The 115343-nt window shown below is 48.4% G+C and carries 103 protein-coding genes, 1 tRNA gene, 2 pseudogenes and 1 other annotated feature (1 of these 107 running past the window's edge); of the genes and pseudogenes, 99 read left to right on the top strand and 7 right to left on the bottom strand.

The features are described from left to right. From WMO29_RS10110 to WMO29_RS10070, 9 genes are all read left to right on the top strand, one after another. Positions 1 to 432, top strand: the end of a protein-coding gene (locus tag WMO29_RS10110; RefSeq protein ID WP_349164686.1) for a deoxyguanosinetriphosphate triphosphohydrolase. The gene continues 576 nt to the left of window position 1, outside the view; only the last 432 of its 1008 coding nucleotides appear in the window; its start codon lies off the left edge, out of view; it ends in the stop codon at positions 430 to 432. A 12-nt stretch (positions 433 to 444) separates the two neighbouring features. Next, complete coding sequence (dnaG, locus tag WMO29_RS10105) at positions 445 to 2214, top strand: DNA primase (protein WP_349164685.1); 1770 nt, start codon at positions 445 to 447, stop codon at positions 2212 to 2214. 38 nt (positions 2215 to 2252) lie between these two features. Next, positions 2253 to 3365, top strand: a complete 1113-nt coding sequence (gene rpoD, locus WMO29_RS10100; RefSeq protein ID WP_178040185.1) for an RNA polymerase sigma factor RpoD — start codon at positions 2253 to 2255, stop codon at positions 3363 to 3365. Positions 3366 to 3369: 4 nt separating this feature from the next. Further along, positions 3370 to 4065 carry a tRNA (adenine(22)-N(1))-methyltransferase gene (locus WMO29_RS10095; RefSeq protein ID WP_349164684.1) on the top strand — a complete coding sequence of 232 codons (696 nt, stop codon included), beginning with the start codon at positions 3370 to 3372 and terminating at the stop codon, positions 4063 to 4065. Positions 4066 to 4118: 53 nt separating this feature from the next. Continuing rightward, complete coding sequence (locus WMO29_RS10090; protein ID WP_178040187.1) at positions 4119 to 4889, top strand: Nif3-like dinuclear metal center hexameric protein; 771 nt, start codon at positions 4119 to 4121, stop codon at positions 4887 to 4889. An 80-nt stretch (positions 4890 to 4969) separates the two neighbouring features. Continuing rightward, complete coding sequence (locus WMO29_RS10085; RefSeq protein ID WP_349164683.1) at positions 4970 to 6631, top strand: nucleoside kinase; 1662 nt, start codon at positions 4970 to 4972, stop codon at positions 6629 to 6631. A gap of 275 nt (positions 6632 to 6906) precedes the next feature. Continuing rightward, positions 6907 to 7908, top strand: coding sequence for a LacI family DNA-binding transcriptional regulator (locus tag WMO29_RS10080; protein ID WP_349164682.1), 1002 nt, complete (start codon positions 6907 to 6909; stop codon positions 7906 to 7908). Then, positions 7905 to 9320, top strand: coding sequence for a glycoside hydrolase family 32 protein (locus tag WMO29_RS10075; RefSeq protein WP_349164681.1), 1416 nt, complete (start codon positions 7905 to 7907; stop codon positions 9318 to 9320). Before WMO29_RS10080 ends, WMO29_RS10075 begins: the two co-directional genes overlap by 4 nt. Positions 9321 to 9338: 18 nt before the next feature. After that, positions 9339 to 11243, top strand: coding sequence for a PTS sucrose transporter subunit IIABC (locus WMO29_RS10070; protein WP_349164680.1), 1905 nt, complete (start codon positions 9339 to 9341; stop codon positions 11241 to 11243). 65 nt (positions 11244 to 11308) lie between these two features. Here WMO29_RS10070 and WMO29_RS10065 read toward each other — a convergent pair whose 3' ends face one another. Continuing rightward, the gene (locus WMO29_RS10065) at positions 11309 to 13198 is read right to left on the bottom strand and encodes a PfkB family carbohydrate kinase (RefSeq protein ID WP_349164679.1); all 1890 of its coding nucleotides are present in this window, start codon (positions 13196 to 13198) and stop codon (positions 11309 to 11311) included. A gap of 265 nt (positions 13199 to 13463) precedes the next feature. Here WMO29_RS10065 and WMO29_RS10060 point away from each other — a divergent pair, with 265 nt between their 5' ends. From WMO29_RS10060 to WMO29_RS10025, 8 genes are all read left to right on the top strand, one after another. Beyond that, entirely contained in the window at positions 13464 to 15047 is a 1584-nt protein-coding gene (locus WMO29_RS10060; RefSeq protein WP_349164678.1) for an ABC transporter substrate-binding protein, read from the top strand. A gap of 61 nt (positions 15048 to 15108) precedes the next feature. After that, positions 15109 to 16041: an ABC transporter permease gene (locus WMO29_RS10055; protein WP_349164677.1), complete on the top strand. Its 933-nt coding sequence runs from the start codon at positions 15109 to 15111 to the stop codon at positions 16039 to 16041. Positions 16042 to 16049: 8 nt separating this feature from the next. Further along, complete coding sequence (locus tag WMO29_RS10050) at positions 16050 to 16928, top strand: ABC transporter permease (protein ID WP_349164676.1); 879 nt, start codon at positions 16050 to 16052, stop codon at positions 16926 to 16928. A 12-nt stretch (positions 16929 to 16940) separates the two neighbouring features. Then, complete coding sequence (locus WMO29_RS10045) at positions 16941 to 17996, top strand: ABC transporter ATP-binding protein (RefSeq protein WP_349164675.1); 1056 nt, start codon at positions 16941 to 16943, stop codon at positions 17994 to 17996. Beyond that, complete coding sequence (locus WMO29_RS10040; protein WP_349164674.1) at positions 17996 to 18964, top strand: ABC transporter ATP-binding protein; 969 nt, start codon at positions 17996 to 17998, stop codon at positions 18962 to 18964. The genes WMO29_RS10045 and WMO29_RS10040 overlap by 1 nt, the downstream gene beginning before the upstream one ends. Before the next feature lie 33 nt (positions 18965 to 18997). After that, positions 18998 to 19897: a ribokinase gene (locus WMO29_RS10035; protein WP_349164673.1), complete on the top strand. Its 900-nt coding sequence runs from the start codon at positions 18998 to 19000 to the stop codon at positions 19895 to 19897. Positions 19898 to 19921: 24 nt separating this feature from the next. Next, positions 19922 to 20962: a nucleoside hydrolase gene (locus WMO29_RS10030; RefSeq protein WP_349164672.1), complete on the top strand. Its 1041-nt coding sequence runs from the start codon at positions 19922 to 19924 to the stop codon at positions 20960 to 20962. 122 nt (positions 20963 to 21084) lie between these two features. After that, positions 21085 to 21720, top strand: coding sequence for a hypothetical protein (locus WMO29_RS10025; protein ID WP_349164671.1), 636 nt, complete (start codon positions 21085 to 21087; stop codon positions 21718 to 21720). Positions 21721 to 21792: 72 nt separating this feature from the next. Here WMO29_RS10025 and WMO29_RS10020 read toward each other — a convergent pair whose 3' ends face one another. Next, positions 21793 to 22029 (bottom strand): hypothetical protein, encoded by a 237-nt coding sequence (locus WMO29_RS10020; RefSeq protein WP_178039657.1) that lies wholly within the window; start codon positions 22027 to 22029, stop codon positions 21793 to 21795. Positions 22030 to 22250: 221 nt separating this feature from the next. Between WMO29_RS10020 and WMO29_RS10015 the strand changes: the two genes are divergently transcribed. From WMO29_RS10015 to WMO29_RS10000, 4 genes are all read left to right on the top strand, one after another. Next, a complete protein-coding gene (locus tag WMO29_RS10015; RefSeq protein ID WP_158364323.1) occupies positions 22251 to 22943 on the top strand; it encodes an iron-sulfur cluster assembly scaffold protein in 693 nt (230 codons plus the stop codon). Positions 22944 to 22962: 19 nt separating this feature from the next. Then, on the top strand, positions 22963 to 23973 hold the full coding sequence (locus tag WMO29_RS10010) for a GGGtGRT protein (RefSeq protein ID WP_178039658.1): 1011 nt from the start codon (positions 22963 to 22965) through the stop codon (positions 23971 to 23973). Positions 23974 to 24251: 278 nt separating this feature from the next. Further along, positions 24252 to 25022 carry a cyclase family protein gene (locus WMO29_RS10005; RefSeq protein ID WP_349164670.1) on the top strand — a complete coding sequence of 257 codons (771 nt, stop codon included), beginning with the start codon at positions 24252 to 24254 and terminating at the stop codon, positions 25020 to 25022. Positions 25023 to 25040: 18 nt separating this feature from the next. Continuing rightward, the gene (locus tag WMO29_RS10000) at positions 25041 to 25646 is read left to right on the top strand and encodes a peroxidase-related enzyme (RefSeq protein WP_178039660.1); all 606 of its coding nucleotides are present in this window, start codon (positions 25041 to 25043) and stop codon (positions 25644 to 25646) included. 59 nt (positions 25647 to 25705) lie between these two features. On the opposite strand, the gene WMO29_RS09995 is transcribed toward WMO29_RS10000, so the two are convergent. Next, positions 25706 to 26455: a GTP pyrophosphokinase gene (locus WMO29_RS09995; RefSeq protein WP_349164669.1), complete on the bottom strand. Its 750-nt coding sequence runs from the start codon at positions 26453 to 26455 to the stop codon at positions 25706 to 25708. 242 nt (positions 26456 to 26697) lie between these two features. Here WMO29_RS09995 and WMO29_RS09990 point away from each other — a divergent pair, with 242 nt between their 5' ends. The 19 genes from WMO29_RS09990 (at position 26698) to WMO29_RS09900 (ending at position 48563) form a co-directional block, all read left to right on the top strand. After that, complete coding sequence (locus WMO29_RS09990) at positions 26698 to 28284, top strand: peptide chain release factor 3 (protein WP_178039662.1); 1587 nt, start codon at positions 26698 to 26700, stop codon at positions 28282 to 28284. Between the two features lie 173 nt (positions 28285 to 28457). Next, on the top strand, positions 28458 to 28847 hold the full coding sequence (locus WMO29_RS09985) for an Asp23/Gls24 family envelope stress response protein (RefSeq protein ID WP_178039663.1): 390 nt from the start codon (positions 28458 to 28460) through the stop codon (positions 28845 to 28847). Positions 28848 to 28918: 71 nt separating this feature from the next. Continuing rightward, complete coding sequence (nusB, locus tag WMO29_RS09980) at positions 28919 to 29332, top strand: transcription antitermination factor NusB (protein ID WP_178039664.1); 414 nt, start codon at positions 28919 to 28921, stop codon at positions 29330 to 29332. After that, a complete protein-coding gene (gene xseA, locus WMO29_RS09975; RefSeq protein WP_349164668.1) occupies positions 29329 to 30537 on the top strand; it encodes an exodeoxyribonuclease VII large subunit in 1209 nt (402 codons plus the stop codon). The genes nusB and xseA overlap by 4 nt, the downstream gene beginning before the upstream one ends. Positions 30538 to 30543: 6 nt before the next feature. Continuing rightward, on the top strand, positions 30544 to 30759 hold the full coding sequence (xseB, locus tag WMO29_RS09970) for an exodeoxyribonuclease VII small subunit (RefSeq protein WP_178039666.1): 216 nt from the start codon (positions 30544 to 30546) through the stop codon (positions 30757 to 30759). Then, positions 30749 to 31633 carry a polyprenyl synthetase family protein gene (locus WMO29_RS09965; protein ID WP_349164667.1) on the top strand — a complete coding sequence of 295 codons (885 nt, stop codon included), beginning with the start codon at positions 30749 to 30751 and terminating at the stop codon, positions 31631 to 31633. Before xseB ends, WMO29_RS09965 begins: the two co-directional genes overlap by 11 nt. 15 nt (positions 31634 to 31648) lie before the next feature. Beyond that, entirely contained in the window at positions 31649 to 33517 is a 1869-nt protein-coding gene (gene dxs / locus WMO29_RS09960; protein WP_349164666.1) for a 1-deoxy-D-xylulose-5-phosphate synthase, read from the top strand. Between the two features lie 63 nt (positions 33518 to 33580). Further along, positions 33581 to 34426: a TlyA family RNA methyltransferase gene (locus WMO29_RS09955; protein ID WP_349164665.1), complete on the top strand. Its 846-nt coding sequence runs from the start codon at positions 33581 to 33583 to the stop codon at positions 34424 to 34426. A gap of 21 nt (positions 34427 to 34447) precedes the next feature. After that, positions 34448 to 35320 (top strand): NAD(+)/NADH kinase, encoded by an 873-nt coding sequence (locus WMO29_RS09950; RefSeq protein WP_349164664.1) that lies wholly within the window; start codon positions 34448 to 34450, stop codon positions 35318 to 35320. Between the two features lie 13 nt (positions 35321 to 35333). Then, positions 35334 to 35783: an arginine repressor gene (locus WMO29_RS09945; RefSeq protein WP_178039671.1), complete on the top strand. Its 450-nt coding sequence runs from the start codon at positions 35334 to 35336 to the stop codon at positions 35781 to 35783. 13 nt (positions 35784 to 35796) lie between these two features. Beyond that, complete coding sequence (gene recN, locus WMO29_RS09940) at positions 35797 to 37485, top strand: DNA repair protein RecN (RefSeq protein ID WP_349164663.1); 1689 nt, start codon at positions 35797 to 35799, stop codon at positions 37483 to 37485. A gap of 87 nt (positions 37486 to 37572) precedes the next feature. Continuing rightward, a complete protein-coding gene (gene spoIVB, locus WMO29_RS09935) occupies positions 37573 to 38790 on the top strand; it encodes a SpoIVB peptidase (protein ID WP_349164662.1) in 1218 nt (405 codons plus the stop codon). Positions 38791 to 38926: 136 nt separating this feature from the next. Further along, entirely contained in the window at positions 38927 to 39730 is an 804-nt protein-coding gene (spo0A, locus tag WMO29_RS09930; protein WP_349164661.1) for a sporulation transcription factor Spo0A, read from the top strand. A 93-nt stretch (positions 39731 to 39823) separates the two neighbouring features. Next, a complete protein-coding gene (glgA, locus tag WMO29_RS09925; RefSeq protein WP_178039675.1) occupies positions 39824 to 41266 on the top strand; it encodes a glycogen synthase GlgA in 1443 nt (480 codons plus the stop codon). Between the two features lie 193 nt (positions 41267 to 41459). Beyond that, on the top strand, positions 41460 to 42194 hold the full coding sequence (gene rpsB / locus WMO29_RS09920) for a 30S ribosomal protein S2 (RefSeq protein WP_178039676.1): 735 nt from the start codon (positions 41460 to 41462) through the stop codon (positions 42192 to 42194). A gap of 155 nt (positions 42195 to 42349) precedes the next feature. After that, complete coding sequence (gene tsf / locus WMO29_RS09915; protein WP_349164660.1) at positions 42350 to 43288, top strand: translation elongation factor Ts; 939 nt, start codon at positions 42350 to 42352, stop codon at positions 43286 to 43288. Positions 43289 to 43601: 313 nt separating this feature from the next. Further along, positions 43602 to 45140 (top strand): alanine/glycine:cation symporter family protein, encoded by a 1539-nt coding sequence (locus WMO29_RS09910; protein WP_349164659.1) that lies wholly within the window; start codon positions 43602 to 43604, stop codon positions 45138 to 45140. A gap of 123 nt (positions 45141 to 45263) precedes the next feature. Further along, entirely contained in the window at positions 45264 to 46715 is a 1452-nt protein-coding gene (gene gltX, locus WMO29_RS09905) for a glutamate--tRNA ligase (RefSeq protein WP_178039679.1), read from the top strand. 3 nt (positions 46716 to 46718) lie between these two features. After that, entirely contained in the window at positions 46719 to 48563 is a 1845-nt protein-coding gene (locus WMO29_RS09900; RefSeq protein ID WP_349164658.1) for an ATP-dependent helicase, read from the top strand. Positions 48564 to 48673: 110 nt separating this feature from the next. On the opposite strand, the gene WMO29_RS09895 is transcribed toward WMO29_RS09900, so the two are convergent. After that, positions 48674 to 49042: a DUF1292 domain-containing protein gene (locus WMO29_RS09895; RefSeq protein ID WP_349164657.1), complete on the bottom strand. Its 369-nt coding sequence runs from the start codon at positions 49040 to 49042 to the stop codon at positions 48674 to 48676. Positions 49043 to 49248: 206 nt separating this feature from the next. Between WMO29_RS09895 and WMO29_RS09890 the strand changes: the two genes are divergently transcribed. Genes WMO29_RS09890 through WMO29_RS09880 form a run of 3 tightly spaced genes read left to right on the top strand, consistent with a single transcriptional unit; the run spans position 49249 to position 51829 of the window. Beyond that, the gene (locus tag WMO29_RS09890) at positions 49249 to 50421 is read left to right on the top strand and encodes an aminotransferase class I/II-fold pyridoxal phosphate-dependent enzyme (protein WP_349164656.1); all 1173 of its coding nucleotides are present in this window, start codon (positions 49249 to 49251) and stop codon (positions 50419 to 50421) included. A 56-nt stretch (positions 50422 to 50477) separates the two neighbouring features. Then, entirely contained in the window at positions 50478 to 51068 is a 591-nt protein-coding gene (locus WMO29_RS09885) for a YdcF family protein (RefSeq protein ID WP_349164655.1), read from the top strand. Further along, positions 51065 to 51829, top strand: a complete 765-nt coding sequence (locus tag WMO29_RS09880) for an inositol monophosphatase family protein (RefSeq protein ID WP_349164654.1) — start codon at positions 51065 to 51067, stop codon at positions 51827 to 51829. Before WMO29_RS09885 ends, WMO29_RS09880 begins: the two co-directional genes overlap by 4 nt. Positions 51830 to 52050: 221 nt before the next feature. Here the strand turns inward: WMO29_RS09880 and WMO29_RS09875 are convergent, their stop codons facing one another. Further along, positions 52051 to 52530, bottom strand: coding sequence for an S-ribosylhomocysteine lyase (locus tag WMO29_RS09875; protein WP_178039683.1), 480 nt, complete (start codon positions 52528 to 52530; stop codon positions 52051 to 52053). 184 nt (positions 52531 to 52714) lie between these two features. Here WMO29_RS09875 and WMO29_RS09870 point away from each other — a divergent pair, with 184 nt between their 5' ends. From WMO29_RS09870 to WMO29_RS09820, 11 genes are all read left to right on the top strand, one after another. Next, positions 52715 to 53608 (top strand): ComEC/Rec2 family competence protein, encoded by an 894-nt coding sequence (locus WMO29_RS09870; protein WP_349164653.1) that lies wholly within the window; start codon positions 52715 to 52717, stop codon positions 53606 to 53608. A 122-nt stretch (positions 53609 to 53730) separates the two neighbouring features. Further along, positions 53731 to 54177 (top strand): GatB/YqeY domain-containing protein, encoded by a 447-nt coding sequence (locus WMO29_RS09865; RefSeq protein ID WP_349164652.1) that lies wholly within the window; start codon positions 53731 to 53733, stop codon positions 54175 to 54177. A 10-nt stretch (positions 54178 to 54187) separates the two neighbouring features. Further along, positions 54188 to 54820 (top strand): hypothetical protein, encoded by a 633-nt coding sequence (locus WMO29_RS09860; protein ID WP_349164651.1) that lies wholly within the window; start codon positions 54188 to 54190, stop codon positions 54818 to 54820. Between the two features lie 6 nt (positions 54821 to 54826). Next, a complete protein-coding gene (locus WMO29_RS09855) occupies positions 54827 to 55729 on the top strand; it encodes a DMT family transporter (RefSeq protein WP_349164650.1) in 903 nt (300 codons plus the stop codon). 87 nt (positions 55730 to 55816) lie between these two features. Further along, positions 55817 to 57145, top strand: coding sequence for a 30S ribosomal protein S12 methylthiotransferase RimO (gene rimO, locus WMO29_RS09850; protein ID WP_349164649.1), 1329 nt, complete (start codon positions 55817 to 55819; stop codon positions 57143 to 57145). Next, positions 57142 to 57684, top strand: coding sequence for a CDP-diacylglycerol--glycerol-3-phosphate 3-phosphatidyltransferase (gene pgsA, locus WMO29_RS09845; RefSeq protein ID WP_349164648.1), 543 nt, complete (start codon positions 57142 to 57144; stop codon positions 57682 to 57684). The genes rimO and pgsA overlap by 4 nt, the downstream gene beginning before the upstream one ends. A gap of 1 nt (position 57685) precedes the next feature. Next, entirely contained in the window at positions 57686 to 58195 is a 510-nt protein-coding gene (locus WMO29_RS09840) for a CinA family protein (protein WP_349164647.1), read from the top strand. After that, positions 58179 to 58616 (top strand): dUTP diphosphatase, encoded by a 438-nt coding sequence (locus WMO29_RS09835; RefSeq protein ID WP_349164646.1) that lies wholly within the window; start codon positions 58179 to 58181, stop codon positions 58614 to 58616. The genes WMO29_RS09840 and WMO29_RS09835 overlap by 17 nt, the downstream gene beginning before the upstream one ends. 5 nt (positions 58617 to 58621) lie before the next feature. Then, on the top strand, positions 58622 to 60163 hold the full coding sequence (locus tag WMO29_RS09830) for a Ppx/GppA phosphatase family protein (RefSeq protein ID WP_178038401.1): 1542 nt from the start codon (positions 58622 to 58624) through the stop codon (positions 60161 to 60163). Positions 60164 to 60169: 6 nt separating this feature from the next. Further along, positions 60170 to 62299: an RNA degradosome polyphosphate kinase gene (locus WMO29_RS09825; RefSeq protein WP_349164645.1), complete on the top strand. Its 2130-nt coding sequence runs from the start codon at positions 60170 to 60172 to the stop codon at positions 62297 to 62299. A 91-nt stretch (positions 62300 to 62390) separates the two neighbouring features. Then, a complete protein-coding gene (locus WMO29_RS09820) occupies positions 62391 to 62849 on the top strand; it encodes a DUF1307 domain-containing protein (protein WP_349164644.1) in 459 nt (152 codons plus the stop codon). Between the two features lie 155 nt (positions 62850 to 63004). Here WMO29_RS09820 and WMO29_RS09815 read toward each other — a convergent pair whose 3' ends face one another. After that, positions 63005 to 63823 carry a Cof-type HAD-IIB family hydrolase gene (locus WMO29_RS09815; protein ID WP_178038404.1) on the bottom strand — a complete coding sequence of 273 codons (819 nt, stop codon included), beginning with the start codon at positions 63821 to 63823 and terminating at the stop codon, positions 63005 to 63007. A 173-nt stretch (positions 63824 to 63996) separates the two neighbouring features. Here WMO29_RS09815 and WMO29_RS09810 point away from each other — a divergent pair, with 173 nt between their 5' ends. From WMO29_RS09810 to WMO29_RS09630, 37 genes and pseudogenes are all read left to right on the top strand, one after another. Continuing rightward, positions 63997 to 65403: a spore germination protein gene (locus WMO29_RS09810; protein ID WP_349164643.1), complete on the top strand. Its 1407-nt coding sequence runs from the start codon at positions 63997 to 63999 to the stop codon at positions 65401 to 65403. Between the two features lie 167 nt (positions 65404 to 65570). Next, on the top strand, positions 65571 to 66035 hold the full coding sequence (locus WMO29_RS09805) for a precorrin-2 dehydrogenase/sirohydrochlorin ferrochelatase family protein (protein WP_349164642.1): 465 nt from the start codon (positions 65571 to 65573) through the stop codon (positions 66033 to 66035). A 76-nt stretch (positions 66036 to 66111) separates the two neighbouring features. Continuing rightward, on the top strand, positions 66112 to 67095 hold the full coding sequence (hemB, locus tag WMO29_RS09800; protein ID WP_349164641.1) for a porphobilinogen synthase: 984 nt from the start codon (positions 66112 to 66114) through the stop codon (positions 67093 to 67095). Then, positions 67095 to 68375: a glutamate-1-semialdehyde 2,1-aminomutase gene (gene hemL, locus WMO29_RS09795; protein WP_349164640.1), complete on the top strand. Its 1281-nt coding sequence runs from the start codon at positions 67095 to 67097 to the stop codon at positions 68373 to 68375. Before hemB ends, hemL begins: the two co-directional genes overlap by 1 nt. Before the next feature lie 18 nt (positions 68376 to 68393). Further along, entirely contained in the window at positions 68394 to 69449 is a 1056-nt protein-coding gene (locus tag WMO29_RS09790) for a lactonase family protein (RefSeq protein ID WP_349164639.1), read from the top strand. A 329-nt stretch (positions 69450 to 69778) separates the two neighbouring features. Continuing rightward, positions 69779 to 70345: a phosphate propanoyltransferase gene (gene pduL / locus WMO29_RS09785; RefSeq protein ID WP_349164638.1), complete on the top strand. Its 567-nt coding sequence runs from the start codon at positions 69779 to 69781 to the stop codon at positions 70343 to 70345. A 164-nt stretch (positions 70346 to 70509) separates the two neighbouring features. Then, positions 70510 to 71703: an acetate/propionate family kinase gene (locus WMO29_RS09780; protein ID WP_178038411.1), complete on the top strand. Its 1194-nt coding sequence runs from the start codon at positions 70510 to 70512 to the stop codon at positions 71701 to 71703. A 93-nt stretch (positions 71704 to 71796) separates the two neighbouring features. Further along, positions 71797 to 72318, top strand: coding sequence for a YceD family protein (locus tag WMO29_RS09775; RefSeq protein ID WP_178038412.1), 522 nt, complete (start codon positions 71797 to 71799; stop codon positions 72316 to 72318). A 19-nt stretch (positions 72319 to 72337) separates the two neighbouring features. Then, on the top strand, positions 72338 to 72517 hold the full coding sequence (rpmF, locus tag WMO29_RS09770) for a 50S ribosomal protein L32 (RefSeq protein ID WP_158364437.1): 180 nt from the start codon (positions 72338 to 72340) through the stop codon (positions 72515 to 72517). A 186-nt stretch (positions 72518 to 72703) separates the two neighbouring features. After that, a tRNA-Glu gene (locus tag WMO29_RS09765) sits at positions 72704 to 72775 on the top strand. A gap of 139 nt (positions 72776 to 72914) precedes the next feature. Beyond that, entirely contained in the window at positions 72915 to 73502 is a 588-nt protein-coding gene (locus tag WMO29_RS09760; protein WP_349164637.1) for a hypothetical protein, read from the top strand. A gap of 60 nt (positions 73503 to 73562) precedes the next feature. Beyond that, positions 73563 to 75485, top strand: coding sequence for a DNA gyrase subunit B (locus tag WMO29_RS09755; RefSeq protein ID WP_178038414.1), 1923 nt, complete (start codon positions 73563 to 73565; stop codon positions 75483 to 75485). A 12-nt stretch (positions 75486 to 75497) separates the two neighbouring features. Next, complete coding sequence (locus tag WMO29_RS09750; RefSeq protein WP_349164636.1) at positions 75498 to 77735, top strand: DNA gyrase/topoisomerase IV subunit A; 2238 nt, start codon at positions 75498 to 75500, stop codon at positions 77733 to 77735. A gap of 59 nt (positions 77736 to 77794) precedes the next feature. Then, entirely contained in the window at positions 77795 to 78745 is a 951-nt protein-coding gene (locus WMO29_RS09745; RefSeq protein WP_349164635.1) for a D-2-hydroxyacid dehydrogenase, read from the top strand. A gap of 155 nt (positions 78746 to 78900) precedes the next feature. Further along, complete coding sequence (locus WMO29_RS09740) at positions 78901 to 80568, top strand: glutamine--tRNA ligase/YqeY domain fusion protein (protein WP_349164634.1); 1668 nt, start codon at positions 78901 to 78903, stop codon at positions 80566 to 80568. A gap of 8 nt (positions 80569 to 80576) precedes the next feature. Beyond that, on the top strand, positions 80577 to 81974 hold the full coding sequence (pdxR, locus tag WMO29_RS09735; RefSeq protein ID WP_349164633.1) for a MocR-like pyridoxine biosynthesis transcription factor PdxR: 1398 nt from the start codon (positions 80577 to 80579) through the stop codon (positions 81972 to 81974). Positions 81975 to 82103: 129 nt separating this feature from the next. Then, positions 82104 to 82976, top strand: a complete 873-nt coding sequence (locus WMO29_RS09730) for a tyrosine-type recombinase/integrase (RefSeq protein WP_349164632.1) — start codon at positions 82104 to 82106, stop codon at positions 82974 to 82976. Between the two features lie 313 nt (positions 82977 to 83289). Beyond that, positions 83290 to 83832: an antiterminator LoaP gene (gene loaP, locus WMO29_RS09725; protein ID WP_349164631.1), complete on the top strand. Its 543-nt coding sequence runs from the start codon at positions 83290 to 83292 to the stop codon at positions 83830 to 83832. A gap of 6 nt (positions 83833 to 83838) precedes the next feature. Next, entirely contained in the window at positions 83839 to 84312 is a 474-nt protein-coding gene (gene pssD / locus WMO29_RS09720; RefSeq protein ID WP_349164630.1) for a PssD/Cps14F family polysaccharide biosynthesis glycosyltransferase, read from the top strand. A gap of 15 nt (positions 84313 to 84327) precedes the next feature. Further along, positions 84328 to 84819, top strand: a complete 492-nt coding sequence (locus WMO29_RS09715) for a glycosyltransferase (protein ID WP_349164629.1) — start codon at positions 84328 to 84330, stop codon at positions 84817 to 84819. A gap of 24 nt (positions 84820 to 84843) precedes the next feature. Continuing rightward, positions 84844 to 85743, top strand: coding sequence for a glycosyltransferase family 2 protein (locus WMO29_RS09710; protein ID WP_349164628.1), 900 nt, complete (start codon positions 84844 to 84846; stop codon positions 85741 to 85743). Positions 85744 to 85758: 15 nt separating this feature from the next. Next, positions 85759 to 86763: a GHMP family kinase ATP-binding protein gene (locus tag WMO29_RS09705; RefSeq protein WP_349164627.1), complete on the top strand. Its 1005-nt coding sequence runs from the start codon at positions 85759 to 85761 to the stop codon at positions 86761 to 86763. Between the two features lie 15 nt (positions 86764 to 86778). After that, positions 86779 to 88053 (top strand): HAD-IIIA family hydrolase, encoded by a 1275-nt coding sequence (locus WMO29_RS09700; protein ID WP_349164626.1) that lies wholly within the window; start codon positions 86779 to 86781, stop codon positions 88051 to 88053. Next, on the top strand, positions 88053 to 88715 hold the full coding sequence (locus WMO29_RS09695) for a D-sedoheptulose-7-phosphate isomerase (protein ID WP_349164625.1): 663 nt from the start codon (positions 88053 to 88055) through the stop codon (positions 88713 to 88715). The genes WMO29_RS09700 and WMO29_RS09695 overlap by 1 nt, the downstream gene beginning before the upstream one ends. Further along, entirely contained in the window at positions 88693 to 89952 is a 1260-nt protein-coding gene (locus WMO29_RS09690) for a glycosyltransferase (RefSeq protein ID WP_349164624.1), read from the top strand. Before WMO29_RS09695 ends, WMO29_RS09690 begins: the two co-directional genes overlap by 23 nt. A gap of 4 nt (positions 89953 to 89956) precedes the next feature. Next, positions 89957 to 90841 carry a glycosyltransferase family 2 protein gene (locus WMO29_RS09685; protein WP_349164623.1) on the top strand — a complete coding sequence of 295 codons (885 nt, stop codon included), beginning with the start codon at positions 89957 to 89959 and terminating at the stop codon, positions 90839 to 90841. 9 nt (positions 90842 to 90850) lie between these two features. Next, positions 90851 to 92029 carry a hypothetical protein gene (locus WMO29_RS09680; RefSeq protein ID WP_349164622.1) on the top strand — a complete coding sequence of 393 codons (1179 nt, stop codon included), beginning with the start codon at positions 90851 to 90853 and terminating at the stop codon, positions 92027 to 92029. After that, positions 92026 to 93474: a flippase gene (locus tag WMO29_RS09675; protein WP_349164621.1), complete on the top strand. Its 1449-nt coding sequence runs from the start codon at positions 92026 to 92028 to the stop codon at positions 93472 to 93474. The genes WMO29_RS09680 and WMO29_RS09675 overlap by 4 nt, the downstream gene beginning before the upstream one ends. Beyond that, the gene (locus WMO29_RS09670) at positions 93475 to 95037 is read left to right on the top strand and encodes a DUF6056 family protein (protein WP_349164620.1); all 1563 of its coding nucleotides are present in this window, start codon (positions 93475 to 93477) and stop codon (positions 95035 to 95037) included. A 28-nt stretch (positions 95038 to 95065) separates the two neighbouring features. After that, positions 95066 to 96019 (top strand): glycosyltransferase family 2 protein, encoded by a 954-nt coding sequence (locus WMO29_RS09665; protein WP_349164707.1) that lies wholly within the window; start codon positions 95066 to 95068, stop codon positions 96017 to 96019. Positions 96020 to 96274: 255 nt separating this feature from the next. Continuing rightward, complete coding sequence (locus tag WMO29_RS09660) at positions 96275 to 98674, top strand: sulfatase-like hydrolase/transferase (protein WP_349164619.1); 2400 nt, start codon at positions 96275 to 96277, stop codon at positions 98672 to 98674. A 242-nt stretch (positions 98675 to 98916) separates the two neighbouring features. Beyond that, positions 98917 to 101550 carry a lectin like domain-containing protein gene (locus WMO29_RS09655; protein WP_349164618.1) on the top strand — a complete coding sequence of 878 codons (2634 nt, stop codon included), beginning with the start codon at positions 98917 to 98919 and terminating at the stop codon, positions 101548 to 101550. 318 nt (positions 101551 to 101868) lie between these two features. After that, complete coding sequence (gene tnpA / locus WMO29_RS09650) at positions 101869 to 102228, top strand: IS66 family insertion sequence element accessory protein TnpA (protein WP_349164616.1); 360 nt, start codon at positions 101869 to 101871, stop codon at positions 102226 to 102228. 14 nt (positions 102229 to 102242) lie between these two features. Beyond that, positions 102243 to 102575 carry an IS66 family insertion sequence element accessory protein TnpB gene (gene tnpB / locus WMO29_RS09645; RefSeq protein ID WP_349164615.1) on the top strand — a complete coding sequence of 111 codons (333 nt, stop codon included), beginning with the start codon at positions 102243 to 102245 and terminating at the stop codon, positions 102573 to 102575. 297 nt (positions 102576 to 102872) lie between these two features. Next, positions 102873 to 103361, top strand: a complete 489-nt coding sequence (locus tag WMO29_RS09640; RefSeq protein ID WP_349164614.1) for an IS66 family transposase — start codon at positions 102873 to 102875, stop codon at positions 103359 to 103361. 33 nt (positions 103362 to 103394) lie between these two features. Next, a pseudogene (gene tnpC, locus WMO29_RS09635) lies at positions 103395 to 104510 on the top strand (IS66 family transposase). 277 nt (positions 104511 to 104787) lie between these two features. Beyond that, the gene (locus tag WMO29_RS09630; protein ID WP_349164613.1) at positions 104788 to 105654 is read left to right on the top strand and encodes a glycosyltransferase family protein; all 867 of its coding nucleotides are present in this window, start codon (positions 104788 to 104790) and stop codon (positions 105652 to 105654) included. On the opposite strand, the pseudogene WMO29_RS09625 reads toward WMO29_RS09630, so the two are convergent. After that, positions 105582 to 106490, bottom strand: a pseudogene (locus WMO29_RS09625) (transposase); the annotation flags it as partial. The gene WMO29_RS09630 and the pseudogene WMO29_RS09625 overlap by 73 nt on opposite strands. Positions 106491 to 106868: 378 nt before the next feature. Here WMO29_RS09625 and WMO29_RS09620 point away from each other — a divergent pair. The 8 genes from WMO29_RS09620 (at position 106869) to queA (ending at position 115222) form a co-directional block, all read left to right on the top strand. Continuing rightward, a complete protein-coding gene (locus WMO29_RS09620) occupies positions 106869 to 107108 on the top strand; it encodes a DUF3791 domain-containing protein (RefSeq protein ID WP_349164611.1) in 240 nt (79 codons plus the stop codon). Further along, positions 107105 to 107575, top strand: a complete 471-nt coding sequence (locus WMO29_RS09615) for a DUF3990 domain-containing protein (RefSeq protein ID WP_349164610.1) — start codon at positions 107105 to 107107, stop codon at positions 107573 to 107575. Before WMO29_RS09620 ends, WMO29_RS09615 begins: the two co-directional genes overlap by 4 nt. Continuing rightward, a complete protein-coding gene (locus WMO29_RS09610) occupies positions 107572 to 107784 on the top strand; it encodes a DUF3791 domain-containing protein (protein WP_349164609.1) in 213 nt (70 codons plus the stop codon). Before WMO29_RS09615 ends, WMO29_RS09610 begins: the two co-directional genes overlap by 4 nt. 303 nt (positions 107785 to 108087) lie before the next feature. Then, positions 108088 to 108326 (top strand) — a binding site (T-box leader). A gap of 61 nt (positions 108327 to 108387) precedes the next feature. Then, a complete protein-coding gene (pheS, locus tag WMO29_RS09605; protein ID WP_349164607.1) occupies positions 108388 to 109407 on the top strand; it encodes a phenylalanine--tRNA ligase subunit alpha in 1020 nt (339 codons plus the stop codon). 166 nt (positions 109408 to 109573) lie between these two features. After that, positions 109574 to 111994 (top strand): phenylalanine--tRNA ligase subunit beta, encoded by a 2421-nt coding sequence (pheT, locus tag WMO29_RS09600; protein WP_349164606.1) that lies wholly within the window; start codon positions 109574 to 109576, stop codon positions 111992 to 111994. 163 nt (positions 111995 to 112157) lie between these two features. After that, entirely contained in the window at positions 112158 to 113120 is a 963-nt protein-coding gene (locus tag WMO29_RS09595) for a Gfo/Idh/MocA family protein (RefSeq protein WP_349164605.1), read from the top strand. A gap of 104 nt (positions 113121 to 113224) precedes the next feature. Next, complete coding sequence (locus WMO29_RS09590) at positions 113225 to 114157, top strand: magnesium transporter CorA family protein (protein ID WP_349164603.1); 933 nt, start codon at positions 113225 to 113227, stop codon at positions 114155 to 114157. A gap of 39 nt (positions 114158 to 114196) precedes the next feature. Then, a complete protein-coding gene (gene queA, locus WMO29_RS09585) occupies positions 114197 to 115222 on the top strand; it encodes a tRNA preQ1(34) S-adenosylmethionine ribosyltransferase-isomerase QueA (RefSeq protein WP_349164602.1) in 1026 nt (341 codons plus the stop codon). The last annotated feature ends 121 nt before the right edge of the window (positions 115223 to 115343 follow it).

Here is a 115343-nt window from a genome sequence, read left to right as displayed (position 1 = left end):
GCCATCCGCGCCGGGATTCTGGAGGAGACAGATATTCCAAAAGAATACCGGGATATTTTGGGCAGCACGACGCGGGAGCGACTGAACACGCTTGTACACGACGTCATTTCCCAGAGCATGGAAAAGCCGGACATCTGTATGTCCGCAGAGGTGGAGGGAGCCATGCACGCGCTCCGCAGCTTCATGTTCAGCAATGTGTATACGAATCCCATCGCCAAGGGCGAGGAGGTTAAGGCACGGAATATGCTGGAGGGACTGTTTTCCTATTATACGGAGCATCCGGAGGAGCTTTCGGATGAGTTCAAGGCCATGCTGGCCAGTGGCCGGGATCCACTGGAGATCGTGGTGTGCGATTACATATCCGGCATGACAGACCAGTACGCGATTTATAAGTTTGAAGAATACTTTGTTCCAAAAGCATGGAACGCATAGGTGGCAGAATAGATGTATTATGCAGAAGAATTGATCGAAGAGGTGCGCTCGCGGAATGACATCGTAGATGTGATTTCCGGGTACGTGCGGCTTCAGCGGAAGGGATCCAGCTATTTCGGACTCTGCCCCTTTCACAGTGAGAAGTCCCCGTCCTTTTCGGTGTCGCCGGGCAAGCAGATGTATTATTGCTTCGGCTGCGGCGCAGGCGGCAATGTCTTTACATTTTTAATGGAATATGAAAATTATACTTTTCCCGAGGCGGTGAAGGTATTGGCTGACCGGAGCGGCGTGGATCTGCCGGAGGTGGAATACTCCGAGGAGGCCAGACTTCAGGCGGACTTAAAGAGCCGGCTTCTGGAGATTCAGAAAAAAGCGGCGAAATACTACTACTATCAGCTCCGGCAGCCCAAGGGTCGGGTGGGGTATGAGTATCTGAAAAATCGGGCGCTTACGGATGAGACCATTCAAAAATTCGGACTGGGCTATTCTGGGCAGCAGACGAAGGAATTGTACCAGTACCTGAAGCATGAGGGGTATTCGGACGCCCTCTTGAAGGAGTCGGGGCTGTTCAGCATGGACGAGCGCAGCGGCGTCTATGACAAGTTCTGGAACCGGGTTATGTTCCCGATTATGGACGCCAATCATCGGGTCATCGGCTTCGGAGGCCGTGTCATGGGCGACGCGAAGCCCAAGTATCTGAACTCGCCGGAGACAAAGATTTTCGATAAGAGCAGGAACCTGTATGGGCTGAATTTTGCCCGCAGCTCCCGGAAAGGAAACCTGATTATCTGTGAAGGCTATATGGATGTGATAGCCCTTCATCAGGCAGGCTTCAGCCAGGCGGTGGCGTCCCTGGGAACGGCGCTGACCACCCAGCAGGCGATTCTCATGAAACGCTACGCCGACGAGGTGCTGGTGACCTACGACAGCGACGAGGCCGGAACCAAAGCGGCTCTCCGGGCGATCCCGATTCTGAAGGAAGCGGGACTGACCATGCGGGTCATCAATATGAAGCCCTACAAGGATCCGGATGAATTTATCAAAAATATGGGGCGCGAAGCCTTTCAGCAGCGTATCGACGAGGCTCAGAGCAGCTTCCTCTTTGAGGTGGAGGTGCTGGAGCGTCAGTACAACTTAAAGGATCCGGCCCAGAAGACGGCATTTTTTGATGAAACCTCGAAGAAGCTTTTGGGTTTTTCCGATGAAATCGAGCGTAATAATTATATCGAGGCCATAGCGGCCAAATACGGCACCGGCTACGAGGCCCTGCGGCGGAAAGTTAACCAGCTGGGTCTATCCTTAGGCGGACAGGCTCCGTCGCCGCGCCCCCGGGACGTATCGTCCGCTAAAAAAGAAAAGGACGAGGGAACGGCGGCGTCCCAGAAGCTATTGCTTACCTGGATGATTTCCGATGAGCAGTATTCCCGGGTTATAAGGCGTTACATCCGTCCGGAAGATTTCAGCGTGCCACTGTACGCTGAGATTGCGCGGATGCTGTATGAGCAGCAGGATCAACAGGGGAAATTAAACCCCGCCGGAATTTTAAGCCGTTTTGAAAACGCGGAGGAGCAGCGGGAGGCCGCAGCTGTATTCAACGCCCAGTTAAAGCAGGTGGAGACCAGAGAGGAGAATGAAAAAGCCCTGCAGGAGACCATTTACAAAATCCGGCAGGAAGCATTGAACCGCAGAGGAAAAGAGCTTGCGCCCACCGATATGGCGGGACTGCAAAAGCTTATACAGGAGCGGCGGGAGCTTCAGAAACTGCATATTTCACTGGATTAAGGATAAAATACTAACAAGTTATGGAAGGATGGAACAACATGGAAGAAAACGCAGCAAAGTTTGAGGAGAAATTAAAAGAGCTTCTGGTAATGGCGAAGAAGAAAAAGAATATTCTGGAGTACCAGGAGATCAGCGACTTCTTTGCGGAGTTTGATCTGGATCCGGATCATATGGAGAAAATCCTGGAGTATCTGGAGGCCAATAATATCGATGTGCTTCGGATTACCGGCGATGGGGACGAGCCCGACGACGCCCTGCTTCTGGCAGAGGATGACGACGACATGGACGTGGAGCAGTTAGACCTCTCCATTCCCGACGGCGTCAGCATCGAGGACCCGGTTCGTATGTATCTGAAGGAGATCGGTAAGGTTCCCCTTCTGAGCGCAGACGAGGAGATTGAACTGGCAAAGCGTATGGAAGAAGGCGACGAGGACGCGAAGAAGCGTCTGGCCGAGGCCAATCTTCGACTGGTAGTCAGCATAGCGAAGCGCTACGTGGGCCGCGGTATGCTCTTCCTGGATCTGATTCAGGAAGGAAACTTAGGACTTATCAAGGCGGTAGAGAAGTTCGATTACCGAAAAGGATATAAATTCAGTACCTATGCTACCTGGTGGATTCGTCAGGCTATCACAAGAGCCATTGCCGATCAGGCACGGACCATCCGTATTCCGGTGCATATGGTGGAGACCATCAACAAGCTGATCCGCGTGTCCCGTCAGCTGCTGCAGGAGCTGGGACGTGAACCTACTCCGGAGGAGATCGCGGCAGAGATGAAGCTGCCGGTGGAGCGTGTGCGTGAAATTCTGAAGATTTCCCAGGAGCCGGTTTCCTTGGAGACGCCTATCGGTGAGGAGGAGGACAGCCATCTGGGCGATTTCATTCAGGACGACAATGTACCGGTCCCGGCGGACGCTGCGGCATTTACCCTGCTGAAAGAGCAGTTGGTAGAGGTTTTAAGCACCTTGACAGACCGGGAGCAGAAGGTTCTGCGCCTGCGTTTCGGTCTCGATGATGGGCGTGCCCGGACACTGGAAGAAGTTGGAAAGGAATTTAACGTAACCCGTGAGCGAATCCGTCAGATTGAGGCGAAAGCACTTCGGAAGCTGCGTCATCCGAGCCGCAGCCGGAAGCTCAAGGATTACCTGGACTAGGAAAATGAATATTTCAAGACGACTGAACCGACTGGCAGAGCTGGTCACAGAGGGCAGCCGGCTGGCAGATGTGGGAACAGATCACGGATATGTTCCCCTTTGTCTTTGCAGGGAGAAAAAGATCCCGTCGGCGATAGCCATGGACATCAATGAGGGGCCTCTTAAGCGGGCAAAAAGCCATATCGCTGATGCCGGACTGGAGAATTACATAGAGACGCGGCTGTCTGACGGACTGCATGAGTTAAGAGGCGGCGAGGCGGACACGGTGCTTATCGCCGGCATGGGCGGCGCGTTGATGGTGCGGATTCTGACGGAAGGAACCCGGGCGCTTATGGGTGTACGGGAGCTGGTGCTGCAGCCCCAGTCGGAAATTGACGAGGTGCGGCGGTGGCTGTGTACCCACGGCTGGCATATCATGAAGGAAGATATTTTGCTGGATGAGGGGAAATATTATCCCATGTTCAAGGCCGTACCGGGTGAGACGGAAGGCTATACGGAGGCGGAGTACCGCTTCGGAAAGCTGGGACTCCAGGAATCTCCGGAGGTGCTGGCGGATTTCTTGGAGAAGAGGCTTGAGGTAAACCGGCAGATAGAGGCTGGGCTTCCGAAGAATGATGACGGACGGATTGCGGCGCGGAGAGCGGAAGTGGCGGCGGAAATCGGGCTGCTGACAGAAGTGCTGAGCTGTATAACGAGCTGACGATAAATACAAAAATTTACAATGTACAGTAACAAAACAGGAGCGTATAGAGAATGAGATGTCAGGATATTCTGGATAAAATCGAGGCGCGGTATCCGCGCAAATATGCCTGTGACTGGGACAATGTGGGCCTTCTGGCTGGAAGCCGGGAGCGGGAAGTGGATACAGTCTACATTGCCCTGGACGCTACTGACGAGGTGGTGGACGCGGCTTCCGAGTGCGGCGCGCAGCTGCTGCTGACCCATCACCCGATGATTTTCGGCGGCCTGAAATCTGTGACCACCGACGATTATGTGGGCGAACGGCTGATTCGCCTGATTCGAAACGACATTTCCTATTATGCCATGCATACCAATTATGATGTGATGGGAATGGCGGAGCTGGCGGCGGATATGCTGGATCTGAAGGATAGAAAGGTACTGGAGGAAGTGCTGGACGGCGAAGGCATCGGCCGTGTGGGCGATCTGCCTCGGAGTATGACCCTGGAGGAGTGTGCCAACTTTGTCAAAGGGCGCTTCGGGCTTCCCAATGTGAAGATTTTCGGAGAGCCGGAGAAGCAGGTGCAGCGGGCAGCCATCTGTCCGGGATCAGGCAAGAGCGAGGCGAAGCCGGCGCTCTCTATGGGAGCGGAAGTGTATATCACCGGCGATATCGATCATCACACCGGCATTGATATGGCGGACTGCGGTATGGCGATCATTGACGCAGGACATTACGGAGTGGAGCATATCTATATCGCGGATATGGAGCATTTTTTGAAGGAAAACTGTCCGGAGCTCCGTGTGTATACTGCGCCGGTGAAGCAGCCCTTTCAGGTGCTGTAAAAGATACTCGAAAAATGGAAGTTTCATGGCTGCTGTATCAGAACATGCAGCTGCCAATGTAAAATATGGAGGTGCGGCATATGAAAATGGTAAAGGTAAGTCTGAACGGAAAAACATATGAATATCCGGAAGGAACCCGATATCTGGAAATCGCGGCGGATATGCAAAAGGATTATTCCCACGATATCGTGCTGGTGTCAGTCAATAAGCGTCTGCGGGAGCTGAACAAGAAGCTGTACGAGGATGCGGAGCTTGTATTTTACACCACGGCGGATATGGTGGGGGCCCAGTCTTACCGGCGCAGCCTGACGATGCTGCTGATGAAAGCTATCTACCGGGTGGCGGGCCACGATCATGTGACACGAGCCCAGGTACATTATTCCCTGAGCAACGGTTATTACTGTACTGTGGAGGGCGACGTGCAGGTCGACGGCACGTTCCTTGCGGCGGTGAAGGCGCAGATGCAGGAATATGTGGCGCGTAAGACTCCTATCGAGAAGAAAAATGTGGGTACGGACAAGGCGCTTCGCATCTTTCATAACCATCGGATGTACGATAAGGAAAAGCTGTTCCGCTACCGCCGGGCTTCCCGGGTAAATATCTACAATATCGGTGAATTTGAGGATTATTACTACGGCTATATGGTGCCGGATACAGGGTATCTCAAGTATTTTGAGTTGTATCCTTACGATGAAGGCTTTGTACTTCAGTTCCCGACTGCCGCAGCGCCGGAAAAGATTCCGCCCTTCGCACCCCAGCATAAGGTATTTCAGGTAATGAAGGAATCTGCAAAATGGGGCGATCTGCTGGGTATTTCCACTGTCGGCGATCTGAACGACTGTATCGCCCGGGGTGGCCTGCATCAGCTGATTATGACCCAGGAGGCCCTGCAGGAACGGAAAATTGCGGAGATTGCAAGCCGGATTGCGGCAGATCGCAGTCGAAAGTTTATCATGATCGCGGGACCTTCTTCCTCGGGCAAGACGACATTTTCCAGAAGACTGTCCATCCAGCTGGCGGCGGCAGGTTTGAAGCCGCACCCTATTTCCGTTGACAATTATTTCGTAGAGCGGGAAATGACGCCCCGGGATGAAAATGGAGACTATAACTTCGAATGCCTGGAGGCCATGGATATCGAGCTGTTTAACCGGCAGATGTGCGAGCTTCTGGAGGGCAAAACCGTGGAACTGCCGTACTTCAATTTCAAGACCGGAAAGAAGGAGTATAACGGCGACTATATGACTATGGGAGAGGATGACATTCTGGTGATAGAGGGCATTCACTGTCTGAACGACAAGCTGTCCCACAGTCTGCCCCGGGAGAGTAAGTTTAAGATCTACATTAGCGCTCTGACACAGCTGAATGTAGATGAGCACAACCGGATCCCGACTACCGATGGCAGACTCATCCGCCGTATGGTCCGCGACGCGCGGACACGCGGAGCTAGCGCAGCCCGCACCATTTCCATGTGGCCTTCGGTCCGCAGAGGCGAGGAGGAGAATATCTTCCCCTACCAGGAGGAGGCGGATGTGGTATTTAATTCCGCATTGATTTATGAGCTTTCGGTTCTGAAGCAGTATGCGGAGCCGCTGCTTTTCGGCATCGACCGGGAAGCACCGGAGTATCTGGAGGCCAAGCGGCTTTTGAAGTTCCTAGATTATTTCCTGGGAGTAGACAGTACGAATATTCCGGATAACTCGCTGGTGCGGGAGTTTATTGGGGGCGGGTGCTTCCGGTTATAAGGGAAAAACCGTTTGGTTGAAGACGGACGGTTGAAAAAGGAGCTTTCCACGCTCGGGCGCAATTAGACCCTCCTTAGGAAAGCTCCTTTTTCAACCTGTTTTTCGGTGCAATGCACAAAAATTTTCGGTTCATTTTGTACAATCCACCAATTGACACTCACTCCTCCTCATGCTACTATAATGCCGTCATGTGAATACGTATTCACAAACATAAACACTGGTTTTTACAAGTATTACAACATAGAAGAAAACCATATCGACAGGAGAGATAACCCATGATTACAATGACCGAAATCGCCCGCCTCACCGGCGTGTCGCAGCCTACCGTATCCCGGGTGCTGAACGGCAACACTTCCGTGAAACCGGAGGTGCGGGAAAAAGTGCTGGCTTGCGCCAGAGAACATAATTTTCAACCCAATGCCATGGCCCGGGGGCTGGTGGGCAGCGGAACTAAGCTCATCGGCGTGGTGCTGACCGATATCTCCAACTCCTTTTTCGCGGATTTGGAGAAATACATGGAGCAGGCGGCGAGAAAAAAGGGCTACAGTCTGATTCTGTTTAACTCGGATTACGATCGGGAGAAGGAAAAACACTGTCTGGACGTCATGCGGCGCTACCGGGTGGACGGCCTGGTTATCGTGCCGGTGGCAGAGCATGACGCCGCGTTCCGGGAAGACATCAAAGCCCTGGATATCCCGGCTGTGGCTATTACACGTGAGACCGACCAGATGGACTGTGTCTACATTGAGCATGCAGAGGCAGGCGCACAGGTGGCGGAGCATCTGAAAAGCGTTGGCTGTGAACACTATATCTTTGTGGGAACGACTGAGGATAAAAAGTATCTGGGCTTCGCAGAGAAGATGAAGGAAACGGATCTGCATTTTGAGCAGAAGCTGACCCTGATAGAGACAAAGAATTCACGGGAAATTCAAGGCATTTTGAAAGCTCATTTTGATACACATCCGGGAAAAACCGGTATCTTTGCTTATAATGACCGCCGTGCCGTACAGGTTCACGGCATTTTGCAGAAGCTTGGTATCTCGATGCCGGAGCGTGCAGCCCTGGTGGGGTTCGATAACACCTATACCTGCGAGTACCTGTACCCGGCCCTGTCCAGCGTTTCCCAGCCAAACCGGGAGATGGCGGAAGAGGCCGTAAACATCCTGATAAAGAATATCGGGCAGCCGGAAGGCAGGGAGCTCGTTGCTCATCCCATGGGGGCACGGCTCATCGTCCGGGAAAGCTCAGAGATTTCAGAAAAGGAGAGAACGAAATGAACGCACTGCATCGCACTTGGGAAAAACTGATTTCCCAGACCCTCACGGAAGCGGAACAGATGCCGAAACGCTGGCGCCCGGGCTTTCATATCGCCCCGCCGGTGGGATGGCTCAACGATCCGAACGGACTCTGTCAGTACAAGGGCGTCTACCATGCCTTTTACCAGTATTCTCCATTTGAGGAAAAGGGCGGCCTGAAATTCTGGGCTCACTGCACCAGCACGGACCTGCTGCACTGGAAGCTGGAGAACATTCCCCTTTCCCCGGATCAGCCCTATGATTGCCACGGCGTATACTCCGGATCTGCAGTCATCGAGGATGACCACATGTACCTCTATTACACGGGAAATGTGAAAGAACTGGGCGATTACGACTACATCAACCAGGGTCGCCAGGCTAACACAGTCCGGGCCGTGAGTCTGGATGGGATCCATTTTGACCGGAAAGAACTGCTTTTGACTAACGCCGATTATCCCATGGACCTGACCTGCCATGTGCGGGATCCCAAGGTCTGGAAGAAAAATGGCCACTGGTACATGGTACAGGGCGCACGCACCAAAGAGGATCAGGGCGTGGTACTCCTCTTTACGTCCGGAGACGGCGTCAAATGGTTCTGCACCCACCGCCTCAAGTCTCCGAAGCCCTTCGGATTCATGTGGGAATGCCCGGATTTGTACGAGGTGGACGGACACACAGTCTTAAGTATCTCACCCCAGGGCGTAGAAGCGGACGGTTTGAAATACAACAACGTCTATCAGAGTGTCACCACCTTCCTGGATGGCGATTTCCGCACCACTTCGGTGAGCGGTGAATTCCGGGAGCTGGACGGCGGCTTTGATTTCTACGCGCCCCAGACCTTCGAGACTGAGGACGGACGGCGCATCGAAATCGGCTGGATGGGCATGGCGGATGTGGATGCGTTCTACACGAATCGTACGGTGGAGGATGGCTGGCAGCATGTACTGACCCTGCCGAGAGAACTGTCTGTGAAGGACGGCGTGCTCTGCCAGAGTCCCATCCGGGAGCTGGATGCTTATTGGACAGCGGAGCAGTCCTTTGAAAATGATTTCGCAGGCATGATGGGAAAGGCATTTGAAATCGAGCTTTCGGATGGAAATAAACTGGAAGAAAATGTAAAAATTACACTGGCGGAGTATCTTTGGCTGACATGGAACAGCAAAGAACAGATTTTCCGCATGGAATTTAAAGACAAGCTATTGGGATCAGGCCGTACAATGCGCGGACGTAAAATGACGAGACTGACAGATATGAGAGTGATTGTGGACGCCTCCTGTGTGGAAGTGTTCTTAAACGGCGGCAAGGATGTATTTTCCACCCGGTTCTATCCGGACGGGGAAGCGATAGAAGTCACAGTGAGCGCGCCGGGAGCAAAAGGCCGGTTGCGGATGTAAATCATAAGGGAGGTAACCATGGATTACAGAAAGACAGCGGAAGCAATCTATGAGAAAGTAGGAAAGAGAGAAAATCTGGTGTCAGTGGCGCATTGCTCCACGAGACTCCGGCTGGTACTGGCGGATGATAAGAAATGCGACGCAAAGGCAGTGGAAGACATTGACGGCGTCAAGGGCGTATTCAGCGCGTCCGGACAGCTGCAGGTCATCTTGGGAACAGGCGTCGTTAATAAGGTTTACGACGAGTTCCTTGTCATTTCCGGGATGACGGGTGTCAGCAAGGAGGAGGCCAAGGAAGCGGCGGCTCAGAAGCAGCCCTTCTACAAGCAGGCGATCAAGACTCTGGGCGACATTTTTGTTCCGATTATTCCGGCTATCGTGGCCAGCGGTTTCCTGATGGGAATCATGGAAGCATTGAATTTTATGGTAAATAATGGGTTCCTGAATCTGGACACCTCAGGCTCCCTGTTTGTGCTGGCGAATTTATTTGCCAACACGGCGTATACCTTCCTGCCCATTCTGATTGCCTACAGCGCGGCCAAGGTATTCGGCGGAAATCCCTATCTGGGCGCAGTCATCGGTATGATGATGATTCATCCGAATCTGCAGAACGCCTGGACGGTGGCGACCGAGGGCGTGAAACAGACTCTTCCGGTCTGGTTTGGCCTTTACAGAGTAGACCTGGTGGGCTATCAGGGACATGTCATTCCGGTTATCATCGCGGTATTTGTCATGTGCCAGATTGAAAAGCGTTTGCACAAGGTTGTTCCGGCCATGTTTGACCTGTTTGTGACGCCGCTGGTCAGCGTCTTTGTCACAGGCTACCTGACCTTTTCCATCATCGGTCCTATCTTTGTAACTGTGGAAAACGGTATCCTGAATGGGGTACAGCAGCTTCTGACCCTGCCCTTCGGTATCGGCAGCTTTATCATGGGCGGCCTTTATTCCACTACGGTAGTGGCGGGCGTCCATCATATGTATACGCTGATTGATGTGGGTCAGCTTGGCCTTTATGGAAAAACCTACTGGCTTCCGCTGGCATCCGCAGCGAATATCGCCCAGGGCGCAGCAGCCCTGGCGGTAGCGCTGAAAACCAGAAATCAGAAGACGAAATCCATGGCAGTCCCCTCCGCCATGTCCTGCTTCATGGGAATCACCGAGCCGGCTATCTTTGGCGTAAACCTGCGGTTCTTCAAGCCCTTTATCTGCGGAGCGGCAGGTGGCGCCTGCGGAGCCCTCTATGCTTCCGTCGTGGGTCTGGGCGCAACCGGAACCGGCGTCACCGGTATCTTCGGCCTGCTGCTCTGCCTGAATGATCCGCTGAATTATATTGTGATGTTCCTTATTTCCGCAGGCTCAGCCTTTGCGTTGACCTGGGTGTTCGGGTACAAGGATCCGGTGGAGACAAAGGCTGCTCCGGCAGAGAAAGTCCCTGTGGTAAGTGAGTCTCCGGCAACGGAAAAGGAAGGTTCCCGAGGCGGCGCGGTATACGCTCCGGTCACTGGCGAGGCTATTTCCTATACGGAGATCGCGGATCCGACCTTTGCATCCGGCGTTCTGGGCAAGGGCGCAGGTATCCGTCCGGAGAAGGGCGAGATCCAGGCTCCCTTTGACGGAACCGTTACCATGGTTTTTGATACGAAGCATGCCATCGGACTGGAAAGCGCGGACGGCACGGAGCTTCTGATTCATGTGGGGCTCAATACGGTAGAATTAAAGGGAAGATATTTTACTTCCTTATGCGAAGCTGGTGCAAAGGTGAAACAGGGCGATAAGCTTCTGGAATTCGATATAGAGGCCATCAGGACAGCCGGCTACGACGCCACTGTAGCGGTTCTGGCGTCTGCCCCGGAAAATGTGAAGGACATAAAGACCGGGCACGTGGAAGCCGGAGAGAAGATATTTGAGACCTGCGGGAACTAAATAGAGCTAAATGCGGCTTCTTTTACCGGAAATCAGGAAAAGGAGCCGCATTTTTGTGTAGAATTTTATTTTAATAAATGTGCTTCCATACGCCGAATATAAGGTTCCAGCGTGTAGCGATCTACGAGAGCAGTCGTAGTGCCCTGTCGAGTGGTACTTAAGCCTGCGGCGTAAGTGGCGATTTTGGCTGCAGAGATCAGATCGTAATCATAAAGCAGGTAGGATACCAGTGTGGAAATAAAAGCATCTCCGGCACCGGAACTGTCTACGGAAATAACATCAATAGCCGGGAGTGAGCAAGAAAATTCCCGGGAACGGATGTAGCAGCCTTTGGAACCAAGAGTTACGATAACTGTTTGGATGCCCTTAGATAAAAGAAAACTGGTTTTTTCTTCCATATTGTCTGAACCAGGACAGATTTCATTTAATTCATCTAGATTTGGTACCAATATATCAATAAGTTTTAAAAGCTTGGTTGGAAGAAAAGTGCAGGCGCTAGGTTTCAGGACGGTGGTAAGTCCATGCTTTTTTGCAAGTTCAGCAGCTTTAATAACTGCCTCCATAGGAATTTCAGTTTGCATCATACAGAAGCTGGCATTTGTGAAGAGACGCTCATTATTGATAATGTCCTGTGGCGTAATGGAATTATTGGCACCGGACATGATTGTAATCATAGAATCGCCGTCTTCCTGGACAAAAATATAAGCTTGTCCGGTTTTCTGTCCCTTGCTGCGCTTGATGCCGATGGTGTCTACCTGACAGCCTTTGGCATATTCGTAAAGAAGATCAGCATCGGCATCATCACCTACACAGCCGATAGCACATACATTGTGGCCGAGTTTTGCTGCGCCGATAGCTTCATTAATGCATTTGCCACCGGGATGGATGACAGAGGCGGGAGCGGTTACGGTTTTTCCTGTGTGAGGAAGTTCCTTAAAATTCATGTAATTATCGATATTAATACTGCCCAGAGAAAGAATTTTCTTCAGACGTGTATTGTAAGGAATATCGATAGAAAAGGTATTGTCAAGGTTCAATGGAAGTTCCGGGGATGGAACTTCTTTCTTTTTTTCGAGCGTATGAATCAGTGTCTGTACTAGATAACGACTGAATTCAAAATGCGGGATTGTCAGAGTGGACAAGGGCGGATACTCAAGGTTCAGTCGATCTCCATCTTTGAGAGATACCAGAGAAAGATCGTAGGGAATATTGTAATGCAAGGAGTCTGCCAGTTGATAAAGTCGAACAGCGGAGGTGTAATGTGAAACTACAATGCCGCTGAACAGGTGATTTGCCATTTTACTAACGGGAAAATCATCTTCTTCATGGAAAATAAGATTATCATTGACAGGAATATTATGTTCAAAAAGACATTGACGGTATCCCTGATAAAATCCATTCGTGCGCGTGCCTTCACGAAGAAGGCACGCAATGTCGGTATGATTCGCATTTACAAGGGCTTCTGTAGCCAGGTAGCCCATTTTCTGATAATCCAGATTTAATGCCTGATCCGCATCAATATTGGTGAGCAGATAGGGAATCTCCGCGCGTTTCAGATAGACGGCTGCTTCTTCCATACTATCCCGGGAAATAGGCTCCCAGATAATACCGTCTACATTCATATTAATAAGAGATGTAATATTCTTTAATTCCTGTTCAGGGGAAAGAACGCTTTCGTAGAAAAGGACGGAATAGCCTTCCGAGCGAGCAGCCTCCAGAATGCCGCCTGCGGACATTCCCAGTTCTACGGTATTGCGGAATACAGCGCCGATACATAGAGTCTTGACGGTTCCGGCGGTATTGACAGAAGCATAGGGCTTGTAATGATATTCCTTTGCGATCTGAAGTACATGTTCACGGGTTTCAGCGCTGATACTGCTGTCTTTGTTATTCATGATTTTGGAGACCGTGGAGGCAGAAACTCCGGCCAGTTTTGCAATTTCGTTGATAGTCATGGTTAAAATTACCTCTTTATTCTGTAAAATAGAAAATGCATTCTGATGCCATTGTACAATAAAACCGGAAAAATGAAAAGAATATTATACGAAATAAATAATTGGTATTGACAAGATGATGAAATTGTGCTATCTTTTGAACAAGGAAAACAGTTTCGGAAAATATTTTCCTAGAAATGAAGGAACATGGGGATGAAACCTGAAACATGGGTCCGGTGTCGGCAGACACTAGAAAGATGTGCAAAAACGAAAGGAGAGGAACATTATGATGAAGAAAACATGGTCGCTGCTTCTGGCGACAGCAATGGTAGCCGGAATGCTTACCGGCTGCGGTGGACAGAAAAGTAATGGGGGAAGTGAGGCGGCTGCAACAGAACCGGTTGCAGTGGAGGAACCGACCACAGACGAGAATACAAGCTACAAGAAAGAAATCCGAATCGGTACACTGGCTGACCTGACTGTAAAGAACCGTTATGCAGGTACCGCGACCGTAACAACACAGACCTGTAATTCCACTTTCAACGGACTGGTATCCATGGGAACAGATGGAGAAGCTGCTCCTGAGCTTGCTACCGAGTGGAGCAGCAACGATGATTCCAGCGAGTGGACCTTCAAGCTGCGTGAGGGCGTGAAATTCCATGACGGAAGTGATTTCACAGCAGATGATGTAAAGTTTACCTGGGAATACGCAAGCAGCACCGAGAATGATGGTATTACACAGCCGATTACCGGAGCGAGCATGGTGGACGAGGTTGTAGTAGATGACCCATACACCGTTACCTTTAAACTGAATACCAGTTCCGCAGACTGGTTGTACTATGCGGCACAGGATATTATGAGTAAAACCGCAGTAGAAAGCATGGGCTTTGAGAAAGGTGGAGCAATTGGTACTGGCGCATACTACTTTGATACATTGGAATCCGGCGTTTCATGGACCATCCGCCGATTTGAAGATTACTGGGGAGAGAAGCCGGTTACTGATGCAATTACCTTTGTAGTTATCACAGACGCAAGTGCAAGAGCGTTGGCACTTCAGTCTGGAGATATTGACGCAATGTACGATGGAAACCCGTCTGATATCGTGAACCTGATGAATGATGGACAGTACAATGTATACAAGGCAGACAACATTCAGGTGGTATACGCAGGATTTAACGCACTGACCGAATATGGTGCAAACAAGATTGTACGTCAGGCTGTTGCAATGGCAGTAAATCGCGATGATGTTGTAAATGCATGCTATGAGAACGGCAACTGCGGTGTGGCAGCAGATAACTTTATCAGTGCAGTAGCAGCAGGTTACACACCGGTAGAAGCATATCAGTATGATCCGGAAGGCGCTCAGAAGCTTCTGGAGGACAACGGACTTTCTGGAATTACCCTGAAGCTTTACACCTTCTCCAAGTACATTCCATTGGCAGAGGTTATGCAGGCAAGCCTTGCACAGGTAGGAATTAACCTTGAGATTACCGAGTATGCGCAAACAGGTTTCACAAAGGCTATCAAAGAAGATAACAAATATGATCTGGCTATCAACTGTACCTCCCAGTATGGCGGTATCATGACTGTCATGGTGGAGTATCTGATGACCAATGCGGCAAGATCATTCATGAATTATTCTAACGCAGACTTTGACGCGAAGCTGACAGAGGCACTTGCAAGTCCGAACTATGAAGAAATGCTTGCAAAATATGCAGAGCTTCAGCAGTTTGTAGCAGAAGATGTACCGGCAGTTCCACTTTGCATGGCAAACCTGTTCTGCATCGGAACCAATAATTTCTATGGTGTAAACTTAAATGCACAGGCAGTAGACGTTGACTTTACTAACTGTTACGTAATCGAGCAGTAAGGGCTTTCGAAGGGCTGCCGCTGAAAAAGCGGCGGCCCTGTTTGATAAAAAGGAGTTATCTATGCTGAAATATGTTGTAAAACGAATTCTGATGATTATTCCTGTGGTACTGGCAGTTTCCTTTATTGTATTTTTTATCATGGATTTTGTACCATCCGATCCGGCGGTTACGGTATTGGGAGACGGAGCCACAGAAGAACAGCTGGATTATTACAGAGAGACGCACGGATTAAATGATCCGTTGATTATCCGTTATGTAAGATATATGGAAGGAATCGTGCAGGGCGACCTGGGAACCAGCTACGCACAGAACCGTCCGGTATGGGACATTTTCTTTGAAAAATTCCCGAATACCTTTAAGCTGGCAGTCGCTTCTGTGGTTGTTACTGTGTTGTTGTCAATTCCGCTTGGCATACTGGCTGCGGTCAAAAACAATACATGGGTGGATACGGTATGTTCTACGTTTTCGTTTGTGGGACTGGCGATGCCGAACTTCTGGCTGGGATTGCTGTTGATTATGCTGTTTTCCGTAAATTTGCATTTGTTGCCCTCCACGGGAGCAGTGGGGGTCAAGAGTCTGATTCTTCCGGCGATTACCTGCGGAACCGGTAATATGGCGGCGCTGACGCGTATCACCCGTTCTTCCATGTTGGATGTACTGCGGCAGGACTACTTACGTACAGCGAGAGCAAAGGGACAGAGCGAGGGAAAGATTATTACACGGCATGCGTTTAAGAATGCGCAGATTCCGGTTGTTACGCAGATTGGTATTCAGATGTCTACACTGCTTGGCGGCGCGGTACTGACAGAACGTGTATTCGCCTGGCCGGGCGTGGGAGCGTTCCTGGTAGATTCCATTCAGAAAAGTGATTTCGAAGTGGTAACAGGATTCGTAATCATGCTTGCTATTTTTGTATCCATTATCTTATTGCTGGTTGACGTGGTTTACGCATTTCTGGATCCCAGAATCAAAGCACAGTATTCCAAAGGTTGAGGTGGCATATGAGCAGTTCAAAAGAAAAGTCAAAAGTAAAACAGAATCGTTTCCTGGAAATCTGGAAACAGTTTCGCAGAAATAAAGGAGCCATGTTCGGGTTGGTGGTACTGATATTGTTGATTCTGATTGCGGTTTTCGCGGATGTAATCTGGGATTACGATACAGATATTACAGCTATGCAGGTGGGCGATTGTCTGCTGAAGCCCTGTCTGGCACATCCGTTCGGAACAGATAATTACGGACGCGACATGCTGGCGCGTATCGGTTATGGAACTAGATACTCTTTAGCCATCGGATTCGCGTCAGTATTTATGGGAACCATCGTCGGCGTACCGCTGGGAGCGTTGGCAGGCTATATGGGCGGAAAATTTGATACAATTCTGATGCGTATTGTAGATACCTTTACGATTATCCCGAGCCTTCTGATGACCATTATTCTGGTATCCGTACTGGGAACCAATCTGTTTAACCTGATGCTGGCGCTTTCTATCAGTACGATTCCGGTTATGACGCGTATTACACGTGCGTCGGTTATGGTAACAAGAAATAATGATTATATTGAATCAGCCAGGGCAATCGGAGCTCCGACTCATATAATTCTGCTGAAGCATGTGCTCCCGAACTGCTTTTCTCCGATTCTGGTACAGGCAACCCTTCGTGTGGGAACTTCGATTATTTCGGCAGCAGGACTCAGCTATATCGGACTGGGCGTTCCGCTTCCGACACCCGAATGGGGTGCGCTTTTAAGTGCGTCGAAATCCTTTATAATTAACGCGCAGCACATGTGTCTGTTCCCGGGTCTGGCAATTATGATTACGGTTATGGTAATTAACCTGGTTGGCGACGGTCTGCGGGACGCATTGGATCCGAAGCTGAAACGATAAGGCGGTGTAGGTATGATATTTGGTGGAAAAAAGAAAGTAAACAGAAATGAAAGCAGTCTGGACAGCATCCGGGAAAAGACGGATCTGGCTGTGGATGTGGAAAATCTGGTTGTAAAATATAAGACTTCGGAAGCGACTGTAGAGGCGGTCAATTCCATCAGCCTGAAGGTTAAGAAGAAAAGAACTCTGGGTCTTGTGGGAGAGACCGGAGCCGGAAAAACCACAGCTATGTTAGCGTTGATGAATATGGTTCCCAATCCTCCCGGAGTCATTACAGACGGTATTGTAAAAATCAACGGCCTGGATATGCTGCATTTGACGTCTGCTCAATTGCAGACGGTACGTGGAAGTGAGATTGCCATGATATTTCAGGATCCTATGACGTCTCTGAATCCAGTTCTGACCGTTGGTGAGCAGATTGAAGAGAGTATCTTGTTACATCAGAAGGTAACAAAGGCAGAGGCGGTAAAAGAAGCGCAGAAGCTTCTGGCAACAGTAGGTATTGACCCGAAACGTGTTTCTGAATATCCTCATCAGTTTTCCGGCGGTATGCGTCAGAGAGTGGGTATCGCGATTGCGTTAGCCTGTAATCCATCTGTACTGATTGCCGACGAACCCACGTCCGCCCTTGATGTGACAATTCAGGCGCAGATTTTGCAGATGATGCGGAATTTAAAGGATGAAAATGATATGTCGATGATTCTGATTACCCATGATCTCGGTGTGGTAGCGGAAATGTGCGACGATGTGGCAGTCATGTATGCCGGTCATATTGTAGAATATGGTACGCTGGAAGAGGTATTTAACAATACAAAGCATCCATACACAGAGGGCCTGTTTGACTCCCTGCCCAATATCCACAAACGTGTGGAAAAGCTACATCCGATTCAGGGTCTGATGCCAGATCCGTCCAACCTTCCAAAGGGTTGTACCTTTGCGGAGAGATGTCCTTACGCAACGGATAAATGTCGGGAGCAGGAGCCGGAGACCTTTGAATTTTCTGAGATCCACAGAGCTGCCTGCAGCGCGTACAGAAATTCTGATTTCAGAATCAGGAGGAATAAATAATGGCGGAGAATATTCTTGAAGTAAAAAATCTGAAAAAATATTTTAAAACTCATAAGGGAAATGTACATGCGGTAGACAATGTGAGCTTTACACTGGAGCGTGGCAAGACGCTGGGAATCGTAGGAGAGTCCGGATGTGGAAAATCCACCACTGGAAGAACAATTCTGCGACTGATTGAACCCACCTCAGGGGAAGTTTATTTTGAGGGAAGAGACATCAGTAAGCTTTCAGGAAAAGAGATGACGAAGCTTCGGAAAGATATGCAGATTATTTTCCAGGATCCTTTTTCCTCTCTGGATCCCCGTATGACGGTAAGCCAGCTGATTGCGGAACCTTTGAAATATCACCCGATTTTGAAGACAAAGAGCGGAAAAGCCCTGGAAAAAGAGACAGAAGAAACGGTACTGGAATTGATGAATACGGTAGGACTGGCAGAACGTCTTTATAATGCTTATCCGCATGAGCTGGACGGAGGACGTCGCCAGAGAATCGGAATTGCCCGCGCACTGGCACTACAGCCGAAGCTGATTGTCTGCGATGAGCCGGTATCCGCTCTGGATGTGTCTATTCAGGCGCAGATTCTGAATCTATTACAGGAACTGCAGAAGGAAAGAGGTTTGACATATATTTTTATCACCCATAATCTTTCCGTAGTAAATCATATTGCAGACGAAATCGCGGTTATGTATCTGGGAAGTATCGTGGAGAAAGCACCGGTGGAGGAACTTTTTGAAAATCCGCTTCATCCTTATACGAAGGCATTACTTTCCGCTATTCCTGTACCGGAAATACATGAAGCCAGAAAAGAGCCAGTAATCCAGGGAGAAGTAGTGTCTCCGATTAATCTTCCGGATGAATGCCGCTTTTATAAGAGATGCCCAAATCGCTGCGACACCTGCAAGAATGGTGTGCCTGCGTTGCGGGAAGTGAGTCCCGGACATTTTGTCGCCTGTACAAATTGCCACTAGCAAAATACAGATGTACAGAGCAGGAGGTAAGATATGAGGTTTGTCAATTTTGGTTCTTTGAATATTGACTATACATTCATTGTAGATAAGATTGTCTGTGCCGGACAGACCATATCCTCGTTATCAGAACAACGGTTTCCGGGAGGAAAGGGATTGAATCAGAGTCTGGCAGCGGCCAGAGCCGGCTGTGAGATTTATCATGCAGGTCAGATCGGTGACGATGGATTATTTTTAAAGGAGCTTCTGGAGGAGGCGGATGTGGATTGCCGTTTTCTGAAGGTGGCAGAAGAAGGTGGAACCGGAAAGGCATTTATTCAAGTGGAGTCTTCCGGTCAGAATTGTATCGTGCTGAGCGGCGGAGCTAATCAGAAAAATACGCATGAATACTGTGATGAGGTATTGAACTATTTTGGAGAGGGAGATTATCTTCTTCTTCAGAATGAGGTAAACTGCCTGGATTATCTGATTGAACAGGGCAATAAAAAGGGAATGCGGATTGTGCTGAATCCTTCCCCAATGAATGAAAAGATTTTTCAATGTGATTTGAGCAAGGTATCCATGTTCATTATGAATGAAGATGAGGGGTATCAGATTTCCGGTGAGACAGAGCCGGAGAAAATTCTGGAACTAATGGAAGAGAAGTATCCGAATGCAGAGGTTGTATTGACGTTGGGAGAAAAAGGAGCCGCGTATTCGCACAAAAAAGAGAGAATTTATCAGATGGGATATCCGGTCAAAACCGTGGATACAACAGGAGCCGGAGATACCTTTACCGGATATTTTCTGGCATGCATTCTCAGAAATATGCAGATAAAAGACTGTCTGCAGTACGCTTCCAGGGCGGCGGCCATCGCGGTGACGCGAAAGGGAGCAGCATCGGCGATTCCGTGGAAAGAAGAAGTAGATGAATATGAAGAGAAGATTGCTCTCTGATGTAGAAGATGGGAGGGTATAAAGATGGATGAGACAACGAGACGACAGAAGCTCACGATTCCGGAGGGCAGGCTGCGTATTGTGATAGATTCAGATGCGAAAAATGAAGTGGACGATCAGTTTGCAATTGCCTGGGCACTCCGTTCCCCGGAACGTTTTCAGATAGAAGCAGTCTATGCAGCGCCTTTTTCTCATACGGTATTCCGGCATAATATAGGGGATTATGATTTCCTGGTTCAGGAAGACCCAAAGGAAGGCATGGAACAGAGTTATGAGGAAATAAGGAAGATTTACCAGCTGCTAGGTGAGAACCCGGATGGAAAGGTCTTTCGTGGCGCGACGGGATACATAGATGAAGACAGAAATCCCGTGCAGAGTGACGCAGTCCATGATTTGATCGAGCGTGGAATGAACAGTGAGGAAACACTGTACGTGGTGTCGATCGGAGCCTGCACCAATGTGGCATCTGCCTTGATACAGGAGCCAAAACTGGCGGAACATATTGTGGTAGTTTGGCTTGGGGGGCAGCCATTATATTTTGACCACGGGTATGAGTTTAACATGGGACAAGATATACGCGGAGCGCAGCACCTGTTTAACTGTGGCGTACCGCTGGTTTGGATTCCGTGTATGAATGTGGCCTCTTTGTTATCGTTTTCAGATGATGAAGCGAAGAGTAAGTTAAATGGAAAAAGTCGTATTGGTACATATCTTACGGATATTGTGCTGGATCAGTTTTCCAATCTGGATAAGGCGCTGTCGCGTGGCAAGATGCACAGAACGTTGCAGCTGCGTGGACGGGAGGATCAGTCGGAAGAGTATTTTGCACGGTTCGAGTCAAAGTATGTGGCCTGGTCGAGAACCATATGGGATATTTCCACGATCGCGTTTCTGAAAAATCCGGGCTGGGTACAGTCTACGCGTGTCCCGTCGCCGATTCTTGGTGATGACTGCCGTTGGGTAAAGGATCGGGAGATGACTAGCCGTCACGAGATCCGTGTGGCCAATTACTGTCAGAGAGATCTGATTTTCGGAGATCTGGTGGCATGTCTGAATCATGATTGAATATAAAAAAGAAAGATTTTGATTTATTTGGAAATTCCTTGTCAAATCTGTCGCATTATAGTATTATGACTTTATGACATTGCATATTCTGGAAATGGCGCTGTCTCGGAAAAGGAGAATTTATGGCGTTGACAAAAGAAGATGCAGTTATGCTATCCCAACTGTTCAGCGAGCAATTGGAAAAGCAGTTGGAGAAGCAATTGGAAAAGCATTTGGCCCCTATCCATGAACAGCTACAGGGTATTCATATGCGTTTGGACAGACTGGAAGAGTGCGTAACAAGGCTAGAGGAACGCGTAACGAGGTTGGAAGAACGCGTAACGAAGCTGGAAGAATGTATGACAGCCCTGGAAGAGCGTGTAACGAAGCTGGAAGAACGCATGACAGCCCTGGAGGAACGCGTAACGAAGCTGGAAGAACGTATGACAGCAATGGAAGAGCGCATGACGGTAATGGAAGAGCGCATGACGGTAATGGAAGAGCGCATGACAGCAATGGAAGGCCGTATGACAGTAATGGAAGGTCGCATGACAGCTGTAGAAGACCGCATGACTATCAACGAGGGACATATGCTGAAAGTAGAACTCATGCTGGAGAACGATATGCTGCCGAGACTTCAGAATATCGAAGCCTGCTATACCTCCACATATCGGAGGTATCAGTTTCGGACCGAACAGATCGACACCATGCAGGAAGATGTAAATGTTTTAAAAAAAGTAGTTCAGGAGCACAGCGAGATGTTATTGAGACTGGCCTGAATGCAGAATCGTGCAATGTCTGATTGCACAAAAGAGAAAAACGCCGTAGGCTTTGCCTGCGGCGTTCATACGTTACCGGTTCTGCTGGGCCAGCTCCTTCAGCTCCTGGAAGAGCTCCAGATCCTCTCTGCTGATTTTTAGATTGGAACAGAAGGTTCTGCCGTCCGGCTCCGTGACCTTGAATTCCAGAATCGTCCCTTCGTGAATCCCGTTTTGCATGACAGAATTCAGAAAAAGCGGAAACTTAGGGTGCGCGGACTGGAAACGGTCCCAGGCGGATTTCATTTTCAAAAGCTGCATTGGATTCATAGATAATTCTCCCTGTAAAAGTATGATATCTCATTGTAGTATAAAAAGGAAAAAGAAACAAGTCTTGAACAGCGTTCGTTATTTTTTTCACGGATCACAGACTTTTTACAAAAAAAGACTGGACGAATTCACCATTATGTGCGAAAATATAACCAAATGCGACGAAGCGGGACTTAAGCCACCCCGGGTCGCTATTAATCCATTCTGAAAGGAGTTTTAAAATGATTTATTCACATGAAGTCGAGATGATGTGTCCGGTAGCACAGGGCGTACACCATGGCGCCGCTCCGATTCCGGAAGAAGCAAAATGGGTACAGGCGAAGGAAGTTAAAGATATTTCCGGCTTTACACACGGCATTGGCTGGTGTGCACCGCAGCAGGGAGCATGTAAGCTGACCCTGAACGTAAAGGAAGGCGTTATCCAGGAGGCACTGGTGGAGACCATCGGATGTTCCGGTATGACTCATTCCGCAGCTATGGCGTCCGAGATTCTGCCGGGCCTGACTGTACTTGAGGCTCTGAATACAGACCTTGTATGTGATGCTATCAATACTGCTATGCGTGAGCTGTTCCTGCAGATCGTATACGGACGTTCTCAGTCCGCATTCTCAGAGGATGGACTTGCAGTAGGCGCAGGCCTGGAGGACCTTGGAAAGGGACTTCGTTCTCAGGTTGGTACCATGTACGGCACTCTGAAGAAGGGACCCCGTTACCTGGAGATGGCAGAGGGCTATGTAACAGGCATCGCTCTGGATGCAGAAGACCAGATTATCGGATACCAGTTCGTTTCTCTTGGCAAGATGACAGACTTTATCAAGAAGGGTGATGACCCGAACACTGCATGGGAAAAGGCGAAGGGTCAGTATGGCCGTGTAGCAGATGCGGTTAAGATCATTGACCCGCGTAAAGAGTAATCGAGGAGGTAGATGAAAAATGGCATTGTTTGAATCATATGAAAGACGTATTGATAAGATTAACGCTGTTCTGAACAGCTATGGCATCGCTTCCATCGAGGAAGCAGAGAAGATCACAAAGGATGCTGGTCTGGATGTATACAATCAGATCAAGGGCATTCAGCCGATCTGTTTCGAGAACGCTTGCTGGGCATATATCGTAGGCGCAGCTATCGCAATCAAGAAGGACTGCCGCAAGGCAGCAGACGCTGCAGCAGCTATCGGAGAGGGCCTTCAGGCTTTCTGTATTCCGGGTTCTGTAGCTGATACACGTAAGGTAGGTCTGGGACATGGTAACCTGGGCAAGATGCTTCTGGAAGAGGAGACCGAGTGCTTCGCATTCCTGGCAGGCCATGAGTCCTTCGCAGCAGCAGAAGGCGCTATCGGTATCGCAGAGAAGGCAAACAAGGTTCGTCAGAAGCCGCTGCGCGTTATCCTGAACGGCCTTGGAAAGGACGCTGCTCAGATCATCGCAAGAATCAACGGATTTACATACGTTGAGACGGAGTACGATCCGTACACCAACGAGGTTAAGGAAGTATTCCGCAAGGCTTACTCCGAGGGACTTCGCGCAAAGGTTAACTGCTACGGCGCAAACAGCGTTCCGGAAGGCGTAGCTATCATGTGGAAGGAGAACGTAGACGTATCCATCACAGGTAACTCTACCAACCCGACCCGTTTCCAGCATCCGGTAGCAGGTACCTACAAGAAAGAGCGTCTTGAGGCTGGTAAGAAGTACTTCTCCGTAGCATCCGGCGGTGGTACAGGACGTACCCTTCACCCGGACAACATGGCAGCAGGACCGGCTTCCTACGGAATGACCGATACTCTGGGCCGTATGCACTCCGACGCACAGTTTGCAGGCTCTTCTTCCGTTCCGGCTCACGTAGAGATGATGGGTCTGATCGGTGCAGGAAACAACCCGATGGTTGGTATGACTGTAGCAGTAGCAGTAGCTGTTCAGGAAGCAGCAGACGCTGGCAAGTTCTAAATATAAGCCGAATAACGACAGATAAAGTAAGAAGGCACTCACCGGAGAGTTTTGGTGGGTGCCTTCTTTTTGCTCTACAGGGAATACTGTGTTATATGAAAGTACGAAAGCTATAATACATATAATTCCTATATATGAAATAGGGTATTGACAAAAAAACAATCTTATGATAAAGTCACTATAACAAATCAAAGTTGCACAGTGAAAAATAAAGTCAATGGAGACTCCGAAGAAGCGCGTCTTGTATTGACTTTTTTTAGTTAAAGGAGGATAATATTATGGCAAACCTTAAATTGTGGGATTTTGTGAAAGAAGTAAAAGGGACAGGTTACAAATGGGTAGACCTGACACATGAGCTGAGCCCGGAAACTCCGCACTGGTATGGCTTCAAGCCGCTGGAAGGCAAGCTCCTTTTCGACTACAGAGAGGGAACCCCGGACGACATGATGGCTCCCATGAGATGTATTCAGTACAGCGTAGCCAGCCAGTATGGTACCCATGTAGACGTACCGCTTCATTTCTGGGGCGACGGTCGTGACATGAGCAAGATTACCGTAAAAGAGCTGGTATATCCTCTGGTAGTCGTAGACAAGTCCAAGGAATGTGCCGAGAACGCCGAATTCACCATGACTGTAGCAGATCTGGAAAAGTGGGAGAGCGAGAACGGCAGAATCCCGGAGGGCGCGTTCGTAGCATTCCGTTCCGATTGGCATAAGAAGTCCAATCTGGACAATCCGGACGAGAATGGCAATCCTCATTATCCGGGCTGGAGCGTAGACGCGATCAAGTGGCTGGTAGAGGAGCGTAATATCGGCGCCATCGGACATGAGCCGGCAGATACCGACCCCAGCTATGTGACCACAAGAGAAGACGCATATCCGTATCCGGGCGAGCAGTACATTCTGGAGACTGACCGCATCCAGATTGAGGTTATGAGAAATCTGGATCAGGTACCGGCTGTGGGAGCTATGATTGTATGCGCGTTCCCGAAGCTGAAGGATGGTACAGGCTTCCCTGCAAGATGCTTCGCAATCTGCCCCGAAGATTAAACTAGGAGGAATTTTATTATGCTGGAATTTGACGAGCAGCTTTCAAGACTGCAGAAACCGGATCGCGAGGAGATGACAGACGAGGAATACGCTGTCTTCAATAAAAATGTGGAGGTCATGGAGAAAAACTGGGGCTTTATTAACAATCTGTTTAAGATTCTTCCCCTGAACGCCAAGGAGTACATTGGATTCCTGAATTTCAAGAATTCCCTGTATAACGACACCTGCTATCTGACAGACGCGCAGAAAGAGATGATTGGCGTGGTTGTATCCTCTTACAATTGCTGCTGTTACTGCCTGACCACCCACGGCGACAATCTCCGCGGTATGTGGAAGAACGCCCGTCTGGTAGATAAGATTTCCTATAATTATCGTTCCGCCAAGGATGAGCTGTCCAAAGAGGACTACGCGCTTTGCGAGTATGCATGGTACGTAACTGCGCATCCCCGCGACATTGATCAGGAGCAGGTGAATAAGCTCCGTGAGGCAGGACTGGATGATCATCAGATTCTGGAAGCAGCCTTTGTAGCAGGCTTCTTCAACTACACGAACCGTTGGGTCAGCACCATCGCTCCGGTTCCGAATCCGGGTCATTACAGCCATAACCGTAATTTCGAAGATTAATCCTTACATAAAATAAGACCGAATCCTTTTTGGAAGGAGACGGTCTTATTTTTGTACAGTTAAATTTTGCGGTTGTTCAGGGGAATCGTCAGCTTTTTCAGCTTATCCATATTCGTCTTCGGCAAAGCGTTGCCGGGATAAATCTTATTCTTGATGGCTTGCATTCGGGCGTCAGTCTGAGCGATGATGTCGGCGCATTCCTTCAGTTCTGCGGACAGTTCATCCGTATTTTCCACATCCTCAATATTCTGTTTGTACTTCAGCTGATGATCGACGCTGGCCCAGAAGTCCATGGCGATGGTCCGGATCTGCACCTCTACCCGCATGTTTTTCTTCTGATTGGAGAAGAAGACCGGGATCTCGATGATCAGGTGCAGGCTGCGATAGCCGTTGTCCTTGGGATGCTCAATGTAATCCTTCTTCTTAATTAAAGTAATATCATCCTGGCGCAGCAGCATATCCGCCACGGTATAAATGTCGTCGATAAAAGAACAGATCACGCGGACGCCAGCCACATCATTCAGATTCTTTTCTACAGACTCCACGCTGACGGGCACGCCGTAACGGTGCAGCTTCTCTACGATACTCAAAGGCTTCTTCACCCTGGAGGTGATAAATTCAATGGGGTTGCGCTGATGATGGACACTCAGCTCGTCATTCAGCACCTCCAGCTTGGTTCGCATCTCACGGATGGCACAGCTGTACATCATCATCAATTCTTGGAATTCAAAGGCCTGATTGACAAAATAAGTTTGTATATCCGGAATATCCGTGGTATCGAGAAAGGTTTTCTGTAATTCGCTTTCCATAGGAGTCACCATCCTGTGTTATAAAATACATCTATTGTAGAATTGTTCAGGCACGGAGCAGTCACCTGATTGTTAAGATTATAACACATATAGAACAAAAATGGAAGAGAGAAAGCAACCCCTTGCAAAAGTCCCGAAAATGTGTATACTGGATATTAGTTATGCCCATTTTCGGAAAAGTTGTCCGGATGGGCTTTTGAATCGCAGGCATATACACATAGAAGATAAGGATGAATGAATTTATGGCAAATTATGTAGATGAAATTAAAAAAAGAAGAACCTTCGCGATTATTTCCCACCCCGACGCAGGTAAAACGACCCTGACTGAGAAGTTCCTGCTCTATGGCGGAGCTATCAACCTGGCAGGCTCTGTAAAGGGAAAGGCCACGGCCCGTCACGCGGTTTCCGACTGGATGGAGATCGAAAAGGAGAGAGGTATCTCTGTTACTTCGTCGGTATTACAGTTTAATTACGACGGCTATTGTATCAACATTCTGGATACTCCGGGACATCAGGACTTCTCCGAGGACACCTACCGTACCCTGATGGCTGCGGATTCCGCAGTTATGGTTATTGACGGCAGTAAGGGCGTGGAGGCTCAGACCCGGAAGCTTTTCAAGGTCTGCGCCATGCGCCATATCCCCATTTTTACCTTTATCAATAAGATGGACCGGGAAGCGATGGATATCTTTGAACTGCTGGACGATATCGAGAATGAGCTTGGTATTGCCACCTGCCCGGTAAACTGGCCCATCGGCTCCGGTAAGGCATTCAAGGGCGTCTATGACCGGAACACCGAGAAGGTGCTGCTGTTCTCCGACACTGAAAAGGGAACCAAGGAAGGTGAGGAGCTGGATTTGTCCATCAACGATCCACAGATTGACAGCATCCTGGATCCGGGTCAGAAAGAAAAGCTCATGGATGACATCGAGCTTCTGGACGGCGCCAGCGCGGAGTTCGATCAAGAGCTGGTGAGCCAGGGAAAGCTGTCCCCGGTATTCTTCGGATCGGCCCTGACCAACTTCGGCGTGGAGACCTTTCTGAAGCATTTCCTGCAGATGACCACCTCTCCGCTGCCCCGTAAGGCAGACGTGGGGCTGATTGATCCCATGGAAGAGGAGTTCTCTGCTTTCGTATTCAAGATTCAGGCCAATATGAACAAGGCACACCGGGACCGTATCGCGTTTATCCGTATCTGTTCCGGCAAGTTTACCGCCGGCATGGAGGTTTACCATGTGCAGGGCGGCAGAAAGCAGCGTCTGTCCCAGCCTCAGCAGATCATGGCGCAGGACCGGAAGATTGTGGACGAGGCTTACGCAGGCGATATCATCGGCGTCTTTGATCCGGGTATTTTCTCCATCGGAGATACCCTGTGTATGCCGGGCAGGCAGATTAAGTATGAAGGAATTCCGACCTTTGCGCCGGAGCATTTCGCGCGTGTGCGTCAGATTGATACCATGAAGCGGAAGCAGTTTGTCAAGGGCATTGAACAGATTGCCCAGGAGGGAGCTATCCAGATTTTCCAGGAGTTCAACACCGGTATGGAGGAAATCATCGTGGGCGTCGTGGGTGTTCTGCAGTTCGACGTTCTGAAGTATCGTCTGGAAAATGAATACAACGTGGACATCCGTCTGGAGCCGCTGCCCTACGAGCATATCCGTTGGATCGAGAACGAGGATATCGACATGAGCAAGCTGGTGGGCACCTCTGATATGAAGAAGATCAAGGATCTGAAGGGCAGACCGTTGCTGATCTGGGCCAACGCATGGAGCGTGGGCATGACGCTTGATCGAAATCCTGGTCTGATCCTGTCCGAGTTTGGCCGGTAATTATTACGGCCACAGACCATGGGAAACCCTTGTCAACAACGTGTAAAGTGTGATAAAATATAAAAAGCATGGCAGGAGAGGCGTATCTGTTGCCAGGTCGTGTGAGAAAGTAAGAAAAAAGCTTCGTGTAAGCAGGATAACCTGATTTACACAGAAAACAGGAGGTTTTGGATATGTCAAAGGAAGAAAAAAGAGGCGTTCATATGATACATGAGGACAGTCAGCTGGGCGAAGTTCAGATCGCGGACGAGGTAGTCGCTACCATAGCCGGGTTGGCAGCTACCGAGGTAGAGGGCGTGGCTTCCATGGCCGGCAATATCACCAACGAATTGATCGGAAAGCTGGGCGTCAAGAACCTGTCCAAGGGCGTCAAGGTTCTTGTGACAGACCGCAGCGTAGACGTGGATCTGGCTCTGAATATTGAGTATGGCTACAGCATCATGAAGGTATCTGAGAAGGTACAGGATCGTGTGAAGAGCGCCATTGAGAACATGACAGGACTGGAAGTTGCCATGGTCAATATCCGCATTGTTAATGTGAATATGGGAAAAGAGGATAAATAAGTAGCACAGGAAGGGGAGCGGCTGCAGTCAGCGGCTCCCTTTTCAAACGATTAAGAGGGAAAAAGGACAAGATGAAAAGACGAGAGTTAAGAGAGCATATTTTTGAACTGCTGTTTCGTATCGAGTTTAACAGCGCAGAGGAGATGCCGGAGCAGATCCGGATGTTCTTCGACAGCCTGGGTGAGGTGGAGCCGAAGGATCAGCAGTATATTGAGAAGAAATATGCGCATATTATAGAAAAACTGCCGGAGATCGACAAGGCTCTGGAAGATACGGCGGAAGGTTGGAAGGTATCCCGTATGGGCAAGGCCGATCTGACCATTTTACGTCTGGCTGTGTATGAGATGGAATACGATGAGGACGTTCCCGTGGGCGTAGCAGTCAACGAGGCGGTGGAGCTGTCCAAAAAGTTTGGCGGCGACGAGTCTCCGGCCTTTGTGAACGGTATTTTAGGTAAGATAGGAAAGACAGGAAAAGCGGAATGAAGCATGTCTATACGGTAGCGCAGGTAAACACATACATCAAGAATATGTTTACACAGGATTTTATGCTGAACCGTATTTATGTAAAGGGAGAGGTGTCCAACTGTAAATATCACAGTTCCGGGCACATCTACTTTTCTCTGAAGGATGAGAGCGGATCCGTGGCATGTGTCATGTTCGCGGGCGACCGGAAAGGTCTGGCCTTTCCTATGCAGGATGGACAAAGGGTGATTGTACTGGGGCGTGTCAGCGTCTACGAGCGCAGCGGCAGCTATCAGCTTTATGCCAGAGAGATCATCAAAGACGGCGTGGGCCAGCTTTACGAGGCTTACGAGAAGCTGAAAAACGAGCTTGAGGAAATGGGCATGTTCGCGCAGGAATACAAGCAGCCGATTCCTTACTATGTGAAACGGTTGGGTGTGGTGACGGCGTCTACAGGAGCTGCAGTGCAGGATATCCGCAATATTGCCTTGCGGCGCAACCCTTATGTACAGATTATTCTCTACCCGGCTCAGGTGCAGGGAGAGGGCGCGGCGGACAGCATTGTGCGAGGTATCAAGGCCTTGGATGCGTTGGGCCTGGACGTGTTGATTGTGGGCCGTGGCGGCGGTTCCATCGAGGATCTGTGGGCCTTTAATGAGGAAAAGGTGGCACGGGCCATCTTTGATTGCAATACGCCGGTGATCTCAGCAGTCGGTCATGAGACAGATACGACCATTGCCGATTATGTGGCGGATCTCAGGGCGCCGACGCCTTCAGCGGCGGCGGAACTGGCTGTGACGGATATCCGGGAGCTGTTGGAGCGGATGCAGGGCTATCGCAGGCAGTTTGAGAATATCTTCGGTCACAGAATGGAAGAATATTACAGAAGACTGGCGGAGTTGAAAACCAGAGTACAGCGTATCAATCCGGAGACACAGCTTCTGGAAAAGCGGATGCGTCTATCTGAATTATCCAACGGTCTTACGCAGGCCATGCAGGACAAGCTGTTAGATCGAAAGCATAGCCTGAATCTGTACATTGAGCGTCTGCACGGACTTTCCCCGCTTCTGAAGCTGCAGCAGGGTTATTCCTATACGGAAGGGCCGGATGGAAAGGCTGTAACCGGAATTGACGAGGCTGCAGAGGGCGAACAGCTCCGAATCCATGTGACAGACGGTGTATACACAGCGGTAGTAGAAGGCCGCGAAAGGATAAAGAGAGGGTAGAGCGGTATGGCGACGAAGAAAAAAGAAGCGACACTGGAAGAAAATTTCGCGGAGCTGGACGGAATGCTTGAGAAGCTGGCGGATCGGGACGTGCCGCTGGAAGAATCCTTCGCGATTTACGCCGAGGGCATGAAGCTTCTGAAGGCCTGCGGCGAAAAGCTGGATAAGGTAGAGAAAAAAATGCTGGTCATGAATGAGGAGGGCAAACTGGATGAGTTTTAAAGAAGAGCTTCGTACCAAGACAGAAGAAATTGAAAAATTGCTTACAACTTATCTGCCGCAGGAGACCGGGTTCCAGAAGACTGTTCTGGAGGCGGTGAACTATAGTGTACTGGCAGGCGGCAAGAGACTCAGGCCCCTTCTGATGAAAGAGACCTATCAGATGTTCGGCGGCGAGGGAAAGGTCGTGGAGCCCTTCATGGCAGCCATGGAAATGATTCATACATATTCACTGGTACATGATGATCTTCCGGCTATGGATAATGACGAGTACCGTCGCGGCAAGAAGACGACCCACGCGGTATACGGCGAAGCCATGGGTATCCTGGCAGGTGACGCACTTCTGAATCTGGCTTTTGAGACAGCGGCGGGAGCTTTCGATATGGAAACCAGTCCGCGGACCGCAAAGGCCTTACAGATTCTGTCCGGAAGGGCAGGCATCTACGGTATGATCGGCGGCCAGGTGGTGGATGTGGAATCCGAGGGACAGCCTCTCTCCAGAGAAAAACTGGATTTTATCTACCGGCTGAAGACCAGCGCGCTGATTGAAGCGGCCATGATGGTGGGCGCGGTCCTGGCAGGCGCTTCTGATGAAGAAGTGGCCGCCATGGAGCGCGTGGCGGGCGATGTGGGATTGGCTTTCCAGATCCAGGATGATATTCTGGATGTAACCAGTACGCTGGAGGTGCTTGGAAAACCGATCCACAGTGACGATAAGAATAACAAGACTACCTATGTAACGCTAGAAGGCCTTGATAAGGCAAAGAAGGATGTGGAGGAGATTTCCGAGAGAGCTCTTTCCACTCTGGCTTCCCTGGAGCATAAGAACGCGTTCCTGGAAGAACTGATCCGAATGCTGATTACAAGAGAAAAATAGAACTGAGGTGAGGATATGCTGCTGGAGCAGATCAATCAGGTCAATGATATTAAAAAACTGAACAAAGAGGACTGGGAGCCGCTGGCGCAGGAGATCCGGGATTTTCTGATCGAGAAAATCAGTGTGACAGGCGGCCATCTGGCTTCGAATCTGGGCGTGGTGGAGCTGACCATGGCCATGCATCTGGCATTTAACTTCCCTGAGGATCAGGTGGTCTGGGATGTGGGCCATCAGTCCTATACGCATAAGCTGCTGACCGGAAGAAGGGCAGGCTTCGATGACCTGCGGAAATATGGCGGCATGAGCGGATTTCCGAAGCGGAAGGAGAGTAACTGCGACTGCTTCGACACCGGTCACAGCTCCACCTCGATTTCAGCAGGCATTGGTCTGGTAAAGGCCCGGGAACTGACTGGCGGTCATCAAAGCGTCATTTCCGTCATCGGTGACGGCTCCATGACCGGCGGCATGGCTTTCGAGGCTTTGAACAATGCCTCTCAGTTAAAGAGCAATTTTATTATCATTCTGAACGATAATCAGATGTCCATCGCGGAGAACGTGGGCGGTTTGAGCCAGTACCTGAACGGTATGCGTTCCAACGAAGGCTATAACAATTTTAAAGCAGGATTACAGAATACCCTGGAGAAAATACCGGTATACGGCGACGGCATTGTGCGGCAGCTGAAGAAGACCAAGAGCGGCCTGAAGCAGCTGGTGATCCCGGGCATGTTCTTTGAAGACATGGGTATCACCTATCTGGGGCCGGTGGACGGCCACAATATCGACCAGTTGATTCGTACCTTCAACGACGCAAAAAAAGTGCATCATGCGGTGCTGATTCACGTCTGTACGAAAAAAGGTAAGGGCTATGAGCCGGCGGAGCGTCATCCGTCCCGGTTCCACGGCGCGGAGCCTTTCGTAATTGAGACAGGCCTGCCCAAGAGCAGACGGTCCAAGGCCAATTATACGGATATCTTTTCCACAGTGATGCGGAAGCTGGGTGATCGGGACGAGAAGGTGGTGGCCATTACGGCGGCCATGCCGGACGGAACCGGTCTCAAGCGCTTTAAAAATATGTTCCCGGATCGGTTTTTTGACGTGGGAATCGCGGAGCAGCACGCCGTAACCTTTGCGGCAGGTCTGGCGGCAGGCGGCTTGAAGCCGGTGGTAGCGGTTTATTCCTCTTTCCTGCAGCGCGCCTACGATCAGGTGCTGCATGACGTCTGTATCCAGAACCTGCATGTGATTTTTGCCATTGACCGGGCAGGACTGGTGGGCAGCGACGGCGAGACTCATCAGGGCATTTTTGATCTGTCCTACTTGTCCGGTATTCCGAATATGACCATTATGGCTCCGAAAAATAAATGGGAGCTTTCCGATATGATGAAGTTCGCGGTAAACTATGACGGTCCCATCGCCCTGCGCTATCCCAGGGGTGAAGCCTACGACGGCCTGCAGGAATTCCGCGCGCCCATTGCCTATGGCAGGAGCGAGTGGATCTATGAGGAAGCGGATATCGCCTTGATGGCTGTGGGCAGTATGGTGAAGACGGCGGAGCAAGTGCGGGATGCCTTAAAGGATACCGGTTACAACTGCACGCTCATCAATGCCCGTTTCGTTAAGCCCATCGACGAGCAGATGCTGGAAGAGGTGGCGAAGCAGCATAAGCTTCTAGTAACACTGGAAGAAAATGTAAGGAACGGCGGCTTCGGCGATCATGTGCTGGAGTATGTCAATGACAGAGACTTCGATATGAAGGTTCTGAATATCGCCCTGCCGGATGAGTATGTGGAGCATGGCAATGTGGCGCTATTGCACAAAGAGGTAGGACTGGACGCGGAAACCATTGTAAAACGTGTGATCACGGCTTATGTGGGTGAAATGTAAAAAGTTTACAGGCGGCTTCGCTGAAAGGTGAAGCCGTAAGAATAAAGCTTAGGAGAGAATGATATGAAGGTACGTCTGGACGTGCTTCTGGTAAACAGAGGCCTGGCAAAATCCAGAGAGCAGGCCAAGGCCATCATTATGGAAGGCAAGGTCTTTGTAAAAGGGCAGCGGGAGGACAAGGCCGGGTCCATGTTCGAAGAGGCTGCACCCATCGAAATTCACGGACAGAAGCTGCGCTATGTGAGCCGGGGCGGTCTGAAGCTTGAAAAGGCAGTGGCCCATTTTGATCTGGGTCTGGAAGGAAAGGTCTGCATGGATGTGGGATCTTCCACCGGCGGCTTCACCGACTGCATGCTGCAGAACAGCGCGGTAAAGGTGTACGCAGTAGATGTGGGAACCAATCAGCTGGACTGGAAGCTTCGAAGCGATCCGCGTGTGGTCTGCATGGAGAAAACCAATATCCGTTACCTGACTCCTGATCAGATCGATGAGCGTCCCCAGTTTGCCTCCATCGACGTGGCCTTTATCTCTCTGACGAAGGTACTGCTTCCGGTGCGGGAGCTTTTAAGCGATAACGGCCAGGTGGTGGCGCTGATTAAGCCCCAGTTTGAGGCAGGCCGGGAGAAGGTTGGCAAGAAGGGCGTGGTGCGGGAAAAGAGCACCCATCTGGAAGTGATTCAGATGGTCCTGACCTATGCCTGGTCCATTGGCTTTGATATTCTGGCACTGGAATTTTCCCCCATCAAGGGGCCGGAGGGAAACATCGAATACCTGGTATGGCTGCAAAAGACTGGCCGGGAAGCGGCAGAGGAGATTCCGACCTGGGAAGAACTGAAAAGTCATCTGCCCGAGGGCGTAGAGCCGGAGCGGATCGTGGACGAGGCCCATGGCACACTGGATGTAAAATAAGCAAATCGGGAAGAGATACAGATGAATCGATTTTATGTGATTACCAATGTGGAAAAAGATAAAAATTTGGAAACCACCCGTCAGATCTGCAACTATCTGAAAGCCAGAGGCTGTGAATGTACGGTCAGGGAATTTCAGAAAGAAAAAGAAACCGGAGAAAATGGAGATTATCGCTACACAGACGCCTCCCTGATTCCGGCCGGAACAGAATGCATATTGGTGCTGGGCGGCGATGGAACCCTGATCCAGGCAGCTCGGGACACCGTGGATCGAAAGATTCCTTTGCTTGGCGTAAATCTGGGAACCCTGGGTTTCCTGGCTGAGATCGAGAAAGCCGGTGTGCCGGACGCCCTGGACAGTCTGATTCTCGACAATTATACCATTGAACCCCGGATGCTTCTGGAGGGAACCGTATACCGGGAGGGCAGAGAGCCGGTGAAAAATCTGGCGCTGAACGACATCGTTGTGAACCGTGCAGGGGCGCTTCGTATTATCGATTACGAGATTTCCGTCAACGGGGAGCCGTTGAACCGGTATTCCGCCGACGGCATGATTGTATCGACTCCCACCGGATCCACCGGTTACAGCCTGTCCGCGGGCGGTCCCATTGTATCGCCCATGGCCAGCATGATTGTGGTGACGCCCATCTGTCCCCATACGCTGACTGCGCGAAGCATCGTATTGTCCGGCGGAGACCGGGTGACGGTGCGGACCGGAGCCGGAAGGAGAAACCAGAGAGAAGAATCCTTTGTAACCTTTGACGGCGAGGTGCAGGTGCCGGTGGCTACAGGAGATTATGTGGAGATAAAGAAGTCGGAAAAGACGGTCAACATATTGAAAATCAGCAGGGTCAGCTTTCTGGAGGTCCTGCGTGACAAAATGCGCGGCAACTAGGAGGAAAGACGAAATGAAGATAGAGCGGCATGCAAAAATCATTGAACTGATCAACGAGTATGCCATCGAGACGCAGGAGGAGCTGGCCAGCCGTTTGAATGACGCGGGCTTTCGGGTCACCCAGGCTACGGTGTCCAGAGATATTCGGGAGCTGAAGTTGACCAAGATGGCAGTAAACGGACGGCAGCGATATGTGGTGGTCCCCGGCAGCAGCGATCATATGGGTGACAAGTACATCGGTATCTTGCGTGACAGCTTTCTGTCCATGGAAATGGCTCAAAATATTCTGGTGGTCAAGACAGTGGCAGGCATGGCCATGGCAGCTGCAGCGGCGCTGGATGCCCTGCACTGGCAGGAGATCGTGGGCTGCATTGCCGGAGACGATACTATTTTCTGCGCAGTACGCAGTGTGGACGATACGATGATCGTCATGGAAAAATTAAGAAAAGCAATCAGGGATTAGCGAGAGGAAAAGTATGTTAGAGCATCTGCATGTAAAAAATCTGGCATTGATTCGTGAGGCAGAGATTGATTTTACGGAAGGTCTGAATATCCTGACCGGTGAGACCGGAGCGGGAAAATCCATCGTCATCGGTTCCGTGGGTCTGGCGCTGGGCGGCAAGGTGGCTAAGGATCTGGTGCGCCCGGGCGCGGACTTTGGTCTGGCGGAGCTGGTCTTTTCCGTTACCAGTGAGAGGTTAAAAGACCGCCTGAAGGAGCTGGACGTGATTCCCGAGGATGGGCAGATTATCCTGTCCAGGAAAATCATGAACGGCAAAAGCATCAACAAAATCAACGGCGAGACTGTCACTTTAAATCAGCTTCGGGAGACAGCGGCCCTTCTTATCGACGTACACGGCCAGCACGAACACCAGTCCTTATTGCAGAAGAAAAAGCATCTGGAGATTCTGGATGAATATGCCAAAGAAGAACTGCAGCCCATAAAGGAAAAGCTGGCGGCGGCTTACACGGAATGGAAAAAACTTACAGAAGAACAGAAAAACGCCCGGATGGACGAGGAGAGCCGCATGCGGGAGCTGTCTCTTCTGGAATTTGAAACAAAGGAGATTGAGGACGCAGGTCTGAGCATCGGCGAGGATGAGGAGCTGGAGCAGAGATACCGGAAAATGACCGGCGCGAAGCGGCTGATGGAGGCGGCTGGAACCGCCTACGGACTGACCGGTTACGAGGAAGCGGAAGGCGCCGGAACGGCTATTGGCCGGGCGCTCCGGGAACTGCAGGGCGTCCAGAGCCTGGATGAAGACCTGACGGATCTGACCGGTCAGCTTTCAGACATCGACAGCCTGTTAAATGATTTCAACCGGGAGCTTTCTGATTACGTATCCTCTCTGGAATTTGCAGGGGAAGAATTTGAGCAGGTGGAAGAGCGCCTGAATCAGCTAAACCATCTGAAATCCAAGTATGGCAAAACGCTGGAAGCGGTACTGGAATACGGTCAGAGGCAGCAGGAGCGCCTGGCGGCCCTGCAGGACTACGACGCCTATCTGGCGCGTCTGGAAAAGCAGACTGCGGAAAAAGAGCGGGAGCTGGAGGGTCTCTGTGAGGAGGCGAGCGTCATCCGGAAACGCTATGCCGAAGTGCTCTGCGCAAAGATTCGGGAGCATTTGATTGACCTGAACTTCCTGGATGTGGAGTTCGAACTGGAGTTTGACCGCATTTCCGGTTATACGTCGGGCGGCTTTGACGACGCGGAATTTGTAATTTCCACGAATCCGGGTGAATCCTTAAGGCCGCTGGCAAAGATAGCTTCCGGCGGTGAACTGTCCCGTATCATGCTGGCGATTAAGACTGTACTGGCTGATAAGGATCAGATTGAAACTGTGATTTTCGACGAAATCGATGTGGGAATCAGTGGCCGTACCGCTCAGAAAGTATCGGAGAAAATGATGCTGATTGGCAGGAGCAGACAGGTCATCTGCATCACCCATCTGGCTCAGATCGCGGCCATGGCGGACACTCATTTCCGTATCGAAAAACAGGTAGTGGACGGCGGCACACGGACCGAGATCCGGCGTCTGACTGAGGCAGAAAGTGTCGAAGAGCTGGCCCGTATTCTGGGCGGCGCGGAGATTACAGACGCTGTTTTCCAAAATGCCTCCGAAATGAAAGAACTGGCAGGTAACAAAAAGTCCCAGACTAGATAACCGGAGATTCTGCATACTAAAGACAGAAACGTGACATGTGTTTCTGTCTTTTTTGATCTTAGGCAGCGCGGCGAGGAGAGTGCAAAGATGATATGCAGAAAAACATACCGAAAATATCTTCTGGTTTTGCTGGGAATAAGCCTGCTGGTACTTGGCGTATATGATTATTTCCGGGAACGGGCTCTGATACCGGACTCCTATACCCAGACGGAGGGCGGCGCAGGGCCGGAAACACCCGGTTTCCCGGTGACGGCACAGATTCAGGAGAGTGTCACCAAAGCATCTTACGACAGTCGAAACGGAAGCAGTTACCGGATTTCCTATCGGTATCTGGGGGTGATTCCCCTGAAAGAAACGAACGTGCAGGTGACGCCAAAGACGACGGTAACGCCCGGCGGTATTCCCATCGGCATCTATATGGAGACCGATGGCGTCATGGTGATTGGAACGGGGAAAGTGACCGGACGCGACGGTTTGAATTATGAACCGGCCTTCCGGCTGGTGCAGGCCGGAGATTATATCCGTTCTGTGAACGGCGTGGAGATACGGGAAAAGGAAAAGCTAATAGAGAGTGTGGAAGAAAATGGAAGTGAGAAACTGGTTCTGGGAATCGAACGTTCCGGCCGGACTTTTGAAATCCGCCTGCAGGCCGCTGATACAGAAAATGGTTATAGGCTTGGCATCTGGGTACGGGACAATACCCAGGGGATCGGTACGCTGACATTTCTTACAGAAAATGGAAAATTTGGCGCTCTGGGACACGGTATCAATGATTCCGATACCGGGGAGCTTCTGAAGATCAGCGAAGGAAAGCTCTACGACACGACCGTGGCGGAAATCCACCGTGGAGAACCAGGTAATCCGGGGCAGGTAGCCGGGCTTATCCGTTATCGAAATAACCTGATCTGCGGACAGATTCAGGAAAATACAGAGGCTGGGATTTTCGGGGAAGGAACAGAGAGGCTGGGAGATAAGCTGGACGGGGAAGCAGTGGAGGTGGGATATAAACAGGAAATTACAGAGGGAGAGGCCTGGGTGCGTTCCGGGATCAACGGGGAAATGAGGGATTACCGCATTGCCATCGAGGAGGTGAAAAGGAACGCGTCGGACGTGAACAAGGGAATGATTTTACGGGTCACAGATCCGGAGCTTCTGGCTCTGACAGGCGGCATTATCCAGGGCATGAGCGGCAGTCCGATTATCCAAAATGGGAAACTGATTGGCGCGGTAACCCATGTATTTGTGAACGATCCGACAAAAGGATACGGCATCTTCGTGGAAGAAATGCTTTCCCATGTCAGTTAAAGAAAAAGCCTGTCGAAATCTGTCCCTGTCTGTCTGAAAATGCAGAACGATTGGAATTGCGGAAAAAGGAAATAAATGGTTATAATAGGTATATCACAAAACAAATCACAGACAGTACAGAAATGGGGGGAATCTTATGGAAAGGCTGACGATTGCAATTGCGGACGACAATGAAAGAATGTTGGAAATGTTGAATGCCCTGATACAGACGGAAAATGGGATGGAGCTGGTTGGCACGGCAGCAAATGGAGAAGACGCCGTGGAACTGATTCGGAAAAACACGCCGGACGTGGTGCTACTGGATTTAATTATGCCGAAGATGGATGGACTGGGCGTTATGGAAAAACTTAAGGAAGATAAGAGTCTGAAAAAGTTTCCGGCAATTATTGTACTTTCTGCAATCGGGCAGGAGAGCGTGACCGAGGATGCCTTTGCTTTGGGCGCAAGCTATTATATTATGAAACCGTTTAACAATGAAATGCTGCTGGGACGACTCAGAAGCTTTCTGAAACACGGCGAAAAGCTGAAACGCCCGGTCTGTTCCGGTGAGGCACAGGAGCCGGGGTGCCTGTACGGAGAGCACGATCTGGAGACCGATGTTACAAATATGATTCATGAAATCGGCGTGCCGGCCCATATCAAGGGTTACCAGTATCTACGCGACGCGATTATTATGTCAGTCAGGGATATGGAAATGCTGAGCTCTGTGACGAAGGTACTGTATCCCACCATCGCCAAGCATTATCAGACCACGCCAAGCCGGGTAGAGCGCGCCATCCGACATGCCATCGAAGTGGCCTGGAGCCGCGGCAAAATGGATACCATCGACGAGCTGTTTGGCTATACGGTCAGCAACGGTAAGGGAAAGCCCACCAATTCAGAATTTATCGCCCTGATTTCCGATCGCATCCGTCTGGAAAATAAGCGAAAGGTCTCTTAAATGTAAAAATTGCACAAATTATACTTTTAAATGCATTTCGAATGCGTTATAATGGATATAAATAAAATCCAAAATGAGCTGGGAGGAAATGCAGTGAAAAAGATCTTATTTGTCGCTTCAGAAGCGGTTCCTTTTATTAAGACGGGAGGACTGGCAGACGTAGTAGGATCATTGCCGAAATATTTTGACAAAGAGCAGTACGATATCCGGGTAATGATTCCTAAGTATATGTGCATCCGTCAGGAGTGGAAGGATCAGATGAAGTATGTGACCCATTTCTATATGAACCTGGCATGGCGCAGTCAGTATGTAGGCATCCTGGAGATGGAATATGAGGGCGTGAAGTTTTACTTTATTGATAATGAATATTATTTCGCCGGACCGAAACCCTATGGCAACATCTATGAGGATATCGAAAAGTTCGCGTTCTTTTCCAAGGCCGCGATCTCTGCACTGCCGTCCCTGGATTTCCGTCCGGACATCATCCATTGTCATGACTGGCAGACCGGACTGGTTCCTGTATATTTGAATGACTCATTCCAGGACAACCCGTTCTTCCGGGGAATTAAGACTATTATGACCATACATAACCTGAAGTTCCAGGGAATCTGGGATATGAAGACGGTCAAGGACATCACCGGTCTGAATGCATCTTATTTTACGCCGGATAAGCTGGAAGCCTATGGCGACGCTAACTATCTGAAGGGAGGCATCGTATACGCGGATGCCGTGACCACCGTAAGCGATACCTATGCCGAGGAAATTAAGATGCCATATTATGGAGAACACCTGGACGGCCTGATGCGTGCCCGTGCCAACTCCCTGCGTGGCATTGTAAATGGTATCGATTATAACGAGTACAATCCGGAGAGCGACAAATATCTGGTTCATAATTATAACGCTGTAAACTTCCGTAAGGAGAAGGTGAAGAACAAGACCGCCCTGCAGCAGGAGCTGGGTCTTGATGTGGATCCGAAGAAAATGATGATCGGTATCGTATCCCGCCTGACAGACCAGAAGGGGTTTGATCTGATTGCCTATGTGATGGACGAGCTCTGTCAGGATGAGGTACAGTTTGTAGTTCTGGGAACCGGTGAGGAGCGTTATGAGAATATGTTCCGTCATTTCGCATGGAAGTACCAGGGCAAGGTTTCGGCAAATATTTTCTATTCCGAGGCCATGTCCCACAAGGTATACGGATCCTGCGACGCTTTCCTGATGCCGTCCCAGTTTGAGCCCTGCGGCTTGAGCCAGCTTATGAGCCTGCGCTATGGCACCGTGCCTATCGTCCGCGAGACCGGCGGCCTGAAGGATACGGTAGAGCCGTACAACGAGTACGAGAGCAAGGGAACCGGCTTCAGCTTCACCAATTACAACGCCCACGAGATGATGCACACTGTCCGCTACGCAGAGCATATCTACTATGATAAGAAGCGTGAGTGGAACAAGATTATTGACCGTGGCATGGCTGTGGACTTCTCCTGGAATAATTCTGCGAAGAAATATGAGGAGTTGTACAACTGGCTGGCAGATTAAAGCGGATAGATTAGGCTGAAAATTGCAAATTTGTCAAGGAAAAGGGCTTGTCAAAGCCCTTTTCTTATGTTATACTTTCAAAGTTAGTGAAAAAACACGCGGGCGGAACCGGGAAAGGTGCCTGGATTGCATATGAACCGGTATTTCACGGTGAAGAAACTCGCGGAAGAACAACCAAATGGAGGAAAGAAACATGAGTGTAATTTCTATGAAGCAGTTACTGGAAGCAGGTGTTCATTTCGGACATCAGACAAGACGCTGGAACCCCAAGATGGCTCCGTACATCTACACAGAGCGTAACGGCATCTACATCATCGACCTGCAGAAGTCTGTAGGAAAGGTTGATGAGGCTTACAAGGCAGTATTTGACATCGCGGCAGAGGGTGGCAACATCCTGTTCGTAGGAACCAAGAAGCAGGCTCAGGACGCTATCAAGGTTGAGGCAGAGCGTTGCGGTATGTTCTACGTAAATGAGCGTTGGCTCGGCGGTATGCTGACCAACTTCAAGACCATCCAGAGCAGAATCGCTCGTCTGAAGGCTATCGAGAAGATGTCTGAGGACGGAACCTTTGATGTACTGCCGAAGAAGGAAGTTATCGCACTGAAGAAAGAGTGGGAGAAGCTGGAGAAGAACCTTGGCGGTATCAAGGATATGAAGCGCATCCCGGACGCTATCTTCGTAGTAGACCCGAAGAAGGAAAGAATCTGCGTACAGGAAGCACATACACTGGGTATTCCGCTTATCGGAATCGCTGATACCAACTGTGATCCGGAAGAGCTGGATTATGTAATCCCGGGCAATGATGATGCTATCAGAGCCGTAAAGCTGATCGTTTCCAAGATGGCAGACGCTGTTGTTGAGGCTAACCAGGGCGCAGCTGAGGAAGTTGCAGAGGAAGCTGAGACTGAGGAGACTGCAGAGGCTTAAGTAAAAGTCGAAAGTACAAGCGCAAAATTGCGCGAAAGCGTAATTTCTGTGCATCGTGAAGCGGCTACTGTGAGCGGAGCGAACAGTAAGTGACTTTATCCGCGTGTGCTTTACGGCACACGCGGCTTACACAAACGAATTTGGAGGGATTAGAAATGGCAATCACAGCAGGAATGGTAAAAGAGTTAAGAGAAATGACCGGCGCTGGCATGATGGACTGCAAGAAGGCCCTGACAGCTACCGAGGGAAATATGGACGCAGCTGTTGACTGGCTGAGAGAGAAAGGCCTTGCAAGCGCACAGAAGAAGGCTGGCCGTATCGCAGCAGAGGGTATTGTAGATACCTGCCTGATCAATGACGACCACAAGGCTGTTGTTGTAGAGGTAAATGCTGAGACTGACTTCGTTGCAAAGAACGAGAAATTCCAGTCCTACGTAGCAGACGTAGCAGCTCAGGCTGTTAAGACTGCTGCAAAAGATATTGATGAGTTCCTGGCAGAGAAGTGGGAGAAAGACCCGACTCTGACTGTAAAGGAGGCACTTGCTTCCCAGATCGCTGTTATCGGCGAGAACATGAACATCCGTCGTTTCGCTCAGGTTGAGGAGGAGAACGGTTTCGTAGCTTCCTACATCCATGCAGGCGGAAAGATCGGCGTTCTGGTAGACGTTGAGACAGACGTTATCAACGACGCTATCCGTGAGATGGCTAAGAACGTAGCTATGCAGGCTGCAGCTCTGAAGCCGCTGTACACCAGCGACGCTGAGGTAGAGCCGGAGTACATCGAAAAAGAAAAGGCTATCCTGATGGCTCAGATTCAGAACGATCCGAAGGAGTCCCAGAAGCCGGAGAAGGTTATCCAGGGCATGATCCAGGGCCGTATCAATAAAGAGTTGAAAGAGATCTGCCTGCTTGACCAGGTATATGTAAAGGCTGAGGACGGAAAGCAGACTGTTGCGAAGTATGTAGCTCAGGTAGCAAAAGAGAACAACGCAAACATCACCATCAAGAAGTTCGTTCGTTTCGAGACCGGCGAGGGACTTGAGAAGAAGAACGAGGACTTTGCGGCAGAGGTTGCAAAGCAGATGGGAATGTAATTCTCAGGAAATTATTTATAATATTTGTAAACACATGCTATAAAGATCTGATAAGTGCGGCTTCGCGAAGTATCTAATGCACACACACAACTTTAAGAAGTCCGGATTTTACAGATTTGACTATCATATGGATACGATAAGGGCGCAGCGTCAGTTGCGCCCTTGTTTTACGCGGGCAACGAGTCAAAGTCCGTGCTTGCGCGAGAGCTGACCACAAAGTTTTCGGAATGAAACCTTGAAAAGAGAAAAGTAATACTGTACAAACCCCTTCGTGTTGTTTTATAATGAGAAAAAATGTGAGGGGGTTTTTGTTATGGAAGCTTTATTTAGTGCAGTGAACGCAATCTGCGGTAAAATCCAGATTGTATCCAACTGGTTCTGGGATTTTCCGACAAACCTTGACTGGTACGCGTCCATTCCGATTCTGGGCAATTTCAGTCTGGCCATTATTTTATTAGTGGGAACCGGCATCTATTTCACCTTTAAGCTGCGTTTCGTACAGGTGCGCAAGTTTAAGTACGGACTTCAGGTGCTGATGAACAGCAAGAGTACAACCATGGGCATCTCTTCCCTGGGGGCGTTCCTGCTGTCCACGGCCATGCGTGTAGGCCCTGGCAATATCCTGGGCGTAACCGGAGCAATTTCTATCGGAGGACCGGGCGCGCTGTTCTGGATGTGGATTTCCGCGTTCTTCGGTATGGCGACTGCATTCGTAGAGTCTACTATGTCCCAGATTTTCAAGGAGAAGCGCGGCGACGCCTATGTGGGCGGACTTCCTTTCTACGGACGTCGTCTTTTAAAGGACGCGGCCTGGGCGGGCGTAGCCTTGAGCGTGCTCTACATCATTTACGCGTTCCTCTGCTTCCCGGCGCAGGGCTTCAACACCATTTCCGCAGTGGGAGCCATCGCTGGTGTGGTGACAGGAACGACCTTTGCAACCAATTCTGCACTGTACTGGGTGTCCTTTGCAGTGTTAATTGTGGTAACCGCGGTTACCAGCTTCGGCGGTATCAAGAAAGTATCAAAGGTAACAGATGTGTTGGTACCGATTATGGCAGTTGTGTATGTACTGACCGTTGTGGTTCTGGTGCTTTGCAATTTCACCCGGGTTCCGTGGTTCTTTGCAGCTATTTTCACACAGGCATTTAAACCGGCCGCAGTCTTTGGCGGAGCTTTTGGTATCGCTTTAAGCCAGGGCATTAAGAGAGGCCTGATGTCCAATGAGGCCGGCCAGGGAACCATTACCATGCCGGCAGCAGCGGCAGATACCGCTCATCCCTGCGATCAAGGCTGCGTACAGGCGCTGGGTGTATTCCTGGATACCATCGTTATCTGCACCCTGACCGGTTTTGTGGTTATTATGGGAAGAATGTGGCTGACCGGAGAGGCAGACGCCTGGTTTGAACTCGGCAAGCTGGAAAAATTCCTGGCATCCTGCGGCGCGCTGACCGGAAGCAGCGGAGCAGCATACAGCTTTGTGACCCTGCTGGTAAGCCTTTGCTTCGGCCTGTTCGCCTTCACCTGTCTGATGGGCTTCATGTCCTTCACCGAGATGTGCGCGAACCGTATCTCCGCCAATAAGGCCTTTATCAATGTGATTCGCGTTCTGTGTCTGGTGGTTATCAGCTTTGGCGTCATTACCAACATTGCGGGCATGGATCTGGGTGCCCTCTGGGATCTGAGCGATTTCGCCAACATCCTGATGGTATACTGCAACCTGCCGCTTCAGTACATAGGCTTCAAATACGTGTTGCGGGCATGGCGTCATTTCGAGAAACACGACGGAACCCCGTTTACTTCAGAGGTAGCGGGTATCTCCGTTCCGGTGTGGGATGAAAAAGCCGGAAAATAAAAGAGACGGGGAACTTTTCCCCTTGTAAAGCGGGCCGCTTTGGTATATAATTTCCAGAGCGGCCTGTTTTACGGAAGTAAGAAATGAAAGGCCATTTCAGAAGAATAACGGGAGTGAAGAAGAATGAGTAAAGTAAGAACAAGATTTGCGCCGAGTCCTACCGGAAGAATGCATGTAGGTAACTTAAGAACAGCGCTGTACGCATATCTGATTGCCAAGCATGAGGACGGAGATTTCCTGCTTCGTATCGAGGATACCGACCAGGAGCGCTATGTGGAGGGCGCGGTCGATATCATTTACCGTACCATGAAGGAAGCGGGCCTGGAGCATGACGAGGGTCCGGACAAGGACGGAGGCGTGGGCCCCTATGTGCAGAGTGAGCGCCAGGCGGCAGGCATCTATATGGAGTACGCGAAAAAGCTGATTGAAAAAGGCGAGGCTTATTACTGCTTCTGCGACAAGGAGCGCCTGGAGTCTCTGAAGACCGAAGTGGCGGGTAAGGAGATTGTTGTATATGATAAGCACTGTCTACATCTGTCTAAGGAAGAGGTAGAAGCGAAGCTGGCAGCGGGCGTACCATTTGTTATCCGCCAGAATAATCCGACCACCGGAACCACCACCTTCCATGACGATATTTATGGCGATATCACCGTAGACAATGCGGAGCTGGACGACATGATCCTGATCAAGTCCGACGGATATCCGACTTACAACTTCGCGAATGTGGTAGACGACCATCTGATGGGAATCACCCACGTAGTCCGTGGAAATGAGTATCTGTCCTCTTCTCCGAAATACAACCGCCTCTATGAGGCGTTTGGCTGGGAAGTGCCGGTCTATGTACATTGCCCGCTGATTACCGACGAGGAGCATAAGAAGCTGTCCAAGCGCTGCGGCCATTCTTCCTTCGAGGATCTGCTGGAGCAGGGCTTTCTGCCGGAGGCGATTATCAATTTCGTAGCGCTGCTGGGCTGGAGTCCGGATGAGGATCGGGAGATTTATTCTCTGGATGAGTTGATTAAGGCTTTTGATTATCACCACATCAGCAAGGCACCGTCCGTATTCGATTACACCAAGCTGAAATGGATGAACGGTGAGTACATCAAGGCTATGGACTTTGATAAGTTTTATGAGATGGCATTGCCGCATCTGAAGAAGGTCATTACCAAGGATTATGATCTGAAGAAGATCGCTGCTATGGTAAAGACCCGTATCGAGGTGTTCCCGGAGATCGAGGATATGGTAGACTTCTTCGAGGCAGTTCCCGAGTACGACACCGCGATTTATGCGCATAAAAAGATGAAGACAAGCGCCTCGTCTTCTCTGGAGGTTTTAAAAGAGCTGCTTCCGATCCTGGAGGAGCAGGAGGACTACAGCAACGACGGACTGTATACACGTCTTCTGAAATATGTGGAGGAGAAGGGCTGTAAGAACGGCTATGTGCTCTGGCCCATCCGAATCGCCGTATCCGGCAGGCAGATGACGCCCTGCGGAGCCACCGAGCTCATGGAGGTCATCGGCAAGGAGGAGACTCTGAAGCGTGTGCGCGCAGCGATTGCAAAGCTGGAGGCATAAAATTTGAATTCTTTATCTGAAGTACAGCAGAAGGCCGTCACCCACCGTGACGGCCCCATGCTGGTTCTGGCGGGACCCGGTTCCGGTAAGACGATGGTACTTACGAGACGGGTTCAGTATCTGACGGAAATCTGTCACATTCCACCCGGAGAGATTCTGGTGATTACTTTTACAAAAGCGGCGGCAAGGGAAATGAAGGAGCGGTATCTGCGGCTGACGAACAGCGCGAATACGGCTGTTTCTTTTGGTACCTTTCATGCGGTCTTTTTCCAGATCCTGAAGCTGGCCTATGGCTATCGTGCCGACAATATTCTCCGGGAGACCGAAAAATACCAGTTTCTGCGGGAGGCAGTCTATAAGCAGAAGCTGGAGCCGGATGACGAATCAGAGCTCATCGGCAGTATCGCGGCGGAAATCAGCAAGGTGAAAAATGATCGGGTGAACCTGCAGGAATATAAGGCCACATCCTGCAATACCAAAAGCTTTACCGCCATTTTTAACGAATACGATAACCGCCTGCGCCGCAGCAATAAAATCGATTTCGACGATATGCTGGTCTACTGCTACCAGCTTTTGAAGGAACGGAAGGACATTCTCGGGGCCTGGCAGCGGAAATTCCGGTATATCCTGGTGGATGAATTTCAGGATATCAATCAGCTGCAGTACGACATTGTGCGGATGCTGGCGGCGCCGGAGGATAACCTGTTCATCGTAGGCGACGACGACCAGTCCATCTACCGTTTCCGCGGCGCGAAGCCGGAGATTATGCTGCACTTCAAACAGGATTATCCGGCGGCGAAACAGGTGCTTCTGGATACGAACTACCGCTGTACGCGCCTGATTGTGGAAGGAGCCTGCAAGGTTATCGAGAATAATAAGCAGCGTTTTGCCAAGAAAATTCAGGCGAACAAGCAGGAAGGACCGCCGATTCTGCACCATAAGTTTCGGGATCAGGATGAGGAGTACGAGTGCGTCGTTGATAAGATTAAGACCTACCGGGAAAAAGGAGGTTCTTATCGGGATATCGCGATTCTGTTCCGGACCAATACCCAGCCCCGGAAGCTGGTGGAAGAACTGATTTCCGAGGGAATTCCGTTCCGGATGCGGGACGCACTGCCGAACCTCTATGATCACTGGATTGTGAAGGATATTTTTGCTTATCTTCACATGGCCCGGGACATGAAAAAGAGTCTGGTGAAGCGCGAGGACTTTTTGCAGGTCATGAACCGCCCGAAGCGCTACCTGGGGCGAGAATGTCTGGACAGCGAAGTGATTTCCTGGGAGGAGCTGCTTACCTGGTATGACGATAAGCCCTGGGTCTGCGAGCGGATCGAAAAGCTGGAGAAGGATTTGAAGATGTGCGGACATTTAAGTCCTTCCGGGGCCCTACACTATATCCGAAATATCATCGGCTATGAGGAGTATCTGAAGGAATATGCCGATTACAAAGGAAGAAAACCGGAGGATTTCTTTGGAATTCTCGATGAATTAAAGGAGCTGGCTTCCGGTTTTAAAACTCTGGAGGAGTGGGAAAACCATATCGCATCCATCCGGGCAGAGCTTCTGAAGCAGGCGAAGGAGCGGGAAGCGAGCAGCGATGGCGTGATATTGTCCACCATGCACAGTAGTAAGGGTCTGGAATACCGCATCGTATTCATCATCGACGCCAATGAGGGAATTACGCCCCACAAGCGGGTGCTTTTCGAGGAAGATATGGAAGAAGAACGGCGGCTGTTCTATGTGGCCATGACCCGGGCAAAGGAGCTGTTGTATATTTTTTCGGTGAGAAAGCTGTATGGAAAGAAAGCAGAACAATCACGTTTCGTAGAAGAGCTTTTAGAAGAGTAGGCGAACGAAAAAAGAGCCGAGAGGCATATATTCTCGGCTCTTTTTTCTGTGCTTTGAAAAGTGGAAATGTCTATCTGCCTGTCTATTGATTTGAGCGAAATAGATAAGCTTTAGTTGGTTTCGTCGAAATCAACATCCTCGCCGTCAGCCTCAACTAACTCATCGTACTCGGCTGCGTCCAGCATCTGATCGAACATGTCAGCCACTGCGTCGTACTCCTCATCGGACTCGATATTGTCCAGAACCGGGCTTCCGGTGCTGTTGTCGTAACGGTACAGATATACCTCGCCGTCCTCGTTCTCGCCGTTCTCATCCAGAGGAAGCAGGGCGATGTAGTCACGTCCGTCCACCGGGAAGATGGTGAGGATAGCGCATTCTACGGTTTCGTCATTGTCCAGGGTCAGGGTTACGGTGATGTCTCCGTTACAGGTATCGCAGTTGCCGCCGCAATCCGGTGTGCTGCATTTATTGTCTGCCATTTGATTGTTCTCCTTTTTATTTGGTAAATGTGTGTTACTGATAATACTCTATCAGACCTGAGAACGAAAAGCAAGAAAAGAATTGAATTGCCGGGAAGTTTGTATTAAAATAAGAAAGATTGAGCGCTGGCCGAATGGACAGAGACTTTCCAGAATATGAGAGAAACGCGCCAGGATACGCGGCGCAGCAGAGAGGACTTAAGACGATGAATTTTATATTTTCAAAACGGGCAGAGGCGATAGAGGAAGGTATCTTCGCAGCCCTGGCCCATAAAAAGAACGAACTGGCAGAGAAAGGTATGGAGGTCTATAATTTCTCCATCGGTACGCCGGATTTTCAGCCGCCGAAGCATGTGGTGGACGCCATGGTGGAGGCCTGCAAGGATCCGGAAAATTATAAATACGCCATTACGGACAGGCCGGAGCTTATCAAAGCCATGCAGGATTTCTATCAGACCCGGTTTGGTGTGAGCCTGGAGGCAGATGAGATTATGACATTGTACGGCTCCCAGGAGGGTATGGCTCATGTGGCGGTGGCCCTGTGCGATCCGGGCGATATCATGCTGGCCCCGAATCCGGGTTATCCGGTATTTTCCCTGGGACCGCAGTTGGCGGGTGCGAAGATCGAGACTTATCCGCTCTATGCGGAAAATAATTTCCTGCCGAGATTCGAGGATATTCCGGCGGAGACTGCGCGGGCAGCGAAGTTTATGATCGTATCTTACCCGTCCAATCCGGTCTGCTCCGTAGCGGATGACGCTTTTTATGAAGAGCTGATTGCGTTCGCGAAAAAGTACAACATTATCATTCTGCATGATAATGCTTATTCCGATATCATTTACGATGGAAGGGAAGGAAAGTCCTTTCTGTCCTATCCGGGCGCGAAGGAGGTGGGCATCGAGTTTTACTCCCTGTCCAAGAGCTACAATATGACCGGCATGCGCATGTCCTTCGCGGTAGGTAATCGTGAGATTATTCGGGAATTTTCCAAAGTACGCTCCCAGATCGACTACGGTATCTTCCTGCCGATTCAGATGGCGGCGGTGGCAGCCCTGACCGGTCCTCAGGATTCCGTAAAGGAGCAGTGCGCCGAGTATGAGCGGAGAAATAAGGCTCTCTGCGGCGGTCTTCGCTCCATCGGATGGAACGTGCCGGACAGCCAGGGTACTATGTTTGTGTGGGCTCCCCTGCCGGAAGGCTATACGGACAGCGCAGCTTTTACGATGGAATTGATGGAGAAGACCGGCATGATCGTGACCCCGGGCAGCGCCTTTGGCGATTTGGGCGAGGGCTATGTGCGGATGGCGCTGGTGCATCCGGTTCCGGTGATTGAGAAGGCGATTGCAAGGGTGCAGGAAAGCGGTATTTTGAAAAAATAAGGCGGCTGTGTTACCATTAAAATGCAGAACAAAACGGAAGGGACGGGTACTGCACCGTGGGTTTTGTAGAAGACATTACGGATTTTATCTTTGTGGAAAATGAGCCGGAGCGGGCCGATATCATTTTCATCCCTGGCGGCGATCAGGGCGGTATTGCGGTGACGGCGGCGAAATTGTATCTGGATGGCTATGCGCCCTGCGTGCTTCCTTCGGGCCGCTTCAGCAAGCCGGTGGGACGATGCCGGATTCCCGGCTATGAGGCGCAGACAGAATGGGATTTCCTGCATGATATTCTGATGCGGGAGGGTGTTCCGGAGACGGCCATTCTGAAAGAGAAAGAGGCGACTTATACCTATGAAAACGCCATTTACTCCCGGAAGGTGACGGAAAGCCTTGGTCTCTCTATCAAGAAGGCAATTCTCTGTCCTCAGGCCTGTCATGCACGCCGGGCTCTGCTGTATTATAAAGTATGCTTCCCGGAAACCGAGTTCTTGGTCTGCCCGACAGTGACCCGGGAGATCAGTCGGGACAATTGGTTCCTGGACGGGCAGAAGATTGATGTGGTATTGAAGGAAATGGAAAAATGTGGAAGCCAATTCCATGAGATTTTAAGAGAATTTGGAAAGCAGGAGGAAGGAAAACGATGAGCGTGGATATCAATGAAGTGATGCAGCTGGTCCGTGAGACCAGACAGTTTGTGGAAAACCGGGATATGGCGGGCCATGTGAAGGTAAAGGGCCTGGCAGATTATGTGACCCAGGTGGATACCAACATCCAGAATTTCCTGCGGGAGAAGCTGGGCGAGCTTGCGCCGGAGGTCGAATTCCTTGGTGAGGAGGATGGGCTTCACGCTATGAAGGGCGACACCTTCTGGATTCTGGACCCCATCGACGGTACGACGAATCTGGTGCATGATTATCAGCACAGCACGGTGTCGCTGGGACTTTACAGCAAGGGTGAAATTATCCTGGGCGTCATTTATGATCCCTTCCGGGAGGAGATGTTCTATGCCGAGAAGGGCAAGGGCAGCTTCGTCAATGGCCGTCCTATTCATGTGGCTGAGACAGAGAATCTGGGACAGACCATCATCGCCATCGGAACCGCGCCCTATCAGAAGGAGCTGGCGCCTCGGAATTTTGCCTGCTTCCAGCGAGTGTTTGAAAAATGCGAGGATATCCGGCGGACAGGATCGGCGGCCATGGATCTGGCCTACACGGCGGCCGGACGTATCGGCGGTTACTTTGAGGCAAGACTGCAGCCCTGGGATTTCGCGGCGGGAATGCTGATTCTCACCGAGGCGGGCGGCAAAATTACCCGCTATGACGGCTCAGAAGTAAATCCGGTGGAACCGGGCGGCATCGTGGCGACCAACGGGAAGCTGCATGAGGAGCTGCGGGCGCTGCTGTAAATGGATGATAAGACAGATATACATCAAAAAAATTTCATGCCGATAGTGCGGAATGTGTATCTGTAGAGTATTCTTAAAAACATAAGATATAAAAACAAAAATAAAGAAAACGGATAGCACTGTGGAAGATGAAGTGACCTTCAAAGTTGGAAATCTAACAATTGGAGGTTGGTACAACCAGAGCGCTGTCCGTTTTCTTATACATTATTTTAAGGTTTGGTTTATTCCGGATACACCAGTCGATCCTCTTTGATATCATAGAGCACATTTTCCAGATACCGCTTTGCCAGATACTTCGCCATGGGCAGATTCATATCCAGGTAGTTGCCACAGTCACGGGCGCTTGCTCCGGGCACGTCGCCCTCGAAATCCCGGATGAACTCCCACATTTCAATCATCAGCGGAACGATATCCCTGGACTCATAATCGCCGGTCAGCAGCAGATAAAAACCGGTGCGGCAGCCCATGGGGCCGAAGTAGACCGTTTTGGAGCCGTAGTCCTTATGGTTGCGTAAGAAGGTGGCTGCCAGATGCTCAATGGTGTGCATCTCAGCGGTATTCATGACCGGCTCCTCGTTGGGGCTGGTGAGGCGCAGATCAAAGGTAGTGACGACCGTGCCGCCCACCGGATCCTTGCGGGATACGTAGACGCCGGGCTGAAGCAGCAGGTGATTGATGGTGAAACTTGTGATTTTTTTCATAATATTATAAATTCCTTTCGTAATGTTGTGAAATTTGTGATATAATGATAATAAATCTTACATTTTCATCGCAGATAAGTCATCGCAGACAGGATTCCAAACAAAATGCGAGTCTGAACCATGGAATAAAAATCTGCAACGAGAGTATACCACAAAAAACCTGAAAAGAAAAGAGATGCATGCCTTGAAGAAAAGAGAACGAGACTGGCTGCCGGTTACCGTCCTGCTTTTGACGGTTCTGCTGCTGGTGCTGTGTCTGGTGGGCTTCGATCACCACGAGCCGGACGGACCAGACGGAAATGGAAAAGCGGCGGAATCGGAGCTGTCGACTGACGAGCTGCAGGTCACTTTCTTCGATGTGGGCAAGAGCGACGCGATTCTGGTGGAACAGTCCGGCTACCGGATGCTCATTGATACAAGCTTCGACGACCAGGCGGATGTGCTGCTGGATTATTTTGCGGATCACGGCATCGATACCCTGGATTACCTGATTATCACCCATTTTGACAAGGATCATGTGGGCGGTGCGGACAAGATCCTGGACGCTATGCACGTAAAGAGGGTGCTGGAGCCGGATTATACGGTGGAGAAAAAGCAGTTCCGGGAGTATCGGGAGGCGCTTGTCCGTAATGGGATCACAGCCATGCGCATCACTGATGTGGAACGCCGCAGCCTGGGCAAGGCGTCCTTTATCATCTATCCGCCGGAAGAGAAGGATTATGATGGAAATGACAACGACCTGTCGCTGGTGCTCAGTCTGCGCTACGGCACCCAGAGCTTTCTCTTCACCGGAGACAGCGAGCAGGAGCGCCTGACCGAGCTGATGGAGCGGACGGATCTGAACCTGCATCATACAGTTCTGAAGATGCCCCATCATGGCATCAAGGAAAAGAACACGATCGCCTTTCTGGAAACGGTAAGGCCGGTTGCCGCAGTGGTCACCTGCAGAAATGAATGGTGGATCTCCGGCAAGATAAAGCGGACCCTGAACTGGCTGGGCACCGACGTCTATCTGACCAGCAATGGAAATGTGGTCTGTCTTACGGACGGGAATCATGTGGAATTTAAGCAAGGATGATTTTTCATAGTTGGGCTTGAAAAATGGGCGGGATACGCTTACAATGGTAAATAGCGTATCTGCGCCTATTTTGTATCATGGAGCTTGTACAGATACAGATATTTAACGAGGAGGAAATTGAAATGAGCAAAATTGATGAAATTCGTGCCGAGATGGTAAAGGCCATGAAGAACAAGGACAAAGACAGAAAAGAAACCCTGTCCATGCTGCTTGCCGCACTGAAGAATAAAGCCATTGACAAGCGTGCGGACCTGACTCCGGAGGAAGAGTTCGAGGTGGTAAAGAAGGAGATCAAGCAGACCAAGGAGACCATGGATCTGGCTCCCGCAGACCGCACCGATATCATTGACCAGTGTAAGGCCCGTCTGGCTGTTCTTTCCGAGTTCGCACCGGAGGAAATGAGCGAGGACGCTATCCGTGCCGTGATCCGGGAGGTTATTGCGGGTCTTGGTATCGAGAACCCCACCGGCAGGGACAAGGGCAAGATCATGAAGGAGCTGATGCCGAAGGTAAAGGGCAAGGCAGACGGTTCTCTGGTCAATAAGTTAGTGGGTGAGCTGCTTGCGTAAGGTGAAGTTTTTGACACTTTGCGTCCTGGCAGCGATGGGGCTTTCGGCCTGTGGAAAAAAGGACGCGGAGGTTTCTGTGCCGCATGTGGAGGTTGTAGAACAGCCGAAGATCAGCCAGACAGAAGAAGAAAAGGAGGCTGAATTAGGCCTTGAGACCGCGCCGGGAACCGTGCTGGGACAGGAAGAAGTAACGGTGATGGAAGGCGAGGAGCCGAAGACAGTTCTGTATACAAGAGTCCGGGGCATCGGGGATTTCTCCCTGGCTTACGACGCGGAAACCTTTTCGGTGGAAGCATCAGCTGACAGCCTGACCTTTCAGGCGCTGGAGGAGGGCGTTCCGGCCTTTGTCCGGGTGGAACGATCCGATGCGGCTTCCACCGAGGATGCTGCCGACCAGGTGGTACTGGAAAGTGATGAGGAGTGTACCGTGGAGGATGTGACCGTGGGCGAGGGGGAATACCCGGCTGTATGGGTCAGCTATGCGGAAGGGACGGCGGATACGGAGCGTACCTGCGACGTTTATATTTTCCGCTATAATGATATCCTGTATACGGTCCAGATGGACTGCACGGTAGGAGATTATGAAAAAATCGGACAGGCGGAGCAGATGATTCTGTCCACCCTGCGCTTTGACGAAGGATAAGATAAGATGAACAAGACACAGATTCAGCATTCACTGCTGTTGTTTCTGACAGCAGTGATCTGGGGAACCGCTTTTGTGGCGCAGAGCGTCGGCATGGATTATGTGGGTCCCTTTACCTTTTTGTGTACCCGCTCCTTTATCGGCGGGGCGGCGCTTCTGCCGGTGATCGCCTTTATGGACCGTCAGAAGAGTGAGGAAGCGCGGCTGGAGGAGAAGAAGCCGGAGAATCGGAAGGTCCTGATAAGGGGCGGTATTCTCTGCGGCCTGGCCCTCTGCTTTGCCAGCGCCTTTCAGCAGTACGGTATCCTGTTTACGACCGTGGGAAAGGCCGGTTTTATCACGGCCTGCTACATCGTGCTGGTGCCCATTGCGGGGATATTTTTTGGAAAGCGCTGTGGGATCAATGTGTGGATTGGCGTAATTCTGGCCGTGGGCGGTCTTTACTGCCTCTGTATTACGGAGACCCTGCGGATTGGAACCGGAGATATTCTGGTGTTTATCTGCGCGTTCCTGTTTGCAGCGCATATTCTGATCATTGACCATTTTACGCCCTATGTGGACGGCGTGAAAATGTCCTGCATTCAGTTCTTTGTCTGCGGCATCGTGGCAGGTATCGGAATGCTGGTGCTGGAGCAGCCGGATATCTCAGATATCCTGATGGCGTGGCAGTCCATTCTCTATGCGGGACTTCTGTCCAGCGGCGTGGGCTACACCCTGCAGATCGTGGGCCAGAAGGGTCTGAACCCGACGGTGGCCTCCCTGATTATGAGCCTGGAGTCAGTGGTATCTGTGCTGGCGGGACTTTTGATTCTGCATCAGACCCTGAGTGGTCGCGAGGCGCTTGGATGCGTACTGATGTTCGCGGCAATTGTGCTGGCGCAGCTGCCCCGGCGGGAAAAGGTATCTTAGTCGGCGTGCAATGTAAAGCTTTTGTTAATTGTGCTGCAATATTCTTGCAGTATGAGAAATAATAAATATAATGAAAGAGAATGATTTATGAAAATTTTATTTGTATCCCTTGGCTGTGATAAAAATCTTGTGGATTCTGAGGTGATGATTGGTCTTCTGGGTAAAAAAGGCTTTTCCTTCACCGACGATGAGACAGAGGCAGATGTAATTGTCATCAATACCTGCTGCTTTATCAATGACGCCAAGGAAGAAAGCATCAACACGATTCTGGAGATGGCGGAGTACCGCAAATCCGGCAGCTGTAAGGCCCTGATTGTGGCCGGCTGTCTGGCTCAGCGTTACAAGCAGGAAATCGTAGACGAGATTCCGGAGGTAGACGCGGTTCTCGGAACCACCACCTACGACGCCATCGTGGAAACCGTAGAGAAGGTGCTGGAGGGTCAGAAGGAGCTTCATTTTGAGGACATTGACCGTCTGGTACCGGAACAGGAGGGTGCAAGAGCCCTGACCACCGGCGGCCACTATGCTTACCTGAAGATTGCAGAGGGCTGCGATAAGCACTGTACCTACTGCATCATCCCGAAGGTGCGCGGCAACTACCGCAGCGTTCCCATGGAGCAGCTTTTAAAGGAGGCACGGGAGCTGGCGGAGGGCGGCGTCAAAGAACTGATTCTGGTGGCCCAGGAGACGACCCTTTACGGAAAAGATATTTACGGCGAGAAGAAGCTGCCGGAGCTTTTAAAGAAGCTGGCTGAAATTGGCGGCATTCAGTGGATTCGTGTGCTGTACTGTTATCCGGAGGAGATTACGGAAGAACTGATTCAGGTTATGAGGGATGAGCCAAAGATCTGTCATTATCTGGATCTTCCCATTCAGCATGCGTCCGACCGGATTCTGAAGCGTATGGGAAGAAGAACTACCCGGGCAGATTTGCGTCATATCATTGGACGGCTCAGGGAAGAGATCCCGGATATCTGTCTGCGTACTACGTTGATTACCGGATTCCCGGGAGAGACCCGGGAAGACCATGAGGAGCTGATGCGTTTCGTGGATGACTGCGAGTTTGACCGGTTAGGCGTCTTTACCTATTCTCCGGAGGAGGATACCCCGGCGGCAGGCATGCCCGATCAGATTCCGGAGGAAGTGAAGGAGGAGCGGAGAGCCGAGCTTATGGAGCTGCAGCAGGAGATTGCCTTTGACAAGGCGGACGCCATGACAGACCGGATTCTGGAGGTTATGGTAGAGGGCCAGGTGGCTGATGAGAACGCTTATGTGTGCCGTACCTATAAGGATGCGCCGGGTGTAGACGGTTATCTGTTCCTGAATACGGACGAGACCCTGATGAGCGGCGATTTTGCGAAGGTGCGCGTTACCGGAGCCGTAGATTATGATTTGATAGGAGAATTAGCAGAATGAATTTACCCAATAAATTAACCACACTTCGTGTATTGATGATCCCGTTTTTTGTTGTATTTATGCTGACCGATCTGGGCGGCGCTTATTCCGAGTACATTGCGGTCGGAATTTTTATCGTGGCAAGTCTGACGGACCTTCTGGACGGTAAGATTGCGAGAAAGTATAACCTGGTCACCAATTTCGGAAAATTCATGGATCCGCTGGCAGATAAGCTTTTAGTCTGCTCGGCCATGATTTGTCTGGTGGAAATGAACCGACTGGCAGCTTGGATGGTCATTGTAATTATTTCAAGAGAGTTCATTATCAGCGGTTTCCGTCTGATTGCATCGGATAATGGAGTTGTTATCGCAGCAAGCTACTGGGGAAAGTTTAAGACGACTTTCCAGATGCTGATGATCATTCTCCTGATTCTCGATCTGGGAGGGGTATTCACCACCATCGAGGCTGTTGTTACCTGGATTGCGCTGATTCTGACCGTAATATCGCTGGTTGATTATCTGGCAAAAAACAAAGGAATACTTCTGGAAGGAGATATTTAAAATGGGAGAGCAGCAGAAGACACTTGCGGAGGAAGTAGTAGAGCTTTTAAAAGTGGATGAGCTGACCGTGACTACGGCAGAGTCCTGTACAGGAGGCCTTGTGGCCGCGCGTCTGGTGGATGTGCCGGGCGTATCCGAGGTATTTAAGCAGGGCTTCATCACCTATTCCAATAAGGCAAAGAGAAAGCTTCTGAATGTAAAGAAGACAACTCTGAAGGAATTTGGGGCAGTCAGCGAAAAAACCGCCCGGGAAATGGCCAAGGGCGCTATTCTGGCAAGTGGCGCGGACGCTGCGATCGCTACGACCGGTATCGCAGGACCGGACGGTGGAACGGAAGAGAAGCCGGTGGGCCTTGTATATATCGGCGTATCTGTACGGGGACAGATGTATGTGGAAGAGCACCATTTTGAAGGCGATCGGAGCGAAGTACGGGAGAGTACCGTGCAGGCTGCTCTGGCGCTTCTGAAAAAAGGACTTGAGGAGACAGACGGAAATGACCAAGACCATTAAAATTAAATATTTTACCGATAAAATCGAGAAGCTGGCTTACATCGGCGGCAAATCCGACTGGGTGGATCTAAGAAGCGCAGAGGATGTGACTTTGAAAAAGGGAGAATTTAAGCTGATTCCCCTGGGAATTGCCATGGAGCTTCCAAAAGGCTATGAGGCCCATGTGGTACCCCGCAGCAGCACCTATAAAAATTTCGGCGTGATTCAGACGAATCATATGGGTGTCATTGACGAGACCTACTGCGGTGACAACGACCAGTGGTTTATGCCGGTCCTCGCCATGCGGGATACAAGGATTCACGTCAATGACCGGATCTGTCAGTTCCGGATTATGGAGCATCAGCCGGAGCTGGTATTTGAGGAGACAGAAATCCTCGGTCATGCGGACCGGGGCGGACACGGAAGTACAGGAAAGGCGTAGAGATTATGCAGATTGTCACATTTGCGTCTATTGAGATCGGCTCTTACGAAGTGGGGATGAAGATTCTGGAGCTGTCTCAGAAGAATGGCATGAAGGAAATCGACGATATCCGTTACGGACTGGAGCTGGGCAAGGACGCCTATAACCAGAAGGAGATCAGCAATGAGATGCTGGAGGAGCTGTGCGAGGTGCTGGAGGATTTTACCCGCATCATGAAGGAATATCAGGTAGACGACTACCGGGCCTGCGCCACCAGTGCCATTCGCGAGACGCGGAACTGCCTTCTGATTCTTGATAAGATTCGTGTACGGACGGGCCTTGAGGTGGAGGTCTTAAGCAATTCTGAGCACCGGTTTCTGGGCTACAAATCCATTGCGTCCAATGAGGAATCCTTTCAGAAAATCATTCAGAAGGGAACCGCCATTGTCGATGTGGGCGGTGGCAGCATCCAGATTTCCCTGTTCGATAAGGACGCCCTTGTGTCTACTCAGAATCTGCGTCTCGGAACCATGCGTATCCGGGAGCGCCTGGCGGAGGTGGAGAACCGCACCACCCATTTCGGAGAGATCATTGAGGAAATGATCAACAACGAGTTGAAAAGCTATAAGCGGTTATATCTGAAGGAACATGAAATTAAGCATATGATTCTGGTAGGCGATTATATCAATCAGCTGGTAGACAGGGGCGGTAAGGCGAAGAGTGTATCCTTTACCCGCGAGGAATATCTGAATCTGTACGAAAAGATTCTTGCGGACGGTTCCCGGGAGAAAGCCATGGAGCGACTGGGCGGTATGGCTGAGAACATGTCTCTGGTACTGCCGGCGCTTATTATTTACCGGAAGCTGATTGAAGAGACCGGAGCAGAATTCATCTGGGTACCGGGCCTGAATATCCGGGACGGTCTGGCTTACGATTACGCGGAGCGCAAACGGATCTTTAAGCCCAGCCATAATTTTGAAAACGATATCATCGAGGCAGCCAAGAACATTGCCAAGCGCTATCAGAGTAATAAAACCCATCTTCAGGGAACGGAATATCTGGCTCTCACCATCTTCGACAAAATGAAGCGGATTCACGGTATGGAGAAGAGAGAGCGCCTGCTTTTGCAGATTGCGGTCTGGCTTCATGACTGTGGTAAATACATCAGTATGACCCATACGGCGGAATGCTCCTACCAGATCGTTATGTCCACGGAGATTATCGGTCTGTCCCATCGGGAACGGGAGATTATTGCCAACGCTATCCGGTTCGATACGGAGGAGTTTGTATCCTTCGAGGAATTTTCCATGGGCAGCAGCCTGGATCGCAACGATTATCTGCTGACGGCGAAGCTGAGTGCCATTCTTCGTGTGGCTAATTCCATGGATCGCAGCCATAAGCAGAAGTTTAAGAATGTCCGCGTTACTTTAAAGGAGCGGGAGCTCCTGGTGGTGGTGGATACGGTAGAGGACATCACATTGGAGCAGGGACTCTTCTCCCACAAAGCGGATTTCTTTGAGACTATTTTCAGTATAAAGCCCGTTATCCGGCAGAAAAGGCAGGTATAAGAGAGGATGGATAAGAAAGAATTTACCAGACATGAGTACTACAGAAACCGGGAGCTGTCCTGGCTGGCGTTCAATGAGCGTGTGCTCAGCGAGGCGCGAGACAAAACGATTCCACTGTTTGAACGGCTGAAATTTTTAAGCATTACCGCGTCCAATCTGGATGAGTTCTTTATGATTCGTGTGGCTTCCCTGAAAGATATGGTCCATGCGGGCTATACCAAGAAGGATATTGCCGGTATGACGCCGGAGGAGCAGATCGAGGAGATTACGAAGGAGGTAAGAGGGCTGGTGGCTCTCCAGTATTCCACTTATTCCCGCTCTCTTTTGCCGGCGCTTAAGCAGAATGGTCTCCATGTAATTCAGGAGCATGAGGCCCTGACCAAAGAGGAAGCTCGCTATGTGGATCGCTATTTTCGGGACAATGTCTATCCGGTGCTGACTCCCATGGCGGTGGATTCTTCCAGACCTTTCCCGCTGATTCGCAATAAGACCCTGAATATCGGTGCGCTGCTTCAGAAAAAGGGCGAGAAGAACGCCGAACTGGAGTTCGCCACGGTGCAGGTTCCGTCGGTGCTGCCCCGTATTGTGCGTCTGCCTGACAGTGAGGACGGCATAAAAAATGTGATTCTACTGGAAGAAATTATCGAGCGGAATATGCAGCAGTTGTTCCTGAAGTATGATATCGTCAGCGCCTCTCCCTATCGTGTTATGCGAAATGCTGACCTGACCATCGACGAGGACGAGGCGGCGGATCTGCTGAAGGAAATTCAGAAGCAGTTGAAAAAGCGTCAGTGGGGCGAGGCGATTCGCCTGGAGGTGGAAGAGAAAATTGATAAGCGTCTTTTGAAGATTCTGTCAAAGGAGCTGGATATCAAAGAGCAGGCCCTGTATAAAATCAACGGACCGCTGGATCTGACCTTCCTGATGAAGATGTACGGCATGGAGGGCTTTGATAATTTAAAGCTTCCGAAGCATGTGCCTGCACCGGTGAAGGAGCTGCCCGCGGACTGTAATATTTTTGATGAGATCAGAAAGGGCGATATCCTTCTGCATCATCCGTACCAGACCTTTGATCCGGTGGTGAAGTTTGTAAAGGACGCGGCCAACGATCCGAAGGTACTGGCTATCAAGCAGACACTGTACCGTGTCAGCGGTAATTCTCCGATCATCGCAGCTCTGGCCCAGGCGGCAGAGAACGGCAAGCAGGTTTCGGTTCTGGTGGAGCTGAAGGCCCGTTTCGATGAGGAGAACAATATCATCTGGGCGAAGATGCTGGAGAAGGCGGGCGCTCATGTAATCTATGGTCTGGTGGGTCTGAAAACCCACAGTAAGATCACCCTGGTGGTACGAAGAGAAGAGGACGGCATCCGCCGTTATGTTCATCTGGGTACCGGTAACTACAACGATTCTACGGCAAAGCTGTATACCGATATCGGACTTCTGACCTGCTCCGCGCCCATTGGAGAGGATGCTACGGCAGTTTTCAATATGCTTTCCGGTTATTCGGAGCCGGAGGGCTGGAATAAGCTGTCACTGGCGCCGCTGTGGCTGAAGGATCGGTTCCTGAGTCTGATTGGACGGGAAACCGAGCATGCCAGAAACGGAGGAGAAGGACGGATTATCGCGAAAATGAATTCCCTCTGTGACCGGGATGTGATCGTGGCGCTTTACGAAGCGTCCGCAGCAGGCGTACAGATTGACTTGGTTGTCCGGGGGATCTGTTGTCTGAAGGTGGGGATTCCCGGTGTCAGCGAGAATATCCGCGTGCGTTCCATTGTGGGCAACTTCCTGGAGCATAGCCGAATTTTCTATTTCTACAACAATGGTCAGGAGGAGGTCTTCTGCGCCAGCGCCGACTGGATGCCGCGAAATCTGGAGAAACGTGTGGAAATCATGTTCCCCATTGAGCGGGAGGAACTGAAGGAGGAGGTCATTCACATCCTGGATATCGAGTTAAAAGATAATGTGAAGGCTCATGTGCTGCAGCCCGACGATACCTATGAAAAGATCAACCGCCGTGGCAAAGCGCCTTTGAGCTCGCAGGATTACTTTGCGGAAGAGGCAAAGGAGAAGGCCGGGGTCGATGAACATGCGGTGAACCGCCGGGTGTTCATTCCGGAGGAACCGGTGGAGTAGGAAGCGGGTTCCTGAGAACGCAGAGAACAGTAACGGAAGCGGATTTCCCGGATAAAATTAAGAATAAAAAAGGACGAGAGGAGCGTATAACATGAAAAAACTGACAGCACTTACAATGACGCTTGTGATGGCCGTATCTCTGGCAGCCTGTGGCGGGAAAGCGCAGAGTGTAACTTATACAATGGAGCAGGACAACGAAGGTCTGAAGATGACCGACACCATGACACTGAACGCCAAAGGCGACAAAGTTCAGAAGATGGAGGAGACCATCGCGCTGGACATGACAGGCTTTGACGACGATACTCAGACCCTGATGACGGAAGCCTATGATTCTCTGGTGGAATCCTATCAGGCCGTAGATGGCGTGGAATGCACCGGAAGCGCGGCGGACGGTGTGTATACCATTGCTATCACCATTGATACCACAGGCGATGCGGTATCTAAGCTCGCTGAGCAGGGATTGCTTCAGGTAGATGGCGGTACAAACGGCATTTCTCTGGAAAAGACAGGAGAGGCACTGGAAGCAGGCGGCTATACAAAGGCAGAATAAAACAGGATGACGCAGAAGCTCCGGCGGGACTGAAAAGAACAGTTCTGCCGGAGCTTTTTCATGTAACAGGAAATTCCTATGGAATCCCCTGTTACATGAAAAATATTATCGCATAAAATTTGCGAAGTATATTTTATCTCATTCCGTGAAACAGCTTAAGCAAGCATGAATTTCTGAATAATTTCCGCAATTCCGGAATGATTGTTGTCGTGCTCGGTAATGTAGACGCCGTAAGCGTACATCTCCGGACGGGCATTCTTCATGACACAGGGGGTCTTAACCGCCTGCAGCATGGTGATGTCATTTTCCGCGTCGCCTGCGGCCAGGGTATTGTCGAGAGGCACATTCAGGTAGTTGCAGAGCCAGCGGATGCCGCTGCCCTTATTGATGCCCTCGGGAAGAAATTCCAGATATATGTCGCAGGAGAAGAACATATCAATGTGGTGTTCCTTGCTCCAGGACTCCATGTGCTCACGGAATTTCTCAAGGTTAGCGCGGTCATGCAGGTCGATGAACAGCATCTTGATGGGATCCCGGGTAATGACCTTGGTTACGTCATCCAGAACCTCATAGTTTACCATGGTAGATTTGGCATAGTACTGAATCTCCGGGTCTTCACGCTCGCAGAGAACGCCGTGATCGGAATAGGTCTGGGGATGCAGGCCGAACTTGTAAGCCTCGTCGAAGGCTTCCCGGATACAATTCTTATCCACGCCGGTCTGGAAGATGATTTTCTTCGTATGGGCGTCATAAATCAATGCGCCGTTGGAAGTGATGGCATAGCAGCCGGGCTTGTCCATGTGCAGCTTCTCCAGCTGAAAGATGGTGCTGTACAATGGGCGGCCCGTGGTGACTACTACGGCGTGACCTGCTTCGGTAGCCTTCTGAATGGCCGCCAGATTCTCTGGGGTAATATTCTTGTTGTCGTCCAACAGGGTTCCGTCCAGATCCACAAATAAAATTTTCTTTTCCATGATCAAAACTCCTCATATAAATCTCTGGTACCAGAAAGATTATAGCACGAAAACATCTGGCATAAAAGCATAGTTTTGGAAAATAGAGGGATACTACATGTAGAAAAATGCCTGACCGCGCGGAAATGCTTTGTGCCATATGCTGTGGGTGGCAGCAATACGGAGGTACTAACATGAGTGAAAAACTGTCTGTCAGATTAAAAGAAAATACATCCCGTCTGGACGACATCCTGAACCTGGATATCAATTTCGATATCATCCGGAAAGGCATCCGGACCGGTGGCCGGGACGCCTGCATCTACTTTATCGACGGCTTCCTGGAAGAATCCGTTATGGAAAAGCTACTGGAATTTTTTTACAAGTTAAAACCGGAGGAACTGCCCATGACCGCGCAGCAGATGGCCGATCATGTGGTTCCCTATGTGGAAGTTTCCGCCATGGAGGAACTGGACGAGATTCTGAAGAACCTGCTGTCCGGCGTCACCTGTCTCTTCATTGACGGTTATGACGCCTGTATCGGCCTGGACTGTCGTTCTTATCCCATGCGGAGCGTGGACGAGCCATCCAAGGACAAGGCCCTCCGGGGGTCAAAAGACGGCTTTGTGGAAACCCTGGTCTTCAACACAGCCCTGATTCGAAGACGAATCCGGAGCCCTCATCTGTCCATGGAAATGATGACGGCGGGAAAAACATCCGAAACGGACATCGTTCTCTGCTATATGTCCGAGCGGGTGGACCGGCGGCTCTTACGGGAGCTGAAAGGAAGAATCAGCGCGATCCGGGTAGATGCCCTGACCATGAACCAGGAGAGTCTGGCCGAGTGCATCTACGAGCGGAAATGGTATAACCCATTTCCAAAATTCAAATTCACCGAGCGCCCGGACTCAGCCTCAGCGGCTATCCTGGAGGGAAATATCGTGATCCTGGTAGACAATTCGCCTCAGGCCATGATTATTCCCACATCGATCTTCGATATCATTGAGGAGGCGGACGATTATTACTTTCCCCCGGTGACGGGCTCCTATCTTCGGCTGTCCCGCTTTCTTATTGCCATTATTACCCTGCTTCTGACGCCGACCTTTCTGCTCCTGTATCAGAACCCGGGCTGGATTCCGGACTGGCTGGCTTTTATCGTCATCAAGGACACGGTCCACGTGCCGGTGGTCTGGCAATTTCTGATGCTGGAGCTGGCCATCGACGGCCTGCGGCTGGCCGCCATCAATACGCCCAGTATGCTGAGCACGCCCCTAAGCGTGGTGGCCGGCATCGTTCTGGGTCAGTTTACGGTGGATTCCGGTTGGTTCAACGCGGAAATCATGATGTATATGGCCTTTGTAGCCATCGCCAACTATACCCAGTCCAGCTATGAACTGGGTTACGCCCTGAAATTCATGCGGCTGATTTTACTGATATTGACTTCGACATTCAATCTCTGGGGCTTTATCGCCGGATTAATCCTGACCGCAGCTGCTATCGTCGGCAATAAGACCGTGGCCGGAAAAAGTTATATCTATCCGCTGTTCCCGTTGAATCTGACACAGTTGAAAAAACGGTTCCTGCGGTTGCGGCTGAAGGAGTAGAAAGAGGAAGAATGCGAAGAAAAAGCACTGCTTTGGTAAAAATCAAGGCAGTGCTTTTTGTTACGAAGTATCCGTAAGGAGCTGCCGGTGGCAGATCCTGTAGGTGACGGTTCACAAAAAAGCCCGGGTATGTTATGATACTGACAGAACACCGGGGAGGATAGAGTATGAGTCGATATTTTCCACTGTTTGTGGATCTGGAACAGAAAAAAATCGTTGTGGTGGGCGCAGGCCGTATTGCGGAGCGGCGGATTCAGACGCTGCTTTCCTTTGAAGCTCAAATTACCGTCATTGCGCCGGAGGCGTCCGTGAAAATCCGGAAGCTTGCAAAAGAAGGCCGGCTTCATTGGCAGCAGGAACGCTGGAGTCCGGAAGCGGAGAGCTTTCTGGATGGAAGCCTGTTTGTATTGGCGGCGGTGGATGACGGGGCGGTCAACAAAGCGGTCTTTCGCGCCTGTCGGGCGCGCGGCATTCCGGTCAATTGTTCCGACGATCGGACACGCTGCGATTTTTATTTTCCGGGCATCGCGGAAGGCGGCGGCGTCACCGCAGGCGTTACGGCGGGCGGGACGGATCACCGGCTGGCCAGGGAAGCCACTGAACGCATTCGGAAGTGTCTGGCAGAAATATGAAAAAGATGATCTATTTTTGAGAGAATATGGTATACTGCTAGGAGAGAAAAAGATACCGAAAAGAGGAGTTGAGATTATGGATATGAACATCAGACCGCGCCGCCTTCGGAACGGCGTCAACTTACGGAAAATGGTGCGGGAGACCAGGATGGACAAGAGTTCCCTGATTTACCCGATGTTTGTAAAAGAAGGAACCGGAATCAAAGAGGAGATTCCTACCATGCCGGGTCAGTACCGTTACAGTATCGACCAGCTTCCCTACGCACTGGAGGAGCTTGTGAAAACGGGCGTGGGCAGCGTCATGTTTTTTGGTATTCCCGATCACAAGGATGCTTGCGGAAGCGGCGCTTACGATGAAAATGGCATCGTGCAGAAGGCGTTCCGGGAAGCGAAGAAGCAGTTCCCGGATTTGTACTGCATTGGCGACGTCTGCATGTGCGAGTACACATCCCATGGCCACTGCGGTATTCTCCATGGCGAATATGTAGATAATGATAAGACTCTGGACTATCTGGCGAAGATTGCCCTGTCCCAGGTGCAGGCCGGTGCGGATATGGTAGCGCCTTCTGATATGATGGATGGCCGTGTGGCAGCCATCCGCTCTATCCTGGACAGCAATGGCTATGTGGAAACACCGATTATGTCCTACGCGGTGAAGTACGCATCTGCGTTTTACGGACCTTTCCGCGACGCGGCAGGCAGTGCTCCGGCCTTTGGCGACCGTAAGTCCTATCAGATGGATTACCACAACCGCCGGGAGGGTGTCAAAGAGGCCCTTCTTGACGTGGAAGAGGGAGCGGATATCATCATGGTAAAACCGGCCATGAGCTATCTGGACGTCATTGCCGAGGTGAAGGAAAATATCGTTCTTCCGGTGGCAGCCTACAGCGTCAGCGGCGAGTACGCCATGATCAAGGCGGGCGCGTCTCTCGGCTATATCGATGAGGCTTCCATCATCTGCGAGACCGCGGCCAGCGCGTACCGGGCAGGCGTAGACCTGTACCTGACCTATTTCGCGAAAGAGATCGCTGGCTTTATGGACGAAGGGAGAATTGGCTAATGAACAAATCAGAAATGCTTTTTGCAGAAGCAGTAGAACATATCCCCGGCGGCGTAAACTCGCCGGTGCGGGCTTTTGGCTCTGTCGGTGAGACGCCCCGGTTTATCGCGTCGGCAAAGGGCGCATATATGACAGACACAGACGGTCAGACCTATCTGGACTTTGTAGGATCCTGGGGTCCTATGATCCTGGGTCACAATCATCCGAAAGTATTGGCGGATGTGCTGGAGGCCTGCCGGGAGGGCTTGAGCTTCGGTGCAGCCACCGAGCGGGAGGTGGAGATGGCAGAGCTGATCTGCAGCATCGTTCCTTCTATAGAAATGGTTCGTATGGTAAACTCCGGTACCGAGGCTGTTATGAGTGCTATCCGCGCGGCCAGAGGTTTCACCGGCCGCAATAAGATTATCAAATTCGCGGGCTGCTATCACGGCCACAGCGACGCCATGCTGGTAAAGGCAGGATCCGGAGTCATGACCGCGGGAATTCCGGACAGTGCGGGCGTTCCGGCAGGCTGTACCCAGGATACGCTGACGGCAGTATACAACGATCTGGATAGCGTACAGGCCATTTTCGACCAGTTCAAGGGCGAGGTGGCGGCAGTCATCGTAGAGCCGGTGGCGGCCAATATGGGCGTGGTGCTTCCGAAGAAGGGATTCCTTCAGGGGCTTCGCAGACTCTGTAATGAGAACGGAAGCCTGCTCATTTTCGATGAAGTTATTACAGGCTTCCGCCTGAGCCTCTCCGGTGCCCAGGGGTATTTTGACATTGAGCCGGATCTGACCACCTTTGGTAAGATCATCGGCGGCGGTATGCCGGTGGGCGCTTACGGCGGCAGAAAAGACGTGATGAAGCTTATCGCTCCCAGCGGCCCGGTTTACCAGGCGGGAACCTTAAGCGGCAACCCGGTGGCCATGGCGGCCGGACTGGCTCAGTTAAAGCTTTTACAGGAGACGCCGGAATTCTACGAGGAACTGAACCATAAGGCGGATGTATTCTTTGAGGGTATGCAGGAGGCGGTCCGCGCCGCAGGCAAGCCCTGGGTGGTGAACCATATCGGCTCTCTGGGAAGTATCTTCTTTACCGACGGCCCGGTGACTAATTATGCGGAGGCAAAGACCTCGGATACGGCAAAATTCGGGGAGTATTTCTCTTATATGATACAGAACGGCATTTATCTGGCGCCGTCCCAGTTTGAGGCTATGTTCCTGTCCGCAGCCATGACAGAGGACGAACTGGAGAAGACACTGGATATTTTCAAGGCGTACCTTGGTCAGCGCTAAGCAGAAGGAGGACATACTATGGATAAGAAAAAATACGTAGCTTATGTGGGAACTTATACCCATGGCAACAGTGTGGGGATTCATCTTTTTGATCTGGACGTGGAAAATGGTACCATGAAGGAGCGCAAGGTTATCCCGATTAACAATCCTTCTTATATCAAAATGTCCCACAACGGAAAATTCCTGTATTCCGTCGCCGACGAGGGCGTGAGATCCTTTACGGTGCAGCCGGACGGGGATCTGGTTCCGTTAAATTGCGCCAGCATCGAAGGCATGCGCGGCTGTTATCTGTCCACTGATAAGGATGACAGATACCTGTTCGTGGCAGGCTGGCATGACGGCAAGGTGACAGTCATGCGTCTCAATGAGGACGGTACGGTAGGAGAGATGACCGACGAGGTTTTCCACAAGGGCCTGGGCAGCGTGGCCGAGCGGAATTTCCGCCCCCATGTAAACTGCGTGAACCTGACGCCGGACGGAAAGTATCTCTGCGCGGTGGATCTGGGAACCGACCAGATCAAAATCTATAAATTTGACCACCGTACCGGTAAAATCGAGCTTTTGGATCTGCTGTTCTGTGAACTGGAGTCTGCGCCCCGGATCATCAAATTCAGCAGAAGCGGAAAATTTGCCTATGTGATCAGTGAGCTGAAGAATTATATTACGGTCTACAGGTACGACGGAAGCGGAAAGAACCCGGTATTTGAGGAGATTCAGAAGGTTTCCACGCTGAATGATTACCATTCCGCCACCAGCGCGGCCTGCGCCCTGCGGTTCTCCAGAGATGACACGAAGCTCCTGTGCACCAATGCCGGGGACAATACGGCAGGTCTTTTCCATGTGGATACCGAGACCGGACTGCTGGAGAAAATCTGTATTCTGCCGATTAGCGGGGATTACCCGAAGGCCATTGATTTCTTCCCGGATAATAAGCACATCATGTCACTGAACCATGAGAGCAATACCATCACCACCTTTGAGGTGCATTATGACAAAAACTATTTTACGGCCAAGGGAAAACCGATCTCCATTGAGACGCCCAACTGTGTTCTGGTGGCAGAGATCGAAGGGTAGTGGGGATGGATAAACTACTACAATTTGCAGACCCCACGCGCATACGCGTGGGCTCCTGCTTTGCAGGAGGATACAGGAGAAAAATTTCTGCCCTTACATGCGAGCATGACGTGCAGAAGTTTTTCTCCTGTATCGTCTGCAAATCATAGCCTTGTACCCTTAAAAGTACAAATTATTTCCTGTCAGGGCTTGCAAAATATGGCGAAAGCACCTAAAATGGAGATAGAATTATGGTGTACATTGTGAAATGTACTGTGAGCCGGCGAAGGGCAGCTTTTGTCGGCTCATAGAACTGTAATAAATTATTTACAAGAAAAGGAGAATGTATCATGAAATTTGTTGTTGAAACCTCAGCACGTCACGTACATGTAACACAGGAGGATCTGGAGACTCTGTTCGGTAAGGGTCATGAGCTGACCAAGAAGAAGGATCTGTCCCAGCCGGGTCAGTTTGCCTGCGAAGAGAAGGTAACCATCGTAGGAAGCAAGAAAGAGATGAAGGCTTCCATCCTGGGACCGGTTCGTCCGGAGACACAGGTAGAGCTGTCCCTGACAGACGCGCGTTCCATCGGCGTAGACGCTCCGATCCGCGAGTCCGGCGATGTTGCAGGCAGCGGCGCATGTAAGCTGGTAGGACCGGCAGGCGAGGTTGAGCTGAAGGAAGGCGTAATCGCAGCAAAGCGTCATATCCATGCAACTCCGGAAGATGCTGAAAAGCTCGGCGTAAAGGATAAGGATGTTGTATCCGTAAAGATTGATACCGAGGGCAGAAGCCTGGTATTCGGCGATGTAGTTGTTCGTGTAAGCCCGAAGTACGCTCTGGCTATGCACATCGATACCGACGAGTCCAACGCAGCAGCTTGCGGACGCGAGGTATTTGGTGAGATCGTAAAATAATCGCGAAGGCAATGAGCAGTGCGTCAGATGGCGAAAACTCAGATGTCATGCTTGCATGAGCAGATGAGCTTTAGACAAATGACATAGGGCGAAGCCCGCGCACGAGTGAGCCTGCTCATGAGTGCCACTGCGAAGTAAATATGAATTAAGGAGAACACATAGCTATGAAAATCTTAGTAATCAACTGCGGAAGCTCCTCTCTGAAATATCAGCTGATCGATATGGAGAATGAGTCTGTAATGGCAAAGGGTCTCTGCGAGAGAATCGGAATCGAGGGTTCCAAGCTGACACATAAGGCAAACGGCAAGGAAATGGTAATCGAGCAGGCTATGCCGGCACATACCGAAGCAATCAAGCTGGTTATGCAGGCTCTGGTAGATCCGGAGTACGGTGTAATCAAGGATACCAAGGAGATCTCTGCAGTCGGACACCGCGTTCTGCACGGCGGAAAGGTTTACAGCGATTCTATCGTAGTTGACGAGGATGTAAAGCGCGTAATCCGCGAGTGCTTCGACCTTGGACCGCTGCATAACCCGGCGAACCTGATGGGTATCGAAGCATGCGAGGCAGCTATGCCCGGAACTCCGAACGTAGCAGTATGGGATACCGGATTCGGTATGAAGATGCCGGAGAAGGCATACCTCTATGCAATCCCCTATGAGTACTATGATAAATACAGCATCCGTCGTTACGGCTTCCATGGCACCAGCCATCTGTTCGTATCCGGCGAGGTTCTGAAGTTCGCTGAGCTTGACCCGGAGAAGGGCAAGGTTATCGTATGTCACCTGGGCAACGGAGCAAGTATCTCCGCATCCATCGGCGGCAAGTGTGTAGATACCTCCATGGGTCTTACCCCACTTGAGGGTCTGATTATGGGTACCAGAAGCGGCGATGTGGATCCGGCTGTTATCCAGTTCATCTGCAACAAAGAGGGCAAGGACGTCAATGAGGTTCTGAATATTCTGAACAAGAAGTCCGGTATCCTTGGCATGAGCGACGGCATCTCCAGCGATTTCCGTGATGTAGGAAAGGCAGCAGAGGAAGGCAACCATCATGCACAGGTAGCTTTGGATGCATTCATCTACCGTGTAGCGAAGTACATCGGCGCATACACAGCAGCCATGAACGGTGTAGACGCTATCGCATTTACAGCAGGCGTAGGCGAGAACGATATCGAGAGCCGTAAGAAGATCTGTGAGTACCTGGGATATCTGGGCGTAGAGATCGACGACGAGGCAAATAACTGCCGCGGTAAGGTGCAGATGATCTCCACTCCGAACTCCAAGGTTAAGGTCATGATTTACCCGACCAACGAGGAGCTGGCTATCGCCCGTGAGACACAGCGTCTGGTAAAATAATTTATTAGAAATAATTTTCCGTTGTAAGTGAAAATTACTTGACAAACCACTGCTGGGTAGTTATAATAGCCTAGTGTGCATTAGGAGAGAACTATGCTGATCAATTTGACAGATGTTTTGTCCTGTGAGGAAAAAGTGGTTAAGAGGACAGTGGAGACGGAGCTTCGGTCTTTTGACATAAGCCTGGGAAGCTTTCCCCTGACGGAGGAACGACCGCTTACACTGGTGCTTACGAATCTCGGCAATGATAAATTGCTGATTGAGGGTGAGTTCGCGGTGAAGGCGCAGATTCCCTGTGACCGCTGTCTGACGGAAGTGGACGTGCCGATTGAAGTTTCTTTTTCAAAGGAAGTGGATATGAAGCAGTCTGCGGAAGGAAGAATCGATGATCTGGACGAAACCGATTTTATCAATGGATACAACCTGGACACAGACAAACTGGTGTATGGAGAGCTTCTGGTCAACTGGCCCATGAAGACCCTCTGCAAGCCGGACTGCAAAGGTATTTGCAGAAAATGCGGGAAGAACTTGAATGAAGGTCCCTGCGGCTGTGATACGGTGGAGTTGGATCCGAGAATGGCGGTTATAGCCGAAATTTTTAAAAACAGTAAGTAAATCAGAGGAGGTGTAACCTATGTCTATTTGTCCTAAGAATAAATCTTCCAAAGGTAGAAGAGATAAGAGAAGAGCAAACTGGAAAATGAGTGCAATGAATCTTGTAAAGTGCAGCAAATGCGGCGCCCTGATGATGCCTCATCGTGTTTGCAAGTCCTGCGGATCTTACAACAAGAAAGAGATCATCGCTCAGGATTAATTCTGACGAAAAGAGATGGAGCAGTAGAGCCGTAAGACTTTACTGCTCTGTTTTTCTGAAAGACAGAAAATCGAACAAATAGTTTTAAAAATGTATTTGTAAAAATACAAGAAAAAGTGAAAAAGTGCTTGCATTTCTCCGGAAACTATTATATACTAAACAAGTCGCAAGCGCGAAAGAAAAAATGGTCGATTGGTCAAGCGGTTAAGACGTCGCCCTCTCACGGCGAAAACAGGGGTTCGATTCCCCTATCGACTGCTAGAAAACCCTTGAATTTCAAGGGTTTTTTTGTGTCTTAAAACCAAAATGTGAGAGTTACATGCTATTATGTGGCGGTTCGATGTGAATTTCGCATAGTACCTGCATAGGAACGGTTCCTTGCAGAGAAACTAAGGGCATGAAACGAAGATATGAAGTCCTTATCATACTATTTATCATTGTGCTGACCATACCGCTGACCAGAGGCCGTGGACTTACAGAGACGAATTTTTCAGTTCTGGGTAATCGAGGCAGCAGGCGGATATGTTTCCTGCTCTGGGCTGCGCTGGTGGGAAGTTATCTGTATTTATATATAGAAGAAACAGCGGAGCTGGCAAAATGCGCAGACAGGACGCAGGAATGGCTGACAGGCCTGGCGCTGGCAGTATTTCTGTGTGGAATTGGTCTGCCCTATCGCACGAGACTGGTTCCCCTTATGGCGCGTATCCACGTATATCTGTCCGTGGGCGGAACCATTCTATATCTGTTCTGCATCAGGCGTCTCCTTATTCTGCTGGAACGACAATATGGGACAGGGTTTCGCATAGAAAAGTGGATTGCGATATCTATGACAGCCGTAGGAGTCTTTCTGTACATTTATGTCGGTATTATTTCCAGTCTGCTGGAAATCTACGTAACCCTGGGAAGCTGCATCTACCTGTACAGACTCAGACGAAAAATAGAAAAATGGGTTTGTAAAAGCAAAACGAGTATGTTATACTATTAAAGTTGAAAACAGAACATTTGTACGGGACGTCCCGTGACTATAAAATCAGGAGTGAACAACATGGCAAATCAAACAACCTACGACGCAGGCAGCATTTCCGTTCTGGAAGGACTGGAGGCGGTACGTAAAAGGCCCGGCATGTATATTGGCAGCGTGTCCCGCAAGGGCCTGAACCATCTGATCTATGAGATTGTGGACAATTCCGTGGACGAACATCTGGCGGGCTTCTGTTCGAAAATCAGTGTATATCTGGAGAAGGACGGATCCTGTACTGTGACGGACAATGGCCGTGGTATTCCCGTGGACATGCACGCCAAGGGCGTATCCGCGGAGCGTCTGGTATTCACGACTCTGCACGCAGGAGGCAAATTCGACGATTCTGTATACAAGACCAGCGGCGGTCTCCACGGTGTGGGTTCCTCTGTTGTCAATGCCCTTTCTACATACCTGGATATCGAAATCAGCAGGGACGGCTGCGTACATCACGATCATTACGAGCGGGGTATCCCCACCATTGAACTGGAGGAAGGCCTGCTTCCGAAGCTTCGCCGCACCCGCGAGACCGGAACGAAGATTAATTTTCTGCCGGATCCGGAGATCTTCGAGAAGACCCGTTTTCAGGCGGAGGAGGTCAAGAGCCGTCTCCACGAGACTGCTTATCTGAACCCGGAGCTGACGATTATCTTCGAAGATCGCAGAGGCGACGAGGTCGAGCATGTGGAGTACCATGAGGAAAATGGCATCATCGGCTTCGTGGAGGACCTGAATAAGAACAAGGAGACCGTTCACGAGGTTGTTTATTTCAAGGGCGAGTCCGAGGGCATTGTAGTTGAGGGTGCGTTCCAGTATGTGAATGAGTTTCATGAGAACGTCCTGGGTTTCTGTAACAATATTTACAATGCTGAGGGCGGCACTCACCTGACCGGCTTCAAGACCATCTTTACCACGGTCATTAATAATTACGCCAGGGAGCTTGGCATCCTGAAGGAGAAGGACGCGAACTTCACCGGCGCGGATGTGCGAAACGGTATGACTGCGGTCATTTCCATCAAGCATCCGGCTCCCCGTTTCGAGGGCCAGACCAAGACCAAGCTGGATAACCAGGACGCTTCCAAGGCCACAGCAAAGGTCACCGGAGACGAGATTGTCCGCTATTTCGACCGCAACCTGGAGACCTTAAAGAGCGTTATCGGCTGTGCGGAAAAGGCGGCGAAGATCCGTAAGACCGAGGAACGTGCCAAGACCAATCTCCTGACCAAGCAGAAATATTCCTTCGATTCCAACGGCAAGCTGGCCAACTGTGAGAGCCGGGACGCTTCCAGATGCGAGATTTTCATCGTGGAGGGAGATTCCGCAGGCGGTTCTGCCAAGACAGCCCGCGACCGGAATTTTCAGGCCATCCTGCCGATACGAGGCAAGATCCTGAACGTGGAAAAGGCCAGTATCGACAAGGTTCTGGCCAACGCCGAGATTAAAACCATGATCAACGCCTTTGGCTGCGGTTTTTCCGAAGGCTACGGCAATGACTTCGATATTACAAAGCTGCGCTACGATAAGATCATTATCATGGCCGATGCGGATGTGGATGGAGCGCACATTTCCACGCTGCTATTGACCCTGTTTTACCGGTTCATGCCCGAACTGATTTACGAGGGCCATGTCTATATCGCCATGCCGCCTCTCTACAAGGCCATGCCGGCCAAGGGTCAGGAAGAGTACCTGTACGATGACAAGGCCCTGGAGCAGTATCGGAAGCGCCATAAGGGCAGTTTTACCCTGCAGCGCTACAAAGGTCTGGGAGAGATGGACGCGGAGCAGCTCTGGGAGACGACCCTGAACCCGGCGACCCGTATCTTAAAGCGCATTGAGATCGAGGACGCCCGTATGGCCTCCAGCGTCACGGAGATGCTGATGGGAACGGAAGTACCGCCCAGACGGGCATTTATCTACGAGCACGCCCGCGACGCGGAGTTGGACATATAAAGGGAGGAAGCTATGGAAGAACAGATTATACGCACAGAATATTCAGACCTCATGCAGAAATCCTACATCGACTATGCCATGAGCGTCATCATTGCAAGGGCTTTACCGGATGTGCGGGACGGCTTAAAGCCGGTACAGCGCAGAACCCTTTATGATATGTACGAGCTTGGCATCCGCTATGACCGCCCGTATCGAAAATGCGCCCGTATCGTCGGCGATACCATGGGTAAATACCACCCCCACGGCGATAGCTCCATCTACGATGCCCTGGTGGTCATGTCCCAGGATTTTAAAAAGGGCATGCCCCTGGTGGACGGACACGGCAATTTTGGCTCCATCGAGGGCGACGGCGCCGCCGCCATGCGATACACCGAGGCACGCCTTCAGAAAGTAACCCAGGAGACCTTCCTGGCGGATCTGGATAAAGATGTGGTGGATTTTGTTCCGAATTTCGATGAGACGGAGAAGGAACCCAGCGTCCTGCCTGTCCGTCTGCCGAACCTTCTGGTGAACGGATCTGACGGTATTGCAGTCGGTATGGCCACCAGCATTCCGCCCCACAACCTTGGCGAGGTTATCGACGCAGCCAAGGCCTATCTGAAAAACCCGGAGATCAGCACCGAGAAGCTGCTGGAGCTGATGCCGGGACCGGATTTTCCCACAGGCGGCATCATCGTCAACAAGGACGAGCTTCCGGCTATCTACGAGAGCGGAACCGGAAAGATTAAGATCCGCGGCCGTGTACAAGTGGAGAAGCTGAAGGGCGGTAAGGAGCAGCTGGTTATCACGGAGATTCCCTACCCGATGATCGGCGCGAATATCGCCAAATTCCTGAATGATGTCGCAGGTCTCGTGGAAAGCAAGAAGGCTCCGGAGATCACTGATATCTCCAACCAGTCTTCCAAAGAGGGCATCCGTATCGTCCTGGAGCTGAAAAAGGGTGCGGATACCGAAAACCTGAAAAATATGCTTTACAAGAAGACACGTCTGGAGGACACCTTCGGCGTCAACATGCTTGCAGTCGCCGACGGCAAGCCGGAGACCTTAAGTCTGCGCCAGATCCTGGAGCATTATATCGAATTTCAGTACGAACTGACCACCCGGAAATACCGCACCTTGCTGGCAAAAGAGCAGGAGAAGCGGGAGATTCAGGAAGGCCTTATCAAAGCCTGTGAGGTCATCGATCTGATCATTGAGATCCTGCGGGGCAGCAAGAATATCAAGGATGCCAAAGCCTGTCTGACTGCGGGCATCACCGACGGCATTCGCTTCAAGTCCGAGGCTTCTAAGAAACGTGCCGCAAAGCTTCATTTCACCGAGCGTCAGGCCCAGGCTATCCTGGAGATGCGTCTGTACCGCCTGATTGGTCTGGAGATTCAGGCTCTGATGGAGGAGAATCAGAAAACGTTGAAGAATATCGCGGAGTATGAGGATATTCTGGAAAATCATTCCAGTATGACCCGCGTCATTCTGAAAGATATGGACACCATCAAAAAAGCCTATGCCCGTCCCAGACGGACAGCCGTGGAGAATGCGGAGGCTATTGTGTTCGAAGAGAAGAAGATCGAGGAAATGCCGGTTATGTTCCTGATGGATCGCTTCGGCTACGCTAAGACCATCGACATGTCCGTCTACGATCGCAATAAGGAAGCGGCAGACAGTGAAAATAAATATGTATTTTCCTGCATGAATACGGGAAAAATATGTATATTCACAGACACCGGAAAGCAGCACACCGTGAAGGTACAGGATCTGCCCTTCGGAAAATTCCGGGACAAGGGCGTGCCCATCGACAACTTCGGCAATTTCTCCAGCACCGAGGAGCAGATTGTCGGCATTGGCAGTATGGAAGTCCTGAAGCATCAGAAGCTGTTGTTTGGCACCCGTCAGGGTATGTTGAAAATTGTGGACGGCAGCGAATTTGAGACAAAAATGAAGACCATGGCGGCTACGAAGCTGAACGAGGGAGACGAGCTTCTTAAGGCCATTGTCACAGACGGAACCGGGCAGGTGGTGCTGCAGAGCCGGGACGGATATTTCCTGCGCTTCGATATCTCCGAGATACCGGAGAAGAAAAAGGGCGCGGTCGGAGTCCGGGGGATGCGTCTCGCAGAAAAGGACGCGCTGGAAGCGATTCATCTGTACCATGCAGGACAGGAAGAAAGCATAGAATATAAGGAAAAACAGCTTGTATTAAATAAATTAAAAGCCGGAAGCCGGGATACGAAGGGAGTAAAGGTCCGGGTGTAGGGCAAAACGCAAGGGTCGGACAGGATAAGCTGTCGATACCTGCACGAGGAGGAATTGTTATGAAGATTCTGGTTACGCTGCCTTTGAACGAGAGACAAAAGGAACGGTTGGAAATGAATTTCCGTCATCTGGAATTTTGTTACTGTCTACAGAAAGACGTGACAGAGGAGGTCATCCGGGACGCGGAGGTCATCCTGGGAAATGTGGATCCCGCACTTTTGAAGTATGCGGAGGAACTGAAATGGCTGCAGCTCAATAACGCCGGAACTGAAGGCTTCTGCGACGGCGCGTTGCCGAAGGACGCGGTGCTGACCAACGCCACCGGCGCTTACGGCCTGGCTATCTCTGAGCATATGATCGGCGTGCTCTTTGAACTTCAGAAAAAGCTGAATCTCTACGCCCGGAACCAGCGGGAGCATGTCTGGAGGAGCGAAGGCCACGTCCATGTGATTCAGGGAAGCCGAGTGCTGGTCATCGGTATGGGCGATATCGGAACCGTGTTTGCCCGGAAGATGAAGGCACTGGGCTGCCGTACCGTGGGAATCAAGCGGCGCGAGGGCCGGAAGCCTGAGGGCGTGGATGATCTCTACACCCTGGAGCGTCTGGAGCGGGAGCTTCCGAAAGCGGATATCGTAGCCATGAGTCTGCCGGGTAACCAGGATACCTATCATATGATGAACGCGGAGCGCCTGGCGCTGATGAAGGAAAACGCAGTTCTCATGAACGTAGGCCGTGGTATCACCGTAGACACTGACGCCCTGGTGAAAGCACTGCAGGAGAAGCGCATTGCCGGAGCCTGTCTGGACGTGACCGATCCGGAGCCCCTGCCCGCCGAACATCCCCTCTGGGATATGGAAAATGTCATCCTGACGCCCCATATCTCCGGCGGCTACGCATTGCCGGAGACCCTGGAGCAGATTCTGACCATCTGTATCGAAAACCTGGAATGCTATATGGTACAGAGACCGCTCCGCAACCTGATTGACATGAAAACAGGGTACTGCGAGTAAGTACAGTGGCTTGGACGAGATTCATCGGAAAGTGCATGTTGAGACAGAGCCACCCATGAACGGTAAGTATTGAATTATAGATAAAACTATGGTATGATTTTCTTTAAATATGGTATTCATAGGAATGAAAATACAAACAGAAACGAGGAAGCGTTATGGAAAATGAGGCTACAAGCAAAAATTTTATTGAGCAGGCCATAGAGAAGGATCTGGCAGAGGGCGTATACGATACCGTCCACACCCGTTTCCCGCCGGAGCCCAACGGCTATCTGCATATCGGACATGCAAAGTCCATCCTGTTAAACTACGGACTGGCTCAGAAATACCACGGCAAATTCAACATGCGTTTTGACGATACGAACCCGACAAAAGAGAAGACCGAGTTCGTAGAGTCCATTTTAGCGGATATCAAGTGGCTGGGCGCAGATTGGGAAGACCGCTTGTACTTCGCGTCCAACTATTTTGACCAGATGTACGAGGCAGCGGTAAAGCTGATTCAGAAGGGAAAAGCATTCGTTTGCGATCTGACAGCGGAGGAGATGCGGGAATATCGTGGAACCCTGACCGAGCCGGGCAAGGAGAGTCCCTATCGGAACCGGAGCATCGAGGAAAACCTGAAGCTCTTTGAAGAGATGAAAGCGGGCAAATACGCGGACGGAGAGAAGGTGCTGCGTGCCAAGATTGACATGGCCTCCCCGAACATGAACATGCGTGACCCGATTATCTACCGTGTGGCGCATATCAGCCATCACAACACAGGTGACAAATGGTGCATCTATCCCATGTACGATTTTGCCCACCCCATTGAGGATGCCATCGAGGGTATCACCCATTCCATCTGTACCCTGGAATTTGAGGATCACAGACCGCTGTACGACTGGGTTGTACGGGAGCTGGAATACCCTCATCCGCCCAGACAGATTGAATTTGCGAAAATGTATCTGACCAACGTGGTCACCGGTAAGAGATATATCAAAAAGCTGGTAGAAGAAGGCATCGTGGACGGCTGGGATGATCCCCGCCTGGTATCCATCGCAGCGCTCCGCCGCCGTGGATTTACGCCGGAGTCCATCAAGATGTTCGTAGACCTGTGCGGCGTATCCAAGAGCCAGTCTTCCGTAGACTACGCCATGCTGGAGTACTGCATCCGCGAGGATCTGAAGCTGAAGAAACCGCGTATGATGGCAGTGCTGGATCCGATTAAGTTAGTGATTGATAACTATCCGGAAGGACAGGTGGAATACCTGGACGCAGCCAACAACCTGGAAAATGAAGAACTGGGCAGCCGTAAGATTCCGTTCTGCCGCGAGCTCTACATCGAGCGCGACGACTTCATGGAGGAGCCGCCGAAGAAGTACTTCCGTCTCTTCCCGGGCAACGAGGTGCGTCTGATGCATGCTTACTTTGTAAAATGTGAGAGCTTCGTCAAGGACGAGAATGGCAAGATCATCGAGGTACATTGTACTTATGATCCGGAGACTAAGGCAGGCAGCGGCTTCACAGGCCGTAAGGTGAAGGGAACCATCCATTGGGTACCGGCTCCCTGCGCTATCGACGCAGAGGTTCGTCTGTATGAGAACATCATCGACGAGGAGAAGGGTGTCTACAATGAGGACGGCAGCCTGAACCTGAATCCGAATTCCCTGACTGTCGTAGAGCATGCTTACCTGGAGCCGGGCTTCGAGGGTGCGAAAGCCTTTGACAGTTTCCAGTTCGTGAGAAACGGATTCTTCTGCGTGGATTACAAGGATTCCACACCGGAGAAACTGGTCTTCAACCGAATCGTATCCCTGAAGAGCTCCTTTAAGCTTCCGAAGGCATAAGAGAACACATGCGCGAACTGACGATAAATTTAAATCTAAAGGCAGAGACACCTCTGTACGAACAGATTTACCATTATATTAAACAGGATATTCAAGACCAGAAGATCCTGGCTGGAGAGAAGCTTCCCTCCAGCCGGGCTCTTTCTCGTTATCTGGAAGTGAGCCGAAGTACGGTGGATTTGGCTTATGGGCAGCTTCTGTCAGAGGGCTATGTGGAATCCATCCCGTGCAAAGGCTATTATGCCTGCCAGATTGAAGGACTGTATCATCTGAAGACCGGAGCGGACCGGGGGGAGTCTGAGCCAAAGACCGAAGAAAAGCGATGGAAATATGATTTCACCCCCAATGGCATCGACCTGGACGGCTTCCCCTACGGCGTCTGGCGGAAGGTGACGCGAAATGTGCTGCTGGACGACCGGAAAGAACTGTTCCAGCTGGGTGATCCGAAGGGCGAGTGGGAGCTTCGGGAGACTATCAGCCGCTATCTTCACCAGGCCCGTGGCGTCAACTGCCGTCCGGAGCAGGTAGTGCTGGGAGCAGGAAACGATTACCTGATGATGCTGATTGCCGCCATCCTGGGCAAGCGGAAGCTGGCCATGGAGAGCCCTACCTACAAGCACGCATACGGTATCTTTGAAAAAATGGGTTTTGAGCTTTGCACCGTGCCTGTGGACGCTTCCGGTATGCGTGTGGATGAGCTGACCGCGTCGGGCGCGGATGTGGCTTACGTGATGCCGTCCCACCAGTATCCGCTCGGCATTGTCATGCCCATCAAGCGGCGGCTGGAGCTTTTGAAATGGGCGGCGGAAAAGGAAGACCGCTATCTTATCGAGGATGATTACGACAGTGAATTCCGCTATCGCGGCAAGCCCATTCCGGCACTGCAGGGAGCGGATCAGGCCGGGAAAGTCATTTACATCGGAACCTTTTCCAAATCCATTGCGCCCGCTATTCGAATCAGCTACCTAGTGCTGCCGGAACAGCTTCTTGCGACCTGTGAACCGGAGCTCCAACGCTTTTCTTCTACCGTATCCCGTATCGACCAGATGATTCTGAACAGCTTCATCAAAGAGGGACACTATGAGCGTCACCTGAACCGCATGCGCGCCATCTACGGCCACAAGCAGGAGAGCCTGGTGGGTGAGCTGAAAAAGCTCTCCGATATCTGCAGCATTCGCGGTGAGGACGCCGGCGTCCATCTGCTCCTGGAATTCCGCAATGGACTGACCGAAGCCGAACTCATCCGCCGGGCGGAAGCCGAGAGCATCCGGGTATATCCGTTGTCTGAATACAGCATCGATGCCACCGCCCCGGGACGCCGCCCGACCATATTGCTGGGGTATGCGACCATGACGGAAAAGGAGTTGAGAGAGGCTGCGGAGAGACTGGCGGAGGTGTGGAGGTAGTGATAGTCAGAAACTTGGAAAAATGAAATCAGAAATATATTTAGAAAGATCATTCTATATGGAAAATAGAATCCATATAGAGTGGTCTTTTTTTGTATGCTTAAATAAAAAGGGGAGGAACAAACCACCATGGAGCGCGTCATTACTAAGGAAAAAATCGAGCAATTCCACCAGCGCCTGATCTGCACAGAAAAAAGCAGCCAGACCATCCGCAAATATCTGCGGGATATTCGAAAACTTCAGCAGTATGCAGGAGACAGGGAAGTAAGCAAAGAGCTGTTGGTCAGCTATAAAGCATATCTGGAGCAGAAGTGCCACTACAAGGTGAGCAGCATCAACTCCTATCTGGCGGTTGTAAACCATTTCTGCGCCTGTATGGGCTGGAATGACCTGCGGGTGAAAATGATCCGAATACAGCAGGACGCCTTCGCTCCAGAAAATCGAGAGATGACCCAGGAGGAATATGCCCGGTTGATTCGAACCGCTCAACATCAGGGAAATGAAAAACTATCCTGTCTCATCCAGACCCTGGGCAGCACCGGCATCCGTATCAGCGAACTGCGTCATATTACCGTGGAGAGCCTGCGCTTTGGCATGGCCGAAATTCATAACAAAGGAAAAATGCGCCGCATCCTGTACCCGGGTGAGCTGCAGAAACTGTTGAAAAAATATGCAAAAAAGGAAAAAATCGAGAGCGGCCCCATCTTCCGAAGCCGCAGCGGAAAACCGCTGGATCGAAGTAATATCTGGCGCATGATGAAGCGCCTGAGCCATGCGGCAGAGGTAGATGCCGCGAAAGTCTATCCCCACAGCATGCGCCATCTGTTCGCCCGCTGCTTCTATAAAATAAAGAAAGACATCGCCAAGCTGGCAGACGTCCTGGGCCACAGCAGCATCGAAATCACGCGAATCTACATCAAATCTACCGGGCGCGAGCATAAGAGACAGCTGGATAGTATGCGGCTGGTGATAGGGGATGGGGAACAAAAAAAGACGACATAATAAATATTATGTTGTAGATAAGAGATAGATTTTGAGGATGAAAACAGATTTGTGAATACCATATGAAAAAAGATGTCTTATTTTTGGACAAAATGCCCCTATGACATTACACATCTGTGTAGTGCCATGAGTCAAATTGCTTGAAATGTGTTTAATTTTACAGAAAAAGGATCCTTGTGTTTTAAAAATACCTTGTATTACCGTATTGAATGCGCTATAATCTATAAATGATAAGCGGGAGAGACAACATAATATTTATTACGTTGTCCTTCCCAACCACCCAATCCCCGCAGAAACAAGGAGCCGAAAGCATATGTGGTACGTAGCGCAGACAGCATGCGGAAAAGAACGGGCAGCCATCGAAGAGTGCCGCAATGCACTCCCTGAGAACCTTGCGGCACGTATTTTTGTGCCCAGATATCAATACAGGAAGAAATATCAGGGACAATGGCATACCGAGGAGGCGGCAGCCTTTCCGGGCTATGTGTTTATAGAAAGCGAGAACTCCACAGAGCTGGAAGAGGCACTGGAACGCATTCCGCACACGGTTACGCCGGTGCGAATCGGTGGCGGTTTCTACCCGATTCGGGCAGAGGAAGAGACTTTCTTAAGGCAAATGCTGGATGAGCAGGACTGCATCCGCTGCTCCATCGGCTATCTGGTAGACGGCCAGTTGATGGTGTGGCAAGGTCCCTTAAAGCACGCAGTAGAGCGGGTGCGGAAGATAGACCGTCACAAACGCCTGGTAGAAGTGGAAGTAAGGCTCTTTGAAGAAAGCCGACAGATGAAGCTGGGGCTGGAAGTAAAAGCGAAGGTCAGTGGGGAAGAGTATGAAAGGATGCTGGAGACGGCATAGGAGATTATGGAAAATAAGAAATCGGATGAATTAAAAATATGTCTGGTCGGTTCCTCAGGAGGACATTTGACACATTTATATATGTTGAAACCATTCTGGAAGGATAAGAAACGGTTCTGGGTCACCTTTGACAAAGAAGACGCACGGAGCTTGTTGGAAGGGGAAACCATGTATCCCTGTTACTATCCGACCAACCGCAGCCTGAAAGCCCTGATAAAGAATACGAAGATCGCCTGGAAGATACTTCGAAAAGAAAAGCCGGATTTAATCATATCCAGCGGGGCAGCAGTTGCGGTTCCATTTTTCTATCTGGGCAAATTGTTTGGTGCAAAGCTCATTTACATTGAGGTCTTTGACCGTATCGACAAACCGACCATGACCGGAAAAATGGTGTATCCAATCGTAGACAAGTTTATCGTCCAGTGGGAAGAACAGAAAGCAGTTTATCCGAAGGCTGTAAACTTAGGAAGTATCTTTTAAGGAGAAAATCACATTATGATATTTGTAACGGTAGGAACCCACGAACAGCCGTTTAACCGCCTGGTACAGAAAGTGGACGAGCTGAAACGCGACGGTATCATCCGGGAAGAAGTCGTCATGCAGACAGGCTTCAGCACATACGAACCACAGTACTGCCAGTGGAGCAAGCTGATACCCTATCAGCAGATGGTACAAAATGTGGCCAACGCCCGCATCGTCATTACCCATGGCGGTCCGGCCAGCTTCATCATGCCGCTGCAGGTCGGTAAGATCCCGATCGTTGTACCGCGACAGCATCAGTACGACGAGCATGTGAATGACCATCAGGTGGAGTTTGCACGGAATGTGGCGGAACGGATGGGGAATATTCTAGTGGTTGAGGATATTGAAAAACTCGAACAGATGATAACGGATTATGACGAGATTACCAAGGGTATGAGGAATGAGAGTGGGAGCCATAATTTGGAGTTTAATCGGGAGTTTGAAGAGATCGTAAATAATTTATAGAAAATAGCAGGTAGAAATATAAATATGAGAAAAATACTGGTACTGATGGCTACTTACAATGGGGAAAAATATCTGTCGGAGCAGTTGCGAAGCATATGGGATCAGGAAAATGTAGAGGTATCTGTGCTGATTCGCGATGACGGTTCCACGGACGGAACGCATGAATTATTAAATCATTACCAAAAAGAGGGAAAACTGGAGTGGTATACAGGAAAACATCTGAATGTATCCAAAGGATATTTTGACCTGATGTGCCATGCGAAGGGTTATGAAGCAGATTACATCGCATTTTCGGATCAGGATGATGTCTGGGATAGAGATAAATTGTTCGTTGCAGTAAAAAAACTGGAAACTGCAGAAGAGACAGTTCCGGCACTTTATTACTGTGGACAGGAGCTTGTAGATGGGAAACTGAATCCTATAGCAAAGCATGAACTGAACAGAGAAAGAAATCTGACAGCACGTTTTGTGTTATCAGATTTTGCAGGCTGCACAGGTGTATTTAATAAGAAACTATTAAACGAAGTCGTAAAATTCAAACCGGAATATATGCTTATGCATGATACCTGGGTTTTAAAGGTATGTCTCTGTCTTGGCGGGAAAGTTTACGTGGATCCGGAGTCACACATGAAATATCGCCAGCACGGCGGGAACACCGTGGGTCTGGGAAGAAGTCTGCCTGCTTATATGAAACAGGTAGGGCAATATTTGAATGAATACCAGATAGAACGTCAAATGAAAGAGCTGGTGCGTGGATACGGAAATGAAATGGTTCCGGAATATCGGAACCTGGCAGAAATGATATGTGAGTACAGACATAACCGAAGGTATCGGAAAAAATTGCTGGATCGGAAATATATCAATTTTTGTAATAAAGGTCTGAATCTGACTTACTGGCTGAAAGTTCAGCTGAATAAATTATAACAATGGAGATAAAAGATGATTATCACAAAAACACCTTTCCGCATGTCATTTTTTGGCGGTGGAACAGATATGGAAAGCTTCTTCCGGGAAAATGGAGGTTCTGTGCTTTCCACAACCTTTGATAAATATTGTTATGTAAATGTAAGACATTTACCCAGGTTTTTCGATTATAGTACGGAGCTTTCTTATTCCAGAACAGAGCGAGTGACAGCTGTGGAGCAAATTCAGCATCCGGCTATCCGGAATGCAATGAAAATGCTGGATATGCATGAAATCCGCCTGACATACGAAGCAGATCTTCCGGCACGCTCCGGATTGGGAACTTCAAGCTCTTTTGCGGTAGGAATGCTGAATGCATTCTATGCGTTAAAAGGAAAATACGCAGATAAAAAAAGACTGGCTGATGAAGCTATCTATCTGGAACGGGAGCTTTGTCAGGAGGAAGGAGGCTGGCAGGATCAGATTGCAGCCTCTTTTGGTGGCTTCAATCGAATTAATTTTAATGCAGAAGGATATGAAGTGCTTCCGGTGATTATTTCCCCGGAACGGAAAAAACAGTTAAATCAGAACCTGATGATGTATTTTACCGGGTTTACCAGATTTTCCTCGGAAATACAGAAGGCAAATGCTGCAGGCAGAGAAGATAAGACGGCGCAGCTAAAAGAAATGCTGTCCATGGTGGATGAAGCAGAAAAAATACTGACAGATAAGGAAGCTTCGCTGGATGAATTTGGCCGTATGCTGGATTATACCTGGAAATTAAAAAGGCAGACAGGCGCAGCAGTTTCCACAAACAGCATCGATGCGTTGTATGCAGTGGGTATGAAAGCAGGAGCTCTCGGTGGCAAGCTGCTGGGAGCAGGCGGTGGTGGCTTCCTGATATTTTATGTACAGCCAGATAAGCAGGAAGCAGTGCGAAAAGCAATGAAGGATCTGATGCATATTCCATTTGCTTTTGAAGATGGCGGAACGAGAGTCATTCATTATACACCGGAAACCTATGTACCGCAGGAAGGCTAAGGCAGGAAAACTCGTATGAAAACAGTAATTATGGCAGGAGGGAAAGGAACAAGAATCACCTCTGTAGCCAGTGACATTCCAAAACCAATGATAAAGATAGAAGGAAAACCGATTCTGGAGCATGAACTCAAATGCCTTAGAAAGCAGGGCTTTACAGATATCATTATGACGGTAAGCCATCTCGGAAATATCATCATGGATTATTTTGGGGACGGCAGTCGGTTTGGAGTCCATATAGAATACTATTTTGAAAAAGAACCCCTGGGAAATGCAGGAGCCCTGTTCAAATTAAAAGAAAAACTGGATTCTGACTTCCTTCTCCTGAATGCGGATGCCATGTTTGATGTGGATTTTTACCGTTTTGTGGAATGCCACCGGAAAAAGGGTGGCCTGGTTACATTATTTACACATCCCAATAGTCATCCTTATGACAGTGGCCTGATCATTGCAGATAAAAATGGAACGGTGGAGCAGTGGCTGGCAAAAGAAGATGAGCGGCCTCTCTATTATAAAAATCGGGTCAATGCAGGTCTCCATGTTATCAGTCCCAAAGTACTGGAAAAGGAAATTGATGGCACAAAGATAGATTTAGACAGACAATTGCTGAAACCTCTGGCTGGCACGGGAGCCATGTTCTGTTATGACAGTCCGGAATATGTCAAAGATATGGGGACACCAGAACGGTATTATGCGGTTTGTGAGGATTTCAAGGCAGGCAGAGTGACCGGAAAAAATTTAAAGCACAAGCAGAAAGCGATTTTTCTGGATCGGGATGGAACGATTAATAAATACGTGGGGTTTTTACGGAAGCCAGATGAATTTGAATTGCTGGAAGGCGTTGCAGAAGGGATAAAAACGATAAATGCAATGGGATATCTGGTCATAGTGGTAACGAACCAGCCAGTCATCGCAAGAGGCGAAGTAAGCTACGAAGAGCTGGAGGTAATCCATAACAAAATGGAAACCCTTCTGGGGCAGGAGGGCGCTTATCTCGATGCAATTTATTACTGCCCACATCACCCTCATAAAGGATATGAAGGGGAACGCCCGGAATTGAAAATAGACTGCGACTGCCGAAAACCAAAGCCTGGAATGCTATGGAAGGCTGCCAAGGATTTCAATATTGACTTATCAGCATCCTGGATGATAGGGGATGGGGAAATCGACATAGCTGCCGGAAAAGCTGCCGGATGTAAAACAGCTTTGATTGGAACAGAAGCCTATGGTCAGGAATATACAGCAGCTTCCCTGTTACAATTCATGGAATATTTAAAAAAGGAGCAGCAGTGATGATGGAAAACAGATTACAGAAACATATTGATTTACTGATAAAAAGATATCCGGCACTGCAGTCTGTCGAACAGCAGATTACAGAGGCCTATCTGATTATGGAGGAATGTTATCAAAAGGGAGGAAAGCTGCTGATAGCAGGGAACGGCGGATCAGCAGCGGATTCTGAGCATATAGCAGGAGAACTGATGAAGCGGTTCAAAACACCCCGTCCGGTCAGTCAGGAATTTGCAGATAAATTGAAAGAAATTGATCCGGTACGTGGTAAAAATTTGGCCGAGAATCTGGAATGTTCCCTGATGGCAATTCCACTTGTGGCGCATGAAGCACTGACTACAGCTTATATCAATGATGTGGACGGGCTTGGAGTATTTGCGCAGCAGTTATTCGGTTTTGGAAGGCCAGGAGATGTTTTTCTGGGGATATCAACTTCCGGAAACAGCAAAAACATCATGAGCGCAACAGTAGTGGCCCGTGCAATGGGAATCAAGGTAATCGGATTGACCGGAGCCGGAGGTGGAGAACTGGAAAAGGTTGCGGACGTATGCGTGAAGGCTCCGGAGACAGAGACCTATATGGTACAGGAATACCATTTGCCAATATATCACTGCTGGTGCCTGATGCTGGAAGAAAAATTTTTTGGAGAAAATAGAAGTGTGTGAAAAGATGAGAAGAAAAATTTTGTATATTTCTATGTGTATGCCATTTGATAAAGCATTTCATGCAGGAGGAAAGACTTTTAATTATTATATAAATTCTTTCGCAAATGATGAAAACAATGAAATTACGTTGATAGCGAAGGTGCTTCCTGATGAAGAAAAATTTATAGAAACAGTAAATTCCAAAATTAAAAAATATTTGGTAGCAACACCAAAACAAGGACTGCATAAATGTATTAGTTATGCCAAAAGTTTAAATTCTAAATATAATCCGTGTTACAAATATGGAAATGTGCTTACAAAAGAAATATACGATCAAATTGAAAAAAAGTTACATATATTGCAGGATGAGGGGTACAGACCAGATGTAGTTATTTTGGAATGGACCTCTATGTTGCTTTTTATTGAACAAGTAAAAAAATATTTTCCAAATGCAAAATATGTGGCTTCAGAGCACGATGTCAGTTTCTTGGGATACTTGCGTAAGTACGAAAAAGCAGAGGGCTTCTTAGATAAAAAGATAAAAAAGATAGCCTATGATAGTTTGAAATATCACGAATTGAATGCAATAAATAAATGCGATTTAGTGGTCACCCATAATTTAAAAGATAAGAAATTGTTAATTAAGAATGGTGTGGAAACAGAAAAAACAGATGTTATAGTTCCGTATTATGATAAATTTTCGGTGACAAAACGTGAGCCAAATAAACGGGATATTATATATTATGGAGCGATGAACCGAATTGAAAATTCGACTAGTGCTATATGGTTTGCAGAAAATGTATTGCCGAGATTAGCTGATTGCAAAGTTAGATTCATTATTATTGGAAATAAGCCGCCTAAAGAATTGATGAACATGGCAAATGATAAAATTATAGTAACAGGTTTTGTAGAAGACCCATCGTTATATTTTGAACATGCGATGTGTTTGGCTGCCCCGTTGTTATTAGGAGCTGGAATAAAAGTGAAGATTATTGAAGCTTTATCTTCTGGTGTTCCAGTGCTAACAAATGATATAGGAATAGAGGGAATAGATGCAGAGGATGGCAAGGAATATTTTCATTGCGAAAAACCGGAAGAATACGAAATGGTTATAAGAAAAATAATAAGTGGAGAGATTGATACAAGTGTTATCACGTCAAACGCAAAACGAATGATAGAGGAAAAATATAATTTAGAAAACTCTTCTAAAAATTACAGAGAACGTGTATATCAGTTGGTAGAAAACAGAGGAAAATAAAATTGTGGATAAATTAGTTGCAATCATATTGGTTAATTATAACGGATATAGAGACACAGTTAATTGTGTACATAGTATTTTATTGAGTGAATATAAAAATTATAAAATTATTGTGGTGGATAATGCTTCTACCAATAATGAGGAACTAAAGAAAGATAAATTTTTAAATGAGAACACTGACTTACTCTTTTTAGATAAAAATATCGGATTTTCAGGAGGAAATAATAGAGGAATAGAATATGCTCAAAAATTATATGATCCAGCATATTATTTGCTTTTGAACAATGATACAGAAATTCAGGACAAAGCATTAGGAGAACTTGTAGAAACTTTTGAAAGAACCGAAAATTGTGGATTGGTAACAGGAAAAATATTTTATTATGATAATCCGGAAATTTTATGGGCAGCGGGAGGAAAATTTGATTTTCATACCGGAATTGCGGATCAGCCTGCAATGGGAAAACGAGATGGAAATGAATATGCAGGTGAGCATGAAACTACATTTTGCACAGGCTGTGTGATGCTGATAAGCAAAGAAGTTATGGAACGTGTAGGAAAACTGAATGAAGAGTTTTTTCTTTATGCTGAGGATACAGATTATTGCTGTCGGGTTATGAGTGAGCAATATAAGTTAATGTATACCGGAAATGCCATAATTTACCATAAGGTAAGTGCCAGCAGTGGGAGGAGTAGTAAGATAACCCAGTATTATAATATTCGAAATAATTTTTATATTATTAAGTGGTATTGTAGGAACAAAATGTATGGATATTTAAAAAGATGGTATAGATTAATGAAGGAAATTATGCGAGGAGAATATGAACTGAAAAATGTAATACTTGCATGGAAAGATTTCCGAAAAGGAATATTAGGTAAAGTCGATATATAAGGGGTAATAATGAAAAAATATGATTTGTCAAAATATTATGTATTTATATTCATCTTTTTGATGTATTTTATTCCGAAATATTTTGAATATACAACATTTGTAAAGATAAATGGGGTAATTCAGATTATTAATGTACTTAAACTTGTATCATACGCGTTGGCTATAATATGGTGGAGTATAAATATTCTGGGAAAAAAGAAAATACCTGTTTACTATTATATACTAATATTGTTTTTGCTGGTTTATTTTACTTACGAGGCATTTATAAAAGATAGAAATAATGTTTTTATTGTGCTATTGTTTTCGTTAATTTTTGAAGAAAAGTATATGAGACGATATGTAAATGATATTTTGAAGATATCGGTATTTCTTTATGTATTGACAATCGTTGCATGTTTCTGTGGGGTTATTGAGAATGTGTACAGAGACCGTGAAAAATTCGGAACAACATGGACGGCAGGAGGATTAGGGTTTGAATATTCTGGACAGTTAGCGATGATGCTGATTCCAATAGTCTTTTTATATTATTACAAACGTTCAGACAAGATCAAATGGTATGAGAATGTGCTGTGGTTATGCATCAATGGCATAATTTTCATCCAAGCACGGACGATTATGGCATTTGGATTGGTTGTGCTTTTTATAATAACATTTAACTGGCAGAAGCTATGCCGAAGGAAAAGAAAAAGGACAATCTTAGAAAAATCATATATAAAATGGTGCCCATACATTTTTGCACTTTTAACAGGGGGAATGTTACTAGCGTATAGGGATGGAAATGTAATAGGAAAAAAATTTGATTTAATTTTAAATGGAAGACTAAGTCTTGGAGTAGCAATGATCAAAAAATATGGTGTTGCATTATATGGAACAACATTTGTAAATTCAACGAAGCCGGCATATGAAATTTTGGATTCAGAGTATGTGCATATGTTAGTGGGAGAAGGTATATTATATTTTCTTATTGCCTTGGTAATCTGTCAGTTGATCATGGAAGCTTCCATAAAAAGGCAGGATGCGTATCTTACCTTGATATGGATGATGATACTATTTAACGCAATGTTTAATAATGGAATTTTTAATTTAGTTATGAATCCATTTGGAATTATATTGTCAGTTAGCATTAAGGATATTTTTAGAAAGAAACATTTTGGAAAATATGAGGAAGTGAATCAAGTGCTATTATGAGTAAATCAATTAAGAAAAATTTTATTATGAATATAATTTTGACAATGTCAAATTTCTTATTTCCATTAATTACTTTTCCTTATGTTTCAAGAGTTTTATTGCCTTCTGGAACCGGAAAAGTAGCCTTTGCAACATCTGTAATTTCTTATTTTTCTATGTTTGCACAATTGGGTATTCCGACCTATGGAATAAGAGCATGTGCGCAGGTAAGGGATGATAGAAACAAATTATCAAAAGTGGTTCATGAGCTTTGCGTCATCAATGGAGTGACGATGATTTTGGCTTATCTGACATTTTTTTGTGGGATTTTTTTCGTAGAAAGATTACGGAATGATAAGTTGTTATTTTTAATTATGAGTTCCATGATTCTGTTCAATTCTATCGGCATGGAGTGGCTATATAAGGCATTGGAAGAGTATACCTATATTGCAATACGTTCAATAGGATTTAAAGCGATTGCGGTAGTTATGATGCTTATGGTCGTTAAGAGTCAGAGTGATTATGTTATATATGGTGCAATATCAATCTTTGCAGCATCAGCATCTAATATCATGAATTGTGTGAACGCACATAAATATATTTCATTACGGCCAACAGGAAATTACAATTTCCGACAGCATATTAAGCCGATTCTAATTTTCTTTGGAATGTCATGTGCAACTACAATATATACAAATTTTGATACGGTAATGTTGGGATTCATGAAATCAGATGTAGACGTGGGATATTACAACGCAGCAATAAGAATAAAAAATATTCTTGTGAGCGTGATTACATCATTAGGAACGGTCCTTTTACCCAGGGCAGCATATTATATTGAACATGGTTTGGAGAGTGAGTTTAATTATATAGCAAAAAAGTCTATTAATTTCGTATATATTTTAGCATTACCGATGATTATATATTTTATTTTATATGCACCGGAATGTATCTATTTTTTGTCTGGCAATGCATATCAGGGCTCCATTCTTCCAATGCAAATATTGATGCCTACTTTATTGTTTATAGGTTTAACTAATATCTTGGGAATTCAGATTATGGTTCCTCTGGAAATGGAACAATGGGTATTGTATTCCTATATTATAGGCGCAGTCGTCGATTTAGTAATAAATACACTGCTTATTCCAACTATGGGAGCCAGTGGGGCTGCTATAGGAACTTTAATTGCAGAAATAGCTGTAATGATATATCAGTATAGCAAAGCAAAAAAGAAAATGCAGGGTATGTTTACAGAGATAAAATATATAAAGTTAATCATTGCCTTAGTAATAGGAAGCATTTTAGCAATAGTTGCAAAGCAAATAAATATAGGGTATTTTATTGCATTAGCAATATCATCAATATTATTTTTTGGAAGTTATTTTGTTGTTTTATTGGTTTTAAAAGAACCAATGATGTGTGAAATAGAAAAGCAGATTTTATGTAAATGGAAAAAGGATAAATAAATGAGCGGAATGATGCAAAAAAGGAAGCCTAAAAAATTAAACTGTAATATATGGATTATAGGAATAATAGTTGCTTTGCTTTATGCACAGCATTATGCAGTTCCTATGTTTTTTGATGATTATGGATATGCAAGTTTATCTTATGGATGGAATGGAAACCAACATGGGATGCTATATACAATAGGGGATGTTTTTAACTTCCTAAAGTTTCAATATTTGAATTGGGGAGGACGAATAGTATATTTCTTTTTTGAAATAATGGTATTCAGAATAGGTGGAGTACGTTTAATTCAGGTTTTACAAACATTGATTATAACAGGAATTATATTGCTAACGGCTCAAATCATTATGAAAAATATTGGAGAAAGAAACATACTTCAGTTACCTGTTATATATATCCTTTCATTTGCAATGTATGGAACTTTTGCGTTATTTTGCGCAGCGGATGGAATTTACTGGTACACATCCAGTGTGCTTTATGTATGGCCATTTTTACCATTCTTACTTGGAATACTGATTAATATGCAGAATCAAGTAAAAAGGAGATGGATTAATTTAGCATATATGTTTTTAATGTTTCTTGCAGCGTTTTCTCAAGAGCAAGTTGCTGTGTTAATTATCGTTTATTCAGTGCTGGATTTTAGTTTTGAGCTTTTGCTAAAAAAAGAAAAATTAGAAATAGCATTACATGGTATGATTGGTGCATGCGTTGGCGGAGGATTAGAAATTTTAGCTCCAGGAAATTTTAATCGTGCATCAAATGCAATGTATTCGGAATTTTCGAATTATAATATTATACAAAAAATCAAATATAATTTTCCTAAATTATTGGAAATTAATATAGGGGATTATAATTGGATTTTTATAATCATTTTATCGGTAGTTTTAGTTGAAGTATGTTTGCAATTTGAGAAAAAAGTGTTTCATAGAATGGTACCTGTAATTTTGGCACTTATATTAGGAATTATATATGGACGATTCAATACAATTCCTGAAAAAATAACGTTATGTATTAAAATTGTTTGGTGCATATTATTTACTACAATTTTGATTTTATATTTCATAAAAAATAGTTCATGGAAAATGCTGGCATTACTAATAGGCGGGCTGTGTTCACAAGGTATGATGTTGGTAATTCCAAGTATTTCGGTTAGATCGTGTTTACCATTTATGTTTGTACTTCACATAGTGTCATTAAATGCTATGATTGAATTTGGAAAAATAGAGAAATACAAAAAATTGTCAATTCTTATTATGATGTGCATTGGGTTATATGGAATTGTTAATTTTTCATATATCTTGCATGGATACTGGGTAAATTATGAAACACAGCAGATGAATCATTATAAGTTGCTGGAAGCATCTTATCAAAAGCTGGAAACAAAAGAGAAATCAGAAATTGTTTTATATAAATTACTAGATGACAAATTTGCAAATATAATGCAGTATAGGGAAGGATACGATTATATGATTTATTGGATATGCAAATACTACGAAATTCCGGAAAATATAAATTTTATTTGGAGAGATAGCTTATATTGGTGTGAGAAGAATACGAAATAGGACAGCGGTTGGATAAGGTGAAAAGATGATGAAAAATAGTGACATTTTATATCTGGTAATTCCATGTTACAACGAAGAAGCTGTTTTACATGAAACGGCGCGGCAGCTTATGAAAAAAATGAAGGCTATGATTGAACGAAACATGATTTCAGAAGAAAGCAAAATCATGTTTGTGAATGATGGATCCAAGGATAAGACATGGGACATTATACAGGAGTTGCACAGGTTAAATCCGATTTATTCTGGAGTGAAATTATCTCGAAATAAAGGCCATCAGAATGCATTACTGGCAGGACTTATGACTGCCCGGGAAAAGGCAGATATGGTGATTTCTCTGGATGCAGATTTACAAGATGACGTAAATGTTATTGATAAGATGGTGGAGAAATATTACGAAGGAAGTGATGTAGTATATGGGGTACGAAGTGCCCGGGATACCGATACCTTTTTTAAAAAATTTACAGCTGAGGGTTTTTATAAAATTATGCAGGCCATGGGTGTGGAAATCGTATTTAATCACGCAGATTATCGCCTGATGAGTAAACGAGCTCTGGATGGATTATCTGAATTTCATGAAGTGAATTTGTTTTTGAGAGGGATCGTCCCTTTGATTGGTTACAAATCGGATATTGTTACCTACGAGCGTCATGAGCGGTTTGCAGGAGAATCAAAATATCCGTTAAAAAAGATGTTGGCTTTTGCTACAGATGGCATTACTTCCTTTAGCATTAAACCTATTCGCATGATCACGACCTGTGGCTTTTTGATTTTTTCTATAAGTATTTTGATGTTACTGTATTTTATAGTAATACATATGTTAGGAAAAACCGTGCAGGGATGGACCAGTACAGTAGTATCTATCTGGGCCATAGGTGGTCTGCAACTTCTGGCTATTGGAGTTATAGGTGAATATATAGGTAAAATATATCTGGAGACAAAAGCACGCCCGAAGTATATTATCGAGACAGTATTAGATAAATAAAAGGGAATAAACATAAATGCTCCATAACTGGAGCCTTTCATTATCTGCATCTGTCTGCAATAATAGCCTTATACTAGCTGACAGCATGGTACTTGGAGTTGATGATACATTGAAACTTTCTGTCGTAGGTCTTTCACTGGATGAGACAGATAAAGATATTATAGAAAGTTTTTTGGATAAGACGGAAGAAGATGAGATGTATAGAGGAAAGTATATTTTTCGAAAACTTTCAGATTGTTAGGAATGCGCTGTGATATGAAAACAGAAAATCATATGAGAAAACAAATTGTTTTATTGTTGCTGTCAACAATGTTGGTAATACTGATAGGATACATCTTTATCTATCCAGATCGAATGGTAACAGATACTGTGGTGACCACTTCTTATGATGCATCATCATCCGAGACAACATCCAAAATTCCACTGGAAAATGATGCAGAGTGGCTTCAAACTTTAACTTTCTCTGAAAGTGGATTTCTGGATAGTGTGAAAATGAAAGTAACAGATATTCCAGAGAGTATATCCGGAGATATTAAGCTGTCCATTCTGGATACAGATAGAAATGTCCTGTATTCCGAAGAGATTCCCTGCCAGAGATTGATAGATGGGACATACTATCAGATGTCTGGGTTCACTGAAATTGCGCTCTATGATATAGGGATAAAAGTGAAAAAAGATGACATTCTGTTTCTTTCCTGTTTACTTGAAAAAAATGAAGCGGAAGCGCCAGCATTGACTGTTTATCAAAGGAAAAGCGACATAAAATTATGGATAAGTGGAGTGTTGCAGTCAGGGAAAATGCTTCGGATGAGTTACTGTACGGTAAAGAAGGGGCAGTATTATAGTGTGGCTGTATTACTTGCAGGTATGATTGCGCTACTGCTTCAGATAGTGAGAAAGAGGGAGGAAGCATTCCGCAAAAGCGCCTGGATCTTTGAACTGGCACTACCGGTTTTTGTATTGCTATTATTTGCCTGGATAAATGGAAATATAGAATATGTCAAAAGTATTTACGTAGTGACAGGAATAGTATTGTTGTATGTGATATATCTGTTTTTGCTTGGTTTGTTCCAGGTAAAAATAGGTGAAACATTGTTCGTGATGATTTGTTTGGCTGTTACTCTGGGAAATTATTATGTGCAGGAATTTCGTGGACAACCTATTATGGTTACTGATATTTTTTCGGCAGAAACTGCATTTACAGTAGCTGGGAATTATGTGTATACCTGTTCTTTCCCGATATTGGCTGTTGTGATAATTTATGCATTGCTGTATATCACAATTATTTATAATGGATTCCCGGTTTTAAAGCTACATATAAAAAAGAGGCAGGAAATTGTTATAAGGAGTCTTATTGTTTTAGGAAGCTGCGGAGTATTCTGGGGTATTTGTTATTTTTCCAAACTCAATTTAAGTGGTTGGGATATCAATGAAAGCTTCGAAAAATACGGGTGGCTTTATACGAATACAAAATTGATTAAAAATTTCACGAATACAGCTCCGGAGGGATATGCCGAAGGCTTAGCCCGTAAATTTATAGAAGAGAACGCTAGTTATACAGAGGTAGAAGAGGGGGGTGATAAGATTCCACAGAATCTAATTGTAATTATGGATGAATCCTTTTCGGATTTATCTGTATTAGGTGAATTTAGAACAAATCAGGAAGTGCTGCCGTATTTTAACTCGTTGAGTAATAATGACAGGATAGAAAAGGGCTGGCTCGGCGTTCGGGTATTAGGCAGCGGTACGGCAGTGACAGAATGGGAAGTACTTGCAGAGGGCAATAGTGCATTTTTGGAAATTGGTTCTCTGTATCCTTATAATTTATTGGCGAGCGGTTTGGGCAAATACAATTATGAAAATTTGTGTACAGCGGCAAGGAAAAAAGATTATTATCCGATAGCCATGCATCCGTTTAATGGGGCAAACTACAATCGGGATAAGGTGTATCCCTTAATGGGCTTTCAGAAGTATTATAACATTGATAATTATTATGAGGGTGACGAATGGATTCGCTGGTGTGTATCAGATAAATCTGATTTTAAACGGATAATAGAACAATATGAAAATAAGGAAACAGATAAGCTATTTGTGTTCAATGTTACCATGCAGAATCATGGTTCTTATTCCTATCCGATGGAATCCTACGATATAGTAGCGCAGGATATGGAAAGTGAAGAACTGAATAGTTATCTGACTCTGGCGCATTATACGGATCAGGCGATAGAATATCTGTTAGAATATTTTTCAAAAGTAGAAGAGCCGACAATGATAGTACTTTTCGGAGATCATCAGCCAAACATGACAGATGATTTTTATGAAAAGGTATTTGGAGCATCCGATATCACAGAACAGCAGGATGAAACCCGGTATGTGACACCTTATTTAATCTGGAGCAATTATGACAGAATCACTTATAACAGGCCTTATATTAATGCAGGTTATCTTGGCGCAATCATAAAAGCGGAGGCTGGTCTGGAATTAACAGAGTGGGATCGGTATTTACTGCATGTAATGGATGAGTATCCAGTGATTGGAAAAAATGGGATATTTGATAAAGAGTACAATTATACAGCGTATGAGGATATCACAGAAGAGGAAAGTGAAGAACTGAATAAGATGAAATATGCACAGTATTATTGGTGGACCAATTAAAAAATAAAGCGAAAGAAAAATGGGAAAGAGGATATAAAAATAATTGTAAATTTATATTCATAGCTAATTTAAAACCACGGAGGACCCACATGAACCACAAAAAGATAACAGCCTTACTTTTATCCCTAAGCATAATAACCGCTCCCGTGCAGCCCGCACAGGCCGCAGCGCTGCCAGCTTTCGAGCCAGTTCCTACAGTCGAATCCTCCATACCGGAAGAACAGCAGGAGGATATTTCGGCTGTGGAAAATGAGAAAAATATGGATGCTCCGGAATCCGGGGAATCCAGCGAAGCGGAAAGAACTACGGATGAAGAAGCTGCGGAAAATAAAGCAGAACAGAATTCCGATATTCAGGACAATACAGAGATAAAGGAAGCGGAAGAGCAGACGGATATCCAGGCGATGACAGAGGTTCCGGAACCGGAGAAACCGGATACACTCTCTTTTGGCGATTACATAGAAAGCGATCTGGATTACAACACTCCGGTTTATGACGCAGGAATTGCCACCTATGCCAGTCTGCCGTCGGCATTTCCGGATGATATGAATGTTTTTGAAACCACCTATCCGTCCAACCGGAACCAGAATCCTTATGGAACCTGCTGGGCCGTGGCTTCCACCGGGCTCGCAGAATTTGATCTCATCAACGATTCTCTGGCTGGCAGAGGAAGCTTTGACAGAAGCCTGGATCTGAGTGAGCTGCAGCTGGCTTATTTTACCTATAATTCCGTGGTGGATCCGCTGGGTGGAACAGAAGGAGATTACACCAAGTATTATAATGAAAATGCTTCTGTTTCCTATCTGAATTACGGCGGCAATTATGCCATGGCGGCCAGAAGGCTGGCCCAGTGGTGCGGAGCCGTGCCAGAATCTCTGGTGCCCTACAGCCAGGCAGCGGCCACGGTGACAGGAGGACTGGACAGCTCCTATGCGTATAGCCATGATGTGGCGCATCTGGAAAATATCTATATGGTCAATATCCGGGAAAATGCGTCAGATGTAAAGCAGCAGATTATGGAGCATGGTGCGGTGGGCGTGATGTATTATCATGCAGATGCGGCTATGGGATGGAATTCCGCACTGGGACGGTATACTTATTATGATTCCGCAACGACAGGCGGAGGACATGCAGTTATGATTGTAGGCTGGGACGATGATTTTTCCAGAGACAATTTTACCGCGGCGGAAAAGCCTTCGGAAAATGGCGCCTGGCTTGTCCGGAACAGCTGGGGACTCTATGCCAATTATTTCTGGATGTCCTATGAGACGGTGTCTCTGGCCGATACGGCATGGGTATTTGATTTTGCAGAGCAGGATGACTATGACAATAATTATCAGCTGGATGGGGGAATTATGTCTTATCCGGATACCAGTCATCGGATCCTGGCCAATGTATTTCAGGCAAAGCAGGTAGCAGATGTCGGTTCGGAGACGCTGAAAGCTGTATCGCTTACATTTTCCAAAAATGCGGGAGTGGAGTATCAGGTTGAGATTTATACAGATCTGACAGATGCTGCGGATCCCCTGAGCGGAACCAGGCAGGAAGCGGCAACGACGACAGGCAGGACAACGTATGCCGGAACTTACACGGTTTCTCTGGAGCATACAGTTACGTTGAAGCCTGGGACTGCTTTTGCAGTGGTAGTGACGGTGGATGCTCCGGCGCTGGATTATGAGCAGGCACAGTCGGTAGCCTCGGAGGATTTTTCGAAGACCATCTGGGACTGTGGGGTGAGCGTAGGGAACAATAAGAGCTTTTATTACAGTGGAAGCAGGTTTTATCCCTTTTACTGGGGCAATTATTGTGTGAAGGCATTTACTTCCGACGAAAAGGAAAGTATCGATCCGAAGCCGGAACCGGAGCCTGTCCCGGCAGGTGTCCGATATCGGGCCCATGTGCAGGATTACGGCTGGCTGGATCCGGTGCAGAATGGAGAGATTGGCGGAACCACCGGACAGGGTCTGCGTGTGGAGGCCTTTGAGCTGAGTACGGAAAATGTGGACGGACTGGATGTGCATTATATGTCTATGGTACAGGGGAAGGGCTGGCAGGAGGAGCAGGGAAATGGAGCTGTCAGCGGAACTACCGGACAGGGAAGACAGATTGAAGCTGTCATGATTTCCCTGGGCGGTCAGCGTGCGGATCAATACGATATCTGGTACCGGGTCCATGTGCAGGATTATGGTTGGTTGTCCTGGGCTGCTGACGGGGCTCCGGCAGGGACAGGTGAGTCTGGAAGACGTATCGAGGCCATGCAGGTTGTGCTGCTGCCTAAGGGCGAGAAGCCGGATAATGAATATGGAGGGGTGAAATCAGACAACAGTCAGTCTTATCTGTCGGAATCAGGGTTCGTGCCTTCCATGCAGTATGGATATACGCTGCAGTATCAGGCACATGTACAGAATTACGGCTGGCTGAGTACAGTTCCGGAGGGAAGTGTGGGCGGCACCACCGGAAAAGCGCTTCGCATGGAGGCCTTGAAGCTTTCGGTGGATAATAAGCTGTATTCTGGTTCAGTGGTTTACACCACCCATGTGCAGGATTACGGCTGGCTGGATAATATCTATAATCAGGCTTCCTGGAAACAGGACGGGCAGATATCGGGAACCACCGGGGAGGGAAGGCGCTGTGAAGCTGTCCGGATTGCCCTGACAGGTGAGCTTTCCAGGTATTATGACATCTATTACCGGGCTCATGCTGCGAATTTTGGCTGGCTTTCCTGGGCATCCAACGGCGAACCAGCAGGAACCGCCGGATATGGCTATCAGATGGAAGCGGTTCAGATCGTGATGCGCCCCAAAGGAAGCGGAGCGCCCGCAAGGGATTATCAGGGAGTGACGTCAGCGACTACAGCGGTGTATGTAGCCAAATAACAGTTGCTATCCCGCCACTCCAATGCTACAATGATCATATCGGTCAGGGTCAGGACATTCTGGCCCTGGCCGGTTTCTATATGCGCCTGGCGGCGCACGTTTCTAACGGGTGAAAGTTCCAAAGTAAGCGCTTTATAATCAACCGGATAGTCAACCTCCAACTTTTATGAGATACTTCAAATACTTGGAGTAATTCACTTTCTATCCGTTTCTCGGCGTTGCAAAAGCTATACTTCAACTTCAAATCTCAGAGCGCATTTTTGATAGCTTTTGTTGTACCTGGTTACTCCAAAATCTGAATTGGAGGAATTAAATCAAATGAGTACAACTTCAAAGGATGAACATTGGTTAGAGCTGATCACCCAGTGCAGAGCCAGTGGACTTACCGATCGCCAGTGGTGTATAGAAAACCGGATCCCTGTCAGCACATTTTACTATCATATCCGGGCGCTGCGGAAGAAAGCCTGTGAGGTTCCGGAAGCAGTGGAGACTGTGGGGCAGAAACAGGAAGTTGTCCAAATCCCGCTCTGGGAAATGGAACAGCAGACTTCCGCTCCCGTTGCCGCAGACCGGCCTTCGATTTGTCTGGATATGCAGGGTATCCGCATTGAAATTCACGAACAGGCTGGGGCGGATGTGATCCGGAATACTCTTCTTGCCCTGCGGCAGCTTTGTTAGGCGAATTGTCTGGTGTGGCTAAATTTTTCCTTGTAACTGGCTATACCGATATGCGGAAAAGTATTGATGGCCTGATGGCAATCGTACGGGATACCTATGAATTAGATCCATACAGCAATTCCCTCTTCCTTTTCTGTGGCAGACGCTGCGATCGGATTAAGGCACTGCACATTGAAAAAGATGGTTTCTGCCTGTATTATAAGCGCTTAGATAATGGACGGTTTCAATGGCCGCGGGATCCTTCCGAAGTAAGAAATCTCACCCGCCAGGAATACCGCTGGCTCTTAGAAGGTCTTTCCATTGATCAGCCCAAGGCAATCCGGCCTGCAGGGAAAAAGGAATTCTAATCTTTGTGCAAAAGGGAGAAAAATTTTCTTTCTCTTGCCGGGCTAAAAAATACAGCAGATAAGTTATCCACAAAACAAGGGAACATCCGGAAGAGCAGGAGGATAACCTGCTCTATATGCCCCAGATGATTGCCTATGTGTGGAAAATCAGACATTTTTCAGAGGCAATGTCCTGCCAGAGCGGTATGTTATCCACATTTCTTTTTCGTCACAATGACGATGGAGGACAGATGGGACATTCGCTTTTTTGCTAGATTTTCAGTATAATAGGAACCAGTAAAAGAAAGGTGGTTTCCTATGCGGCAGTCAGAGATGGAAGCTCTCATGCAGCTTCAGAAAGAGACAATTGAATCCCTTCGCCAACTGGTAGACAGCCAGCGGCTTACCATGGAACAGATGGCCAAAAATCATGAAGAACAAACCGCGCAGCTAAACCAGACCATCGCAAATCTCAATGAAACAGTTGAGTATCTCAAGAAAAAGCTGTTTGCATCTTCCAGCGAAAGAACAAAAAAAGAGGAGTTTCCCGGACAGCTTGAGCTGTTCAATGAGGCAGAGGCGGAAGTAGATCCATCTGTCCAGGAGCCAACCCTAGAAGAAATGGTGGGTGGTTATAAACGTAAAGCAAGAAAAGCGAAAGCTATCAGAGAAGAGATCCTTGCAAGGCTTCCAGTGATTGAAGTTCTCTGCAGCGTGCCGGATGAGGAAAGAAACTGCCCTTATTGTAATACACCCATGGCAGTCATCGGGAAAAAGGTTGTGCGGGAAGAACTGCGGCTTATCTAGGCAAAAGTAGAATGGATTCAGTATGTACAGGAGGTGCTTGGCTGCCCGGAATGTAAGAAAGATGGTGCCAGTGTTATCGTCGGGGTCGAAACACCAAGCCCCTTACTGAAGCACAGCCTTGCATCCCCATCCACAGTTGCTTATGTGATGTATCAAAAATATGTGAACAGTATCCCTCTTTACCGGCAGGAAGCAGACTGAAAACAGCTTGGGGTCCGGCTGCCCCGGGCGACGCTGGCAAACTGGGTTATCAAATGCGGCATAGATTATATGGAGCCGGTGTATGAACAGCTTCACAGGCATCTGTTGGAACGAGACATTATCCATGCAGATGAAACACCATGCCAGGTACTGAAGGAGACAGGGAAAACGGCACAGTCCAAGTCGTATATGTGGCTGTATGGCTCCGGAAATGATGAGCTGCCGCCAATTCGGCTGTATGATTACCAGCCCAGCCGGGGCGGCTATCATGCAGAAGAGTTTTTGAAGGATTTTACCGGATACCTTACCTGTGATGGCTTTGGTGGTTATAATAAGCTGAAAAATGTCATTCGCTGCGGCTGCCTTGCGCATATGGGACGGTACTGGCATGAGGCACTGCCGGGAAAAATGAAGAAATCGCCAGATAAGACTCCGGCGGAGATCGGGTTTGATTACTGCAACCAGTTGTTTGAACTGGAGAGAGGGTACGCAGATTTGGATGCCGACACCCGGAAAGCCAAGCGCCTTGAGACAGAGCCTGCCATATGGGAGGCTTATTGGGCGTGGCTGGAAACAGTGAACCCTGCTGGCGGGAGCCGGCTGGCCAAAGCAGTGACCTATGCGAAAAATCAGAAGCCCTATATGGAGAACTATTTGTTAGATGGGCGGTGTTCCATATCGAACAACATCGCAGAAAATATAGCCCGCCCTTATGCTGTAGGAAGGAAAAATTTTCTGTTTCATGATACGGTAAGAGGAGCGCGGGCCAGTGCCATTGTTTACAGCTTAGTAGAAACAGCAAAGCTTAACCATCTGAACATTTATGCATATCTGGAGACCGTACTGCTCTATATGCCGGACTACAAAAATGAGCCCGAAGGTATAGAAGAGCTGATGCCATGGTCTGAGATGATACAGCAGCGATGCCGGATGAAATCAAAAAACTGAAGTTGGAGTATTTTACTTCAATGATAATGGGATATCTTGCGGAATGATAGCCATTATTTTATTGAGCGCTTACTTAGCATATAGGAGAGTGGAAAAGAGATTGCAGAAAATTTACAGATGAGACAGTGGGAGTACTTATACTCGTCAGATAAATGCTGGGTTTACCGTTTGCAAAGAAAGGGAATAGATGATGATTGATTTTTCAATTATCAAACAAGTTAATTTATGAAATATACAGGTGATTTGTGTGTGCTTAAAGAAAATTGTTAAGAGCAATATGGTAAAGAATAAAATCAATTGGATTATTATTTTCGGAATGTTTATGCGAATTGCGTATATGCTGTATACCCCTATGACAGTGAGAAGCCATGATTTTGGGGCGCTTGATATCAACGCTACAGGGCATGCAGCATATCTGCTTAACTTAATGGAAGGGCATCTTCCATACACAAATAAATTTCAATTTTATCAACAACCCTTTTACTATTTCCTATCTGTCGCACTGGCTAATTTGCTAAAGGTGTGCATTCCGAATTTGACGATATACCAGATGCTGGAAGTTTCAAAAATTATATCATGTTTAGCATCATGCCTGCTTCTCTTTGTGGTGTTGAAGCTTGGAGAGGCAGTTAGAATGGAAATGACAGGTATGGAAATATTAATGCTATATGTGGCTTTTACACCTGTTTTTTATTTACGAGGAGGTAGTGTTGGACCAGATATGCTGGCAACTTTTTTTGTGACAGCTGAGTTTTTATGGACTTTGTATTGGAAGAAAAATCCAAATTGGAAAAACACTTTGTTCCTTGCACTACTATATGGCTTGGGTGTGATGACAAAGATTTCCTGTGCAATTGTTGCAGTTTATACGATAATTGTTTTTTTGGAAAAATTATGGAGAAGTTCAAACAAAAAAGATATTGTTGGCTGGATGAAAAAGTATTTTTGCTTTGGAGCCGTTAGTTTGCCATTGGGACTATGGTATTCTGTGAGAAATTATATAAAATTTCAACAGCCGTTAAGTTATGTTCCGGACATCGGAAGACAGTCGGGACTCTATATAGGAAATCACACTTTTACATCCCATTGGGTCGGAAATTCAAAGCTTGTCTTTTTGGGGAGCACCATACGAAGCATGGTATGAGCCTGTTCAATACCGCCTTTCTGCCCACTACGCATAGGATCACAATAGTAAATGTTGGAGCGCTGGAATCCGGTTATCCCTGTTTCCAATGAATCTGGATCTCCGAATTCAGAACCGCGATCGGTTAGGATATGTTCAAACAGGGAAAGAAATTCATAAGTTCCCAAACGTTTCTTCAAACGGTCAAAAACAAGCCTTACAGCACCTTCCGTGTTGCGGTTCATCAGAAAAGCTAGGAATAGTTTTTCTTTGGTGAAGAAAAAAGTAAGCAAAGTTTTAGCGGAATCGTTGGAGGAGTGAACGGTATCCATTTCCACAAAGGAATCCAGGTGTAGTTCTGAAAAATCAGAGTAAGTTCTGCCAGTAAAAACTTTCCGGTCAGAAATCTGTGTTTTGTGTACTTTCCTTGGTTTGAATTTTACCTTTCGTTTTAAATCAATGTTTCTGGATGTAAAAAGGCCCATATCGAGATAGGTGTAGACTGTTCTGACCGACATATCCAGTTCCGGATGGTTGGTGATGATCTGATACGGGGACTGTCCTTGGGCAATCAGGGGACTGATAACTTTATCTTTAAGACGCAGTTCATGTCTGGAGAGACTGATGCCGGAACGGGAGTCAGAAAGCGTTTCCCGATATTTGCGGTCAGCAGCTTTGGCATTGTAGTTATATTTGTGAGCAATCGTGCAATGGTTTATAAGCTTTGTGCAGCCATTGCAGACATAAGGGGCCCTGTCCAGACGGTTACAGCGTTCTTTTTCAAAATCAGGGCATGTTTGGTTGCAGGTGGGGCAGGAAGCACATTTCACGCCACAGAGAACAATTTTTCCACAGGCATAAGAGTAAATGTGAATTGTGCGAGAGAGAATTCCACTGGGGATTGAGGGAGTGGAATTCACAATTTCATTTTTCATCGTTCTCAACAATTTAAATATCAGTTGCCAATCTACACACCAAATGCTAAAATGGTCATATCGGTCAGGGTCACGTTCCTTGTGCCCCTGACCGATTTTATATTCATTGAAAGGAACCCTTGAGCTAGAAGGAGCTTCCTGTATAATGATTAAGTGTTTTACTTTTGAAAACTTTAAAAGCTTTGAGAAGGCTGAACTTAATCTTGAAGCACTGACAACTTTGATAGGAACAAATTGTTGAGAAAAGTGATTTTACGATATACTAACGATATAAATTATGGACAGGAGGTCAAGCGACATATGGAAATGGATAAGACTATGTATGGAAGTAGAGAATTGGAATTTGCAATTTTCTGCATTGAAAATGTTGCATCAAAATTAAATGTGGATGCTGCAAAAGTCTATGCCGCTTTGACAGAACAGACAGACATTTTGAATGAATATATCATTCCAGAGTATGAAGTTCTTCACACCCAAAGCAAGGAGTATATCGTGAATGATATTATTGATATTATGAAAGAAAGGGGTGTGAAACTATGATCTTATATCATGGCTCATTTGTAGTGGTTGAACAGCCGGATTTGTTGCACTCCAGACCGAATGTTGATTTTGGGAAAGGTTTTTATGTCACACCCATTTATGAGCAGGCAGAGAAATGGTGTAGCAGATTTAAACGTCGAGGTAAGGATGGTATTGTATCGCAGTATGTGTTTGACGAAGGCGCGTATAAGGATTTAAAGGTGCTGACATTTGATGCCTATTCAGAGGATTGGCTGGATTTCATCCTGAACTGTCGAAGAGGGCAGGATGGTACAGATTATGATTTTGTGGTTGGCGGTGTTGCAAATGATAAGGTGTTCAATACGGTAGAACTGTTTTTTGATGGATTGATTGATAAGGCGGAAGCTATTCACAGGCTGCAATATGAGAAACCGAACCTGCAAATGGCTTTTCGAACGGAGAAGGCACTTTCTTATCTGAAATTTAAAGGGAGTGAAAGAGTATGAATGCAAATCCGATTCTTCTACAGAAGAAATATGCACGAGTAGTAGCACTTTTCGCAAAAGAGAATAACATTTCATTGGAGAAAGCTCTGGACGTTTTTTATCATTCCGAATTGTATAAGCTCATGAGCGAGGGTGTATCAGATATGCATTGTATGAGTGACGAATATCTTGTCCAGGAGCTGGAAGAAGAAAGAAAAAATACAAAATAACCTACTCTGATATGGAACTCTATGGCGGTAGTAGATGTGGGGCTTTGTTATGCAATCTTCCAGTTGAAAGATGGGCCGGAGTTGCGAGATTATCGTTTTATGAGTATTAGAAGTCTTTTGAAACAAGGCATGTCGGAATAGCTAATGGGATCAATATTGACAATATCATATCGAGTCATTCAGGACAGACTGTTTATGTCTGACTTTGATAAGTACATGTTGGAATTGGAAGAGAATGCGAAAAAGTAACAGATAAGTACTTGACATCTTCGCCCGTAAAGGTTTAGAATAATCCTTGATATGACAAATGCAACGAAGGTGCACAGTAACCTTTCTTCTTCTTTCAGAGAGAGACCGTCAGCGGCTGTGAGCGGGCTTAAGTTCAGGAGAGAGTGTGAAATTCCCACCGGAGCAGCATCGCTGAAGAGATTTGGTAGGCGATGACGTAGCCTGCACGTTACGCAGAAGATGAGAGCCTGTCCGTTAAATGAAGAGATAGGAATCAGGGTGGTACCGCGGAAGATATGAGATCCGTCCCTACACGTCAGTAGGGGCGGATCTTTTGCGTCCCTCAAAAACCAACAATCAGGAAAGGTGAGAACAATGAAGGAAAAACTGCAGAAAATCCGGGAAAATGCCATTGCACAGATTCGGGAAGCAAAGAATCTGAACACATTGAATGAAGCCCGCGTGGCCATTCTCGGTAAAAAGGGTGAACTGACCAGCGTATTGAAGAGTATGAAGGATGTGGCTCCGGAGGACAGACCGAAGGTAGGCCAGCTGGTGAATGAGACACGCGAGGAAATCGAGAAGGTTCTGGAAGAGGCCAAGGCAAAGATGGAGGCCCTGGTTCGCGAGGAGAAGCTGAAGGCAGAGGTTATCGACGTAACCCTTCCGGCGAAGAAGAACAATGTAGGCCATCGTCATCCGAACACCATTGCCTTGGAGGAGGTAGAGCGTATCTTCGTAGGTATGGGCTATGAGGTGGTGGAAGGACCGGAGATCGAGTACGACCTTTACAATTTTGAAAAACTGAATATTCCGGAAGGACATCCGGCCAAGGACGAGCAGGATACCTTCTATATCAATAAAAACATCGTGCTGCGTACCCAGACTTCTCCCTGCCAGGCACGTGTGATGGAGGAAGGAAAGCTGCCGATCCGTATGATCGCTCCGGGACGTGTATTCCGTTCTGACGAGGTGGACGCAACCCATTCCCCGTCCTTCCATCAGATTGAAGGTTTGGTTGTGGACAAGAATGTTACCTTTGCGGATCTGAAGGGTACGCTGGAGGAGTTTGCCAAGGAGCTGTTTGGAGCCGAGACGAAAACCAAGTTCCGTCCCCATCATTTCCCGTTTACGGAGCCCAGCGCCGAGGTAGATGTAAGCTGCTTCAAATGCGGTGGTAAGGGCTGCCGGTTCTGCAAGGGCAGCGGCTGGATCGAGATCCTGGGCTGCGGTATGGTGCATCCTCATGTACTGGAGATGTGCGGGATCGATCCCAACGAGTACACCGGATTTGCCTTTGGTGTAGGTCTGGAGAGAATTGCGCTGCTGAAGTATGAGATTGACGACATGAGACTGTTATACGAAAATGATATTCGTTTCTTAAAGCAGTTTTGATAGCAGTGAGCCGTGCATAGGAAGGCACAGGCATTTGCAGGCAGATGTATCTGACTGCAGATGCCTGGGACTTTCTATATGGGGCGATAGCCTCAAGCAAGGGAAAACGAAGTTTTCTCGAGCGTAGCACGGGGAGCGTATGTGATAGAAAGAGAGGAGAAAAACAATGGATACATCTTTATCATGGATTAAAGCGTATGTGCCGGATCTGGATGTAACGGCGCAGGAATATACAGATGCAATGACACTTTCCGGAACCAAGGTTGAGGGCTTCACCAAGCTGGACGCTGACCTGGAAAATATCATCATTGGTCAGATCGTAAAGATTGAGCAGCACCCGGACGCGGATAAGCTGGTAGTATGCCAGGTTAATATCGGAGAGGCAGAGCCGATTCAGATCGTTACAGGCGCCCCCAATGTAAAGGAAGGACAGAAGGTTCCGGTGGTTCTGGACGGTGGCCGCGTGGCCGGCGGACATGATGGCAAGATGACTCCGGGCGGAATCAAGATTAAAAAGGGAAAGCTTCGCGGAGTGGAGTCCAACGGTATGATGTGCTCCATCGAGGAGCTGGGTCAGAGCCGGGAGATGTACCCGGAAGCGCCGGAATACGGAATCTATATTTTCCCGGATGACGCAGTGGTAGGCGAGAGCGCTATTCACGCCCTGGGTCTGGACGACGTAGTGTTTGAGTACGAGATTACCTCCAACCGTGTGGACTGCTACAGTGTCATCGGTATTGCCCGAGAGGCTGCAGCCACCTTCCGGAAGAAGTTTGTACCGCCTGTGGTAACCGTAAAGGGCTCCGGCGGAGATGTCAATGATTATATCAAGGTAGATGTAAAGGATGCGGATCTCTGCCCCCGTTATTGTGCGAGAGTGGTCAAGAATATCAAGCTGGCTCCCTCACCGCAGTGGATGCAGCGCAGACTGGCAGTTAATGGCATCCGTCCCATCAATAATATCGTGGATATCACCAATTATGTAATGGAAGAGTATGGCCAGCCCATGCACGCTTACGACCTGGATACCATCGCGGGTCATCAGATTCTGGTGCGCCGGGCAGAGGAAGGCGAGAAGTTTGTGACTTTGGACGGCCAGGAGCGTACCATGGATGAAAATGTCCTGATGATCTGCGACGGCGAGAAGGCTGTGGGAATCGCAGGTATCATGGGCGGTGAGAATTCCATGATTACAGATCACGTAAAGACAATGCTGTTTGAGGCTGCCTGCTTTGACGGTGTGAATATCCGTCTTTCCGCAAAGCGTATCGGTCTTCGTACCGATGCTTCCGGTAAGTTTGAAAAGGGTCTGGATCCGAACAATGCCCAGGCTGCCATTGATCGTGCCTGCCAGCTGATCGAGGAGCTGGGAGCCGGTGAAGTGGTAGACGGTATGGTTGACGTTTATTACGGAAAGAGCGAGCCTTCCAGAGTGCCCTTTGACGCGGATAAGATCAACGGGCTTCTGGGAACCGATCTCAGCAAAGAGCAGATGCTGGATTATCTGAAGCTGGTTGAGTTGGATTATGATGAGAAAACCAATGAAATCGTAGCGCCCACCTTCCGGCAGGATATTCACCGCCTGGCAGATGTGGCGGAGGAGGTAGCGCGTTTCTTTGGTTACGACAATATCCCCACCACCCTCCCGAGAGGAGAGGCTACCACAGGTAAGCTTCCCTTCAAGCTTCGCGTGGAGGCTGTGGCAAGAGATATCGCTGAGTTCTGCGGCTTTTCCCAGGGTATGACTTATTCCTTTGAGAGCCCGAAGATATTTGATAAGCTGCTTCTTGACGCGGAGGATCCCATGCGCCGGGCAATCCGGATTTCCAACCCGCTGGGCGAGGATTTCAGTATCATGCGTACTACTTCCATGAATGGTATGCTGACTTCTCTGGCTACGAACTACAATCGCAGAAATAAGAATGTACGTCTGTACGAAATGGGTAATATCTATATCGCGAAGGCGCTTCCGCTTCAGGAGCTTCCGGATGAGCGGATGCAGTTCACCCTGGGTATGTATGGCGACGGCGATTTCTACAATATGAAGGGCGTTATCGAGGAGCTCTTCGATAAGCTGGGTATGCGCGACCGTGTACACTATGATCCGAAGGCCGGTAAGAATTATCTCCATCCGGGACGTCAGGCCAATATCTATTATGACGGCAAGCTGATGGGCTATCTGGGTGAGGTTCATCCGGTGGTTGCCGACACCTATGGCATCGGCGAGCGGGCCTATGTGGCTGTTCTGGATATGCCGGTGGTAACGGAGATGGCGACCTTTGGCCGTAAGTATGAGGGAATTGCCAAGTTCCCGGCAGTAACCCGTGATATCTCCATGGTGATCCCCAAGGAGGTGCTGGCAGGCCAGATCGAAGAGGTGATTGAGCAGAAGGGCGGCAGCTATTTGGAAAGCTTCCAGCTGTTCGACATTTACGAGGGAAGCCAGATTAAGGAAGGCTATAAGTCAGTGGCTTATTCTATCGTATTCCGCGGTAAGGATAAGACGCTGGAGGAGAGCGACATTTCCGCGGCTATGAAGCGGATCCTGAAGGGTCTGGAGGGCCTGAAGGCGGAGCTTCGTCAGTAGGTTGAAACTGTAAAAAACTTACAGGGCATCGATTCCTCGGAAAATGGGGTCGGTGTCCTGTTTTAGGCTGACAGGATAAATATGGCGTGGTATAATGAGCGAAAGAGAGTCAACATGCTCATATGATTGACGAAAAATAAGACAAATGCGGGAGAGAATACTTATGCAGATTGGTATTGTAGGAGCAGGCATGACGGTGCCCTGGTTTCTGGAGGCGGCAAAATTGATTCCGGAGATGGAAGTGCGGGCTTTATTTGCACGGAAAGAAGAAAAACGGAAGGAGATCTGTGAGAAGTATCAGGTTCCGGTGGCCTATGACAGCTATGAGAAGCTGTTAGCGGATCAGTCGATTGATGTATTGTACCTTCCGGTGCCCAATCACCTGCATTACAGCTTCACAAAGCAGGCCCTGGAGGCAGGGAAGCATGTGATTCTGGAAAAACCATTTACGGTGACCTACGAAGAGGCGAAAAAACTGGCAGAGCTGGCCCGGGCAAAGGGGTTGGTTCTCTTTGAGGCCATTACCAATCAGTACAACGCCAACTATGAAAAGGTTCGGGAGCTGCTTCCGGGTCTGGGCGATGTGAAGATTGTGCAGCTGAATTTCTCCCAGTATTCCAGTCGCTATGAGGCATTCAAGCAGGGGAACATCGCGCCGGTATTCGATCCGGCCAAGGCAGGCGGCGCGCTGATGGACCTGAATGTATACAATATTCATTTTGTGGTGGGCTTGTTTGGCGAACCTAAGGCAATTCATTACTATCCGAATATGGAGAAGGGCGTGGACACGTCAGGCATTCTGGTTATGGAATATCCGACGTTCCAGTGTGTTTGTGTGGCGGCTAAGGATTGTGGCGCGCCTTTATCGGTGAATATCGAGGGTGATAAGGGCTGCATGTTCAGCCATTCCAATTCCGGGCGGTTTGAAGAGTTCAGTTATCAGGAAAATAAGCAGGAGCCGATACATTACGAGTTGGCCCGTCGGGACAGCATTTTCGCAGAGGAGCTGACGGCATTTACCGAATACTATGTAAATAAAAACCAGGCGGAGCTGGACAGACGACTGGAACACAGCCTGCGGGTTATGAAGGTCCTGGATGCAGCCCGTCGAGGGAGCCGTTCCTGACTGATATATGGCAAAAGAGCGGAAGGGAAACAGAAACTGCTTTACGCGGACTGAAAAAAGCAGTAGAATAGAAAAATGTGTACGGACATACGGGGAGGGACAACATGTTTTATTCGATTCACAATAAAGAAATCCGGGAGATCAGTCTGGAGCAGCTGGATTTCCATGATATCTGCGTGGGTTATCTGACGCTGGATGAATTGAAAAGCTGCTATCAGGAGCTGGGACTTTCAGAGGTGGCGGTCAAGGACTGTATGACAGATTTCACCCATTTCCGAACCAGTATGGATGTATACGACGAGTTCAGCTTCGGTATGATCAATATCGTGGATATCCTGAATTTGAGCACCAGGCGCAACCGTATCGGCTTTTTCATTAAGAAAAATCTGTTTGTAGTGGTGAAAATCATCGACAAGGAAGACAGCATCCGGCAAATGTTTCTGGACGCTATTGGACGATTCCGACAGAACGCCACCATGGAGAAAGTGATCTACGGTGTGCTGGAGCGGCTGCTGTCCAGTGGTAACCGGGGTCTGGTCATGACAGAACGCCAGATTATTGCCATGGAGCGGGAAGTGGTCAACGGCAAAGTAGACTCAGAGCTGAATACCGAGATCTTCGATCTGCGAAATCGGCTTTCCACGCTGAAAAACTACTATGAGCAGCTCATCGACATCGGAGAGTCCCTGCAGGAGAATGAAAATGATTTGTTCGAGGAAGAAGATCTGCGTTATTTCAAGATCTTCACAGATAAATCCGAGCGTCTCAGCAATAACACTCAGCTGCTCTGTGATAATCTGATTCACCTTCGGGAAGCCATGGACGCTACCCTCAACTATAACCTGAACAATACCATGAAGCTTTTTACCATGGTGACCATCATCTTCCAGCCGCTGACCCTAATCGTGGGCTGGTACGGCATGAACTTCAAGTATATGCCGGAGCTTGGGTGGAGGTTCGGATATCTGTATGTGATCGTGCTGAGCATTGTGGTGGTGGGTGTGATTTTGTATTGGTTTAAGAAGAGAAAGTTCTAAAAAATGATATAACTCTATTTAAAGGACAGGAATTACAACATGAAAACAAGCGATTTTTACTATGATTTACCCCAAGAGCTGATAGCCCAGGATCCGCTGGAGGACCGTAGCAGCTCCCGGCTTATGGTACTGGATAAGAAAACTGGAAACGTAGAGCATAAAATCTTCCGCGACATCATCGACTATCTGAACCCGGGCGACTGCCTGGTGGTCAATAATACGAAGGTCATCCCGGCCCGCCTCTTAGGCGTCAAGGAAGACACCGGCGCGCACATCGAAGTGCTGCTTCTGAAGCGCAAGGCAGACAATGTCTGGGAGACCCTGGTAAAGCCTGGAAAGAAAGCCAGACCCGGCACGCGTATTGATTTCGGCGACGGCCTGCTGAAGGCGGAGGTTATCGACGTGGTAGACGAAGGCAACCGCCTGATCCGTTTTGAGTTCGACGGCATCTTCGAGGAAATTTTGGATCAGCTTGGACAGATGCCGCTGCCGCCTTATATCACCCATCAGTTAAAGGATAAGAACCGTTATCAGACCGTCTACGCCAAGCATGAAGGATCTGCAGCGGCGCCCACTGCAGGACTCCATTTCACACCGGAGCTGCTGGAGCAGATCCGGGCCAAAGGCGTAAAGCTGGCCCATGTGACCTTACATGTCGGTCTTGGTACCTTCCGTCCGGTCAAGGTAGACGATGTAACCCAGCATCATATGCACTCTGAATTCTATATGGTAGAAGAAGACCAGGCCAAACTTATCAACGATACCAAAGCCGCCGGTGGCCGCGTTATCTGCGTCGGCACCACCAGCTGCAGAACCCTGGAATCTGCCACGGACGAAAACGGTATCCTGAAAGCAGGAAGCGGCTGGACCGAAATCTTCATCTACCCCGGCTACCATTTCAAGATCATGGACGCCCTGATCACCAACTTTCATCTGCCTGAATCCACCTTACTGATGCTGGTGTCCGCATTTGCAGACAAAGAAACGATTATGAAAGCATATGAGGAAGCAGTGAGAGAGCGGTATCGTTTTTTCAGCTTCGGGGATGCGATGTTCATTAAATAACATCCAAAACGTACATTTGTAATCAAACGGGATTGCCGCGCGCAGCGTGGAAATCCCGAACTCAAAAGCAGAAATTAACAAATAGAAAAGAGGGGGGGGGGGGGGGGGGGGGGGGGGGGGG

The sequence above is a fragment of the Laedolimicola intestinihominis genome, assembly GCF_040096155.1.
Lineage (GTDB): Bacteria > Bacillota > Clostridia > Lachnospirales > Lachnospiraceae > Laedolimicola > Laedolimicola intestinihominis.
This window is presented reverse-complemented; position numbering and strand designations above follow the sequence as displayed.

Excerpts from the sequence above, each read along its gene's own strand:
- dnaG (WP_349164685.1), top strand. The coding sequence starts at position 445 with ATGTATTATGCAGAAGAATTGATCGAAGAGGTGCGCTCGCGGAATGAC.
- rpoD (WP_178040185.1), top strand. The coding sequence starts at position 2,253 with ATGGAAGAAAACGCAGCAAAGTTTGAGGAGAAATTAAAAGAGCTTCTG.
- WMO29_RS10095 (WP_349164684.1), top strand. The coding sequence starts at position 3,370 with ATGAATATTTCAAGACGACTGAACCGACTGGCAGAGCTGGTCACAGAG.
- WMO29_RS10090 (WP_178040187.1), top strand. The coding sequence starts at position 4,119 with ATGAGATGTCAGGATATTCTGGATAAAATCGAGGCGCGGTATCCGCGC.
- WMO29_RS10085 (WP_349164683.1), top strand. The coding sequence starts at position 4,970 with ATGAAAATGGTAAAGGTAAGTCTGAACGGAAAAACATATGAATATCCG.
- WMO29_RS10080 (WP_349164682.1), top strand. The coding sequence starts at position 6,907 with ATGATTACAATGACCGAAATCGCCCGCCTCACCGGCGTGTCGCAGCCT.
- WMO29_RS10075 (WP_349164681.1), top strand. The coding sequence starts at position 7,905 with ATGAACGCACTGCATCGCACTTGGGAAAAACTGATTTCCCAGACCCTC.
- WMO29_RS10070 (WP_349164680.1), top strand. The coding sequence starts at position 9,339 with ATGGATTACAGAAAGACAGCGGAAGCAATCTATGAGAAAGTAGGAAAG.
- WMO29_RS10065 (WP_349164679.1), bottom strand. The coding sequence starts at position 13,198 with ATGACTATCAACGAAATTGCAAAACTGGCCGGAGTTTCTGCCTCCACG.
- WMO29_RS10060 (WP_349164678.1), top strand. The coding sequence starts at position 13,464 with ATGATGAAGAAAACATGGTCGCTGCTTCTGGCGACAGCAATGGTAGCC.
- WMO29_RS10055 (WP_349164677.1), top strand. The coding sequence starts at position 15,109 with ATGCTGAAATATGTTGTAAAACGAATTCTGATGATTATTCCTGTGGTA.
- WMO29_RS10050 (WP_349164676.1), top strand. The coding sequence starts at position 16,050 with ATGAGCAGTTCAAAAGAAAAGTCAAAAGTAAAACAGAATCGTTTCCTG.
- WMO29_RS10045 (WP_349164675.1), top strand. The coding sequence starts at position 16,941 with ATGATATTTGGTGGAAAAAAGAAAGTAAACAGAAATGAAAGCAGTCTG.
- WMO29_RS10040 (WP_349164674.1), top strand. The coding sequence starts at position 17,996 with ATGGCGGAGAATATTCTTGAAGTAAAAAATCTGAAAAAATATTTTAAA.
- WMO29_RS10035 (WP_349164673.1), top strand. The coding sequence starts at position 18,998 with ATGAGGTTTGTCAATTTTGGTTCTTTGAATATTGACTATACATTCATT.
- WMO29_RS10030 (WP_349164672.1), top strand. The coding sequence starts at position 19,922 with ATGGATGAGACAACGAGACGACAGAAGCTCACGATTCCGGAGGGCAGG.
- WMO29_RS10025 (WP_349164671.1), top strand. The coding sequence starts at position 21,085 with ATGGCGTTGACAAAAGAAGATGCAGTTATGCTATCCCAACTGTTCAGC.
- WMO29_RS10020 (WP_178039657.1), bottom strand. The coding sequence starts at position 22,029 with ATGAATCCAATGCAGCTTTTGAAAATGAAATCCGCCTGGGACCGTTTC.
- WMO29_RS10015 (WP_158364323.1), top strand. The coding sequence starts at position 22,251 with ATGATTTATTCACATGAAGTCGAGATGATGTGTCCGGTAGCACAGGGC.
- WMO29_RS10010 (WP_178039658.1), top strand. The coding sequence starts at position 22,963 with ATGGCATTGTTTGAATCATATGAAAGACGTATTGATAAGATTAACGCT.
- WMO29_RS10005 (WP_349164670.1), top strand. The coding sequence starts at position 24,252 with ATGGCAAACCTTAAATTGTGGGATTTTGTGAAAGAAGTAAAAGGGACA.
- WMO29_RS10000 (WP_178039660.1), top strand. The coding sequence starts at position 25,041 with ATGCTGGAATTTGACGAGCAGCTTTCAAGACTGCAGAAACCGGATCGC.
- WMO29_RS09995 (WP_349164669.1), bottom strand. The coding sequence starts at position 26,455 with ATGGAAAGCGAATTACAGAAAACCTTTCTCGATACCACGGATATTCCG.
- WMO29_RS09990 (WP_178039662.1), top strand. The coding sequence starts at position 26,698 with ATGGCAAATTATGTAGATGAAATTAAAAAAAGAAGAACCTTCGCGATT.
- WMO29_RS09985 (WP_178039663.1), top strand. The coding sequence starts at position 28,458 with ATGTCAAAGGAAGAAAAAAGAGGCGTTCATATGATACATGAGGACAGT.
- nusB (WP_178039664.1), top strand. The coding sequence starts at position 28,919 with ATGAAAAGACGAGAGTTAAGAGAGCATATTTTTGAACTGCTGTTTCGT.
- xseA (WP_349164668.1), top strand. The coding sequence starts at position 29,329 with ATGAAGCATGTCTATACGGTAGCGCAGGTAAACACATACATCAAGAAT.
- xseB (WP_178039666.1), top strand. The coding sequence starts at position 30,544 with ATGGCGACGAAGAAAAAAGAAGCGACACTGGAAGAAAATTTCGCGGAG.
- WMO29_RS09965 (WP_349164667.1), top strand. The coding sequence starts at position 30,749 with ATGAGTTTTAAAGAAGAGCTTCGTACCAAGACAGAAGAAATTGAAAAA.
- dxs (WP_349164666.1), top strand. The coding sequence starts at position 31,649 with ATGCTGCTGGAGCAGATCAATCAGGTCAATGATATTAAAAAACTGAAC.
- WMO29_RS09955 (WP_349164665.1), top strand. The coding sequence starts at position 33,581 with ATGAAGGTACGTCTGGACGTGCTTCTGGTAAACAGAGGCCTGGCAAAA.
- WMO29_RS09950 (WP_349164664.1), top strand. The coding sequence starts at position 34,448 with ATGAATCGATTTTATGTGATTACCAATGTGGAAAAAGATAAAAATTTG.
- WMO29_RS09945 (WP_178039671.1), top strand. The coding sequence starts at position 35,334 with ATGAAGATAGAGCGGCATGCAAAAATCATTGAACTGATCAACGAGTAT.
- recN (WP_349164663.1), top strand. The coding sequence starts at position 35,797 with ATGTTAGAGCATCTGCATGTAAAAAATCTGGCATTGATTCGTGAGGCA.
- spoIVB (WP_349164662.1), top strand. The coding sequence starts at position 37,573 with ATGATATGCAGAAAAACATACCGAAAATATCTTCTGGTTTTGCTGGGA.
- spo0A (WP_349164661.1), top strand. The coding sequence starts at position 38,927 with ATGGAAAGGCTGACGATTGCAATTGCGGACGACAATGAAAGAATGTTG.
- rpsB (WP_178039676.1), top strand. The coding sequence starts at position 41,460 with ATGAGTGTAATTTCTATGAAGCAGTTACTGGAAGCAGGTGTTCATTTC.
- tsf (WP_349164660.1), top strand. The coding sequence starts at position 42,350 with ATGGCAATCACAGCAGGAATGGTAAAAGAGTTAAGAGAAATGACCGGC.
- WMO29_RS09910 (WP_349164659.1), top strand. The coding sequence starts at position 43,602 with ATGGAAGCTTTATTTAGTGCAGTGAACGCAATCTGCGGTAAAATCCAG.
- gltX (WP_178039679.1), top strand. The coding sequence starts at position 45,264 with ATGAGTAAAGTAAGAACAAGATTTGCGCCGAGTCCTACCGGAAGAATG.
- WMO29_RS09895 (WP_349164657.1), bottom strand. The coding sequence starts at position 49,042 with ATGGCAGACAATAAATGCAGCACACCGGATTGCGGCGGCAACTGCGAT.
- WMO29_RS09890 (WP_349164656.1), top strand. The coding sequence starts at position 49,249 with ATGAATTTTATATTTTCAAAACGGGCAGAGGCGATAGAGGAAGGTATC.
- WMO29_RS09880 (WP_349164654.1), top strand. The coding sequence starts at position 51,065 with ATGAGCGTGGATATCAATGAAGTGATGCAGCTGGTCCGTGAGACCAGA.
- WMO29_RS09875 (WP_178039683.1), bottom strand. The coding sequence starts at position 52,530 with ATGAAAAAAATCACAAGTTTCACCATCAATCACCTGCTGCTTCAGCCC.
- WMO29_RS09865 (WP_349164652.1), top strand. The coding sequence starts at position 53,731 with ATGAGCAAAATTGATGAAATTCGTGCCGAGATGGTAAAGGCCATGAAG.
- WMO29_RS09855 (WP_349164650.1), top strand. The coding sequence starts at position 54,827 with ATGAACAAGACACAGATTCAGCATTCACTGCTGTTGTTTCTGACAGCA.
- rimO (WP_349164649.1), top strand. The coding sequence starts at position 55,817 with ATGAAAATTTTATTTGTATCCCTTGGCTGTGATAAAAATCTTGTGGAT.
- pgsA (WP_349164648.1), top strand. The coding sequence starts at position 57,142 with ATGAATTTACCCAATAAATTAACCACACTTCGTGTATTGATGATCCCG.
- WMO29_RS09840 (WP_349164647.1), top strand. The coding sequence starts at position 57,686 with ATGGGAGAGCAGCAGAAGACACTTGCGGAGGAAGTAGTAGAGCTTTTA.
- WMO29_RS09835 (WP_349164646.1), top strand. The coding sequence starts at position 58,179 with ATGACCAAGACCATTAAAATTAAATATTTTACCGATAAAATCGAGAAG.
- WMO29_RS09830 (WP_178038401.1), top strand. The coding sequence starts at position 58,622 with ATGCAGATTGTCACATTTGCGTCTATTGAGATCGGCTCTTACGAAGTG.
- WMO29_RS09825 (WP_349164645.1), top strand. The coding sequence starts at position 60,170 with ATGGATAAGAAAGAATTTACCAGACATGAGTACTACAGAAACCGGGAG.
- WMO29_RS09820 (WP_349164644.1), top strand. The coding sequence starts at position 62,391 with ATGAAAAAACTGACAGCACTTACAATGACGCTTGTGATGGCCGTATCT.
- WMO29_RS09815 (WP_178038404.1), bottom strand. The coding sequence starts at position 63,823 with ATGGAAAAGAAAATTTTATTTGTGGATCTGGACGGAACCCTGTTGGAC.
- WMO29_RS09810 (WP_349164643.1), top strand. The coding sequence starts at position 63,997 with ATGAGTGAAAAACTGTCTGTCAGATTAAAAGAAAATACATCCCGTCTG.
- WMO29_RS09805 (WP_349164642.1), top strand. The coding sequence starts at position 65,571 with ATGAGTCGATATTTTCCACTGTTTGTGGATCTGGAACAGAAAAAAATC.
- hemB (WP_349164641.1), top strand. The coding sequence starts at position 66,112 with ATGGATATGAACATCAGACCGCGCCGCCTTCGGAACGGCGTCAACTTA.
- hemL (WP_349164640.1), top strand. The coding sequence starts at position 67,095 with ATGAACAAATCAGAAATGCTTTTTGCAGAAGCAGTAGAACATATCCCC.
- WMO29_RS09790 (WP_349164639.1), top strand. The coding sequence starts at position 68,394 with ATGGATAAGAAAAAATACGTAGCTTATGTGGGAACTTATACCCATGGC.
- pduL (WP_349164638.1), top strand. The coding sequence starts at position 69,779 with ATGAAATTTGTTGTTGAAACCTCAGCACGTCACGTACATGTAACACAG.
- WMO29_RS09780 (WP_178038411.1), top strand. The coding sequence starts at position 70,510 with ATGAAAATCTTAGTAATCAACTGCGGAAGCTCCTCTCTGAAATATCAG.
- WMO29_RS09775 (WP_178038412.1), top strand. The coding sequence starts at position 71,797 with ATGCTGATCAATTTGACAGATGTTTTGTCCTGTGAGGAAAAAGTGGTT.
- rpmF (WP_158364437.1), top strand. The coding sequence starts at position 72,338 with ATGTCTATTTGTCCTAAGAATAAATCTTCCAAAGGTAGAAGAGATAAG.
- WMO29_RS09760 (WP_349164637.1), top strand. The coding sequence starts at position 72,915 with ATGAAACGAAGATATGAAGTCCTTATCATACTATTTATCATTGTGCTG.
- WMO29_RS09755 (WP_178038414.1), top strand. The coding sequence starts at position 73,563 with ATGGCAAATCAAACAACCTACGACGCAGGCAGCATTTCCGTTCTGGAA.
- WMO29_RS09750 (WP_349164636.1), top strand. The coding sequence starts at position 75,498 with ATGGAAGAACAGATTATACGCACAGAATATTCAGACCTCATGCAGAAA.
- WMO29_RS09745 (WP_349164635.1), top strand. The coding sequence starts at position 77,795 with ATGAAGATTCTGGTTACGCTGCCTTTGAACGAGAGACAAAAGGAACGG.
- WMO29_RS09740 (WP_349164634.1), top strand. The coding sequence starts at position 78,901 with ATGGAAAATGAGGCTACAAGCAAAAATTTTATTGAGCAGGCCATAGAG.
- pdxR (WP_349164633.1), top strand. The coding sequence starts at position 80,577 with ATGCGCGAACTGACGATAAATTTAAATCTAAAGGCAGAGACACCTCTG.
- WMO29_RS09730 (WP_349164632.1), top strand. The coding sequence starts at position 82,104 with ATGGAGCGCGTCATTACTAAGGAAAAAATCGAGCAATTCCACCAGCGC.
- loaP (WP_349164631.1), top strand. The coding sequence starts at position 83,290 with ATGTGGTACGTAGCGCAGACAGCATGCGGAAAAGAACGGGCAGCCATC.
- pssD (WP_349164630.1), top strand. The coding sequence starts at position 83,839 with ATGGAAAATAAGAAATCGGATGAATTAAAAATATGTCTGGTCGGTTCC.
- WMO29_RS09715 (WP_349164629.1), top strand. The coding sequence starts at position 84,328 with ATGATATTTGTAACGGTAGGAACCCACGAACAGCCGTTTAACCGCCTG.
- WMO29_RS09710 (WP_349164628.1), top strand. The coding sequence starts at position 84,844 with ATGAGAAAAATACTGGTACTGATGGCTACTTACAATGGGGAAAAATAT.
- WMO29_RS09705 (WP_349164627.1), top strand. The coding sequence starts at position 85,759 with ATGATTATCACAAAAACACCTTTCCGCATGTCATTTTTTGGCGGTGGA.
- WMO29_RS09700 (WP_349164626.1), top strand. The coding sequence starts at position 86,779 with ATGAAAACAGTAATTATGGCAGGAGGGAAAGGAACAAGAATCACCTCT.
- WMO29_RS09695 (WP_349164625.1), top strand. The coding sequence starts at position 88,053 with ATGATGGAAAACAGATTACAGAAACATATTGATTTACTGATAAAAAGA.
- WMO29_RS09680 (WP_349164622.1), top strand. The coding sequence starts at position 90,851 with ATGAAAAAATATGATTTGTCAAAATATTATGTATTTATATTCATCTTT.
- WMO29_RS09675 (WP_349164621.1), top strand. The coding sequence starts at position 92,026 with ATGAGTAAATCAATTAAGAAAAATTTTATTATGAATATAATTTTGACA.
- WMO29_RS09670 (WP_349164620.1), top strand. The coding sequence starts at position 93,475 with ATGAGCGGAATGATGCAAAAAAGGAAGCCTAAAAAATTAAACTGTAAT.
- WMO29_RS09665 (WP_349164707.1), top strand. The coding sequence starts at position 95,066 with ATGAAAAATAGTGACATTTTATATCTGGTAATTCCATGTTACAACGAA.
- WMO29_RS09660 (WP_349164619.1), top strand. The coding sequence starts at position 96,275 with ATGAAAACAGAAAATCATATGAGAAAACAAATTGTTTTATTGTTGCTG.
- tnpA (WP_349164616.1), top strand. The coding sequence starts at position 101,869 with ATGAGTACAACTTCAAAGGATGAACATTGGTTAGAGCTGATCACCCAG.
- WMO29_RS09640 (WP_349164614.1), top strand. The coding sequence starts at position 102,873 with ATGCGGCAGTCAGAGATGGAAGCTCTCATGCAGCTTCAGAAAGAGACA.
- WMO29_RS09630 (WP_349164613.1), top strand. The coding sequence starts at position 104,788 with ATGGTAAAGAATAAAATCAATTGGATTATTATTTTCGGAATGTTTATG.
- WMO29_RS09620 (WP_349164611.1), top strand. The coding sequence starts at position 106,869 with ATGGAAATGGATAAGACTATGTATGGAAGTAGAGAATTGGAATTTGCA.
- WMO29_RS09615 (WP_349164610.1), top strand. The coding sequence starts at position 107,105 with ATGATCTTATATCATGGCTCATTTGTAGTGGTTGAACAGCCGGATTTG.
- WMO29_RS09610 (WP_349164609.1), top strand. The coding sequence starts at position 107,572 with ATGAATGCAAATCCGATTCTTCTACAGAAGAAATATGCACGAGTAGTA.
- pheS (WP_349164607.1), top strand. The coding sequence starts at position 108,388 with ATGAAGGAAAAACTGCAGAAAATCCGGGAAAATGCCATTGCACAGATT.
- pheT (WP_349164606.1), top strand. The coding sequence starts at position 109,574 with ATGGATACATCTTTATCATGGATTAAAGCGTATGTGCCGGATCTGGAT.
- WMO29_RS09595 (WP_349164605.1), top strand. The coding sequence starts at position 112,158 with ATGCAGATTGGTATTGTAGGAGCAGGCATGACGGTGCCCTGGTTTCTG.
- WMO29_RS09590 (WP_349164603.1), top strand. The coding sequence starts at position 113,225 with ATGTTTTATTCGATTCACAATAAAGAAATCCGGGAGATCAGTCTGGAG.
- queA (WP_349164602.1), top strand. The coding sequence starts at position 114,197 with ATGAAAACAAGCGATTTTTACTATGATTTACCCCAAGAGCTGATAGCC.